We start from the raw sequence: 110519 nt of genomic DNA on the forward strand, positions 1-110519 counted from the left end.
AAGTACAACTTCGGTTTTGTCGATCCCTACTTCACCGAAGACGGCGTTAGCCTGGGTTACAACCTGTTTTACAGCACGACTAATTACAGCGACTACTACGATGACGGGGTTTCATACTACGCAATCAACAGCTATGGGGCAGGCGTCAACTTCGGTTACCCCATAAACGAAACGTCGCGCCTGACCTATGGCCTGACCCTGCAGCACGATGACATCAACCCAGGCACCTACAGCGCCGACGAGATCTACGACTTCATCGAGCGCGAGGGCAAGAGCTTCAACAACCTCAAGGCCTCGATCGGTTGGTCCGAGTCGACACTGAACAAAGGCGTGCTCGCCACTCGAGGCCACTCGCAGTCCCTGACACTGATGGCCACCACGCCTGGCAGCGACCTGTCGTTCTACAAACTCGACTATACCGGGCAGACTTTCCTGCCCTTGAGCAGCGACACCACGCTGCGCCTGCACAGCACGCTAGGCTACGGTAACGGCTACGGCTCCACCGATGGCCTGCCATTCTATGAAAGCTACACCGCCGGCGGCCAAGGCACGGTGCGCGGGTTCAAGGACGGCACCCTCGGCCCGCGCAGCACCCCTGCCACCGGCAACTATGCTAACGCCGGCCAAGCCTACTACTCTGACCGAGACACCGATGTGCTTGGCGGCAATATCCTGGTGACTGGCGGCGCCGAGTACCTCTTCCCGATGCCTTTCATCAAAAATCAGAGTCAGCTGCGCAGCTCGGTTTTCGTCGACGCGGGCAACGTCTACTCCGACAAGTGCTACCTCTCCACGACCCAAGGGTGCGGCAACGTCGACTTGAACCAATTGGCTGTATCCCTGGGCGTGGGGGTCACTTGGTACAGCCCCCTGGGGCCGCTGAGCTTCAGCCTGGCAGCACCGCTGAAAAAGCCGGACAACGCCGAGACGCAAATCTTCCAGTTCTCGCTGGGGCAGACCTTCTGATGCAAGGCCTGCAAATTACCGGCTTTTACCCTCGCTTAACCCAAGTTCACAGTAGCTTTGGCTAAGCTCAAACCCATATGACAAGCCTTTCAGGTAACCACATGCCCCCCTTCGCCCCCACTGCGCTGGCCACGGCACTGCACGACGACAGCCACACATCGCTGCTCGATCTGGTGCAACGCCACCTTGCCGCCCTGCTCGGCTCGCGCTATACGATCACCCTGGCCGTCAGTGGTGATGTACCTGAACAGTACCACTTGGCCATTCAACACAGCCAAAGCGGCGTATCGCTGGAAGACAGCGGCAAGATCGACTCAGGTTTGGCCGAACGGCTGGTTGCCATGGGCGCTCAGGTCAAAGCCATGCTCGAGTCAGACACATTCGCGCGCATGAGCAGCCATGACCCGACACGGCCACTGGTCTGGTTGAAGGGTATTGAGCCACCAATACACTGAATAACCAGAACTTTTCGCCCATAACTTGTCTATCTGCGCATATTCAACGACAACCTTGGGGGTTGCCTGAGTCATGAAATTCATCCTCCCGCGCGTGCTCTTCGCTGGCCTGCTGGCCTTGGCGTCGATTGCCCCGGCGTCCGCCAGGCCAGCTAGCACTGCAGCATTGGCCCTGCCCGATCAAACCGTAGTTCAAGCGCCAACCGTACGGGCCGAGAGCCCATGGCCGAGCGTTGCCAGGGTTGCCGAGGGTCGTCCGGGGCCGCTGCTGGCTCATGATGACCGCTATTGGCGGGACGGACGCTGGCACTATCACAGCCAAGACCGCCGCCGCGAAGAATGGCGCCGGGCACAGTGGCGGCGCGAGCAGGCACGGCGCGAGGCCGAGCGCCGCCGTGACTGGGAACGCCGCCACGAACGCGCACATCACTACCAGTACGATCGCCACCACTACCGCCGCTGAGCATCCAACCAACGGGCGCCATTGGGCCCTGGCCGCACTACGCCGTCGGAATGGGCAATAGCCCAATCCGACCTAGCTTTGCTGCCCCCTGCCAGGGGGGCTACCAAGTGACGGTGCGCTTGCTGCTCACTGGCGTGGCGCCGCTATCAAGCTTGGGCTCGCGGACAAGGTTGCGGAGCATCAAGTACCCTCAGCGGCGCGATAGCAGCTTGGCCAAAAGGAACGTGGCCATTACCGCAAGCACCACGGCGGCGGCAATCGATGGCACGCTGCCCCACTGCTCAAGAGTCCCCTTGACCATCAGATAGAAGCCCAGCACACCCACGGCACCTATGGCGTTGCCGCGAACGATTGCACCCAGTTCACGGTGCCCTCCCTGCACATGGGCAAATACCGCCAGTGGCCAGGCGATGACCGGAATCGGCGCCAATAGCCCGCTGGCCACAGGACCGAGCCATTGGGCGCTTGCGGTGATCGCCAGCAAAAGTGCAGTGGCCGTCAGCATGCGCATCGGGATCACCCAGCGTGGCATTTGCACGACCTTGGCAGCACTGCCGGGCGCCGGTTGCGACGTCGCAAGGATGATCGCACTCAACAGTGCCAGGGTCACCCCCACTGAAAGTACGACCGATCCCAGATGGCTCATCAGCAGCGCCGCTGCGGCATAAACCGCCATGGCGGTTATGCAGCCAGGCAATGCCCCAATACGCCGTGTGACCAAGAAGTAGAACAGGTAGGTTGCCTGTACCGCCGCCAGACCGGCCAAGGCGCCAGGTACGGCCTGCAGGGCAAAGCCAGGGCCCTGCTCAAGGCTGAGAAACAGCACCACCAAGGCTGATGTCACCGGCAGCCCGGACAATAGGCCACCAATTTGCGTGCCCCAGCGCCTGGCTGCCAGCGAGATGGCCAGCATGAGAGTGGGGGTGATGAGGAACTTGAGGTAGAGGGCGGTCATTGGCGCTGGTGCGTGTGAGTAAGAGTAGGGCCTGGTGGGCGGCGACCCAATGCTAAACGATGCGCAAAGGCTTTTCGCGGTTTATTCATTGCCCTGCCAACATGAGTTGGGCCATCACCTCGGCGCGCGAGGTCACGTTGCCGAAGTGGTGCTTCCACAGGTCTATGCCCAGCTTGCCAGAGCGGTCTAGCGATGAGCCAACGGTGAGGTCGGTCACCAGGGTCGGGCACAACCCGGCATCGAACAAAGCGAAGCCTGCGGCCAGCACGCAGGTTTCGGTCTGCATGCCGCAGACAAGCACGCGCTCGACGCCCATCTGTTTGAGGTGAGCGATTGCCTCGCTGGTCTGGCCATAGCCATGCTTGACGAACACGTGGTCGACTTCGACCAGGCACTCATCTTCACTGGCCGGGTGCCAACCCAGCTGGCGCTGGAACGGCGTCACCTGTTCATCGTGCAGTTCAACCGAAGCCACCGCGGGTATGCTCGCCGACAGCAGCCTGATCCCATCGACCAGCCACTCCGGGGGGCTGAAGGTCGACTGGACATCAACGATGAGCAGAACCTGCTGCATGAACGACTCCTGAATGCTCGAAACGGTCGCGGAGTATATCTGCATCAATGGCTACTGGTGGAATCGGCCCGGCACTGTGTATGCTGGCTTCGCCCAGCCCGACCCATCGTATGCGCCTATGCCAGTTGACCTTCAAGCGCTTTACCCCAAGCTGATTCAGCTGATGCTGGACACCGTCTTCGTGGTCGATCGGGACAACATCATCGTTTTCGTCAGCAATGCCTGCCATGCGTTACTCGGCTACCGAGCCGACGAGTTGGTCGGTACGCCGATCACCCGTTACATGCATCCTGATGACCTCGACGCCACGCGCGCATCGATCGTGAGGGTGATGAACGGCCAGGCCCACAGCGACTTTCGCAACCGCTACCTGCGCAAGGACGGTGAGGTGGTGCATATCCTCTGGTCAGCATTCTGGTCCGATGAGGTTGGCGCCCGGATCGGCGTGGCACGCAATGTCACAGCACTGACTCAGGCCGAGCAGGCGTTGCGCTTTCTCGCCCACCACGACTCGCTGACCCGGCTTTGCAATCGCTCCCTGTTCAGCGAACGGCTGGCCGAAGCGGTGCGTCAGGCAGTTCCTTTTGCCTTGTTGTTTCTGGACATCAACGACTTCAAAGGCATCAACGACGTGCACGGGCATGCCATCGGCGACCGGGTGCTGTGCGAGGTCGCCCGGCGGCTGGAGGGGTGTGTCGGGCCTCAGGACACGGTGGCGCGTATGGGGGGCGACGAATTCACCGTATTACTGTGCGGTGTGCATGCCGGCACGGTGCCCGAGAAGACGGCGCAGATCCTCGCTGCCATGGCAGCCCCGCTGGCCAGCGAGCCCGATTCACTGCCCATGCCGTCCTGCAGCATTGGGGTGGCCTGCTACCCGGCCGACGGCTCCAGCATCGACGCGTTGCTCAACTGCGCCGATAGCGACATGTACCGCAACAAGCGGCGCAGGTCTTTCCCAAGGTAGGGCTTTGCCGGCAACGGCTGCGCACGGGCGATCTGCTGTGGCATGCTTTGCGCCCGCAACACACCCCCACACAGGTACATCGTCATGACCCAAGCCACCGACCAGGCATTCTACGACCGCGCCGATGCGCATATCGACCTGGCCAATCAGCAGATCGATACCCTTGCCGACGTCGGCAAGGTCAGCGCCTCGATGACGTTTGCCGCCAGCCGTTTCAGCGCCTGGATCAGCGCCCGTAACTTCAAGTCCGGCGCGGAAATGGCTGCTGCACGCGAGGAAATCGTCAAGTACTTCAGCGACCAGTACCGCATGATGCTTGAGGACAACGTCGACGAGTACATCGATCAGTTCGACCACTACGTCCTTGGCAAACAACGCTGAACGTCAAACCCGGAAACGCCCCACCAACGCCGTCATTTCCCCGACCAGCCCGGACAACGCCTGGCTGGCCTGGCGTGTCTGCTGCGCGCCTTGCGCCGAATGCCCGGACAACTCGCGGATATTCAACAGGTTGCGGTCAACTTCACGGGCCACTTGCGCCTGTTCTTCCGCTGCACTGGCAATCACCAGGTTGCGCTCGTTGATTTCACTGATGGCACTGTAGATGCCCTCCAGCGCTTGGCCCGAGGCCAGGCTCACTTCAAGCGTTGACTGGGCGCGGCTGGTACTGGTCTGCATCGAGGCCACTGCCGCTTCGGTGCCCTGCTGCACGCGGCCGATCATTTGTTCGATTTCCTGGGTCGAGGCTTGGGTACGGTAAGCGAGGGTGCGCACTTCGTCGGCCACCACGGCAAAGCCGCGCCCGGCGTCTCCGGCACGGGCCGCCTCGATGGCCGCGTTCAGCGCCAGCAGATTCGTCTGTTCGGAGACAGAACGGATCACTTCCAAGACTTTGCCAATGTCCCGCACCTGCCCGACCAACTGCTCCAGATGGGCACTGCTGGTCTGGATCTCGTCGGTCATGGCCTGGGTACCATCGATGTTCTCGCTGACTTGCTGGCGACTTTTTTGCGCCAACTGATTGGATTGCTGGGTAGCTTGGGAAGTGGTGACAGCGTTACGCGCCACCTCCTCTACGGCTGTGGTCATTTCAGTGACGGCGGTGGCAGCCTGTTCCAGCTCCTGACCCTGTTGCCGAAGGTTTTCTGCGCTTTGCTCGGTAACGCTGTTCAAGGCATGCGCTGCGTCGGACAGTTGCCGGGTGCAGTTGCTGATACTGCCCAGCGTTTCACGCTGACTCTGCTGCATGCGCTTCAGCTCATGGAACAATTGCCCGATCTCGTTGCGTTGATGCACCTGGACCGGCACGCTGAGGTCGCCGCCGGCAATTCGTTGGAAATGCAACCCAGCCTCACGCAGCGGGTGCAATACCCGTTTGGCGATGAACGCCCAGCACAGCGCCGCGAGCAACAAGGTCACCGCCAGCAACCCCAGGCTCAGCAGTTGCGCGCGCGCCAGGCGGCGGTCGGACTCCTGCATGATCTGCTGGCCGCGATCGCCCAGCGCAGCCACCAATTGCTGGCGCAGCGCCTGCAGCCTACCCATGGCGTTTCCGGCATCGATGTTGACCTCAAAGTACGCGTCCAGCGAGCGTTGACGCGTGGCTTCGCGCTGGCCGGCGACGGCCTTGGCGTACTCGCCGAACGTCGCCTGCAGCTCCATTGCCAGCTTGCGCAGGGCCGGATCACGCATGTTTTCTACAAATTCATCCACCAGGCCCTGGCTCTTGCCTAGCAACTCGACCGAAAGTGCCATCCGCTTGTTCGCACTTTCTTCATGGTCACCTAGTTGCTCGATGAATCCTGAAGAGACGTTGGCACTGGAACGAATCGCCATCAACAGGGCATTGTTCAACCGGTCAGATTGATGAGCGGTCTGGTCCAGCTCGGTTATCTGCGCGTCGCTGCCTAACGCCGCACGCCAAGCACTGACGGTTGAAAACAACAAGGTCACGCTGAACAGCAACAGCACCCAGGCCATTCCGGTACGAATTTTCAGGTTGGCAAACATGCAAGCAGTACTCCTTCAGTGCTGGTTGTCACCACGTTGGGTCGAAATTTCGACGGTGGGTGAGCAGCTATCGGAGAGGCTGACGCATGCTTGAGAGCATGGCAGGTGCTTGTGTTCGATAAACGAACGAATCTTGCCTACGCCTTGCATCGGCGTGCCCATACGTGCAAGGGTAAAAAAGGAACGTCAGTCACCAGAGAAGGAAAACCCTTACCTTATGCTTGGAATCACACGTATCCATCGCTATGTGCGCCCATTGTCCGCCACCCCTTCGGCAGCCAGTGGGCGTGAATTCAAAGCCAACGCCATCACCCGCCTTGCTTCAAAGCTCACCACCCTCCTCTGCACTCCTCGCGCCGTTCCGCCCTACCTCTGCGTAGCGCCCCAGCGCCCCCCTGTCGACCGCCTACCCCCTACCTGACTGGCCACGCTGCAGTGCGTGCTTTCACACGTCATTCATTCACCGAAGACGTACGGTTTCCTGCCAACCTAAAAGGGGCGACAGCCAATGATCTTGTTTCAGGGTAAAAAAATTCTCAGCGCCATCTTCGACATGGATGGCACGATGTTCGACACCGAGCGCCTGCGGTTCAAGACGCTCAAACAGGCCTCACTGGAAATCTTTGGCCGGGCGCTAAGTGAGCAGACGCTCATAGGTTCGCTGGGTTTGAGTGCGAAGAAAGCCGAAGCCCTTGCCAAGGCCCACAACGGCGAAGATTTCCCGTACGCACAGATTCGTCAGCGCGCCGATGAGCTGGAACTTGAGCATGTGCGCAATCATGGCGTGCCGATCAAGGCAGGTTTGCTGGAAGTGCTCGAGCGGCTGCGCAAATCCGGCCTGACCATGGCCGTGGCCACCTCCAGCCGCCGCGCGATCGCCGAGGAATACTTGATCAATGCCAACGTGCTCAAGTACTTCGACATCACCGTCTGTGGCGATGAAGTCAGCCAAGGTAAACCTCACCCAGAGATATTCCTGCAAGCGGCGCGGGCACTCAATTGCGCGCCAGAGCAATGTTTCATGGTCGAGGACTCGGAAAACGGGCTGCTCTCGGCTATCCGCGCCGAAGGCCAGGCAATTCTGATCGAAGACATCAAACCACCCGCGCCTGAGGTCAAGGCAGGCGCACTCAAGGCCTACCGCAGCATGCACGCGTTTCTTGCCGACCTGAGCGAGTGCGTGCCCGACCTGGGTATGCCAGAACTGGCCGAGCCTTTCCCCACCTCGTTCAATCAGTTCCGGGTGGGGATTCATGGTTTCGGTGCTATTGGCGGCGGCTATCTCACTCAGGTATTGGCCCACTGGGACGGCTACACGCGGCCTTGCGAGATCATCGCAGCGACCCGCTCGCCCATGCTCCGGGAGACCATTACCGCATTCGGCAGTTACAGCGTACGCTATGGGGCCAGCGCGTTCGACCAGACCATCGAAAATGTGCGCATGATCGACATGGATGATGAGCAGGCGGTCATCCAGATGTACAACGATTCGGAAATCATAGGCTTGAGCCTGCCTGAGCAAGCTATCCAGCAACAGGCCGCGGTAATTGCCAAGGGCTTGCTGCAACGCTTCGAGCGGCGGGGCCGCGAACTGACCTTGCTGATCGTGCTGAACAAGATCGGCGGCGCAGCATTCGTGCGGCGGCATGTGCAAACGCAGTTGGCAGCGCTCTGCGCTCCAGACATCGCCAGGCAGGTGCTGCTCAAGACGCATTTTGCCGAAACAGTGGTCAGCCGCATCGTGTCCAAGATCAGCAATGATGCGCTGGTTCGGCAATTGCGAATCAAGTCGCAGATGTTGCAGAACAGCCTGGAGGACGAGCAAGAGCCGGCGCGCCCAACTGCTGAATATCAGCGCCTGATCAGCCGCTTCAGGCCCTTTGCCCAATCCAGCAATGCCATGAGCCAGCTGCATTTGGTGCTGTTCAACAGCGAGCCGGACATGCCACTGTATGTCGAACGTGGCGGCGACCTGCTGGAGCGGCTGCGGCAGGTGAAGACCGTCAAGGACATCACCCCGATTCAGATCATCAAGAACCGTTTGTGGAACGGCCCCCATGCAATCATCGCTTGGTACGCCAGCCTGTTGGGGTACACCTGGGTCGGCCAGGGTATGGGTGATGACCGTGTCAGTGCCCTGGCGCAACGCCTGATCCACGATGAAGTGGCGCCCACGCTGGTGGCCGAGTACCCAGACTTGGCCGAAGTCGTTGCGCAGTTTGCCGATGTCTTTCTGGAGCGCTGCAAGCGCTCATTCAAAGACCCGTGCGCCCGTGTGGGGCGTGACCCGATGCGCAAACTGCAGCGTAACGAGCGAATCTTCAGCAGCATCGACTTGGCCAACAAGCACGGCATTGCCACACCCGCCCTGGCTCAGGGGGCGGCACTGGCCATTCATTATGCGTTGCGCTGCAACTCGGCCAAGGACCGCGAGGCCCAGCGCATGAAGCAGTTGTACAACGCCAGCGGCGAACGGGTCGAAGCGGTGCTGACCCATGATGGCGATTACCACGGCAAGCCCTACCCTGGCCTGCATCCGGTTGAGGACGCGTCGATCATCGACAGTATCGCCGACAGTTTCCATCGTTTGCAGCAGCGCGACAGCGCTCAGTGGGCTGCAGCACCCGCAGCGCCGGTGGCAAAACGCAGTGCGCCCAATCACCAGCAACCTTGATGCCTTGCAAAGGCGGGCTCAATTTTCCGCTACTTGGGCGCTAAGCCACGCCCTGACCGCGCTCAGCGCTTGGGGCTCGTGCATGCGGCGGGGCCACACGAGGTAAAAGGCTTGGTCCAGCCTCAGACACTGAGCAAACACCTGCACCAGACGGCCGGCCGCGATGTCGGCCTTGACGAAAGCCAAGCTGGCCAGGGTGATGCCCTGCCCGCCGAGCGCGGCATCGATCGCCAAAGATGTCTGGTTGAAACGCACGGTTTTCGCAGTCGCTGGCGGGTGGCCTGGGAACAAGGCCGCGCTGAACGCTGGCCAGAAGTCGTGCCCGTCATGCAGGGCCACATAGCCCTGCAATGCGGCGAAGGTCTCGGGCTTACCCCGCTCAGCCAGCAACCCTGGGCTGGCCACTGCAACGATGCTCTGCTCCATCAAGCGTTCGACGTTCAACCCGCCACCAAATGGCGGTTGGCCGTATCGCACGGCGATATCAACGCCATCGGTGTGAAAATGTGAAAGTCGGTCGGTGGCCAGTAAGCGCAAGTCAATGTCGGGATGGGCCTCGGCGAAGTGACCGAGCCGTGGAATCAGCCACTTGGAGGCAAACGATGGCGTCACGCTGACCGTAACCTGAGATGGCGTCGGACGCAGCAAACGGGTGGCCTCGTCGATCATCCCCAGCGCGCTACGAATGCTCGCAGCATAGCTACGCCCGGCATCGGTCAAGCCTACGCCCCGTGGCAGGCGCTCGAACAGGCGAACTTGCAAGCTCGCCTCCAAGCCGCGCACCTGCTGGGCCACAGCTGCCTGGGTAACGCCCAGTTCCTCTGCGGCGAGGCGAAAGTTCAGTTGACGCGCCACCACTTCGAACACGCGCAGCGCATTGAGTGAAGGCAACCCAGGGAAGCCTGCAGGCATGGTAAGGATTTCAATCGGCCAAGGTCTGCCGAGGCTACCGCTATCACTGGCTGTTTGGAAGCAGCCTTGTTGCCTCAGCGGGGGCCCTATGGATGCGGGTCAAAGGCCAAGGGGGCTAGGCACGATGTACAATGCAGCGACATTTGCTGCACATCAGAGATGGACGATGAACCGCCAGAAGAAACTCAAACAATTGCTCAAGGCTCACCAGAAAAAGGCCAATGCCAAGCTGGCCCCCAAAAGCAACAAACCCAAGTACATCAGCAAGGCCGACCGGCTGAAACTGCAGGCCGAAACCATAGACGGGGCTGGCACCGATCGCCTGGCCGAGCAAGGCTAGCTACCAAGGGTGCCTGGATTGCCCTTGCTAGGTGAACCTGCGCCTGTAGCGATTGCTTACGGCCTGAGCGAACGCGGCAGATTCACTCGCTGCCCTGACGCTTGGCGGTCTTTTTGGCAATGGCCTTCATTCGCGCGGCAGCTCGCTGCACAGTAGCCATTTTCTCCGGGCGTTTCATGCCGCGCCACTTACGGATTTCCTCGCGGGTGCGACCACAGCTCACACACAGCTCGCTGTTGAGCTGGCAAAGCGACACGCAGGGGTTTTCGATGTCTTTAGCCATGGCAGGCTCCGATTGCGGGCGCGGATCATACCTTGAATGAGCCCGCACCCATACCCTTTGCCATTCATGCTAGAGCAGCGCGCCTACTGTCGCTGCTGACCTCGAACTGCCCCACTAGCTTCTGCAACTTACCGGCATTGACCCTCACCGTCTCTGCACTGCTCTGTAGCACCACGGTTGTCTGGCGCATCTGGTCGGAGGACTGGTTCACCTGCTCGATGGTCTTGCCGTATTGCACACTGCGCCGATTCAACTGCTGAATGATTGCGAACATCGCCTCGACCGCCTGGTGCAATTGCACGTTTTCCGATGACGCATCTTCAGCCAGGCGCAGGCTGTGATCGACATCGCTTACCCCGTGCTCCATGTAGCTCACAGCCTGCTGCGTTTCTTCCTGCAGCCCACCGACCATGTGCCTTATGTCGTCGGCCGCACGCGATGTCCGCGCCGCCAGGCTGCGCACCTCGTCGGCCACCACCGCGAAGCCCCGGCCGTGCTCGCCAGCGCGTGCGGCCTCTATGGCCGCGTTGAGCGCCAGCAGGTTGGTCTGATGGGTGATATCACTGATCAACCCGGTGATAGCCCCAATCTGGCCCATACGGTTGTCCAGCGACTGCACGCTCGCTGAGGAACGTGCGACCACATCGCGAATCGACTGCGTACCGGCCTGCACCGCCTGGAAATCCTCACGGGCCCGGGTGACCACCTCATCCATGGCTTGTTTCATCTGTTCGGCGCTGACCGAAGCCTGCTGTAACTCTCCCAGTTGTTCTTCCATGATGATCATCATCTGGTGCACCGACTCGCAGACATCAGCGCAGGTCATGCTCGCCTCATGGCTTCGGCCCAACATCATCCGGTTAGTGGACCCCACGGTGCGGCTAGCCTTCACCACTTGCCCGACCACCGCATCCAGGCGGTCGATGAAACTGTTGATCCAACGCGCCATATCGCCGGTTTCATCATTGGCCAGGGCTTGTGGGTCCAGACGCTGGCGTAGATTACCTTCACCTTCGGCAATGGTACGTAGTACACCGCTCATGCCATTGAGCCGCGCAGCCAAGCGCTTAGGCCCCAGAGCACTGAATGTCAGCGTGGCGATGAGCATGCCCAGGGCCGCAATGGCATCGTTCCACCCCTGGGGCAGCCCGGCGTAATGCTGAACCAGAAAGTTGCAGCCAAATAGGCCAGCCATAATCGCCACATAGGGCTTCATCAGCCCGTAACTGAGCGAGCGTCTGCGGTACACCTCCTCAAGGTCGGCTTCACACATCATGCCCCAGCGGTCGGGTGAGCCAGGCAGCTGGAAGGTAACGCCTTTGCCTACCACCGGCACATGCCGATAGTCCGAGTAGCCTGGGTAAGTCACGAATAGGTTGGCGCCATGGCGAATGGTTTCCCGCACGCCGGGGTGCAATTGGCCAGTCGATGGGTCGGTAAAGCGCAGCTCAAGCTCGGTATGACGGCGGACCTGCACCGTACTCCATGGAGTACGCACGCCGCCCTTGAGGTTCTCGCCATGGGTGAAGGTGCCATCCTCGAAACGCGAGCGCGACAACGCAGTGCCTGGCTCGATGGTTGGGTCAAAACGTGCTTGGGCCATGAACAAATAGTTGTCGCCAGATTCGGCGTATATATGCCCGGCTTCACGCTGGATGAGATCGCCGAGCACATCGTTGGGCACACGGCCGCAAAGGCAGCCTACGGTGGTACCACCGCGTTGGATCGGTTGATAGAACATTAACGTGACTTCATCGTGAAAGCGTGAGGAAGACGGCCCGATTTGCAACGTCAACGGGTCGCTGTACGGCCCGTGCAGGAAAGGCGCCTTCAAGCCTTCGGCCAAGGCATCAAGCTGTGCGCTTTTCGAGTTGCCGCGCCCATCCCAGGTAGACACCATCACATCACCCGTCAGGTCCACCACACACAGCTCGGAAAAATCTTCAGCCTGGGCCAGCTTGTCCACTAGTAGCGCGCGGTCGGCCTGCGTGGAGCTCTGCGCTAATTGCTGCGCCAGCTCTGCCAGGTGCTCCCACTGCTCACTGGCCCAGTTGTGAAGCAACTTTACGCGGGTCTTTGCAATTGCTTCGAAGGTCTGTTCGACCACTGGGTATTGCGTGCGATTTAGCCGGCAAGCCCAGGCCATCTTGAGCTTGCCCGCACTACCGAACCACGGCAACCAACGTTTTTCTTTAGAAGACAACTGCATGGAACGGCTTGAAAGCGACATTTTATTCACCACATGCGACATCATATGGCCAAGTGATAGCAATTTGTACGCCAACTCGTATGCAAGCTAACGATCTGGCATTAACGGCCCTTGGACCCCACGCTCGAGCACCAACTCGGTGCGCATTGCTCGATATGCACCGTCAGTGGGCCCCCTGCCGGCAAGATAATTTTCACACCCACTTCACTGAGGGGCCACAACACCGAAGATAAGGTGCTGCCAGCCTTATCCTTGGAGTGACAGCATGCTGGAACATGTAATCGCGTTGCCCCTACGCAGGCTGCACCTTAAAAGTCGCAAGCTGCCGATCATCTGGCTGCTTGCCATGCTGGTGGCAGCGTCCGCACTGGGCCTCATGTATGGCTTTTCCTCCCGCGTCACCAACCTGGGTAGCTCGCAAGCCCTGACCGAGGGTATCCGTAACGCCTGGCACAACGGCGATATGATCCTTCTGGTTCGCCATGCCGAACGCTGCGACCGCTCCAATCATGCCTGCCTGGGCGACTCTGCCGGCATTACCGTGGACGGCAGCCGGGCCTCTGCTATGGTCGGTGACGGTATACGCCATTTGGGCCTGGTCGGTGCCGACATCTTCACCAGCCACGAAGCGCGCACCCAGCAGACCGCCTCGTTCGCCTTCGGCAAAGCTGTGGAAACCCAACAGTGGCTGGCGCGCTGCGACAGCAGCTTTGCCGATGCCGTGTTGGCTCATAAAAGAGAGGGGCATAATCTGGTGCTGGTCACCCACAGCGGCTGTATCGACCACCTGGAGCGTAAGTTTGGCGTAGCCGGTGGCGAACGCTCTGCTGGCTATGCCAGTACCCTGTTCGTCAGCAGTTCAAGCCATGGCACAGCTCACCTGCTCGGGCAGCTCAATGCCAATCAGTGGCCAGCATTTACCAGCCACGCAGGGAGCTAGGCATGCCTGCATCATCGATAACCAAGTTTTACCTCCACAACCTGGTCGTACCACTGTTGCTGGCAGCGGTTGTGTTCTTGATGTTCGATCTTACCGAACTGGACCGCTGGATCAGCAATCAGCTCCTCGACCCCGCCACCGGCCAGTTTTCACTGCTGCACGACCCGGCGTTCGAGAAACTGACGCATAAATGGCCACGCATCCTGCCGAACTGGACTGGCGAAGCGGCAATCGTCGGATCACTGCTGTCGTTCATCTGGCCATGCCTGGCAAAGCATCCCGATACATTGATCACCCGCGGCCTGGATGCCAGCAGAGTCACCCCGGCTCTACGCTTCACCAGCGCGCACCGTCGTGATTTTCTGTTCGTGGTGGCGGCGTTCGCTTTGAGCACGACCGTGATTCATTACCTCAAGAGCCATACCGGCGTGTACTGCCCGGTGGAAACTACGCTCTACGGTGGCGCCGAAGCGCGCGTTGAATGGTACGAGAACTTGCGCTGGTTCAGTAAGGCTGGCGAAGGTCGCTGTTGGCCTGGCGGCCACGCGTCCAGCGGTTTCACTTTGCTGGCACTGTACTTCGTGGCCCTGCGCCACCGTTGGCAACACGCACGCAAGCTGCTGGTGGGCATTTTGCTGATCGGTTTCGTCTACGGCACCACCCGCGTGCTACAGGGCTGGCACTATATGTCGCACACGTTCTGGGCCGGGATATTCGTATGGTTGACCACCTGGGCCACTGCCCTGGCTTTCTATGGGCGTGAGGCGCTGCAAGCCCCGCGCAGACAAGGCGACGCTGGACGCCTATGCTTGAGCACTCACCTCGCCCAGGAGCAGCGGCATGACGACATCCGACGATGACGTGTTGAGCAGCTGGCAACTGAACGCCAGTGCCTGGATAGACGCAGTGCGCGGCGGCGTCATCCAGAGCCGGCTGCAAGTCACCGACCAGGCAGTGCTGCTGGCGATTCTTGGGCGCCAGCCTGAGCGAGTACTAGACGTCGGCTGCGGTGAAGGCTGGTTACTCAGGGCCTTGGCTGACCGCGGTATCGAGGCGGTCGGGGTAGAGGGTGATGCAGGGCTGGTGGAAGCTTCGCGGGCCGCTGGGTCTGCGCAGGTGTACCACGCCAGCTATGGGCAGATAGCTGCCGCAGAGGTGGATATCGGAGCCGAATACGATCTGATCTGTGCCAACTTCGCGCTGCTGCAACAAGACGTTATCCCGCTGTTGGCGGCGACCAAAGAACTGCTGGTGCCTGGTGGGGCCTTGGTCATCCAGACTACGCACCCCTGGTGCGTGGCGAGCGATAACTATCAGGACGGCTGGCGCGTGGAAACTTTTGCAGGCTTTGCTGGCAACTGGCAGCCCATGCCGTGGTACTACCGGACGTTGGCCAGCTGGCTCACTGCGTTGCACATGGCGGGCTTCAGGCTGTTGAGCCTGCAGGAGCCACAGCACCCGCAAAGCGCAGTGCCACAGTCATTGCTGATGATAGCGGACTAACAGCCCTGCATGGCTCGGAGCAACTGGGTTGGGCGCCCGGCGCCCGCGAAAGCCGCAGGTGCAGCAACCCATCAACGCTGGGCGGTGCTCTGGGCCGCGGGTGGCGTCAGTTGCAACACGCGGTCGCGGCCGCCTTCGGCCAGCAGGTAACCCCCTTTGCCATCTGCGACGATCGACTGCGGCGCCTTGAGGAAGGTCAATACCACGTGCTGAATACCCTGCGCATCCACACGTAAGAGGCGTGCGCGATGAGTGTTGTCTTCACTGATCCACAAGCCCCGCTCGTCACACATCAGAAACGTAGGGTGACTCAGCCCCCGCACCACTACCGGGTCCCTACCGTCGTCGGCCAAGGCGCGCACGTTGCCACTGCCTTTTTCTGTATACAACAAGCGGCCATCGGCACAGCGAGTCAGCCCTTCGGCTTCGGTCAACCCCGCTCGTAGCACATCAAGCTTGCCGCTTGCCCAGTCGTAGCGCATCAGCCGGCCGTTGCCCTTGCGATCTTCGACTGCGTAAAGATGGTTACCATCGTTCCACAAGCCCTGCACACTTTCACCGTCGAACAGCTCGGTGAGCTGCCCATCGCGCGACAGGCTCACCGGCGCGCGCCCGCCCTCCTGGCTGAACACCCAGCCGCCTTTCACCGCGGCCATGCCGTCGGGCTTGGAAAGGTTATCGATCAGTACGACGCGGTCACCGCTGGCAGTGATTCTCAGAATGCTGCCTTTGCTGTCATCCAGTTCGCGGCTCACCAGCAGGCTGCCATCGGCCTGAGGCAGCAATGAGGCGGCCTTAGCCACATCACGGTGCAGCACCTGGACCTGCCAGCCATCAGCGGCCTGCACGGGGTAGAAAGACTGCCAGGCGAAAAAGCCCAAGGTGGCGACAATTAGGCAGGTGGTAGCAGTGAGCGCGATACGAACGCTGCGCCGGCGCAGGATGGGCATTGAAGGGCTCCTTGTTTTGGGCCCGAATCCTATCAAGAGGATGTGAAAATTTCGTCACGAACCGCCAAAAACACAAAACGATATAAAAATAGCTAAAAGATCTAACAGAATGGAATAAAAAAATTGAAGGCCGCATGCCAGCTCCTTAGGCTGAGGACATCGTGACCCACCTATCAGGAGCCATCTTTATGCCCTTCTCTGCTCTACGTCGCGTTTTGGTCGGCGGTATCATAGCCACGTTAGTCAGCAGTTTGCTGCCCTGCTCCAGTGCCCTGGCCGAAGACGCCAAGACACTGCGCATCGGTTATCAGAAATTCAACAGCATCAACATCCTCAAGGGCACCGGAGCACTGGAGAAAGCGCTAGCGCCGCTGGGTGTGAAGGTTAGCTGGCATGAATTCGCCGCAGGCCCGCAACTGCTCGAAGCACTCAGCACGGGTGCCATCGATCTGGGACATGCGGCAGATGCGCCCTCGGTATTCGCCCAGGCGGCGAACAAGCCGGTAATCTATCTGGCCGCCGAACAGCCCTATCCGCGCGGTATCGGGCTGGTGGTGCGCGAGCAAGACCACCTCACGTCAGTGCAGGACCTCAAAGGCAAACGCGTGGCGACGGGCCGAGGCTGGAACGCCCAGTACCTGCTAGCGGTGGCGTTGCAACAGGCCGGCCTGAGCTACAAGGACATAACCCCGGCCTATGTCAACAACGCCGCCGACGCAGTCGCCGCCCTGCAATCAGGCAGCGTGCAGGCGGCTACCTTATGGGACCCGTTCCTCGCTGCCGCCCAAAGCCAGCCGGGCTTGAAAAACCTGCGCGATGGCAGCGGCCTTTCCAACAACCGTACATTCTACCTTTCCACTACGTCCTTCGCGGACAAGCACCGCGACCTGCTCAAGACCTTCTTCAGTGAATTGAGCAAGGTCAGCCAGTGGGCCAATGCCAAGCCTGATGAGGTCGCAGCGCTACTGGCACCTCAGTTGGGTATCAACGCCGATGTATTGCAGGTTGCCAGCGAACGGCGCAACTACAATGCGGTTGCCATCACCCCGCAGATCATCGCTGAGCAACAAAGACTGGCCGACACCTTTGAAGGCCTTGGCCTGATTGCGCACAAGCTGCAGGTGGCCGATGCGGTCTACCCAGTTTCTCTATTGCCATGACCAGGGAGTGAAGGCAATGGCCCGCCCTATTCGCTTTAATGCGTTCAGCATGAACGCCGCCAGCCATCAGTCCCCAGGGCTTTGGCGACACCCACGCAACACCAGCGGGGCGTTCAACCGCTTGGGCTACTGGACTGACCTCGCGCAGTTGCTGGAGCGCGGGCTGTTCGACGCGCTGTTCATCGCCGATGTGCTGGGAATATACGACGTTTACCAAGGTGGCCCGCACGCGGCCCTGCGTGGGGGCGTGCAAGTACCAGTCAATGATCCATTGCTGCTGGTGCCGGCAATGGCGGGCGTCACTGAGCACCTGGGGTTCGGAGTGACTTTCTCGCTCACCTACGAGCACCCTTACCCATTCGCCCGACGCATGTCGACGCTCGATCACCTGAGCAATGGCAGAGTTGGCTGGAACATCGTCACCGGCTACCTCGACAGCGCCGCGCGTAACCTGGGCTCAGCGCGTCAACTGGGTCACGACCAGCGCTACGACCTGGCCGAGGAATACCTCGATGTGCTGTACAAACTGTGGGAGAAAAGCTGGGAAGACGATGCAGTACAACTGGATCGCGAGAGCGGCCGTTACATCGATCCGTCGAAAGTGCATCCGATCGGTCATGTGGGCGAGCACTTCCAGGTGCCGGGCATGCATCTGTGCCAGCCTTCGCCCCAACGCACGCCGGTGCTGTTCCAGGCCGGTGCCTCAGCACGCGGTCAGCAGTTCGCCGCCCGGCATGCAGAGTGTGTATTCATCAGCGGCCCGACACAGACCGTGCTGCGTCGGTACGCCGACGGCATCCGCAAGGCAAGCGCAGTGGCTGGGCGTGCTCAAGCGCAGGTTCTGATCTACGCCCAGGCGTTGCTGATCGTCGCGCCAACCACTGCGCAAGCCCAAGCGCGCTTTGCCGAGTACCGCCGCTACGTCGACTTGGACGCAGCTCTGGCCCTGCTGTCGGGTTGGACTGGCATCGACTTGGCCGGCCTGGACCCGCAAGCGCCCATCGAATACGTGGAAAACGACGCCGGGCGCGCCGCCTTGGCGGCTTTCACGGCCGCCGACCCCAAACGCCGTTGGACGGTGCGTGAAGCGGCCGAATTCATCGGTTTGGGCGGCCGCGGGCCCGTGCTGGTCGGCGATCCCAGCGAGGTGGCCGACCAACTCGAGGACTGGCTCGATCAGACGGGCATTGACGGGTTCAACCTGACCTACGCCGTTCAGCCGGATGACTTGGCCAACGTCGTCGAACTTTTGGTGCCAGAGCTGCAGCGCCGTGGCCGTTACCCGCTGAGCTATGCTCACGGCACCTTGCGGCACAAGCTTTTTGGTCACGGCGACCGGCTACCGGAGGGCCATGCTGGACGCAACGTCTGCATTCAGTAATCGAATGTCGTGTATTTCAACATTTAATTTGTGGATGATGCGGGCTGCCCTCTATGCTGTCCGCACATCCCCTGCACGCACCGGCCGGTGTGGTTCAAGGCACGGGGAGAGAACAACAAGTCGAGACCGCACATGTCGAACCATTCTTACTTCGCCCCCCACGGTGGGCACCCAGCTCAGACCGAGCTGTTGACTGACCGTGCCATGTTCACCGAAGCCTACGCCGTCATCCCCAAGGGCGTGATGCGCGACATCGTCACCAGCCACCTGCCGTTTTGGGACAAGATGCGCATGTGGGTCATCGCCCGACCACTGACGGGTTTCGCCGAAACGTTCTCGCAATACATCGTCGAAGTAGCCCCGGAAGGTGGCAGTGAGCGTCCCGAGTTGGACCCTAACGCCGAAGCTGTGGTGTTCATCGTCGAAGGCCAACTGGACATTACCGTCGAAGGCAAGCACCACACCCTCACACCGGGTGGCTATGCCTTCCTGGCGCCAGGTGCCGAGTGGAGCCTGCGCAACAACAGCCAGGCCAACGTCACTTTCCACTGGCTGCGCAAGCACTACCAGAAAGTCGAAGGCCTGGCCGTGCCTGAGTCGTTCGTCACCCACCGTGACAACGCAACCGTCATCGAAATGCCAGGTACCGAAGGCCGCTGGGTGACCACCCGCTTCGTCGACATGGCCGACATGCGTCACGACATGCACGTCAACATCGTCACCTTCCAGCCTGGCGGTGTTATTCCATTCGCTGAAACCCACGTCATGGAACACGGCCTCTACGTGCTGGAAGGCAAGGCAGTGTACCGCTTGAACCAGGACTGGGTCGAAGTGGAAGCCGGCGACTTCATGTGGCTGCGTGCCTTCTGCCCGCAAGCCTGCTATGCCGGTGGCCCAGGCAAGTTCAGCTACCTGCTGTACAAAGACGTCAACCGCCACGTGCACCTGACCCTCAACCCGCAGCGCTGAGTCAGGCCTGCTGCCTAAAGCTCACCAACCAGCTCAACGCTGTTTTGTTGAGAAAGCCGGGGCCGCTTTGCGGCCCTTGGCGATGCAAAGGCGCTCCCAATCGGATCGTACAGGCTTGTGCGAAAGGTGAGAGAGCGACCGTCTTGGCTAGCCGCTTACCGATTGCAGTTGCGCTCAAAGCCCATTAGGTCAGGGCTTAGGCGGCCATGTGCGCATTCAGAAAAGTCGGCTTCGGGTCACTAGCATCACTGCACCACACCACAGGCCACGCGCGCCCCACCACCGCCCAGTTTCTCCGGGTGGTCGCTATGGTTGTCCCCGCCGGCGTGCACCATCAGCGCATGGCCTTTGAAGTCCTCTGCCTTGAGCCGTGGTGCTAGTACCGGGTAAGTAGCCTTGCCATCGGCACCCACATACAACGCTGGCAGGTCGCCCCGGTGGCCGCTGTCATCGTATGGGCCTTTGTGCGCGTTGGTCGTGTCTGGGTCCCAGTGGCCGCCTGCCTCGCCCGCTGGCACTGCTTTGCCGTTTTCGGCAGCTGCTGCGCAAGAGCCTTTCTGGTGCAGGTGGAAGCCATGCACACCTGGCGGCAGGTCCTTGAGATCGGGCGTGAGCAGGGTGCCATATTTATTCTGTTCGATGCTGATGGTACCGATCGACTTGCCTGGGCCATCCTCCCCGGCCAGCTTCAGCTCGACCGTCTGAGCGGCTTGAGCGAGGCCGGCGCAGGCCAGCAAGGCGGTGGCGACGAATGCTTTCATGTCATTTCTCCATGGCTTGGGTTGGGCGGGCTTCATACCCACGTAACGAATGGGACTGCGCAGCTTGCCAGGCATTCCATCCAGCCACAGACTGAAACACTTCCCTGCATGGAACCGCACAGATGCCTCACCTGCTGTTGACTACGTTGGTGCCAATTATTCTGCTGATCGGGCTGGGCACGGTGCTGCGCACGCGCGGCTTGCTCGCCGAGTCGTTCTGGCCGGGTGCCGAACGCCTGAGCTATTACGTGCTGCTACCGTCACTGTTTCTGCATGGCCTGGCCACCGCGGACCTCAATGGCGTACCGGTGCTGGGCATGGTCGGGGTATTGATGCTTTCGACATTGCTCGGGGCAGTGCTGTTGGTGCTTTACCAAGGTGCAGTGAACCACGAGGGCGCCGACTTCACGTCGGTATTTCAGGGAGGGGTACGCTTTAACAACTACATCGGCGCCACCCTCGCCGCCGGGCTTTACGGCAGCGCCGGTATCGCGCTGGCAGCAGTGGCCAACGCTTCCATCGTGCCGTTGGTGAATCTGCTTTGCGTGCTGGTGTTCGCGCGTTTCAGCGCACGCCATAGCTCACTGACAACCGTGTTGCGCGCCATCTTCGCCAACCCTTTGATCGTTGGCTGCGCCGCAGGTCTGCTGCTGCGGGTAACCGGCTTAGGGCTGCCCGCCGGCATTGAGCCAACCATCAAAGCACTGGGCCAGGCGGCCTTGCCCTTAGGGCTATTGTGCGTAGGAGCCGCCTTGGGCGGCGCCAGCCTGGGTCAGCAGGTGCGGCCATTGGTGGCAGCCTCGGCATTCAAATTCTTGATCATGCCTTTGGCCACTTGGGGCCTGTGTCGGCTGCTTGGGCTCCACGGTCAGGCAGCGGTAGTGGCTGTGCTATTCCAAGCCTTGCCTACCGCTTCATCATCCTATGTGATGGCGCGCCAAATGGGCGGCAACGCACCGTTGATGGCAACGATTATTGCGGTGCAAACCATGCTGGCTGCCGTGACCCTACCGTTGGTATTAATGCTAACGCTTAAATGACGCCGCTTGGCTAAACTGTCAAACAGCCAATCTCTGGAATAATGACCATGCGCCTAACGTGGATGGTGATCGGTTTGACTGCAGCCGCGCTCACATGCGTCTCGCATGCGGCGGACAACTCAAAAGCTGCGGTTGCAGAAGACAAAGCAGAGCAACTTGAAAAAAAAGTCGTGGAGGACGCCGCGCCACCCAAGAAACCGGAAACCATCACCCCAGCAGAGGTGCAGGCAGTCGACCCGGCCGGCCAGGCACCGCTGGACGACAGCATTACCTGCCTTGCCCGCAGCATCTACTGGGAAGCCAAAGGCGCCGACGCGCGAGACATGAGCGCCGTGGCCAGCGTGGTGATCAACCGGTTAGGCCACGACGGCTTCCCAGACACCATCTGCGGCGTGGTCAAGCAGGGCGTTGAAACCAAGGCCTGCCAGTTTTCATGGTGGTGCGATGGGCGCTCCGATCAGGTCGAGGAAGCTTCGCGCTACGAGGTTGCCAAGGAAATCGCGCGCAAGGCGTTGAATCAGCAGCTAAAAGACCCAACCGGCGGCGCACTGTACTTCCATGACCGCAAGGTCCACCCCGCCTGGGCGAAGGCCTATCGCAAAACTGCCGAAACCCGGCACTTTCTGTTCTACAAACCCAACCAAGCCTTAGCGCGTTGACGCGCTAAGGCACTTTTCCGGCGTTCGTCGGTCTACCCCCTCTTTCGCCGCCAGCAAGTCAGTGCTGGCGTTTTTTTCGCTTCGCATGAGGCTGGGCCAAAAGCCCTGCGCTTGTGTAGGATGAGCAGCGCATACCCAGACGCTGCCAGCCACAGGGAGATCCACATGCGCGTCCTGTCATCCGTTGCCGCCTTATCCCTGGGCCTGGTCATGTCGACCAGCGCCCTGGCCGTTACCGGCGAAGAGGCGCAACTGATCGATTCGATCAACACCTACCGCAGCCAGGCTCAACGCTGTGGGGAAGACGTGTCGGTGGAACTGCCTGCGCTCAATAGCGATACCCGCCTTGCCCTGTCGCCGGAGGGCACGCGCGATCTGCAACAGGCCATGAGCCGCGCGGCCTATCCGATGGTCAATGTGCAGGCCATCAGCCTGTCGGGCCCGCGCGATGCGACCGCAGCCATGAATGCCATTAAGGAAAGCTTTTGCCAGGTGGTGCTTGACCCCCAATTCGTCGATATCGGCGTCAGTCAGGAGGGCCGTGATTGGCGCATCGTGCTCGCCCGCCCCTTGCTCAGCGGGCGGCTGGGCGACTGGCAGGCCGAAGGGCAAAAGCTCTTGCAGGCAATCAACAACGCCCGCAGAGCGCCGCGCCAGTGTGGTGGGCAACCTTTTCCTGCGGCATCGGCGTTGAGCTGGAGCCCCGTACTGGCAGACGTGGCCGCCAACCACACGCGGGCGATGGCCAATCAGAACTTTTTCGACCACATCGATAAGGACGGGCGCACACCGGGCGACCGGGCTGAGCTTGCCGGTTATCTGTATCGGTTGATTGGCGAAAATATCGCGGCTGGCCGCGACACCGCCCAGAAAGTGGTCGATGGCTGGCTCGACAGCCCTGGCCACTGCGCCACCCTGATGAACCCGGACTTCCAGGAAATGGGCGGGGCCTATGCCGTAGACCCCAAAAGCGATGCGGGTATCTACTGGACAGGCCTGTTCGGCACGCCGCAGTGAATGTGAGACGCACTGTTGCGCAGTGCCAGCGCGGTGCAGCCAAAGCGCCGACGGATACATTTGCCCAAGTAACTGGCATCGCCCAAACCGACTTCATCAGCGATCTGCGCCAGGCTGTGATGGGTGTTGAGCAGTCGCCAACGTGCCTGCTGCAGGCGCGTCTCCAACCACCAGGCCTTGGCGCTCATGCCATGACTGGCCTTGAACTGGCGGTCCAACTGCCGGCGGCTGATGCCCAACTGCCCAGCCATGTGCTCGACCGACCATCCTGTACCCAAATGGTGACGCATCAGTGCCGTCGCGCGCTGCACGTGGCGCCCCTGCCCCGCATCGGTTTCCAGCGAACGCAAAGCGTGGCGGCCGTCGCGGGACTCGTCGACGAGCATGTCGGCCAGGCCCTTGAGCGCCCGGGTACGCCCGCAGCTCGCCGTTAGCAACTGCACCGCAAGATCGATCGCTGCGGTGCCGCCAGCGCAGGTGATCCGCGCCCCATCGATACAGTACAACTGCTCGCGCAGCACCCGTAGATGCGGGAAGGCTGTACGAAACTCCGCCTCGTGGCGCCAGTGCACCACGACGTCATGCCCGTCCAGCAGTCCGCAGGCAGCCAACAGAAAAGCGGCGTTATCGATGGCGACCAATTTGACCCCAGCCCTGGCAGCACGCTTGAGCAGATGCTGGTAATCAGGCGCCCACGCCGCAGCGGCCTGGGCATTTCGGCAGCCAAATATCACGAGATAGTCGTAGTCGCGCCAAGGCAGCCGTTCAGCCACTGCCTGGACCTGCAACACTGCGCCACTGCTCGATGGCACCGGCTCACCGATAAGGCTCGCAAGGGTCCAGCTGCAGTAGCGCTGCTGGCTGTAGTCCTCGTCATCGGCACTGAAGCGTAACTTGTCGAGGAACGCACCGAACGGCAACAGCGCGAACTCAGGTAGCGGCAGGATCACCAAGCGAAGGTCTGGAGTCATGTGTGTCCACCAAACACCGTTAGATGTCCAGATAATACCCTTCGCTTGGCGAGTCGTCCCATAGACTTACTTTTCCCAAACCGGCAAAGGCCCCCGAAGATGGCTCTGGATACGTGGTTGATTTATCTGTTGGCGAGCATCGGCCTGTCGCTGACTCCAGGCCCAAACAGCCTGCTGGCGCTGACCCATGGCGCCCTGTACGGTGCACGTCGGACGCTGTTCACCATTGCTGGCGGGGTGTTGGGTTTCAGCGCGCTGATCGCGCTGGCGATGTTCGGGCTGACGGCACTGCTGCAAGCCTCTGCCTCGGTCCTGACTGTACTCAAGTGGGTAGGCGGGGCTTACCTGGTATGGCTGGGCATAGGGCTCTGGCGCAGCCCCGCATTGCATCTGGAACTGCCAGCGGATGATACAGGCCGAAGCAACTGGACGCTGTGGCGCCAGGGCCTGATGTCTGCGATGGCAAACCCCAAGGTGCTGTTGTTCTACGGTGCCTTTGTGCCGCAGTTCATCGACCCGCAGCGCGGGCTGCTCCTACAATTCGCGATCATGGCAGCGACGTTCGCTAGCGTGGAATGTTGCGTCGAATACCTACTGGCGCGCCTGGCGTTTCGTATTCGACCGTGGCTGGCCAGGGGCGGCAAGGGTTTCAATCGCTGCTGTGCAAGCCTGTTCGCGTTGATTGGCATAGCCTTGCCGCTGAGCCGCTGAGGCCGCTCAAGTTCGCCTGGAAACCAGCAGGAAGACGACCAGCGCAGCCCCCGGCAACGCTGCCCCCACCAGAGCCACCCCCTGCCAACCGTGCAGGGCATACAGGCCACTGGCCAACGCCGAGCCCACGGCCCCGCCCAGGAAGATGCTGGTCATGTACAGCGCGTTGAGCCGGCCACGACTTGCTGGGTCCAGTGCGTACACTTCACGCTGGCCAATGACCATGTTCATCTGCACTGCAAAATCCAGCAGCACCCCTGTCAGCCCCAGTCCGATGACGGTGTACCCAGGCGAGGTCAACCCTAGCAGCAACGACAACGGCGCCAGCAGCAGCGCCACCAGGGAACCGGCACGGGCATGGCCCGCATCTGCCAGGCGGCCGGCGATGGGGGCGGCAATGGCGCCCACCGCACCGACCAGGGCAAACAAGGCAATCTGGCTCTGCGATAGCCCATGCTCACTGGCCAAGGCCAGGGGCGCGGCGGTCCAGAAGAGGCTGAATGCCGCGAACATCAACGCCTGGTACAACGAGCGCTGACGCAGCACAGGGTACTGGCGCAGCAAGGCAATCAGCGACAGCATCAGCCCGGCGTAACTGGCCCTGTGCTCGGGCACCCGACGCGGCAAGCTCAGGGCCAGCAGCACGATGATCGCCAGCATCAGGGCAGCGGCCCCGATGAACACCGTCCGCCAGCCAAAATGGTCGGCGATCAGGCTCGACAAAGGCCGCGCCAGCAATATGCCTAACAACAGGCCACCCATGATATTACCCACCACCCGCCCGCGCTGTTGCTCGGGCGCAAGGTGTGCAGCCAACGGGATGAGCATCTGAACGGCCACCGAGCTGAACCCGATCAACAAGGCGTAGGCCAGAAATATCTGCCCCTGCCCGTTGCTGCTGGTGCCTGCCAGCAACAGGCTAACGCACGCCAGAACAGCGGTGATGATCATCAACCGGCGATTTTCCACCAGGTCGGCCAGCGGCACTAGCAGCAACAAACCCAGCGCATAGCCCAGCTGGGTGAGCGATACGATCAGGCTGGCGCGCTCGGTCGACAAGCCAAGGTCTGGTGCAATCAGCCCGACAATGGGCTGGGCGTAGTAAATGTTGGCAACGATCGCGCCACAGCAAAATGCCAGCAGCGCGACCAGGGCACGGCTTAGACCGGCATGGGCTGGCTGGGCAGCGGCAAGAGAGCCATTCATGCAAGATACCTCGGTAACAGATTCGATGTACCGGCACCTTACCGGGCACCTGATGATCAGAGAATCCAGCCGCTACGCAACGGGGCTTTGCGGTTGGCGCAACGGTGTCCATCAGGGCCTGAGCAGCCCCTGGCAGAAACCAATGAACGCGCTTACCCGGCGCGACCCCCGGTGGTTGGGCAAGTACAGGGCGTTGATGCTGTCGTTTGCGCTGCCTGGGCTGGCCTGCCAATCCCCGAGCAAGCGTCGCAGACGCCCGGCTGCAACGTCCTCGTGCACGAGCCAGTCGGCCAATAAGGCGATTCCGCTACCAGCCAGTGCCGCTTCGCGCAACAGGTCAGCATTGGCGCTACGCAGCGGCCCGCTTACATCCAGTTCCAGCAACTGATCCGCACGTTGCAGGCGCCAGGGGCGAGCCTTTTGCCCATAGCGAAAACGCAGGCAGGCATGCTGCAGCAGTTGCTCGGGGTGCAGCAGGGTGTCATGCGCGGCAAGGTATTCGGGGCTTGCCACCAGCCAACGCTGAAACCGCCCCAGCTGTCGGCACACCAGCTCATCGTTCGCGGCGGGATCGCCTAGGCGAATGGAGAGATCGTAGCGGCCATCGAGCAGGTCATCCAGCCGGTCGCTCATATCGATGTCCAGCTCGAGCGCCGGGTGTTTTGCCAAGAAAGGCCCCAGGTGCGGTGCAATCACACGGCGGCCGAACTCCACGGGCAAGCACAGGCGTAGCACGCCGACCGGCTCGTCGCCTCGGTCGGCGACACTGGCGTCCGCCTCTTGCACGGCGTCGAAGATTTCCCTGGCCCTTGCCAAGTAACGCGCGCCCGCCTCGGTCAAGCTGACCTGTCGCGTGGAGCGGTTGAGCAAGGTGGCACCGAGCTGCGCCTCCAGTGCATCGACCAGACGAGTGACCGACGAAGTCGCCACGCCAAGCCTGCGCGCCGCGGCCGAAAAGCCACGGGCGTCGACGGTCGCGATGAACATCCTCATCGCCATGAGCTTGTCCATGGGCACTCCAATTTTCAGGTCTGGGAACACTCCTACAAACCACAGGGGCGGTCAAGAAGCGCGCACCAGAGCATCCAGGTCCATAGTGGTAGCAATTCCTCCGCCACGAGAACGCCACATGACCCTCAGCAACCTGCTCAATAACCTCCCCCACTGCGATGCCACCGCTGCCGAGCGCGTCGACGAGCTGCTCAAACGCCCCGGCATGCGCATCGAGCGCATCGTTTCCTGCGGCCAGGCCAGCCCTGCAGGCTTCTGGTATGACCAGGCCGAGGGCGAATGGATTCTACTGCTGACCGGCAGTGCCGGATTGCGTCTAGAGCATGAGGACTATACCCGCTTGCTGGTACCCGGCGACTGCCTGGACCTCCCAGCCCACTGCCGGCATCGCGTGGAATGGACAGCGCCAGGGCAACACACTGTGTGGCTTGCGGTGTTTCACGGGCTCGACCGCCCGTGGCCTAGCCTCTGAACAAGCCAGTAAGAGTACTTCATGCCACTCGGTTATTTTTAATTGGGATCAAGCGCGCCATTCGGCGGGTTTTCGCGACTGATCTAGACTTTTAGATACATCTGAGCCCGTTAGGCCCTGCGACAATCAGCCTCATAAAATTATGTACCAACTTGTTAATTAGCAAGCTAAGGGCTTAAACTGCGCGCATTCCACCTGCTGAGATCCCTGGCATGAACGAAACATCGCGCGCCTCTGGCGCCTCGAAAATCATCCTGGTCGGCTTGGGCGTGATCGTCGCCCTGCTTGGCCTGCTCCTGGCTGCGGGCGGCGTCAAGCTCGCAGGCTTGGGCGGTTCCTGGTACTTCCTGATCGGCGGCTTGGCCATGGCCATTGCCGGTATTCTGATCGCCCGCCGTAAAGTTGCCGGCGCCTGGCTGTATGCGGCATTTGTGCTAGGTACTGCAATCTGGGCACTGATCGACGCGGGCCTGGTTTTCTGGCCCCTGTTCTCGCGCCTGTTCATGTTCGCCGCGATTGGCCTGGTTGTGGCGTTGGTGTACCCGATGCTGGCCCGCGCCAACGGCGTCGGCGCTGGCCGTGGAGCCTATGGCATCGCTGGGGTGCTGGCAGTCGTACTGGCAATTGCGGTGGGCAACATGTTCGTCGCACACCCAAGCGTTGCTCCGACCGGTAAAGGCCCTGGCGTGACGCCAGTTGAAGCCGGCAAAGAGCAGAAGGACTGGGCTCACTACGGCAATACCGAAGGTGGCAGCCGCTTCGCCGCGCTTGACCAGATCAACCGCGACAACGTCAATAAGCTCAAGGTGGCCTGGACCTACCATACCGGTGATGTCGCCATCAGTGACGGCAACGGCGCCGAAGACCAGCTGACCCCGCTGCAGATCGGCAATAAAGTGTTCATCTGCACGCCGCACAACAACCTGATCGCCCTCGATGCCGACACTGGCAAAGAGCTCTGGAAGAACGCGATCAACGCCCAGTCCAAGGTGTGGCAGCGTTGCCGTGGCATGGCTTATTTCGATGCCACCGCCGCGATCGCCCAGCCGACGCAGCCCAATAGTTCGCCGATCGAAGGTGGCAGTGTCCCGGCCGGTGCCAACTGCCAACGTCGCCTGCTGACCAATACTATCGATGGCCGCCTGATTGCCGTGGACGCCGACAACGGCCAGTTCTGCCAGGGCTTCGGCAACAATGGCCAGGTTGACCTCAAGGCCGGCCTGGGTGATGTACCGGACTCGTACTACCAGCTGTCTTCCGCACCGCTGATGGCCGGCACCACGGTGGTGGTTGGCGGCCGGGTTGCCGATAACGTCCAGACCGATATGCCAGGCGGCGTAATTCGTGGCTTCGACGTGATCACCGGGCAAATGCGTTGGGCCTTCGACCCGGGCAACCCACAAGATCGCAAGGCGCCAGAAGGCGACAGCACTTATGTGCGCAGCACGCCGAACAGCTGGGCCCCGATGTCCTACGACCCGGCCATGAACACGGTGTTCCTGCCCATGGGCTCCTCGTCCACCGACATTTATGGCGTTGAGCGCAGCAAGCTGGACCACACCTATGGCGCATCCGTACTGGCCCTGGACGCGACCACGGGCAACCAGAAGTGGGTATTCCAGACCGTTCACAACGACCTGTGGGACTTCGACCTGCCGATGCAACCGAGCCTGATCGACTTCACCAAGGACGACGGCCAGTCCGTGCCTGCAGTGGTTATCGGCACCAAGGCTGGGCAGATCTACGTATTGGATCGTGCCACCGGCAAACCGCTGACCCAAGTCGACGAAGTACCGGTCAAGCCAAGCAACATTCCTAACGAACCCTACTCCCCAACCCAGCCCAAGTCGGTAGGCATGCCGCAAATCGGCGCGCAGACGCTCACCGAATCGGATATGTGGGGCGCCACGCCGTACGACCAACTGCTGTGCCGCATCGACTTCAAGAAGATGCGCTACGACGGCCTGTACACCGCGCCGGGGACTGACCTGTCGCTGAGCTTCCCAGGTTCGCTGGGTGGCATGAACTGGGGCAGCATCTCCACTGACCCGGTGCATGGCTTCATCTTCGTCAATGACATGCGCCTTGGCCTGTGGATCCAGATGATCCCATCGCAAAACAAGGGCGGCGCAGCATCCGGTGGTGAAGCGCTGAACACCGGCATGGGCGCAGTACCGCTCAAGGGCACCCCTTACGCGGTCAACAAAAACCGCTTCCTGTCGATTGCTGGCATTCCTTGCCAGGCACCGCCATTCGGCACCCTCACCGCTATCGACATGAAGTCGCGTCAGATCGCCTGGCAGGTACCGGTTGGTACCGTGGAAGACACAGGTCCGCTGGGCATCCGCATGCACCTGCCGATCAAGATCGGCCTGCCGACCCTTGGCGGCACCCTGTCGACCCAAGGTGGCCTGGTGTTCATCGCCGGCACTCAGGACTTCTACCTGCGTGCCTACGACAGCAGCAACGGCAAGGAAATCTGGAAAGCCCGCCTGCCTGTTGGCAGCCAGGGCGGCCCGATGACCTACGTTTCGCCGAAAACCGGCAAGCAGTACGTGGTAGTCACCGCTGGCGGTGCGCGCCAATCGACTGATCGTGGCGACTATGTGATTTCTTACGCGCTGCCGTAAGACCCAGTCGCAATGTTCGCGGGTGAGCCCGCTCCCACAGGAACGTCACTGCCCCAAGTTGATGAGGCAGTCCTGAGGGGGCGGGTTCATCTGCGAATGGCTTTCAAGAACAGCAAGAGACACAGCAATGCCATCCGCAATTCGTATCACCACTCCTGCCCTGCTGCTGGCCTTGGCCAGCACGCCTGCCCTGGCTGACGGCGACCTGCTCCAGCGTAGCACCCTGACCGGAGACTGGGGCGGCCTGCGCCATCAGCTCGAAGAAGATGGCGTCAAGATCACTGGCGATTACAGTGGCGAAACCGCCTACAACGCCCACGGTGGCCTGCACCGTTCGGCGCGGTATTCGCAAAACATCAAACTGGGTGCTCAGTTCGACCTGTCGAAACTGTACGGCCTGGACAACGGCGGCAAAATCCAGCTGACCATCAACGACCGTCGCGGCAACAGCGCCTCCGAGGATCTGGTCGGTAACCGCCTGCCCATTCAGGAAAACTACGGTGGGCTTTACACCCGCCTGACCGAGCTGAGCTACGAACGCACCCTGTTCACGCCGGCCCTCAATATCAAACTCGGCTACATGGCCATGGGCAATGACCTCGGCGGCCTGGACAGCGGCATCCTGTGCAATTTCATGAACGCTGGCTTCTGCGGCCACCCGCTGAACATGTCCGGCGGCAGCGGTTGGGCCAACTACCCCAACGCCCACTTGGGGGCCCGAGTGAAATACGACCTTTCGCCGTCCTGGCAACTTCGCGTGGCGGCGTTCAACGTCGACCCGCAAAGCAATGGCAACTCCAGCCGCGCCTGGCACCTGGGGCCCAAGCACACCACTGGCACAGTAGTGCCGGTGGAGCTGGTGTACAAGCTGCAAGGTCAACTGCCGGGCGAGTACAAGCTCGGTTACTACTACGACAGCTCCAACGTCAAACGCATCGACAGTGACAAGGAAGTGGCGGGTCGTGGCGGGCATTACCTGCTGATCGACCAGGCGGTCTGGAATGACGCAGGCTCCCCTGGCCGTAGCCTGCACGCCTTTGGTCAATACTCAGCAGCAAGCGAAGCTGCTTCGCCCTTCACCAAGTGGTATGGCGCAGGCGTTGTGTTGTACAAACCGCTCGAAGGCCGCCCCCGCGATACCGCGGCATTGGGCTATGGCCGCGCCGTGCCGAACCCGCGCAGCCGCCAAGTGCTCGAAGACGCCGCATTCAATGCCGGGCAACCGTTCCCCAACATCGACAATGCCGAGCAACTGATCGAGCTGAGCTACGGCTACCAGGCGACGCCCTGGCTGAATCTGCGCCCTGATGTGCAATACATCATTGAGCCCGGCGCGTTTTCCGGGAAGGACATCGACAACGCGCTGGTGTTCGGGCTTCAGGTAAAGGCGTCATTCTGAACCGCAGGGGCTGCCGGGCAGCCCCGTCGCGCCTTAGCGCTGCCTCAGGTAATCCGCCAGTCTCAGCAGCATGGCGTCACAGCCCTGCAACTGCTCGACACTGATGAATTCGTCGGGTTTGTGCCCTTGGTCCATGCTGCCCGGCCCACATACCACGGTCGCAACACCGGCCTGGTCGAACAAGCCGCCCTCGGTGCCGAAGGCAACGGTGCCAAAGTCCTGCGAGCCACTGAGCAACGCCAGCAAACGCGCGGCTTCACTGTCAGGGGGCGTGGCCAAGCCAGGGTAGGCGCTTAGCGGTTGCAAGCGGATGGCGCTGGCAGCGCTGATGCTGCGCATGCGTGGCAGCAGCTCGGCCTCGGCATAGGTCTGCAACTGGTCGGCCACCGCCTGTGCTTCGTACCCAGGCAAGGCCCGTACCTCGAAGTCGAATGCACAGGCTTGCGGCACGATGTTCAACGCCGTGCCCCCTTTGATCACCCCAGTCTGCACAGTGGAAAACGGCGGGTCGAAACGTGTGTCGTGGTGCGCAGGCAACGCCAAGGCATCGCCGATTTCGCCCAATTTGCCGATCAGTTTGGCGGCATACTCGATGGCATTGACCCCTAAAGGTGCGTAAGCCGAGTGGCACGCTGCGCCCTGGACCTCACAACGCATTGCCAGCTTGCCCTTATGGCCCAGCACAGGCTTGAGTTCGGTAGGCTCACCGATCAGGCACAGGCGTGGCTTGTGCGGGCGCTTTTGCAGCGCGGCGAGCATCGAACGCACGCCCAGGCAGCCGACCTCTTCGTCATAGGAGAACGCCAGGTGAACAGGCATGCGCAGTGGTTGCGCAACAAAAGCCGGCACCGCAGCCAGTACCGAAGCGATGAACCCCTTCATATCAGCCGTACCACGGCCATACAGGCGCCCGTCGCGCTCGGTCAGCGCAAATGGCGGCAGCGTCCAAGCCTGCCCGTCCACCGGCACTACATCGGTGTGACCGGACAGCACAACGCCACCCTGGTCCTGAGGGCCGATGGTGGCAAAGAGGTTCGCCTTGGTGCGCTCTGGGTTATGGAACAACTCGCACACCACTCCATACCCAGCCAGGTAGTCGCGGATGAACTCAATCAGCTCAAGGTTGGAGTCGCGGCTGACAGTGGCAAAGCCCACCAACCGCTCCAGCAAGGCACGGCTGCTGAGCTCATTCATCGCCTGGCACCCCGTAGCTTGGGGCTGTCGTCGGGTTCAGAGCGCGGGTAACGTAATCCTGCATTTGCGGCCGATACGCCTGCCACAGGCCATCGAGCGCGCCTATCGGGTCCTGCTCGGCCCAGTCCACACGCAGGTCTACCAGCGGCCAGGTCAACTCGCCTGCGATCTTCAACGCCGCCGAGTGTACGGGGCCCGCCTCGCCACCGGCGGCCATCGCTGCATGCATGGCCGCCAGCAATCGGTCTGCCAAGTGCCCGCCGGCCTGCTCGAAAGCCTGCACCATGGCCTCTATCACTTCGGGCGAAGACAGCAGATTACCCGCCGCTGCGCATTGCTCGCCCGCAACGGCGTTGTGCACCCCCAACGCTTGCTTACCGGTGAACAAGGCCACTTGCCCATGGCTGTCGATGACCGTGACCTGACGATACTCGCCCCAGCCATTGGCACTCAGTACCCGGTCAAGCGCGGCCGCAGGCGGCAACTGCCCTTGCTCCATAGCGTCGAGGATCTGCGGGCCCAACGCAGGCAATGTGATGTTCTGGGTGGACACCGCACCAACACCTGCGCGCACCCACGGGCAACGGGCACCCACAGCGATACTCGACGAGCTGATGGCGATACCGACCTGGCCGGTCTCCTGGCAACGACCGATGATGGAAAAGGTCATGGTTAAGCTCCTGTTGTTCTGTGCAATGCCAGCATTCTGGGCAGAACCATAAGGCACACGAAACCAACATTTTCCTGTGCCTTGAACAGGAAAAAACTAAGGGCCACAAAGCGGCTGCGAACCACTTGAAACCAACGCCAACGCCATGCAAGTCAGGGCCTTCGCCGTTTTATCGGCAAGTCCCAGCTAAATACTATTTTCGCGATTTTTCCGGCATCCCTAGTCTGGCCCCAGGCAAAGGCGGTCCTCCAAACCGACCTGACAACAACCGCCTGACAAAGGGCTCGGACATGACACTGAACAACATCGAAATCGACACGCTCGTGGTAGGCGCCGGCCAGGCCGGCGTAGCAATGAGCGAACACCTGAGCAAGCTCGGTGTGCCGCACTTGGTGCTGGAACGCAACCGTATCGCTCAAGCGTGGCGCACAGGCCGTTGGGATTCACTGGTGGCCAACGGCCCAGTCTGGCACGACCGCTTCCCAGGGCTGGAATTCAACCTTGATGCTGACGCCTTCGCCGGCAAGGACCAGGTTGCCGACTACTTCGAACAGTACGTACGTAAGTACAACCTTCCGGTTCGTACCGGCATCGAAGTGAAGAAGGTGGTTCGCAACGCTGACCGCCCCGGTTTCACCATTGAAACCAGCGAAGGCGTGATCCGCGCCAACCGGGTGGTTGCCGCGACCGGCCCATTCCAGAAACCTGTAATTCCGGCCATCGCGCCGAAGGACGCCAACCTGCACCAGATCCACTCGGCTGCCTATTACAACCCTGAGCAGTTGCCCGAGGGCGGCGTGCTGGTCGTCGGCGCCGGGTCTTCCGGTGTGCAGATCGCAGAAGAGCTGATGCGTGCAGGGCGCAAGGTGTACTTATCAGTAGGCGCCCACGACCGTCCACCCCGTGCCTACCGCAACCGCGACTTCTGCTGGTGGCTGGGGGTGTTGGGCGAGTGGGACGCTGAAATCGCCAAGCCAGGCCGCGAGCACGTGACCATCGCCGTCAGCGGCGCACGCGGCGGACACACCGTGGACTTTCGCGCTCTCGCTCACCAGGGCATGACCTTGGTTGGCCTGACCCAGTCATTCGAGAACGGCGTGGCACGCTTTCAGGACAACCTTGTCGAGAACATCAACCGCGGTGATGAAAATTACCTGGCCCTGCTGGATGCGGCCGACGCCTATGTAGAGCGTAACGGCCTGGACCTGCCAGAGGAGCCTGAGGCACGCAAGCGCCTCGCCGACCCGGCATGCATGGTCAACCCGCTGCAGCAACTGGACCTGGCCCAGGCTGGCGTCACCAGCATCATCTGGGCGACCGGCTATGGCGTGGACTTCAGCTGGTTGCAGGTCGACACCTTCGACGCCAATGGCAAACCCCAGCACCAGCGCGGCGTAGCCCGCGAGCCTGGCGTGTACTTCCTGGGCCTGCCTTGGCTCTCGCGGCGTGGCTCTTCGTTCATTTGGGGGGTGTGGCACGACGCCAAGCATGTCGCCGGCCACATCGCCACCCAACGCACCTACCTGGCTTACCGTGACCGCGACCAGCGCCAAGCGGATGAGCAAGACAACTCCATCAGCAACGTCAGCACCATCGGAGCCCACTGATGCCTACCCATACTCGCATCCGCATGTTCAACACCAAACAAACCTATCCCAACCAGACCCTGGACAACGACCTGTGCCAGGCCGTGCGGGCTGGTAATACCATTTATGTGCGCGGCCAGGTCGGGACCGACTTCGAAGGTAAACTGGTGGGCCTGGGCGACCCTCGGGCACAGGCCGAACAGGCGATGAAGAACGTCAAACAGTTGCTGGAAGAAGCTGGCTCGGACCTTTCCCACATCGTCAAAACCACTACCTACATCACCGACCCGCGCTTTCGCGAGCCGGTGTACAAGGAAGTCGGCAAATGGCTGAAGGGTGTGTTCCCCATCTCCACCGGGCTGGTGGTAGCCGGCCTGGCCCAGGCCGAATGGCTGATGGAAATCGATGTGATCGCAGTGCTCCCGGATCAACAGTGATCCGGCACCAGCCGTAGGGGCGCATAGCGCCCCACTCGCGGCTTTAGCCGCGAAGCTTGGTCAGAACCTGGCCAGTTCTTCGCGGCAGAATTCGACGAACAGCTGCGCCGGCTTGGTCAATTGCACCCGCTTCAAGTGCGCAGCAGCCAACCCTGACAAGGCCACAGGCTCGGCGATGTCGATCATCGCCAGTTTCTGCCCGTCATAGGTGCACTCGGAGTGTGGTCGTGTGACCAGCAACGAGAATCCAAAGCCCTGCCCCACCATCCCGCGCACCATTTCGATCGACGGCGAACTGAAAACGATGTTCGGCGTCAGCCCCATCTCGTTGAACAAGCTGACGAAGTAGGTCCGGCTTGGCGCCACATCCAGCAAGATCATCGGCTCCGGGCACAGATCGCGCAGCGACACTTGCGTCTGGCCAGCGAAACGGTGCTTCTCAGGCAGCAACACGTACGGCTTTTGCGGCGGCATCAAAGGTTCGGCTTCGATGGTGCCGTCCAGATCATGATCATAAAGAAACGCCAGATCGAACGTCCCTGCGGTCAGGCCCTGGATCAGGTCTTGCTGTTCACCGTCGCGCAGGCGTATATCCACGCCCGGATAGCGCTCGCGGAATCCTGCGATCAGCCGCGGCAGATACAGTGGCGCCACGGTTTCGAAGCAGCCGATGTCGATCTGCCCGGCAACGGTGTCGTTGTCGGCAAGGGCGTTCTGCTCGAACTCGTGAGCCATTTGCAACAACGACTTGGTCTTGGCGTAAAAACGCTTGCCGCTGGGGGTCAGCGAAACGCCCTGGGCATGGTGGCGAATGAACAACTGCACACCGAAGCTTTCTTCCAGGCTCTTGATTGCCGTGGAGATCGACGGCTGGGCGATGTAAAGCTGGCGCGAGGCCTCGGCGACGCTGCCGGCCTCCACGGTGGTGACGAAGTATTTGAGTTGTCGCAGGGTGTAGGAAGCCACAGGCACCTCGTTGACGCCATCGACAGGCGCCTAGGAATTTATTGTCACTTTACCTTGCGGTTTGAATCAGTGGGCCGAGAAGCACCAAGGATTTGCCTATGGCTTGAACATAATTTGCTGCTGCATGGGCCCACTCGCCTACCACCAACAACACGCCCTACTGGTGAATTGAGCAAGACCGTCTTTACTGACGATTAACGACCCGCAGTAAGGTATGTGCCTATGAAGATCGTTGTCACCAGCATTCTCGTTGACGACCAGGCCAAAGCTCTGGCTTTCTACCATTACGTTCTCGGTTTCGAACCCAAGCAAGACGTACCCATGGGCCAGCATCGCTGGCTGACGCTGACCTCACCCAACGACCCCAACGGCGTCGAGCTGCTACTGGAACCCGATGCTCACCCCGCTGCGAAGACCTACAAGCAGGCACTGAAGCAGGACGGCATCGCTGCCACCTCCTTCGGTGTGCGCGATATCCAGGCCGAATACACACGGCTGTGCAAGGCCGGCGTGGCCTTCACTCAGCCGCCCACCGACCTTGGCCCGGTGATCGTCGCAGTGTTCGACGACACCTGTGGCAACCTGATTCAGATCGCCCAGAAACATTGAGTGCCAGCCAATGGCAGCCGACGCTGTCATTGGCTACATTGCAGCTGTGTCCCGTGCGCCACAATAAGGAAAACAGATGCGCCACGAATTCAGCGAAGTGCTCAACGACCTGGTGGATTACTTCTTGCTCGGCGATATCCAACTGCTCGAACGTTTCAAGCGCGAACATCAGCTTCCCGATGACCTGGCCCACGAATTCACCCACAACGACAGCGGCGACAAGGCAGTTGCCGAGGGCGTAGTGATACCGCTGGCGGGCGTCGACAACCTGCCTTACCACATTCTGTTCACCCTCGATCATGCGACACCTGCCCTGCTCGACTCCGGCAGCCGCCTCAAGCACCGGCGCAACGGTTATGTGCTCCAGGTGCAGCACCGCGCCGTCATGCTCTACACGTGGCGCATTCTGCAGCACTTCACGCCCAAGACCCTGGGTGACCTGATGGCCCGCTACCAGGTGCCGGGGCGGCCGATCATCGAGCTGGACAATGGCTGGTATGACGTGGAGGTGCTGGCGGGCGCGATCGTGCGCGACGGCTTGTACGAACCGGCTTTCGAGTTCGTCATGAACAAACGCCTAGGGCGGGCTCAAGCCAAGGACGTGGATACTGGATACGCATTCGGTTTGCGAGGCTACTTCGATTGAACAGGCTTGCCCAGCAGGCCTCATCGCCGGTCAATGACGATGAGGCCTGCCGCGCTCAGCTGATATCCCGGTCCTTGGTTTCTGGCAAGAAGAAAATCCCCAGCACGGCGGTCATCACCGCAATCACGATGGGGTACCACAACCCGTAGTAGATATCACCCGTCGCTGCCACCATAGCGAATGCCACTGTCGGCAGAAAACCGCCGAACCAGCCATTGCCAATATGGTAAGGCAGGGACATAGAGGTGTAGCGAATGCGTGCAGGGAACAACTCCACCAGCCACGCGGCGATGGGGCCATAGACCATGGTCACGTAGATCACCAACAGGGTGAGCAACAACAGCACCATCGGATAGTGGATTTTCGCTGGGTCAGCTTTCTCCGGGTAACCTGCCTCTTTCAGCGCAGCACTCATTGTTGCGGTAAAGGCATCACTCTGGGTCTTCAAGTCGGCTGCAGCCAGGCTGCTGCCATCGAAACTTGGGATCACCCGCTCACCGATACGCACCTGCGCCACGCTACCAGGCTCGGCAGCCTGGTTGGTGTAAGGAATCGCTCGTTTGGCCAGCAGGCTCTTGGCGATGTCGCAGGAACTTGCGAATTTGGCCTTGCCTACCGGGTCGAACTGGAATGCGCACTGGCCAGGGTCGGCGACCACCACCACTGGGTTCTGCTCCTGCGCCACGAACACGTCAGGGTTACCGTACTCGGTCAGCGCCTTGAAAATCGGGAAGTAGGTCAGGGCTGCGATGATGCAACCGGCCATGATGATTTTCTTGCGACCGATGCGATCCGACAGGCTGCCGAAGAAAATGAAGAACGGTGTACCGATCAGCAAGGAGCCAGCGATCAACAGGTTGGCGGTCTGTGGGTCGATCTTGAGCATCTGCAACAGGAAGAACAGCGCATAGAACTGCCCGGTGTACCACACCACAGCCTGCCCGGCCGTACCGCCGAGCAGCGACATGATCACCACTTTGAGGTTGTCCCAACGGGCGAACGACTCGGTCAGCGGCGCTTTGGACGCCTTGCCTTCGGCTTTCATCTTCATGAATACCGGCGACTCGTTGAGCTGCATGCGGATGTACACCGAAATTGCCAGCAGCAAGATCGAAAGCAGGAACGGCACACGCCACCCCCAGGCTTCGAACACCTCGGTACCCATCAGGGTGCGGCAAGCAAGGATCACCAGCAGCGACAGGAACAAGCCCAGCGTGGCGGTAGTCTGGATCCACGCGGTGAAGAAACCCCGCCGGCCCTTGGGCGCGTGCTCAGCCACGTAGGTGGCGGCGCCGCCGTACTCGCCGCCCAACGCCAGGCCCTGCAAGAGGCGCAGGGTAATCAGAATGACCGGCGCTGCTACGCCAATCGTCGCGTAGCTGGGCAGCAGCCCCACCACTGCGGTCGAAAGGCCCATGATGACGATGGTGATCAGAAACGTGTATTTGCGCCCGATCATGTCGCCCAGCCGGCCAAACACGATTGCGCCGAACGGTCGCACGGCGAAACCTGCGGCAAATGCAAGCAAGGCGAAGATGAACGATGTGGTTTCATTGACGCCAGCGAAGAAGTGCTTGGCGATGATCGCGGCCAGCGAGCCGTATAGGTAGAAGTCGTACCATTCAAATACAGTACCCAGCGAGGACGCGAAGATAACTTTACGCTCCTCCCTGGTGATACCCCGTTGGGGCGCGCTACTGCCCGAAGATGCGCTGTCGAGAACCGCCATGGGTTGCCTCCGTCGTTTGGTTATCGAAGGCCGGAGTACCTCACACCCATTACACCGTCGCACCCAGGCCCTAGGGCTAGCATTGGTTGCGCGAAGCACGACGAGGACAGCCGCCTCGGATCGCAGCAGGTATCTGAAGCATAATCGGCTTTGCCGCTATGTCCACTTGCCAGCATCGACAGCAGCATTACCCCGCACTACTTGATACAGGCCCCTTGAGCTCGACCTGGTTGCCGTCAGGATCGAAGCAGTACAACGATGGCCCTTCCCCTTCAGCGCCATAGCGGTTTTCGGCCGGTTCAACCCTCACGCCTGCCGCTTGCAGGTAAGCCGTCAGCGCCGGTTCGTCGAAAGGTTCGATACGCAGGCAGAAGTGATGCAGGTTGCGCCCTTGCTCGCCCGGTGCCGGGCCGCCCGGCCGGCCCAGCGGACCATCGAGGGTGACCAGGTCGATCATCGCCGTGCCGGTGGCCAAATGAACCATGCCCAGGTCCGGGCGCTCACGGCTGACCGAGCAACCCAGCAAATCTCGATAGAAGCCTAAGCTGCGCTGCAGGTCGGCAACCCGCAGCACCAGGTGATCGATGTGCTTGATGGTGAACGGTCGCATGCGATGCCTCCTTTTAGCGTTCCCACGGGCGTTGGCCACCTTAGCCCAGGACTGTCTGGGTTGGCCACCGTGGCGCTATTCATTGACCAGCCGCTGCAGTAGGCCCCCTTCATGGCGGGCGAGGATACGCAGGATCTGGTCGACCAATGCCCGATCAGGCGCCTCCAAATGAAAGTGATGCCCGCCTGGGTGCCAGGACACCTTGGCATGTGCCGGCAGCGCCGCCTGGCGATGCTCGATGCCGGTACCTTTGAATGCGCCTTGCCTGGCAAGCATCAAGTACAACGGGCAGCGGATCTCCCGCAGCAGGTCGCACGCTTCACGCTCGGTCAGCGGCATGGGTTCAGGCAACACCAAACGCGGGTCGTGACGCCAACAGTAACCCTCGGGCAGTTGCAGCAAGTCGCGCAACACCAGTACCCGGGCGGCCTCTGCGCTCAGCTCCCCATCGAGGCGCTTGCGGCTTTGCAGCAACGCCGATTCGAGGTTGTCGAAGCGGCTGGCTTCAGGCTCGGCAAACCCCTGCAACTGGCTGCGCTGAACCATCCGTTTGAGCCGATAGGCCCGCGCCAGATGCTGCACGCGGTCATGTTCGGCTACGGTGAACGGTGCACCGATACCATCGAGGAAGATCATGCTGGCAATGCCACTGGTCATGGCCGCCAGCAACGAGGCGATACCGGTGCCCATACCATGGGCAAGCACGTGAAACTGGGACAGGCCCAGGCTGTCAGTGACTGCCAGCATGTCCTGGGCATGTTCCCAGAGGTAATAGCCGCTGTCGTGGCGGCGGTGGTCGGAACGGCCATGGCCGATAAGGTCGGGGGCCACGATGAAGCAGCCATCGAGTAGCGGGCCAAGCCGCTCGAACGATGCAGCGTTGTCGAGCCAGCCATGTAACGCCAGCACCGGAATGCCGTCTTCCGGACCCCAGGTGCGTACCGCTATTTCAATACCGTCGAGGTCAAGCAGGTGATCCTTGGGACTGCACAGCGAGCGCATCGAAGTTCTCCTTGGCGGATGCCTTTGCCACGGCGTACTTCACCCTCTCGCAGATACCTCGTCCACGCTGGCCCCTCTCCGACCCTGACATGTACGAGACCGACGCAGCCGCAGGCCACCCAACGCCTCAATGCCCGCGCAGATCTTCAAAGAACGGCTGCCGGCCGTCGACCTGGCACGAGGCCCGTGACGTCGGCGCGGCCTCGCCGTTCGCTGGCTCCACGTACCAGTAGCAATGCCGTATGGCACGGGTCACCGCGACGTAGGCCAGGCGCTGTATTTCGTCCTTCTGCGCTGTGTCAAAGGGCTGGGTATCGCCCGCCTTGCCCAGGCCTGCCTGGCGATAGACCTGGTTTTTGAAGGGAGAGCTGGTCAGGTACTGGCAATCGCCCAGCATGAACACCGCATCGGCCTGCAGCCCTTTGGCACTGTGGTAGGTCAGCTGGCGCAAGCGCCGCTGAGCGGCGGGGAGCTGCGTTTCGGCCTGCAGCACAGGTTGCAGGTGTGCGTCCATCAGGCGTTTGTCACTGCCTTTACGGTAAAGCATCATCACCGATTCGCCGCGCTGGTAGTGTTCGATCAGCGTCTGGGCCAGTGCCGGCTCATCGCGTTCGAAAACCCGCACAGGGGCGCCAGGCAGCTCGGCCGCGGGGCCGCTGGCGCGCGCCTTCTTGCCGGCGATAGCCGGCGTACCCTTGACCAAGTGTTCGGCGGCATCGATCACCTGTTGCTGGCAGCGATAATTGTCCACCAGCATCACTCGAGTATTGGCCGGCGACGGGAACGTCTTGGTGAATTCCATGAAGTATTTGGGTGAACTGCCGCGCCAACCATAGATCGACTGCCAGTCATCACCTACGCACATCAACGAAGCATGCTGAGCCTGCCGCCCGGTATGCATCATTGGGCCACGGCGGCGTATTTCGCGCAGGCTTGCGCGCAGCCAACTGACTATCTGCGGTGACACGTCCTGGAACTCGTCGATCATCAAGTGCGCCAATGGACGCAGCAGCGCATCGGGCAGCAGTTGCAGGTTTTCCGGGTTGTTCTCGCCGAACAAAGCGAACATTCGGTTGTAGGTCATGACCGGTGGCGACTGGTCAAGCAGATGCGCTTCCAAGGCCCTCCAGTACAGTGCCAATGCCTCGAAGAACAGTGCATCGGGGTCACCAGTGGGGAAACTCATGGCGGCCACGGCCGGGTTGACTTCCAAACCTAGGTTTTCGATGAAGTTGGCCGCACCCACGAATGCATCAAGTAACGGCGCCGCAGCCAGCTCGCCTTTTACTTTGTACTCAAAACCAGGGCCTGCCACGGCTTCGCCAGCCAGCGATGCGGCCAGGCGTTGGGCCATGGCGTAGTTGTCGAGCCAGATCAGCGGTTTGTCGCAAAATGCCTGCAACAAGGTGCGCTTGACCGCCCATTCGGCACGCACCGCCAGTTTCGCGCCGGGGCGTTGATACTGGGCGCTCTCTGCCGGGTCGAAGCCCAGCACCACCCAGGTGTCGGTACCTTCCAGGCGGCCGTGGACATGGAACCGACTACCCCGGATCTGAATCGTTTCCCGGCACGGCTCGATGCCTTTGATCGGCCATGCGCCGGCGGCGAACCACAGGTCTTCGATGACGTCGCATAATTCTTCGTCGCGCTGGGCAGCCAGTTGGGTGACCTGCACCCGCTTCTGCACATCCGGGTGGTCTGGGTCCAGCGGTTTGAGCTGCAAAGCCTCATGACGCAAGTTGGCGACGATCTCGGAGAACCGCGGGCTTTGCGCCAGTAGTTGGCTGTAGCACTGGTTGAGCTGTAGCCGCTGAGCATCGTTCAGGCGCAGATCGAACGGATTGCTATCGGCCTCTGCCTCCCGTCCTGCTGGCATTTGGTTGCCCAGGGCTTCGAAGGCACATACTTGGCTGAAGCCTGGCAGGCTGCGTACCAGCGGAAGAATTCGGGAATGAAAGGTACGCACGAGGTCGCGCGCCACTGCCGGTTGCAGGTCGAGCTGCCAGAGCGCAAAAACCTGCACCAGGCGCTTGATGAAGTCCTTGCGGGACTCGCGGGTGAAGGTGACCACGGTCATCGCATCCAACTCGTAGCCCAGATACTGGCGCAGTAGCAGGATACGCAACACCAGTGAGGTCGACTTGCCCGCCCCGGCGCCGGCCACCACGCAAGTGGAGGGCGTGTCGCTGAAGATCAGCTTCCACTGCGCCGGGCTAGGTTGCGCCTCGGCAGGCAGGCGTTGGGCCACATCAGCTTTGAAACGTTTCTTGAGCTCTGCGCTCAGGGGCAGGCGCCAGTCGTCGAACAGGTTGTCGTCCTGGCCCGGCACGCTTGCTTCGTCAGGCCTCCAATCGCGTATCACCAGCACCTGGCGGCCGGCTTCATAGCCTTGGGCATGGCCAAGGTGCCAGGACTCACCATGCTGCGCCTTCAAGCGGGTCAGGCCGCGGCCCAGCACGCGTGCCGCCAGGCGGCGAAACCAGGGCAACTGGGCGGTTGGGGTCAGTTCGGCAAGCGGCTGGGGTTGCTCGTGGGCCACGGTCACTCCGTTGTATATCCAATCAGCGCTCCATGTTGGCCGCATCCGCTAGAAATCGCCAGCGAATGCTTGCGCATCAGTGGATTAGGCGATGAATCGCACAAACTACATGTAAATTCATATCGATATAAACGATCATATTTAATCGATTATTACGCTTATTTTCGATCTATTTTTACCGCATCATGGCTTCATTCCACCCATTCAAGGAGCTCGACCATGCTGCAACTGCGACCCTTCGAAGGCCTTGGCCACGCCAACCACGGCTGGCTCGACGCCCATCATCATTTCTCGTTCGCCGAATACTACGACCCGGCACGCATGCACTGGGGCAACCTGCGCGTGTGGAATGACGACCTGATCGCTGCCGGCAGTGGCTTCCCGCCCCACCCGCACCGCGACATGGAAATCATCACCTATGTGCGTGAAGGTGCCATTACCCACCAGGACAGCCTGGGCAACAAGGGGCGCACCGAAGCCGGTGACGTTCAGGTGATGAGTGCTGGTAGCGGCATTGTGCACAGCGAATACAACCTGGAGGCCATCGACACGCGCATCTTCCAGATCTGGATCGTGCCAGAAAAAGTAGGTGATGCGCCGTCCTGGGGCACCCGCCCGTTCCCCAAAGGCGAACGTGGGGAAGGCTTCGTGACGCTGGCCAGTGGCCGTGCCGGTGATGAGGACAGCTTGCAGATCCGCACGGATGCACGGCTGGTGGCCGCCACTTTGCAGGCAGGGGAAACCGCCGAGTACCGCTTCGATGCAGGGCGCCGGGGTTACCTGGTGCCGGCCAAGGGGCTGGTCGATGTCAATGGGCTGCGGGCCAAGGGCCGCGACGGCGTGGCAGTTGAAAATGAGGATGTGCTGCGCGTGACGGCCATCGAAGACAGCGAAATCGTCCTGGTCGATGTTGCCTGAGGGATAGGGGCCGCCCTGCGGCCCCGTTTCGCTCAATCAGGCGATGGCCGCGTCCACCAGCACCTGCGCTTCTTGCACCAGGCGCTTGAGGTGGGCCTCGTCGATGAAGCTTTCGGCGTAGATCTTGTAGATTTCTTCCGTACCAGACGGCCGCGCGGCAAACCAGCCATTGGCAGTCATCACCTTCAAGCCACCGATGGCTTGGCCATTGCCTGGCGCGTGGCTGAGGATCTGCACGATAGGTTCACCCGCCAGCTCAGTCGATTTCACCTGCTCTGGTGCCAACTTGCTCAAGGCAGCCTTTTGCCGTGCATCGGCCTTGGCTTCTACGCGGGTAGCGAACGGCTTACCCAGTGTAGCGGTCAGGTCATCGTAGGCCTGGCTTGGGGTGCGCCCTGTGCGGGCAGTCATCTCGGCCGCCAGCAATGCGGGAATCAGGCCATCCTTGTCAGTGGCCCAGACGGTGCCGTCCTTGCGCAGGAACGATGCGCCTGCGCTCTCCTCACCGCCGAAGCCCAACGTGCCCTCGAACAAGCCTTGGGCAAAGAACTTGAAGCCAACCGGTACTTCGTAGAGCTCACGGCCCAAACGTTCAGCAACGCGGTCGATCATGCCGCTGGAAACCACGGTTTTACCCACCCCAGCATCACTGCGCCACTGGGGACGGTGGCGGTACAGGTAATCGATGGCCACCGCCAGATAGTTATTCGGCTGCAGCAGCCCATCAGCCGTGACGATACCGTGACGATCGTGGTCCGGGTCGCAGGCGAAGGCTACGTCGAAACGCTCGCGCAGGCCGATCAGGCCCTGCATGGCGTACGGGGAAGATGGGTCCATGCGGATCTGGCCGTCCCAGTCCACACACATGAAGCGGAAAGTCGGGTCGACCTCGGTGTTTACCACCTCAAGGTTCAACTGATAGCGCTCGGCGATCGCCGACCAGTAGCGCACCCCTGCCCCGCCCAGCGGATCAACGCCCAGGCGCAGGTTGGCGCCACGAATCACGTCGAAATCGATGACATTTTCCAGATCAGCCACATAATTGGCCACGTAGTCATGGCGCTGAGTGGTAGCGGCTTGCAGCGCCTGGGCATGGGCCATGCGCTTGACCCCAACCAGCCCTGCGGCCAGCAGTTCGTTGGCCTTGGCCTCGATCCACTTGGTGACATCGCTGTCGGCCGGGCCACCATTGGGCGGGTTGTATTTAAAGCCGCCGCTTTGCGGTGGATTATGCGACGGGGTAATGACGATACCGTCGGCCAGGCCTTGGCTGCGGCCACGGTTGTAGCACAGGATGGCGTGAGACACCGCAGGCGTCGGGGTGTATTCGTCATCCTTGGACAACATTACTTGCACGCCATTGGCCGCCAGCACTTCCAGCGCGCTGGCAGCGGCAGGGGCCGACAGCGCATGGGTGTCGGCACCGATGAACAGCGGCCCGTCGATGGATTTTTCCTGGCGATACAGGCAAATGGCCTGGGTGATGGCCAGCACATGGTGCTCGTTGAAACTCAGGTCGAACGAGCTACCCCGGTGCCCCGAGGTGCCGAAGGCCACGCGCTGGGCCGCCACGCCGGCGTCCGGGCGCCCGGTGTAGTAAGCGGTGAGCAGGCGGGGGATATCGACCAGCACGCTGGCCGGAGCCGGCTTGCCTGCCAAAGGACTGAGCGTCATGCAAAAACCTCGAGATCAACGAATGTTGGTGTTGGAACACGCAGTGTACTGGGAGTTGCAATGCCATGCGACGGTGCGCTGAGCATTAGTTACCGGCCACTTGCCACCAGCCAGGGAACATCTGTTGTACCAAAGGCTCGGCAAAGCGCTGGTCGATCAACACCAGCACGCCACGGTCGTCATCCCCGCGAATGACCCGCCCGGCGGCCTGGATCACCTTGCGCACTCCGGGATACAAATAGGCGTAGTCGAAACCAGCACCGAACTGCCGGCCCAGACGCTGCTTGAACTGCTCATTGATCGGGTTCACCTGGGGCAGGCCTAGGGTCGCGACGAATGCCCCAATCAGTCGCGTACCGGGCAAGTCGATGCCCTCGCCGAATGCCCCACCCAGCACCGCAAAGCCAACCCCCTGCCCGTCTGCCACGAAGCGATCGAGGAACGCCTGGCGCGCAGCTTCGTCCATGCCGGGGGCCTGGGCCCAGGAAGGGATGCCGGGGTGTTGCTGGGCAAGTAGGCTAGCCACCTGCTGCAGGTACTCGAAACTGCTGAAGAACGCCAGGTAATTGCCTGGCTGACGTTGATACTGCTCGGCAATCAGTTGAGTGATTGGCGCCAGTGAGGCTTTGCGCTCGCGGTACCGGGTCGACACGTGGCTGGCAATGTGCACTTGAAGTTGTTCGGCGCGAAACGGTGCCGCAACCTCTAGCCAGGCGGTATCCACCGGCATGCCGAGCAAGTCGGTGTAGAAACGCCGCGGGCTCAAAGTCGCCGAAAACAGCGTGACACTGCGCGCTGCTTGCATGCGCGGGGCAAGCAGCCGCGCTGGCGTTACATTGCGCAAGCACACGCTGGCCAAGCGACGTCTGCGTGGGCCTTCACGCAGGCTGACGTCGAACAGGAAATGTTCATCGAATAACTCGGCCACCCGGCTGAACTGCAGCGCCTGGTAAAAGAACTGCAACACCTGCACATCCACTTCGGCGGGCTTTTCGTTGAGGCGCTCCTGAATCAGCCCGATGCATTGCTGCAGTGCACGCAGAAACTGCTCGGGCAACTGCTCACTGGCCTGATAGGGGGCCTGCTGGGTTTTGAACAGCGCGTTCCACTGACGGTTCAGCCGGTCCAGGGCGCTCCCCAGGCCGGCAGGTTTGGCTTGGCGCAACGCAAGCAACTGGCCTTGATCAAGGGTGGCGCTGTACATGCCGCGCCCGCGCTCGACTAGGTTGTGCGCTTCGTCTACCAACACGGCCACACGCCACTGGTTGAGCTGAGTCAGGCCGAACAACAAGGCATGGGCATCGAAGTAATAGTTGTAGTCGGCGACCACCACGTCCACCCAGCGGGCCATTTCCTGGCCCAGGTAATATGGACAAACCTGATGCGCCAATGCCACGTCGCGCAGCCCGGCACGGTCAAGCATGGGCCGCGATGCCGCCGCCTGGCGCGCAGCGGGCAAACGATCATAAAAGCCTTGTGCCAGCGGACAGGAGTCGCCATGACAGGCCTTGTCCGGGTGTTCGCAGGCTTTGTCGCGTGCTACCAGCTCCAGGGTACGCAAAGCAGGTTGCGGCGTAGCCGCACTGATCTGGCCCAAAGCATCAAGCGCCAGCGCCCGGCCTGGGGTCTTGGCGGTGAGAAAAAACACTTTGTCCAATTGCTGGGGAACCACGGCCTTGAGCAGTGGAAACAAGGTGCCCAGTGTCTTGCCGATGCCGGTACTGGCCTGGGCCATCAGGCAACGCCCGGTGCTGACTGCTTTGTATAACGTTTCAGCCAGTTGACGCTGCCCTTGCCGAAACTGCGGGTAAGGAAAGCTCAAAGCCTGTAAGCCCAGGTTGCGCTGGGCCAGGCGTTGCTGCTGGGCCTGCGCCCATGCCAGAAAGCGTTGGCACTGGGTTTCGAAGAAGCGCTGCAATGCATCTGCAGGGTAGTGCTCGCTGATCAACGTCTGGCTGGCGTTGTCGACATCCAGGTACACCAACGCCACCTCGACGCTTGCCAATTGTCGCGCCTGACACAGCAGCCAGGCATAGACCTTGGCCTGGGCCCAATGCAGTTGGCGGTGGTTGGCCGGCTGGCGTGCCAGATCACCGCGGTAGGTCTTGATTTCCTCAAGGCGATTGGCGGCAGGGTCGTACCCATCGGCACGCCCGCGAACCTGCAACCCCCGATACTCACCCGCCAATGTGATCTCAGACTCATACCCCGCCGTTCGCGTGGCCACTACCCGGCGATGCCCTTCCATACCTTCTTGAGCCGTGGGTGACGGGGTGAAGCGCAGGTCAAGATCGCCCACCTTGGCGCTGAACTCACATAACGCCCGCACCGCCACGCGATAACTCACGCGGACTCGCTCCAGCGCACATGGCAGACCGCTACCGGCAGAGCATGTTCAGCGCAAAACTCCAGCCAGCGCAGTTGGTTGTCCTGCAGGCGGTCACCGGGGCCTTTGACCTCCACCATCAGGTAGCGCTGCTGCTCAGGCCAGAACTGAATCAGGTCCGGCATACCGGTGCGATTGTTACGAATATCCTGCAGCAGGCGCAGGAAACAGTGTTTCAAGTGCGAGGGCGGCACACAGGCCAAAGCCTGATCGAGCAACTGGCTGCTGAGCATGGACCAGAATACGAACGGTGACTGCAGGCCGTGCTTGGACGCAAAGCAATCGAGGATGGCCAGCCGGTGGGATTTATCGTCCAGGCGCCCCAGACAGGCTGCCAATTGTGCTGCGCGCCGCTGCTGGAAATCACTGTCATGTAGATCCTGCGGGGCCGCCTGAAACGGATTGAAGAAGGCCCCAGGCACTGGGGCGAATATGGCCTCCCAGCACAACAGCCCGAATAAGCTATTGAAAAGGGTGTTTTCAACATAGTGCACGTGCCCCCCGGCTTGTTCCAGGTGCTGACGCACGGCCTCCTCAACCCCGAGCGCTGCCTGCTCGCGAGGCAGTTCAAGCTCGATCAGCTCGAGCCGGCGCCGCTGGCGGCGTGGCTGCGGCGGGCCGCCAAGTTTGCGAGCCAGCCGCGGCAGCATGCGCTGCAGTGCCTGCACCTCCAGTGGGTTGGCCGGCGCGGCGGCCATTTGCTGAGCCAGGCTGTAAGCCTGCTCCCAGCGTTCGCTGCGCTCGCATACACGAACCTGGCGGATTCGCGCTTGCGTATGGCTGCTGCGGGCATACACCGCCAATGCCTGATCCCAGTCACCCAGGCGCTCGCACTGCTGGCCAACGGCGTACAGCAGCCGGCTGTAGCGCCGCGCCAGCCACGGGTTGTCAAAGGCCTGATCAGCCAGGGCCGCCAGCACCGATGCGGGCGCCTCACCCAGTTCCAGGCGCTCGCCACACTGATGCAACACCATGGCCTGGTCAACTTCACTGCGCCGATGCAAAGCCCGGGAATCGGGAGTGAAAGCCACTTGCTCGAAACGCACAAGCCCAAGATCGGCCAGCACGAATTCCGACCAGTCTTGATAGAGATTGCCGAAAAACAACAAGCGTATTCGGTCGCACAGTGGCTGCAGGCACCATTGCACGATTCCAACCGGCGCCTGGCTGAACCACTCCTGCAACGGTCGCGGTGTCAGCCCCATGGGCAGCAACTGTGCGAACAGGTCGTTTTTGGCTGCCCGCGGCCGAGCTAGCAGACCGGCGAAACCAACGGCCAGCTCGTCCTTGCGCAGCAACGCGAACAACTGCTCGAGGCTCAAGGCTTCTGGTTCACGCACCCAGCCCAGCGCCAAAAGCGGCTGCAAGGCGCAGGCGGTGTCACCGATTTCGGCATAGTCCAACCGGTCGCAGCGAAACAGCTCGCCCTTGCGCATGACCATGCGCACCATTAGGGCCTGGGCTGGCTGCGCCAACCTGGCAAAGGACTGGATGAACGCGAGCTCCTGCTCATCCAGCAGGTCGGCATAACGTGACTCGACCCACAGCAACACCTGGCGAAAGTTATGCAGGTAATAAAGCGGGTCATCTACAGAATGGGCAATCACAAGACGGGGGTCGGGCAGCTAGAGTGAGCACTGTTTATACATACAGATCACTGCGCTAAGCAAGCACCCGGGGGCTTTGTGCCGGCCTACCGACGAACGGTGTCGTCTGTCGTGGCGCGGATCAGGCTCTGCAAGGCCGCCACCAGCCTATCAGGTTGCCCGCCCAGCCACCTGAGCATTCGAAACTGCCGATAGCCACCCCGCAGGCTGAATTGCTCACCAGCCACCACCTGCAGGGCCGAGTCAGCGCTCGCCGCCGCGCTGGATGGGCACATCTTGGCCGATGGGATACGTACCCAGAGGGCGTATCCGCCCTGGGGCATGTCGAAATCCACCGAGGTGCCCATCACTACCCGAAGGTGCTGGCACAGTTGCTCCATCTGCCCTTGCAGCGCTACCCGCGTTCTGGCCAGATGTTCGTCGATTTCGCCGGAGTAAATCATCTGCGCCACCGCTTGCTGGCGCATCGGGGCCAACTGGAACGCTCGCTGGCTGAATGCCTCTGCCACAGCGTCGTGGCGCCCAAGCAGGTAGGCGTAAGGTGCTTCAGCGCCAACGGCGGCCTCAAGCGATCCCAGCACCAACAGCCACTGCGGGTCCACCAAGTCTCGTAACCGTGAGCACGGTGGCTGGCTGAAGCACAGCTCGCTGTCCACATCGTTCTCCAACAACCAGACGGGGTAAGCTGCCAGCAGATCTGCGATCTGCTGCTGAGCGTGCAGGGGCATCAAGCGCCCCGTCGGCAAACTCAGGCACGAAGGCATGAGCACCATGCGCACCGGTTCGCATCGGAGCAGCCTGGCCAGGCTTTGGAGATCGATACTGCCACTCCGGTCCAGGGGTACCTCGAGCACCCGCACCTGGCAGTTGTGTAACGCGCGCAGGATGCGCCAGCAGCACGGTGAGGCCACCACTACGGTGCTGCCACGCAAGGCCAAGGCCTGAAGAAGAATTTCGATGACACCTTGTACATCCGGGCCCAAGTGCACATCTTCGCCACGCCAGTACTGAAGAGAGGACTGGGTGTAACGCTGGGCCAGAGCCTCACGCAAGCGTGGAGCGCCCAGTAAGCGCACCGGCCGCCCCCGCTGGCGCCCCAGACGCCGCTCATGGGCGAACAGCGCACGCTCCAGCAAAGGTTGCGCAGGCAGCGCTTGGCTTACATCGGCTCGGCCGTTCAGCCAACCCACTTGGGCGAAGTAGCCGGACCTGGCCCTCGATTGCACACGCCCTTCATGCTCGAGCAGGCTATAGGCCGCCTGCACTGTGGCCAACGACACCCGCATGCGCTGGGACAACGCCCTGAGCGAGGGCAAGCGTTGTTGCCCGCCGCGCTCGGCCTCTTCGATCAAACCGACCAGGTAGCGATACACTGCCTGATAGGCGAACTCACGCTCCATCTGGCTGCGCCTTGCGCTGAGCGGTGCCGACAAAGCGTAGTTGCACATCACGGCGGGCGAGGTTGGTCAGCAACTGGCGGAACCCCTGCCCCAGCCTGCCTTTGTAGACCATGCGCAACTTCGCCAAGGGTAGGCCGCTGGTATTGACGATCCAGTCTTTCACGGCATCAGGGCAAGGTTTACCTTGCAAGGCTCGGTGCAGGTAGGGCAAGGCCACCAGCATGTCGGCATGGCAACATTGCAGAAACCGCTCCAGCCCCAAGCCTTGGTTGGTAAACGGCCGGTACAACATGCAGGCGAGCTGGGTCTGTTCAAGCCCATAGGCGCTGGCCAAGCGCGCCGGCTGGGACACCTGAGGCTCGCTGGTCGTATCTGCCTCGACCAGGCGCACGTGGTGCCCAGTTGCGCCAGGCGCGTTGCAGCGCCCCTGCATCTCCAAAAGCTGCGCCATTGCCAATGGGTCGACATAGGCCGCCAGCGGCTGGCCTTCGCGTTCTGCCTGGAAATGCCAGCCCAGCACTCGGTCGAGGTCGCCGTCACCGAGCAACTGCGCCAGCAGATCGTCAATCATGAGCACATGCAGCGGCAGGCTTCGATCAGGGGGACTGGCCGGGGGGTCAATTACCCCGCCCGGTGTTCCAGCCACTGCATGCAGCTGACCCAACCACCTGGCCAGGCTGTCCAGGCACTGGTGCAGTGAACTGGGGCTGTCCAGCCCTGCCCGGCGCAGGCTGCGCCGAGCCCAGGCGGCAAACCGTCGGCGCTGGCTGGCGGGCATGGCCGTCACCAGCGCATCGGCGCCCGGATATGCAGTCAGTGCCAAGCGCACTGCGTCGGCCAACTCCAGATGCGTGCGGCTGCCCAGCAGTGCTTCGGGCCGAGCATCGACGAGGTGGCCGAACAGCAACAAGGCTTCACGGGACAAGGGCAAATACCGCGCCGTGAGCTCAGTTTGGCAACAAAATGGCCCTACAGTCGCACCCTCGACCATCTGCAATTGCACCCGCGGGTCATCATGCATGAACAACGCGTTGAAGGTCCGCTCATGCTGCTGCAACAGCGCGCTGCTGTTCTGAGGCAAACAGGTGACCAGTACGCGTAACTTGAAGGTCACCGGTGCGCGCAGGGCGATGCTCAACTGCGCGGCGCGCAGTACCGCCAACAACCTTGCGCTCTGGCGGTCTGCCCCATGCACCACCAATAGCCGGAACGTACCGATGTACTCAGGGCCGCCAGCAATGACCAGCAAGCGCTGGATCAACAACTGCAGCGATGCTCGCTGCCCCTGGGACATATGAGCCAACAAGCGCTCAAGCACTTGTTGGTAGATGTAATGCATAGCTTGGTCGTGAACGATGCTCACAGCGTTACCCCACAACTTCGATCAACGATACAACGCACCTTCCGAGCAGCGGCGCGACGAACTAATCTGACGAAACTTCCTACAAATTAATAAGAAACTTGGAAGTTGCAATTCGCTGTCGCCACACCATCGAAAAAAACGAGTCCACCCTGAGGCTGATCATCGCTTCGAACCGCGCATTTCGGCGCCTGCCCTTGATCACAACACGCTCCTTGCGCCAACTATCAATACGCCATTATCGAACGTTGCTTAAGGATTAAAAGATACAGATCTTAGTGAAAAAACCATTCAGAAATCCGTTAACCCTTATTAAGCACAATAGGCCAGTGCTGCACAGCTAAACTAAAATGTGCGGCAACATTGCCTTACAAATATAAGACTGACGCGCAGCTAGTTTTAACTAGGCCAGATGCAAAAAAACCGGGCATTCACCCGGTTCGTATCAATAGCGAAAAGCCTTCAGTGAGGCGCTAAATCAAGCACCACTCTTCCGCCGCAAGGGCACTGGTCCATGTAGCGGTGAGCCTCCACCACCTCGGCAAAAGGATAGACCTTGATGATCTGCGGCGTCAGCAATTGGTCAGCGGTGAACTGGTTGATGTCGCGCAGCGCCCGTTGCAACGCCACTTGATCCTGGCTGATGCCCAACTCCGGCTTGCCGGTGAAGTTACCGATACAGTGCACATAGAACTGGATGTTTTTCTGGAAGGCTGCGCACGCCGGGAACGGCGTCTGGTTGCCGCCCTGCAGGCCGTAAAGTACCAGACTGCCACGCGGCGCCAACACATCACCGAGCAGCGACATCTGCGGCCCGCCCATACCATCGAGCACCATGTCCACGCCACGACCATCGGTATATTTGCCGATTTGCATCAACAAGTCCTGCTCTTCCGTGACGATCACCTTCTCAGCACCCAGACCCAGCAAGTACTCACGCTGCTCGGGGTCCTTGGTGGCGGCGAACACCTTCAGGCCCAGCGCCTTACCCAGTTGCACGAAAGCCGGCCCAGCACAGTGGCTGGCGTCAGTGACCAGGGCGGTTTGGCCCGCCTTGGCTCGGGCCAGGTCAACGTAGGCGAAATAAGCGATCAGCAGCGGCGTGTAATGCACGCTGGCCTCGATCGGCGTAAGGATATCCGGGTAGCGGGTGATGGCCGTACGGGGCAAAACGATAACGTCCCCATACACCGGGTGCTCGTTGGCGCTGGTCGCCGGGAAGCTGGCTACCCGGTCGCCCAAGGCGATATCGTCGACGCCCTCACCCACCGCTGTGACAACACCAGCCATCTCGTGGCCGATGCCAGCCGGCAGGCGCGCTTGGGATGGCGCCAGGTTCTGCCGCCAGAGCACGTCATACCAGCTTACCCCGATCGCCTCGACACGGATCTGCACCTCGCCAAAAGCAGGTGACGGTTCGGCCTGCTCTTCGCAGCGCAGCACATCGGCAGCGCCGAACTTGTGGAAACGGACCATGCGGGACATCGCATACCTCGCCTGTGTGAATCTCGTATTACCACGGACTTTATCCGGGCTTTTGCCGTTAGACCATCAGTGGCTATTAATAGTCGACATGCCTGTCATCGATTGGGCACCTGACTTTCCTACACATTGGCCCCCGGAAATCGGTGCAGGGTAACAGCCTTTGGCCTTAATATTCACCCCTGCCCCACTTCAAGCGAAGCGCACCGATGAATCGAAACGACCTGCGTCGCGTAGACCTCAACCTGCTGATCGTGTTCGAAACCCTGATGCACGAGCGTAGCGTGACCCGTGCCGCCGAAAAGTTGTTCCTCGGCCAACCGGCGATCAGCGCGGCCTTGTCGCGTCTGCGCAACCTGTTCGATGACCCGTTGTTCGTGCGTACCGGTCGCAGCATGGAACCGTCGGCACGGGCCAATGAAATATTCGCCCTGCTGTCACCAGCACTGGACTCGATCTCCACCGCCGTCAGCCGCGCCGCCGAGTTCGACCCGGCCACCAGCAACGCGGTGTTTCGCATCGGCCTATCGGACGACGCCGAGTTCGCATTGCTGCCCCAGTTACTAAAGCGCGTACGTGCCGAGGCCCCAGGTATCGTGCTGGTGGTGCGCCGGGTCAACTACCTGCTGATGCCGACCTTGCTGGCCTCGGGCGAAATCTCTGTGGGTGTGAGTTACACCAGTGAACTGCCCGCCAATGCCAAGCGCAAGGTCTTGCGCCGCAGCAAGCCCAAGCTGCTGCGTGCCGACAGCGTGCCTGGCAGCATTACGCTGGACGACTTCTGCGCCCGCCCCCACGCATTGGTGTCGTTTGCCGGTGACCTGTCAGGCTTCATTGACGAAGCATTGGATGAAATCGATCGCAAACGCCATGTGGTCCTGGCAGTGCCTCAGTTCAACGGCTTGGGCAGTTTGCTAGCAGGCACCGATATCCTTGCTACAGTGCCAGATTACACCGCCGATGCCCTGACCGCGGCAGGTGGGCTGCGCGCGGAGGATCTTCCGATCGACGTACGCTCGTTCGAGTTGCACATGGCCTGGCGAGGCGCGCAGGACAATGACCCGGCCGAGCGCTGGCTGCGCTCGCGGATACAGATGTTCTTTGGCGACCCTGACAGTCTTTAGGTTTCGTCGGCCAGGCTGTTTAGCCGATCATTTCTGCCTTTCCACAATCCATGTACCTCACTCACTTCCAGTGAATTGTTACATTGGGGGCACATCTGAGGGCATGATTTCGAAGGTTTGAATCGCCGCTCGTTCCTTACACCCCGCCCAGACGCCGCAAGGATACAGATTTGCCCTCACGGTCACCTCAGCGATATCAACTTTGGTCGCCTTGCACATCACTGGCCAAGGCAAAGGCCACTGCTGCCTGGGCATGCAATTGAGTGGTATCTAACAAGGGCAGTGCGCTGTGCTCAGATTTGATCAACAGCCCTATCTCGGTACATCCCAGAATGATGGCTTGCGCACCGCGGGCTGCCAGCGAATCGATGACCTGCTGATACAACAAACGCGACGTGTCGTTTATAACGCCAATGCACAATTCGTCGTAGATGATGCGGTGAACGACTGCGCGGGCGTCGGCATCTGGCACGATGACCTTCAAGCCCATCGCTTTCAATCGATCTTTGAGAAAGTCTTGTTCCATTGTGAACGACGTACCTAACAAACCTACCGTCGTCACGCCGGCCGCCAACGCAGCCTTCGCGGTGGGATCGGCGATGTGCAGAAATGGAATATTGATGGCTTGTTGAATCTGCTCGGCGACCTTGTGCATCGTGTTGGTACACAGAACCACGCAATCCGCGCCGCCAGATTCGAGCCTTCGCGCCGCATCCGCTAAAATCGCGCCGGCATCGGACCAACGCCCCAGATGCTGCGCTTGCTCAATGGGGCCGAAATCGACACTGTACATCAGCAATTGCGCGGAGCGCAGCGGGCCTAACTGGGTTCTGACTTGCTGGTTGATAAGCCGATAGTATTCGATACTGGATTCCCAGCTCATGCCACCGATAAGGCCAATAGTGCGCATGCGATGCTCCAAAAATGATGAATGAGTGGGAAAAAGCTTCCCATCGAACGAGCGACGTATCTATCAGGAAATTTCATATGCTGAGCCGGGACATATTAGGCGGTGCGGTCTGCGTCCAGCTCTTGCCACGTGCAGCTTACAGCGCCCATGACCCTGCACAGTGGCATACCTTGGGCGTCACGCTGGAGCGGCAGAAAGGCATACATGCCATCAATTCCGATCACCGGGTCGATTTCGACACCCTCCCCGGCGTGCTGGCGCAAACCCCCATCGGGGTCGACGTGTTTTCCGAGTCCATGGGCGGGGGCGAATACCTGGTCCTGCGCATGGACCGTTGCTTTGCCGATCAACACCTGCCGGCGCTGGACCAGCGCATTGAGTCGGCAGGCCATGCGGGGGCTCTTCGCGTAGCGCAACAGATACGTCGTGCGCTACTTGCCCCGCAGGTCGATCATCTGTCCCTGGAACAAACCGTGCTGTCTTTGGTAGAGCTGGCAAAGCCTGCTCAGGATCGTGCGCATCGCCTCAAATCCAATGCCCTCAAACCGGTGCTGGATCAAATTACCGAGCTATATCAGCAGCCTCTGACACTTGAGCAAATGGCCGGGACCTATGGCTGCAACGCGCTACGGTTGCTGCGTGATTTCACCCGCGCGGTGGGCACCACACCCCATGCCTACCTGGTCGAAATCAGGCTCCAGGCCGCCAGGCATTTGATTGAAACGACCGATCTTGCATTGGCGATCATTGCCCTGGAGGCCGGGTTCGCTCACCAATCCCACATGGGCAGCGCTTTCCGTCAGCATCTGGGTATCACGCCGAGCACCTATCGCCGTAGAACAGCTTCGTCGCGTAGATAAGCTGACTACAGGCCTCATCCAAACGACTCAGGGTGCGCGAAGCGCTCATTGCAGGCGACTGGCATCCAGTCTTTCGAAGATGTCAGATAATGGAGCTCGAAATACCTCGACACGTCGCTGGACAGCGACCCTGAGCCATGAACTGACGTTTCCGAGTACACCAATCAGTGCGTAATGGCCGCTGTCAGCGGCACTCAGGCAGCGTTGGACGCAACTGAGCGAGACGCTCAAGCAGGCGCTGTACGAAACCCTGGGCGATCATCGCCCCCCAGTGCCCATCACAAAATCGCTCGCCCCTCACGCAGTAGGTGATCAAGCTCTGCAACTGCTCAAGACTTGCCTGTTCGATGGCCTCAGGCTCCCTGACCAAGCAATCGGCGATAGGACGGTAGTCGAGCGCGACCCAGCATTCCTTGCTTGCCTCTTGGTAGAACTCGTCGACCACTCTGGCATATATCGGCCAAGGGTGTCCGTCGTTAAAGCTGTAGGCCTCTATGGCCGTCCCCCCAGGGTAGAGCAACGGCAGAAAGTGCAATAAGGCGTCGATATCGGCCTGGGTGGGAAGCATCACAACATCCTTTTCATCGGTCAGGGCCCCATCCTTGCACGATGAGCGTGGCTGATAACAGCTCGAAACTCGCCCGTGGCTGTGAACAGCTAGTTGAACGGAGTTATCAGCACATGCAACGCCCTTTGCTGACTCGAGTGAGCGCCAATCCTAGGGTAGTGACGCTTTTTCATGACGCATCCAGCACGTGGCTCATCGAGAATCGAATCGCTCAGCAGTTGACATTAGAGACGATCAGTCTAAATTAGACCGCATGACTACCTCCAAGCTAACCCCACGCCGAGGCCGCCCACCCAAAGTCGCACGGGAACATGGCGAAACCCTCGAGTTGCTGCTGCACTGCGGCATGGAAATCCTCACCGAACAAGGTTTCGCCGCCACTGGTATCGAGGCCGTACTCAAGCGCGTGCAGGTGCCCAAAGGCTCTTTCTACCACTACTTTGAAAGTAAAGAAGCCTTTGGCCAGGCGGTATTGCAGCGCTATGCCGAGTACTTCGCGCGAAAGCTCGAGCGCAACTTCGCTGATAAAAGCGCATCCCCTCTGCAACGGCTGGGCAACTTCGTTGAGGAGGCAAAAGCGGGGATGGCACGCTACCAGTTCCGAAGAGGCTGCCTGGTCGGCAACCTCGGCCAAGAGGTCCTGGTACTGCCGGACAGCTTCCGCGAACAGTTGGAGTTGACCCTGCAGGATTGGGAGCAGCGCCTGGCAACCTGCCTGGAGGAAGCGGTCGAGCTGGGAGAGGTAGCTGGCGGGCAAGACTGCAAGGCCCTCGCCGCCTATTTCTGGGTAGGTTGGGAGGGCGCAGTGCTGCGTGCACGGCTGACCCAGACTGTCCGCCCGCTGGACATTTTCTATCAAGGATTTCTGAACGGAATCACTCGCTGATTCCTTTCGCTCCATTTAAAGACAACCAGTCTAAATAAGGACGAATCATGTTCAACGCCATTTTGATCGAGAAGCAGGATGATCAGCACACTGCGCGAGTCTGCGAACTGCCAGAGGATCAACTGCCGACCGGTAATGTCACCGTCAAGGTTGCCTACAGCACCTTGAACTACAAAGACGCGCTCGCAATCACTGGCAAAGGCCCAGTCGTGCGTCAGTTTCCGATGGTGCCAGGCATCGATCTTGCCGGTACCGTCGAGGCCAGTGACGACCCTCGCTATCAGCCTGGCGATCGTGTGCTGCTCAATGGCTGGGGTGTTGGTGAGGGTCATTGGGGAGGGCTTGCTCAGAAGGCTCGGGTCAACGCCGACTGGCTCATTCCCCATCCCGAAGGGCTGAACGAGCGTCAATCGATGGCCATCGGCACAGCGGGGTACACCGCCATGCTCTGCCTGATGGCCTTGGAGCGCCATGGGCTCGAACCCAGTGCTGGGCCGGTGCTGGTCACCGGTGCCAGCGGCGGCGTGGGCAGTTTCGCCATCAGCCTTCTGGCACGTGCTGGCTATACCGTGACAGCCGCTACGGGCAAGGCCAGTGAGCACGAGTACCTGAAAAGCCTGGGTGCGACGACCATCATCGACCGCGCGGAACTGTCAGCGCCAGGGCGGCCGCTGGCAAAAGAAAAATGGGCAGCCGTCGTGGACTCGGTCGGCAGCCACACGCTGGTCAATGCCTGCGCAAGCACGATGTCCGAAGGCTTGGTAGCGGCTTGCGGCTTGGCTCAAGGTATGGACTTCCCGGCTACCGTCGCACCCTTCATCCTCAGAGGGGTGAGCCTGCTCGGCATCAACAGCGTAACGCAGCCTTATGAACGGCGTATCGAAGCCTGGCAGAGACTGTCTACCCAACTCAACCTGGACAATTTAGCCTTCATGACCAAAGAGATCACCTTGCAAGAGTCGCTGGCAGCTGCTTCGCAGCTCATGCAAGGGCAGATTCGTGGCCGGTTGATCGTTGATGTGAACAGCTAGGAATCGCCAGGGTCATCTGGTCGGCGGGCGCTAGAGCTTGGCGGGCGTTATGGGATCACCTGCGAGCTGCAACGGCCAATATCGCCTGCCCATGGTCGATTACCGGCACCGGCATATGTTCGCGTCGGCTGGTCAACCAGGCTCGCATGCGCTCGGTATCGAAAATCTGGCCTTCGTCCATCATCAACAGAATGAGGGCCTGGGAGACGCGGTAGCAGCCACACAACGAACAGCGCCGCTCCTCCCAACCGATGATGGATTCGATAGTCTCAGCTTGGCCCGCACAAATCAGGCAACTCATGGAAGCCCCCTTATTCTTGTCTCGTAGGCTGGGTGCGATGTTCGTCAGGATGCAATGTTCAGCTATGGCTATATGAACGTTGTGTGAAGCCGATAATTCCCTCACCAGTACAGCGATCGCGGGATGAGGCAAAGCTGCCTCGCCCCTTGCGATAACGGCCCCTGGGTCGAGGCGATGCTGGCGTTATGGAGAGATGGGGTCACTGGCCGGAAAGGTTTCATCCAAGGCACTGTCGACGGTATTTTCGTCGGGCTGAGTCAGCTCGCCACAGTTGCAGCCGGCCATGCGGCACGGTTCACCCTGATGGTGGCCGGTTGCGCAGGCCTCGCAGCAGTAGGCTTTATCACCCTGAACCATGGCATTGGCGTCCACAGTGCAAGAACAATGGTTGCACGAACAACGTTGCTCATTCATCACGGTCTTCTCCACAAGTTGTCGGCCTGAACTGCAGGCCACCTAGGCTTCGAGGGCAATCAGCAAAACGTTGCTTTATTTGATCGTCAAACTTACCGACAAATGGTGGCATTGGCTTGGCACCAAGCGCTCGGGACTACGATCAGTTCAGGCGAGTGACGGTCAGCGCTGTGACAGCGATGCGGTCCACGCGATCGTAGCCTGGTTCGAGCAACTGCTCGCCAAACACGTCGGGGTCCAGCTCTTGATAAGTCCAACCCAATTCAGGCCCAGCAAGAATGGAACGTATTGCTTCCTGGAACGCATCACGCCCATCAACGATAGCGACACCGGTATACAGCAACAACGTGCCACCTACTTTCAGACGCTCACAAGCCTGCTCGACAATTCGCAATGACAGCTCGGCGCCCAGCGCGGCGCCGCCATGGCGGTAAGCGCGGTGCTCGGCGTCAAGCATATAGGGTGGGTTAGCGACGATCAGGTCGAACAGCCCGGTCACTTCATCGAAAAGATCGCTGCGCGACACGGTGATGTTGCTTACCCCCGCCAGGGCCGCATTCACGGCCGTATAGCGCAACGCTTTGGGGTTGATATCAACCGCACTGACCTGCGCATGGGGTGCGGCGCGGGCGATCAGCAATGCCCCAACCCCGCTGCCGCAACCCATGTCCAGTGCATGCTGCACCGGCTCGGGCCGGCTGCGAAGATGATCTTGTATGCACTGGGCAAAGCGGTAGCTGTCTGGCCCAAAGAAAACCGCGTCGTGACTGTCGGTGGGCCAGGCTGAATGCACCAACAGCATTTCATCCAGGCTGGACCAACGTACCGTGCTGCGCCACAGGGCCCCCTGAGCGTCCAATACGCCTGCCACACGCAGTTGCTCCAGCTCGTCGGCGCTGATCAGCTGCGAGGCGAACGGACGGCTCCATCCGAATACATCACGCATTGTCTGAGCGCGTTGCGAACCTTCACGCGCATTGACCCTAGCCTGCGTAGCGGGCGTCACGCAGATGAATCGATAACCATCGGCCTTAAGCCGTTTTCCGAGCTGCAGCAACGCCTCGTCGGCATGGGCCTGAGTCGAATCGAGCATCACAGGAGCCCCCCGTGCATCAAGCCGGTTGCCTGAATGAACGCGCGCGTGGCATTGAGCCCTTGCTGGCTTGCGTGCCGGTTGCCGGCCATTGCCTGTATCAACGTATCCACATCCGTAGTGCGTGGAAAGATTGGCGGCTGGGTCTGCAACTGTAAAGCGCGCTCCCATTGCCCTGGCGGTACTCTGCGCACTGCCGGGCGCTGCCAGCTGCCGGCTATCCAGTCATACCACAGCTGTTTTTCGTAGGCGTCGAACACGCCGAACATGGGTGCTGTAGGCCCTTCGATGACAGACCAGAACCGGCTCTCTTTGGGATCGGCGTTGCGCTTGATCCAGCCCTGATCTTCAAGCGCCTGCACGAACGCAGGCATCGAGCCAGGCTCGGCAAGCCATTCATTAATCGTGCGCCCGCTCAGCCGGCAGCGATCCGAATGCATGCACTGCCCATAGAGCCCTTTGCGCTCCAGGGCTTCGAACAACTCGGTCTGCAAGTCGAAAGAGGCGACCATCGAGGGCGTATCGTCACCCAGGTCGTTCAGGCGATATCCGTGGCGCACACGCTCGTAGAACGCCGGCCCCTCATCCTGGGCCAGGTCGGCGAAGCTGGACAGGGCCAGATTCGCATGGCCACTGGCAGCGTTGTCGATGGTCACGTGTAGCTGGAAGTAGTGCGCATCGATGCCCAACTCGGCCAGCTCATGGGTGGTGATCAGCAAGTGCAACGGCGGTTGCTCATAGCCTAAGTTGTAGCCGATCACCTCTGGCAAGAACCGCTCACAGTGCTGCCCCAGTGCCAGTTGCAGGGCGCCCTGCAGGTAACGTGCAGGTTCGAGCGGCGGCGACTGACGGCAGCCAAGACGGCTCAGCAGACGCTGAAAGATCAACACGTGATTGCAATGCGGGTCGCCATCACCGAGTTCCTCGAGGAACGTGCGGATCAAGCCGTGAAAGCGCGGGTCTTGCCATTGCCACAACATGCCGTGCAGCCAGGCGCCGTCCACTGCCTTGGTCGGTGCGACCTGATGCAAAAACCAAAGCGCGTGGGCACGGTTGGTGAAGTAGCGCCGAGGCGCACCCTCGCGGCGCTGCTGAAGATACAAGGCATGTTCATTGGCAACGCGTCGAGTGTGCTCATCAGCCCACTGCGGCAATTTCCGAGGATCGTCTGGCAGGTCATCGGGCAATACGCGTGCATGGCGCAATTGCTCTTCCAGCCATGCCTCGGTGTTTGCTTGGGGGCCTTCGAGCAGGGCTCTGTAGCGGCTTTCCAGCCCCTCGCCGGCCTCGAATGTTCTGGGTGTGAAGTGAGCTTGTGTCGTGGCCACGTGCGTTCTCGTTTTTTTTGTAAGACATGAATAAACGAGTGGGCCACCCACCAGGAATTCGTTTCAATTTCAGGTTGACGGATGAATGGCAACTTGGCTGCAGCAGGTAGTGCGTAGAAGCCCCACTGTGTGAAAAAAACTAAACCTTCTAACGCGCAGAGGCTCAACCAATTGCGACATAGAGGTCGCCCCCATAAAACAAAGGAGTCAGAGATGAACAAGCCATTCTGGAAAATCGCCGGCGTCACCCTGCTGATGGGTCTCGCTTCACTTCAGGTCCAAGCGGCATCGTCCAATGACTTCGTCGACGCCGCGACCGAAGCGGGTATCGCAGAGGTGGTCACTGGCAAGCTGGCACTGGAAAAAAGCCAGAACGCAGACATCAAAAAGTTCGCACAGCAAATGGTCACCGACCATACCAAGGCCAATCAGCAGCTGGGCGAAATTGCGCGCAAGCTCGACATTAGCGTCCCCGACGAGGCGGCACTGACCGACAAGGTCAAGAAAATGATCCTGGAATGGCGCGAGGAGTCCTTCGACCGCTCGTACGTCAACAACCAGGTCGACGCACACGAGAAGGCCGTGGAGCTGTTCAAGAAAGAGGCGTCGTCCTCCGACAAACCAGAGCTCAAGGCATTTGCCAGCGAAACGCTGCCAACTCTTGAGCATCACTTGGAGCAGGCCAAAGCGCTGCAGGCTACTCACGCCAAGTAACCCGCAAGCCTCGAGCCCTGGGAGGCGAAATACCCCTCAGGGCTTTCGGGTCTGCTCTTCTTCGCGCTTGTCTTCAGCCTGCCCCTGGGCCTTGTCTACCAGCAACGGCATAGTCCCAAGCACCAATAAGGCCAGCACCGTACTGACCAGCGCCGTGGCCTCGCGCCCCATACCGGCTGCGGTGCCGATCGCCGCCGTCATCCATAACCCGGCGGCTGTGGTCAGCCCCTTGACATGGCTGGTGTCCTGACCATTTCCTTTGAGAATGGTACCCGCCCCCAGAAACCCGATACCGGCCACGATACCTTGGATCACGCGGCTCAATGCCTGCTCATCGGCTCCAGCCATGCTCGGCGCCAGCACGAAAAGCGCCGCCCCCAGGCTCACCAGCATATGTGTCCTTACCCCTGCGGATTTACCCTTGTGCTCCCGCTCAAAACCCAACACAGCGCCCAATACGGCAGCCATCAGCAGACGTACCACTATCCGCAAGATCTCGCGCCCATCACCAATATCGGCGAACTCGGCCAGAATCGTTTCCCAAATCATATCCATTGCCAGCATCCAGCTTGATCGAGCGCTGAACCTCGCGGGGCTGCAGGCAGGCTCGAGACTTATAGGAGTGAAGAGCGGTCTATCAGAACTGTTTCTGCTGTTATGACGATTCAAAACTGCCAGGGGTGCAACATTACTGCACCAAGGCTCCCATCAAATGTCCAGTGCACCTGCGATAAGGGCGCTGAGCTTATCTGCGACATCGCCACTGGCCGCGTCCAGCAGGCATAACGGTACGCCTTCCAAAGCCGATTGTGTGCCTGACGCCCCCTCGGTAAGCAGCGCCAGCGGGCAGTCCACCTCCATCTGCACGCAACGCAGCGCTTTGGCCAAGGCCGTGTTGATCGGCCCCTGCAGCGCGATCACAAGAGCCGCGGGCTGCATGGCAGCACAGACCAATGGCAGCTCCTCCAGTGGCTGCCCGCAACCAAGCACTTCAATGCGTTGACGCTCGCCACTGAGCAGCAGGCCGTGACACAAGAGCTGTAATTCGGCTTGCCCTGCCGTACCTGCCAGCAGCACGCGCGGAGCCTGGGCCTGGTTCATCTGCAAACGCATCAGCAAGCGAGCACGCAAGAACGAATCGAGAAACAGCCATTGGCTACGCTGCCCTGACGCAGCACCCGACGCCAGTTCGTACCAGACCGGCATCAGTACCTCGCGCAGCACGCAGGCCTTGGGTAACAACGTAAACAGTTGCCCATGGATCGCTTCGAGCGCTTGCCCATCGAAGGCCGCACAGGCCCGCAGCACGGCGCAACGCCATTGGTCGAACGGCGAGTGCTGCTGAAAGTGGACTTCGGGTTGGTTCGCGAGCCTGTCACCGACCTTGCTGATCGGCAAGCCGTTGGCTGTCCAGCGCAGGATGTCGCGGATACGCTGCACATCGCCTGGCGTGTACAAACGATGGCCGCCTTCTGTGCGTTGCGGGCTTATCAACCCGTGGCGGCGCTCCCAGGCGCGCAAGGTAACCGGGTTGATGCCGGTCAGGCTGACCACATCGCGCATGGGAAGCAAATCGGGTTGAGGGGAGTCAGTCATAACGAAAAGTTGTCCGAGTAATGGCGCATTCTAAACTGATATGCACCTTCTGCGGCGAGCCCGCTTGCTTCATCATGCACTCAACAGCGCCAAAGCTTGCTGCACTCCAGCCTGAGCGCACCGAACACATACGAATTGCCTGTAGGTGGGCCTAATGATCAACGCAAAACTCCTGCAACTGATGGTCGAACACTCCAACGACGGCATCGTCGTCGCCGAGCAGGAAGGCAACGACAGCATACTCATTTACGTGAACCCTGCGTTCGAGCGACTGACCGGCTACAGCTCGGAAGATATTCTTTACCAGGACTGTCGCTTTTTGCAGGGTGAGTATCACGCCCAGGCGGGTGTTGGGATAATCCGCGACGCGATTCGCGAAGGCCGCCCTAGCCGCCAGGTCCTGCGCAACTACCGTAAAGACGGCAGCCTGTTCTGGAACGAACTTTCCGTGACACCCGTGCGCAATGAAGCGGACCAGCTAACCTACTACATCGGCATCCAACGCGATGTCACCGCACAGGTTTGCGCCGAAGAGAAGGTGCGCGAACTAGAAGCTGAAGTGGCCCAGCTGCGTGAGCAATTGGCTTTGACACAGCGGTGAAGTAAATCTGTACAAGGTGGCGCTTATGTATAGATTATTCCCCCGGCTTCGGCTATACCTGTACAACAAATCCTTTTTGTACAGGATTGCCAGGAGCCAAGCATGTCAGTGTATCTACAGGACTTTGCCAAGCGTTTCGCCCGCCTTCAGGGCGACAACCTCGATGCGCTGAACGAGCTGTATAGCGAGGACATCACCTTTCGCGACCCGCTGCACCACATAGAAGGGCTCCCTGCCCTACGCGCCTACTTTCAGCAGCTGTACGCCAATGCCAGCGATATTGGCTATGAATTCACCGGCGCCGATGAAGTCGGCCCGGGTCAAGGCTATCTGCGCTGGACCCTGCATTTTCGTCATCCGCGCCTGGCGCATGGCCGGCCGATCACCCTGCAGGGCTGCAGCTTCTTGCAGTGGCGCGACCGTGTGCATGCCCATCAGGACTATTTCGACGCCGGCGCCCTGCTATACGAACATATTCCGCTCATGGGCAGCGCCATCCGCTGGCTCAAAGGCAGGTTGGCATGAGCCGCTGCTGGTTGACCGGTGCGAGCAGCGGTATAGGCGCCGAACTGGCACGCATTCTTCTTGAACAAGGCCATCAGGTTGCATTGGGCGGGCGCCATGCACAACGCCTCGCGCCGCTGGCTGAGCGCTTCCCAGGGCAAGTTCTGCTAGCCATCGGCGAAGTGGACGATCCCCAACATGCTCCCGAGGCCGCAGCGCTGATCGAGCGCAGCTGGGGCGGGCTGGACTGCGTCATTCTTAACGCCGGCACGTGCGAATACCTTGAGCCTGGCCATTTCGATCCAGCGTTGGTCGAACGCGTCATGCGCACCAATTTGATGGGCGTCAGCTATTGCCTGGCAGCAGCCCTGCCCTTGCTTCGTGCCGGCAAGCGGCCCCATTTAGTCGTGATGGGCAGCTCTGTGACCTGGTTGGCCCTGCCCCGCGCAGGCGCGTACGGTGCATCCAAGGCTGCTGTGCGCTACCTGGTGGAGTCGCAGCGGATCGACCTGGCGCGTGAGGGCATCGCGGTCACCTTGGTCAGCCCAGGCTTCGTCGACACCCCCCTGACCCGCCGCAACGATTTCCCCATGCCGCAACTGTGGACGGCCCAGCGCGCCGCGCAATATATCGCCAAGCGCATGCCCGGCCAGCCGCTGGAAATCAACTTCCCAGTAGTTTTCACCTGGGTATTGCGCCTACTTGGAGCGTTACCCGTACGTCTGCGTCTGGCACTGGGCCAACGTCTGGCCCGTCATGAACAGGAATGATGATCCATGCGCATAGCAATCATCGGCAGCGGCATTTCCGGCCTGACCTGCGCCCACCTACTGTCGCGCAAACATGAGGTCACCGTGTTCGAGGCCGAGCAGTGGGTCGGTGGCCACACGCACACGCTGGATGTGACCTACCACGGCCAGCGTTATGCGATAGATACAGGGTTCATCGTATTCAACGACTGGACCTACCCCAATTTCATCCGTTTGCTGGACCAACTGGGGGTGGCTTCGCAGCCCACCGAAATGAGTTTTTCCGTGCACGACCCGGCCACGGGCCTTGAGTACAACGGCCACGACCTGAACACGCTGTTCGCGCAACGGCGCAACTTGGTGTCTCCTGGTTTCTGGGGCATGATCAGGCACATTCTGCGCTTCAACCGCCAGGCATTGGCCGACCTGGACAGCGGTCGCATCGACAGCAACACCACGCTGGGCAGCTACCTGCAGGCCGAGCACTACGGGCAACGTTTCATCGACCACTACATCGTGCCAATGGGCTCGGCGATCTGGTCGATGTCGCGCGCCGACATGTTGCAGTTTCCCTTGGCATTCTTCGTGCGCTTCTGTCGCAATCATGGCTTGCTGTCCGTCAATCAACGCCCCCAATGGCGCGTCATCAGCGGTGGCTCAAGCAGCTATATCGAGCCGCTGTGCCAACCCTTCGCCGACACCCTCAGGCTCAACTGCAAGGTTCACAGCGTAGAGCGCGATGAAGGGGGAGTTACCCTGGTGAGCGCCGCAGGCACCGAGCGTTTCGATAATGTCGTTTTTGCCTGCCACAGTGATCAGGCCCTGAGCTTGTTGAACAAGCCAAGCCCAGAGGAGCGCGCCGTGCTTGGGGCCATTGGCTATGCCAGCAATGATGTGGTGCTGCACACCGATACCAGGCTGTTACCCCGTCGCAGGCGTGCCTGGGCCAGTTGGAACTACCGCCTTGGCGGCCCAGCCCAGGCGCCAGCGGCGCTGACGTACAACATGAACATTCTGCAGGGCCTGGAGGCACCCTCCACGTTTTGCGTAAGCCTCAACCAGACCGCGCTGATCGACCCGATGCAGGTGATCGCCAGGTTCCAATACGCTCACCCTCAATACAGCCTCGCAGCGTCGGCTGCTCAGGCGCAGCACGCGCTTTTGCAGGGCCAGCAGCACAGCTACTTCTGTGGCGCTTACTGGGGTAACGGCTTTCATGAGGACGGAGTGGTCAGTGCCTTGAAGGTGGCCGCCCACTTCGACGTGCGACTGTGAACAGCAGCCTGTGCCATGGCTGGGTCAGCCACCGTCGCCTGACACCTCGGGCTCATGCTTTTGCCTATCGCATCGGCATGTTCTACCTGGACCTGGACGAGCAAGCCTGGCTCAAAAGCCTTTCACGCTGGCTGGGGCACTGGCGCTTCGCACCGCTGTGCTGGCGCGAAACCGACTATCTGCCGGGCAGCACCCGGCGCGGTGAATCACTGGCCGATGCCGCTCGCTCACTGGTCGAGCAGGCCACCGGCCAGAGACCCCTTGGGCCGGTGCGGCTGCTGACGCAGCTGCGGTGCTGGGGGTTGTCGTTCAACCCTGTGAGTTTCTACTTCTGCCATGACCACGAAGGCGTACTGGCGGCCATCCTGATGGAAGTACGCAACACGCCCTGGCGCGAACGCTTTCACTACGTGCTACCGGTGCAGGGCAACCTCACCAGGCCGTTCAGCGTGGCCAAGGCATTCCACGTATCGCCGTTCATGGGCTTGAACATGGACTATCACCTGCGCTTCTCACTGAGCGCGGACCACATTCGTATCCACATGCAAAATTGGCAAGACGGCCTGCAAGTCTTTGCAGCCGATCTTGCTCTGCATCGTCATCCCCTGAACAGGCGTTCGCTGCGCCGCTACGTGATGACGTTCCCATGGATGAGCTTGCGCACTGTTTCGGCCATCTACTGGCAAGCGCTGCGCCTGTTGCTCAAACGTACCCCTGTACATGACCACACCCTCAGCCAGGGCGACCTGGCCCTAGGCCAACCGTTCGAGGACCCCGAAAATGCCAAATCCCACCCTGAGCGTTAGCAAGTTCATAGGCCTTGGCCCCTTGCTTGGCGGGCTGGCACGCAGTGCCGTACTTGCCCAACTGGGCAAGTTGCGCCATGGCCACCTACGCCTGCTCAGCCATGGCCAGCAATGGAGTTTCGGTGATCCTGCCAGCCCGTTGCAGGCAGAGGTGGAGATCCTCGATGACGCCACCTGGAGCCTGGTCGCCGGCAATGGTTCGATCGGTGCTGGGGAAGCCTACATTCACGGCTATTGGCGCAGCCCTGACCTTGCACGGGTGACGCGCCTGTTCGTCGCCAACCTAGAGGTGTTGGATGCGCTCGAGGGCGGCCTGGCCCGCCTGGCGCGCCCGGCCCTGCGGATGCTGCACAGGCTCAACCGTAACAGCCGCCGCGGGGCGCGGCGCAACATTCTGGCCCACTACGACCTGGGCAATGCCCTTTTCGAACGGCTGCTGGACCCTACCATGATGTACTCGGCAGCCCAATTCGAGTACCCGGAGCAGGAACTGGAGCAGGCTCAGTTGCATAAACTCGAGAGGATTTGCCAGAAACTCGAGCTCTGCCCAGATGATCACCTGCTTGAGATCGGCACTGGCTGGGGCAGCCTGGCCATCCATGCGGCCACGCATTACGGCTGCCGGGTCACCACCACGACGCTTTCCGAGGCCCAGTACAGTCATACCGTGGCGCGGGTTCAGGCCTTGGGCCTGGAGCAGCGCATCAGTGTGTTGCGCGAAGACTACCGCGACCTGCAAGGTCGCTTCGACAAACTGGTTTCGATCGAAATGATCGAGGCCGTCGGTCATCGCTACTTGCCGGTGTATTTTCGCCAGTGCGCCTCGCTGCTCAAGCCTGATGGCCTGATGCTGCTGCAGGCGATCACCATTCGCGATCAACGCTACGCCCAAGCCCGCCGCTCGGTCGACTTCATCCAGCGTTACATCTTCCCAGGCGGCGCACTGCCTTCGCTGAGCGTGATGCTCGATACCGCCAGCCGGCACACGGCGCTGAACCTGCTGCACATGGAGGACTTCGGCCCAGACTATGCGCTGACCCTCCAGCACTGGCGGGACAACTTGCGCCAGGCGCGCCCAGCGCTGGCAGAGCTTGGCTACGACGACACTTTCCAGCGCCTGTGGGAGTTCTACCTGTGCTACTGCCAGGGCGGCTTCGAGGAGCGCGCCATCGGCGTTGCTCACCTGCTCTTCGCCCCGCCCCTGGCACGTCGGGCTCCCCTGCCGACAAGCGCATGACGCACAGTGGCAGAGTGCTTGCCAACGCCCTGTGGCTACAGGCTGGCTGGTGGCTGTGCGTACTGGGCGCACAACGCCCCTGGCTGTTGCTTACGTTGATTCCGGGCCTGGCATTGCATCTGTGCCTGACCCTGGACACCCAGCGCGAGATCAAGGCCATGCTGCGTGTGACCTTGGCGGGGTGTTTACTCGATAGCGTATTGGGGGCAGCTGGCGTATTCGCGTTCGATACTGTGCCACTACCGCTATGGCTTGCGCTGATTTGGCTGGTGCTGGCCAGCGGCATGCGTCATAGCCTGGCATGGCTGAGCCGTAAATGGGGGATAGCAGCCCTGCTTGGCGCCGCAGGTGCGCCCCCGGCATACGTGGCTGGCGCCAGGCTGGCCGGGGTTGAACTGCCCTTGGGCGAGATCACCACTTGGCTCTTGCTGGCGCCGATCTGGGCCGCAGCCCTACCCCTGCTCCTGCGCCTTGCAACGTGGCGCTGAGCGGCGGCATCGCTCCGAGCAGTAGCGCACTTGCTCCCAACAGCGTGCCCAGCGCTTGCGCCAGTTGAACGGCCGGCCACAGACCACACAGACCTTGCTCGGCAACAAGCTCTTTTTCATATCGCCTGCCCCGCATCCAGTTGGGCCAACAGTGACTGCCCACGCTGCCACACGGCATCTCGCCGGCTGGCGGACATACTATCGAGGCTGCGATAGACCAGCGCCAACCGGGGGTTGGCTGACAGCACTGGGCGATGGCGTATGAGAAAATGCCAGTACAGGGCATTGAAGGGGCAGGCATCCTCCTCGGCAACATGATCGACCCGGTAGCTGCATTGCTGGCAATGGTCAGACATGCGTTGAATATACCGCCCGCTTGCGCAGTAGGGCTTTGAGCCCAGGTAACCACCATCGGCATGCATCACCATGCCCAGCGTGTTGGGTAGCTCGACCCAGTCGAAGGCGTCCATGTAGACGGCCAGGTACCATTCACAGATCGCACTCGGCACGATCCCGGCCAGCAAGGCGAAGTTACCGGTAACCATCAAGCGCTGAATATGGTGGGCGTAGGCCAACCGCAGGGTCTGCCCAATCGCTTGTGCCATGCAGCGCATGCGGGTCTGCCCGGTCCAGTAGAACTCCGGCAAAGCGCGGTCGTTACCCAGGTAGTTGAGTTCGGCGTACTCAGGCATACGCAGCCAGTACACGCCATGCACGTACTCGCGCCAACCAATCAGCTGACGAATGAACCCTTCAGCTGCGTTGAGCGGTATGCGCCCCTCGCGCCATACCCGGTCGACGTCCTCGCACAGGCTGCGCACATCAAGCAGGCCCAGGTTGAGCGCTGCGCTGATGCGTGCATGGAACAGATAGGGATCACCTTCAGCCATGGCATCCTGGTAGTCACCAAACGCCGCCAGACCAAATTGCAGAAAGTGTTCCCAGAGTTGCTGAGCTTGGGCGTGGGTAACGGGGTAGTCGAAGCCTTCGACGGATCCGTAGTGGCCGCTGAAATGCAACCGCACCAAGCTGACGACTGCTACGGTGATCTCATCCTGCGGGAAATGCGCAGGAAAAGGCCCATGCAACTGGCCGGGCAGGCGCTTGCGGTTCTGGCTGTCGAAGTTCCAGGCGCCGCCTGCCGGGCTGCCGTCCAATTCCATCAACAGGCCGGTACGCTTGCGCATACCGCGGTAGAAGTGCTCCATACGCAGCTGGCGACGCTGGCTGGCCCAGCGCGCAAAAGCTTCCCTGGAGCACATGAAGCGCGTATCGCGGTGCCACACCAACGGCAAACCGGCATCTCGCAGCGCCTGCTCCAAGCGCCACTCGCCGCACTCGGTGAGATGAATATCAGTCACCCCCAGCGCTTTGCGCCAACGCTGTAGCTCGCCAACGATGCTACCGCTGTTGTCGGCGGCATCGAGCTCGACATAGTGCACCTGCCACCCGCGTTCGCGCAGTGCCTGGGCAAAATGGCGCATGGCGCTGAATATGAGCACGATCTTCAGCGGATGATGGGGCACATAGCGGGCCTCCCCCTGCACCTCCGCCATCAGTATGGCGTCGGTGGCCGGGTCGAGCGCCTGCAGACTTGCCAGGTCGAAAGACAGCTGATCACCCAACACAAGGCCCAGGCGCACCGCTTTGGCTACCACTGGCTGTCGAGCGAAAAAGGTATGCGAAGCGGCGCAATGGGGCCGTCGCGCTGCCCGCACATTTCATCGTGGACCGCATGTTGTACCAGCATGCAGGGCACCGGTGGAACGTCGGCGAGCAACTGACGCAACTCGGTCGTGGAGCGCAAACGAATGGGCTGGTCATCGTCATCGGCCAAAGTCACTGGGCCTTCTGTGGTCAAAGCTCTGAGAATATAGAACCCACCTTCGAGCGACAGCAGTTCCAGCTCTTTCGCTTCACCGCTGGTTACCATTTGGATCAGTGTGGTCAAGTTCATGGCGTAGCCTCGGGCATGCGGCGGAAGAAGAGAGTGATCTGGCCGATCTCGACACCGAGCTTGGTCATGCTCGACCGGTTGATCAGGGTGTCGTCATCCATCAAATACATCCAATCGTCCAGATCGACCTGCCAGTGCCGCCCGTCAACCGGCAGGTCCAGCGTGTATCGCCAACGCAGTGCATTACCCGCCACTTCGCCCTGCGCCTGGCCAATCACATCGCCAGCCGTGCCCCGCCAGCGGTTTGGGCCTTCGGGCACCAATGTCCAGACGCGCTGTTGGCGGGTGCCGTCGCTGTACACGAAACGTTCGTCCAGGATCAGTCGCTCGCCCTCGCGACGGCTATCGATGCGCACGTGAAAGCGCTTGACCACTTCGCCTGATCGCTTCTGGAACATGCCCCAGGCCTGTACGGGCCGCGAGAAGAACGCAGCCAAGTCAAATTTTGGTTGCTCCTGGGCATAACGCTCTACCCCCACATTGCCGCAACTGCCTAGCAGCAGGCAGCAGACAAGTAGCATCGCTCTAGACATATTCACGTTCCTCGCTCGTTGCCTGCCAGCCCAAGTAGGCGCTGACGCAGTTGTGTGTCCCTGGCGCCGGGTGCCAGCCATATTGCAAAGAAAGCTCTGGCGAAATACGGGTCCGCAATCTCGCGGCTTAGTTGGCCATTGATGTAAAACCGACAACCGACCTCTGGGATATAGACCCCGGTAATGCGCATACCAGGTTCTACGTCAGCGAATGCTTGCCCTAGGGCCTTGCCCCAATTATCGCTTTGCTGCGCAGTCAGGGTGCCAGCGCTCAAACGGCGCATCTCTTGAAGGCTGGCTTTGACCAAGGTGTCTTTCGAGAGCGCTCGGTGGTAGAGCAGGTCGAGCGCAAATGGCTGATTCCAGTCATGGACAGGGCCTGCTGCCCACAGTTGAGCCGTATAAAGGCTCAGGCCAAACCAGGTGAACTCCCCAGAGCCGATCCGCTGCGCGCCCGGCACGTCCGAACGCCAGTCGCCTACCGCAGAAAATGCAGCAAGCAGCAACAACAGGCAGGTCCAACGAATAGGGCGGGCCATGCTGACCTCGGTCACGTTCAAATCTTGTACAAATATAGCACCATGTATAGGTTTTGCTCGAATAACGTATAGTTTTTTTCAGTTATCGACCCAAGCCAAGGTCGCATCCCGAGCTAGGGATGTCGCCTCTAGCACCGCCTGTAGCAATGCAAACGCCTACCCTTGCCCTAGCCAACGCCCAGCGGCTGGTCATCAACTTTCTAACCCCGTGGAGTCGTGAACAATGCCGATAGGCTTCAGGCCTGCCCAGGCCTCGGACGCGCAAGACATTGCGCGTTTTTTCCAACTCACATCCGAGGGCATGGCCGATTACATCTGGAGCACGCTCGCAGCCCCTGGAGAATCATTGCTCAGTGTCGGTACCGCTCGCTATGCCAGAGACCATGGTGACTTCTCCTTCAAAAATTGCCTGATGGCCACCGACGAGGAGCGCGTGGTCGGCATGATGCACAGCTACCCGTTGTACGCCACGGCTGGCAGGCCGAGTGAAACCGACCCTGTGCTTGCCCCCTATGCCGACATGGAGGTCCCCAACACGTTGTACATCTCAAGCCTGGCACTGGATGAGGGGTGGCGAAACCGGGGGCTGGGGCTTGAGTTTCTGCGCCACGCCCAGCAGCGCGCTGACAATGCAGGCCTCGATGGCCTGTGCCTGATCGATTACCAAGCCAATCACGGCGCCCGCCGCTTCTATGAACGCCACGGCTTTAGAATCGTAAAAACCTGCCAGATCGTGGCCCATCCGATGCTGCGAGTCACCGGTGACGCCTACTTGATGTATCGCCCCACTCAAAATGTGCTCGGGAAATGACCATGAACAAGCCACTAACCGTATTCCGCGAACTGAGTGTTGAACCGCTGCGCGACCTGCCATTCTTCGAAGCCGTTGTGGAAGGTGACCCGCACACGCTGACTACCAAGCACTATCACGACGAGCAGCAAGGCCGGATCAGCGGCGAATGGGAAGCCAGCGTCGGGGCATGGCGCATCGACTACAAGGTTTGGGAGTTCTGCCATGTGCTAAGTGGCTGCTGCATCATCGAACTTGAGGGTTGCTCGCCAGTCAGGTTGAGCGCTGGCGACACGTTCATCATCGAGCCAGGCGCCAAAGGTAAATGGACAGTGGTGGAAGACATGAAAAAGAACTTTGTCATTCTGCTGCCTGCCGGCTAACCCGCGCGCTTGACGCCAGCTCCGGTGGCAGGGGTGGGCCGCCCCATGGGCACCATCTTGGGTCATAACCTACAGCCCCCTGCCCCATGCACCCTTTTGATGCAGGTCAGTCACTACACTCCAGGGCCGAGCGAAGGATAAAAGGCATATATTTCAGCAAGTTATCCTCGGCACCCGCGCCTGGAGGGCTGCGCCGGGTTTTGGGCACTTTCATTGCAATGAAGCCTTGCATGCACAACGCACTGCCAGCAATGGTTGCAAGGAGTGGCTATGTCCCGGGCCTTTTTCAATGAGATGTATGAACCCAACGGCAATTGCCGCCCGCATTATCAAGAGTTCGCTCGCTGGTTGGCCAACACCCCGCTGGAGCTGCTGGAGCAACGTCGACGCGAAGCCGACCTGCTGTTTCACCGCGCCGGCATCACCTTCACCCTCTATGGCGACAAAGAAGACACCGAACGCCTGATCCCCTTCGATATCATCCCCCGCAGCATCCGCGCCAGCGAGTGGCGCACGGTCGAACGCGGCTGCATCCAGCGGGTGCAAGCGCTGAACCTGTTCCTGCAAGACATCTACCACGACCAGCGCATCCTCAAGGAAGGCATCATTGCGCCTGAGCAAGTGCTGGCCAATGAAGGCTATCAGATCGCCATGCAGGGCCTGGACCTGCACCGCGGGCTGTATGCCCATATCGCCGGCGTCGATCTGGTGCGCGATGGCGATGGCAGCTACTTCGTGCTGGAAGACAACCTGCGCACGCCCAGCGGCGTCAGCTACATGCTCGAAGACCGCAAGATGATGATGCGTTTGTTCCCCGAGCTATTCGCCGCTCAACGTATCGCCCCCATCGACCACTACCCCAACCTGCTGCTCGATACACTCAAGAGCGCCAGCCCTCTGGATAACCCTACCGCCGTGCTGCTGACCCCAGGCCGCTTCAACAGCGCCTACTTCGAGCACGCCTTCCTGGCACGGGAAATGGGCATTGAACTGGTGGAGGGTGCTGACCTGTTCATCCGTGATGAGCATGTCTACATGCGCACTACCGCAGGCCCTCAGCAGGTGGATGTGATCTATCGACGGCTGGACGACGGTTACCTGGACCCACTGTCGTTCAACCCCGACTCGATGCTCGGGGTGCCAGGGCTGATCTCGGTGTACCGCGCCGGCAACGTGGTGCTGGCCAATGCGGTGGGCACCGGGGTGGCTGATGACAAGTCGATCTACCCCTATGTCGATGAGATGATCCGCTTCTATCTGAGCGAGGAACCGATCCTCAACAACGTGCCGACCTGGCAGTGCCGGCGCCCTGCCGACCTGTCCCATGTACTTGCGCACCTGCCGGAGTTGGTGGTCAAGGAAACCCAAGGCTCCGGCGGCTACGGCATGTTGGTCGGGCCAGCTTCGACCAAGGCGCAGATCGAGGACTTCCGTGCCCGCATCAAAGCTCGCCCGCATGCCTACATCGCCCAGCCCACGCTGTGCCTGTCCACCTGCCCGACCTTCGTCGACAGCGGCATCGCACCGCGCCATATCGACCTGCGCCCGTTCGTGCTGTCGGGCAGCGAAACCCGCTTGGTGCCCGGTGGCCTTACCCGCGTGGCCCTGCAGGAAGGCTCGCTGGTGGTCAACTCGTCGCAGGGCGGCGGCACCAAGGACACCTGGGTGGTGGAGGACTGAACCATGCTTTCAAGAACCGCTTCCGACCTCTACTGGATGTCACGCTACCTGGAGCGCGCGGAAAACCTCGCGCGTATGCTGGAGGTCAGCTATTCGCTGTCGCTGATGCCCCAGGCCGGGCGCAGTGACGGCCATGCGGAGCTGGCCATGTCGCTGCTGGCCTCCGGCACGCTGGATGACTACCGCCGCAGGCACGCCGAGCTCGATACCGAACGGATGCTGCACTTCTTCGCCCTGGATGCGACCAACCCCAGCAGCATCTATTGCTGCCTGCAGGCGGCCCGAACCAACGCCCACGCTGTGCGCGGGCGTATCACCGCCGACATGTGGGAGAACATCAACGCCACCTGGATCGAAATGCGCAAGATCGCCAGCAATGGCCTGGGCCGCTACGGCATCAGCCAGTTCTGCGACTGGGTCAAGGAGCGCTCGCACCTGTTCCGTGGAGCGACCTCGGGCACCATCATGCGCAACGATGCCTACAGCTTCATCCGCCTGGGCACCTTCCTTGAGCGAGCCGACAACACGCTGCGCCTGCTCGATGCTCGCTATGAAATGTTCGGCGAAGCCTCTGAAGAGGTCAGTGATGATTCGGCCCGTGGCTACTACCAGTGGAGTGCCCTGCTCCGCGCGCTGACCTCCTATGAAGCCTTCAACGAGCTCTACCGCGCCGCGCCCAGCGCCCGGCCAGTGTCCGAGCTGCTGCTGCTGCGGGTGGACGTACCCCGTTCCCTGCACGCCTGCATCGATGAGCTGGATCAGATCCTTGGCAGCCTGCCCGGCAGTACCGGGCGCGCGGCACAGCGCATGGCTGCCGAGCTCAATGCGCGCCTGCGTTACACCGCTATCGACGAAGTCCTCGAGGCCGGGCTGCACCCGTGGCTGACCGACTTCCTCGGGCGCATAAACCAACTGGGCCAGGCGGTCCATCGCTCCTATCTGGAGGTTGTATGAAACTGTCCATTCGCCATGACACCACCTACAGCTACGCAAGCGATGTGTGTAACAGCATCCAGTTCCTGCGCCTGACGCCTCGCAGCAGTGGCCGCCAGCGTATTGATCAATGGCAACTGGACCTGCCCTGCAAAGTGCGGGCTCAGGTCGATCCTTATGGCAACATCCTCCATGTGTTGACCTTGGACAAGCCCCACGGCCACCTGGCCCTGACCGCCAGCGGCCAGGTAGAAATCGACCCGGCGTGCGAGCACGAGGCCGGTGAACACTCACCCCTGCCGTTCCTGCGCGGCAGCCACCTAACCGAAGCCGACGACACCCTCAAGGCCTTCGCCAGCCGCCACTGCGGTGAACACCGCGACCGAGCCGCGCTGACCGCGCTAATGCAGGGCCTGGCCGAGCACATGCCGTATTCCCCTGGCGCTACCTCGGTAGGGACCACAGCCATCGAAGCATTCAAGGGCGCCGCCGGGGTTTGCCAGGACCACACCCACGCCTTCCTCGCTTGCGCACGCAGCCTGGGCATCCCGGCGCGTTATGTCTCCGGCTACCTGTGCACCGAGGATGAACAACACCTGGCCAGCCATGCCTGGGCCGAAGCCTGGGTCGACGGCGCCTGGTACAGCTTCGACATCACCAACCGCCTCACCCGGCCTGAACGCCACTTGAAGCTGGCGGTGGGCCTGGATTACCTCGATGCCTGCCCGGTCAGGGGCGTACGCCGGGGTGGCGGCGTCGAATCTATGCAAGCCAGCGTCCATGTGCACCGCCAGTAACTGGCGCAGCCTGCGCTCACAACGATTTCCAAGGAACCGCCCATGACTTACTGCGTTGCCATGCACCTGGCGGACGGGCTCGTTTTCATCAGCGACTCGCGCACCAATGCGGGGATCGACCAGATCTCGACCTTCGCCAAATTGTTCGTTTTCAGCCTGCCCGGCGAGCGTCTGATCGTCCTGCAAACGGCAGGCAATCTGGCGACCTCGCAGTCGGTGGTGAACCTGCTGCGTCAACGAACCCAGGGGCCTGGCCCCCACCTGCTGAACGTCGACACCCTGTATGACGCCACGGTGCTGGTGGCCGACACCCTGCGCGAGGTCGTCAGCCGCGACCGCTGCAAGCTGACGGCCGGCATCGACCTGACCAGTTCATTCATCGTCGGCGGGCAAATTGCCGGCAGCCCAATGGCGATCTACAACGTCTACGCCCAGGGCAATTTCTTCCAGGCAACGACCGACACCCCGTTCCTGCAACTGGGCGAAAGCAAGTACGGGCGGCCCATTCTGGACCGTAACCTCACCTACCAGACGCCGCTTGACGAAGCGCTGCGCTGCGGGCTGATCTCGTTCGACTCGACCATCCGCAGCAATTTGTCGGTGGGTATGCCATTGGACATGTTGGTGTACCACAAGGACAGCCTCGAAGCCCCCGCCCGTCAGCGTATCACCAGCGACGACGCCTATTACGTGCAGATTCGCCGGCAATGGAGCGATGGCCTGAAACGGTTGCTGGCAGAGTTGCCTGCCCCTCCCTACAGCTGAGGCCAACTGCGATAGCGCTGCCAGCAACCCATCGAGGGTGATGCCCCGCCTCCACGCCGGGGTGGCGCACCGTGTTGACGGCAGCGCTTGTTCGATTTTACGTGAGTTCGCTTCGCACTATCGCAGCGCCTGCGCTCAGCGCATGCAGCTTGCCGCTGGCCACTTGGCGCGGCAGCGGGGCCATGCCGCAGTTGGTACACGGGTAAAGTTTATCGGCGTCCACGAACTGCAGCGCCTTGCGCAAGGTATTGGCGACCTCTTCTGGTGTTTCGATTGCGTGGTTGGCCACGTCGATGGCACCGACCATCACTTTTTTGCCGCGGATAAGTTCAAGCAGCTCCATCGGCACATGGGAGTTGTGGCACTCCAGTGAAATGATGTCCAGGCTAGACTCGCGCAGTTTGGGGAAGGCTTGCTCATATTGGCGCCATTGGTCACCCAAGGTCTTCTTCCAGTCGGTGTTGGCCTTGATGCCATAGCCGTAGCAGATATGCACGGCCGTTTCGCATTTCAGGCCTTCAACCGCCCTTTCAAGGGCGGCCACACCCCAGTCGTTGACCTCATCGAAAAACACATTGAATGCCGGCTCGTCGAACTGAATGATGTCCACCCCTGCGGCCTCCAACTCTCGGGCTTCCTGATTGAGGATACCGGCGAATTCCCAGGCCAGTTGCTCGCGGCTCTGGTAATGGCTGTCGTAGAGGGTATCGATCATGGTCATCGGGCCCGGCAGTGCCCATTTGACCGGCTGGGCGGTCAACCGCCTCAAGAACTTGGCATCTTCGACGAACACCGGCTGCTTCCGAGCGACAGCACCTACCACGGTGGGCACGCTGGCGTCATAGCGATCGCGGATCCTGACCGTCTGACGCTTGGCAAAGTCCACGCCGCTCAGGTGTTCGATGAAGGTGGTCACAAAGTGTTGGCGGGTCTGCTCGCCGTCACTGACGATATCGATACCGGCATGCTGTTGCGCCTGCAGGGCAAGGCACAGCGCATCCCGTTTGCCTTCGGCCAAATGTTCATCCTGCAAGTTCCAGGGTGACCACAGTGTTTCTGGCTGCGCCAACCAGGCAGGCTTGGGCAAACTGCCGGCAGTCGAGGTGGGTAAAAGTCTGTGCATATCGAACTCCTTCAAGGCTGGCGACTCAGCTGATGCTTTGAGCGCACCACTGCTCCAGCAGCACGCGGTAAGGCTTGATGAAATGCTCTTCGGCGAACTGGCCTTGCTCGATGGCCAACCGGGCTCGCTCCTCGCGGTCGTAGACGATGCGAGTCAGTGAGTAATCCTGGTGCTGCAAGCTGGGGCGGTAAGTTGTACCGGCTGCGGCATTCGCATTGTAAATCTCCGGCCGGTAGATCTTCTGGAAGCACTCCATGGTGCTGATGGTGCCGATCAACTCCAAGTTGCTGAAGTCGCTCAGCAGGTCACCGGCAAAATAGAACGCCAAGGGCGCCACGCTATGGGGCGGCATGAAGTAACGCACCTTCAAACCCATTTTTCCGAAGTATTCATCTGTCAATGAATATTCATCCTGGCGGTATTCAACGCCCAGTACAGGGTGCTGATTTTCCGTTCGATGATAAGTTCTACTGCTGGAAACGCTCAGGCAAATCACCGGCCGCTTGGCAAAATGTTCTCGATAAGCCAACGAACTGACGAATGACTTGAAGAGGGCACCGTGTAATGCCCCGAAGTGCTCGGGCGTGGTGAAGACTGCTTGATCTTTATTGTGCGCCCGCAATACGACACTAAAATCGTAATCACGCAGATACGAGGAAAAATTATTGCCGACGATGCCCTCCAAGCGCTGGCCAGTAGCCCGATCATGGAGGGTGGTTTGCAGCAGTTCAAGCAAGGGCAGCCTTTGGCTTGAATGCTCGGCATCAACATTGATCTCGGCTGAAACGATATCCAGCTCAACGCTGTAGCGATCCCCACGGGGATTATCCCAGTGCGCCAGCTCATTGAATCGATTATTGATCATCGTCAACGTATTGCGCAGATTTTCCTGACGACGCTCGCCCCTGGCCAAGTTGGCGAAGTTGGTGGTGATCCGTGTGGTTTCAGCCGGGCGATAATGCTCGTTGAAACCAACGCGTTTTATGGAGAATGTAAAGTTTGGGCGCGTCATGGGCTGACCGTCTCATTTGCATGTTCAATGATTTCCAATTGCTGGGCATTCTAAGTTGCAGCGCTTAGCCAGTTGAACTGAATTGATTTCACCGGCTCTTTAGTCAGGCTCATGAAGGCGTGGGCACCGCTGCCGCCGCCCACGGCAGTCGTCTATGCTGAATCTTCTCTGCCAAAGGAATCATTCCATGTCCAAGCTTTATCCCAGCGTCGACCCGCAAGGGCTGGTCGAGTACTCGGTCGTTTACACCGACCGATCGCTCAACCATATGTCGCAGGCTTTTCAGGGGGTGATGCAAAACATTTCCAGCACCCTGAAGCAGGTCTACAACGCCCAGGCCGTTGCTCTGGTGCCAGGCAGCGGTACATTCGGCATGGAGGCGGTGGCGCGGCAATTTGCCAGTGGCGCCCGATGCCTGGTAATACGCAACGGCTGGTTCAGTTATCGCTGGAGCCAGATTCTGGAGATGGGCAACATCGCGGCGGCAACTTCGGTGCTCAAAGCCAGGCCAGTCGAGGCTGGACGCCAAGCGGCTTACACCCCTGCTCCCCTGGATGAAGTGCTGGCGGCCATCGAGGCGCACAAACCTCAGATCGTTTTCGCCCCGCACGTCGAAACCTCCGCCGGGATCATTCTGCCCGATGACTATCTACGGGCGGTGGGCGACGCCGTGCACAAGGTTGGCGGCCTGTTCGTGCTGGACTGCATCGCCTCGGGCGCACTGTGGGTCGATATGCAGGCCTGCGCAGTGGACCTGTTGATCAGCGCACCGCAAAAAGGCTGGAGCGCTTCCCCTTGCTGCGCCATGGTGATGCTCAGTGCACTGGCTGTGGAACGCATCGAACACACCCAAAGCAGCAGCTTTGCCTGCGACCTGAAGAAGTGGCTGCAGATCATGCAAGCCTACGAACAGGGTGGGCATGCCTACCACGCCACCATGCCCAGCGACGCGCTCGCCCGGTTCAACGATGTGATGAAGGAGATGCAAGCCTACGGCTTCGAGAAACTGCGCGCCCAGCAGCAGGCACTCGGCGACCGGGTTCGCGCCATGTTGGCCAGCAAAGGCATCAGGAGCGTGGCAGCGCCCGGCTTCCAGGCCCCAGGCGTGGTGGTGAGTTATACCGATGATGCCGACATCAAAAACGGCAAGAAATTTGCCGATCAAGGCCTGCAGATTGCTGCCGGAGTCCCCTTGCAATGTGACGAGCCGGCGGACTTCCAGACGTTCCGCATCGGTTTGTTCGGGCTCGAAAAACTGTACAACATCGAGCGCACGGTCAGCATTCTGGAGCAGGCGCTGAATGAAGTGATGCCCCGTTGAACGCTCGCTGGGTCACACGCAATCAACGTATATTCAGCCAGTGATCCAGCCACAGCTGGCCCGCACCTTGGGCGGTCAGCAGCACAAGCAAGCCGGCCCATGTGGGGTGCGTGCCTTTAAGTACGCAGAACCTCGGCGCCGGCATTGCCTGGCAGGCGCGCGGTATCGACCAGCGCGATACCAGCGATCAGCGCCACACCCAGCAATGCCCAATGAAAATCGGTGACGCTCATGCTGCCCTCCGCGCCACGCAGCAGCATCGATAGCCTCAACAACAACGCCACCACGGCGACACCCAAGGCCATTGCCAGCTGGAAGAACATGCTGAACAAGGTCGATGCCTCGGCCATCAGCGGCTTGGGCACCTCGGCAAAACCTACGGCGTTGTAGGCGGTGAACTGCATCGAGCGCGACAGCCCGCCCACGAACAGCACCAGTGCCATCCAATACCACGCCATCCCCTGCTGCAAACTCAGGCAGGCCAGGATGCTGGCAACGCCGATCACCCCATTGCAAAGCAGCACTCGACGAAATCCATAACGCCGCATCAAGCCGGTAGTGAACGGCTTCATGGCCAAATTGCCCGCAAAGATCGCCAGCACCAGCAAGCCTGCATCCACTGGGGAAAGGCCAAGGCCAACCTGGAGCAACAGAGGTATCAGGAACGGCAAGGCACTGATCGACAGGCGGAACAGCGTACCGCCAATGATACTGGCCCTGAACGTGCCGATCGCCAAAACCGCCATTGGTAACAGTGGCGCTGGATGCCCCAGGCAGTGGCGCCACGCCAGCCACGTTAGTAGCCCGCCCAACGTGACCAGCGCCGCACCGCTAAGCAGGGTGCCGGCCCCCATCGAACCGAGGGTTTCCAGGCCGATCAGCCATGCCGCACAGGCCGATGCAAGCAGCACGAAGCCACGTAGATCAAACGGCCGTACATCACTGCAACGGCTAGCGGGGATCAGCCACCATGCCGCTGCCATGGCCAGTACACCGAGCGGAATATTCAGGTAGAAGATCCACGGCCATGACCAATGGGTGACGATCAGCCCGCCGATGGGAGGGCCCAGTACCGGTGCCACCAGCCCGGGCCAGGTGATCACCGCGAGCATTTTCACCAGGTCTTGTTTTTCGGTGGTACGCAGCACCACCATACGGCCGACAGGCACCATCAACGCACCCGCGATACCCTGCAGCACGCGCGCAGCGACGAATGTTTCAAGGTTCGGCGCCAAACCGCACAGCCAGGACGCCAGGGTGAACAGACCAATGGCGCCAGCAAACACCAGACGCGCACCAAAGCGTTCGGCCACCCAACCACTGAGCGGGATGAACACCGCCACTGCCAGGAGGTAGGCGCTGATGCCAATGTTCAGGTTGACCGGGTTCTGGGCAAAGTCGCGGGCCATCTGCGGCAACGCCGTGGCGATGATGGTGGCATCGAGGTTCTCCATGAAGAAGGTGACTGCCACCAGCAATGCAACACCGATGCCTCGGCGCGAAGCATTCGACGCGGCTGAGTGGCTCATGGCACCGCTCCCCTGGGGCTTTTAGTGGATATTAAGCGCTGCACGCAGGGCCAGTAGGTAGGTTTGCACGCCGAACCCGCATATCTGCCCGCTCACCACCTCGGCAAACACCGAGTGGTGGCGGAAGGGTTCCCGGGCATGGATGTTCGACATATGAACCTCCACCACTGGCACTTCGAGGATCGCCAATGCGTCGCGGATACCGTAGCTGTAATGAGTCCAGGCTCCGGCATTGATCAACACTGCATCCACTCGATCTTCATAGGCCTGATGGATGCGCTCGCACATGGCTCCTTCATGGTTGGTCTGGAAGCTCTCGACCTGGGCGCCTAGCTCCTGGGCCAATGCCTGCAGGGCCTGATCGATATCGGCCAGGGTCGCCGTGCCATATTGGCGCGGGTCTCGCTTGCCGAACATGTTGTGGTTGATGCCATGCAGCATCAGAACGTTGGCGGCCATGGTTCACTCCAAGGCAATGGTCAGGCGCTCGATCACAGCGCGGGTGTCGGGGCGCACGCCGCGCCACCAGGCAAACGCTTCAGCGGCCTGCTCCACGAGCATGCCCACGCCATCGGCCAAGTGCGCCACCCCTTGTTCCCGCGCCAGGCGCAAGAACGGCGTCAGGCCTTTGCCGTAGGCCAATTCGTAGGCCAGCCGGGCCCCGCTCAGCACCTGCGCGGGCAGCGGCGGCAATTGCCCCGTCAGGCTCGCAGAGGTGGCATTGACCACCACGTCGAACGCCTGCCCTTGCAACTCTTCATAACGGCTGATGCGCAGCAGAGGGTGATCCAGCTCATTGCGCAAGGCCACCGCCTTGGCCATATCCCGGTTGGCGAGCACCACTTCACTGGGCTCGGCCTGCAGGAACGGCAGCAAAGCGCCACGTACCGCCCCGCCGGCACCGAGCAGCAATACCCGACGGTTGCGTAGCGGCTGGCCGAGGTTGACTTCGATATCCCGCAGCAGGCCGATACCATCGAAGTTTTCTGCAAAGATGTGATTACCCTCGAACCTCAATGCATTGGCCGCCCGTGCCAACTGCGCGCGCTCGCTGCGCCGGTCGGCCAGCTCGAAAGCGCGCAGTTTGAACGGTGCGGTGATGTTCATGCCCTGCCCGCCTTGATGGCAAAACTGCATGACCTGCGCCTCGAAATCCTCAAGCCCGCCCTCGATGGCGCCGTATTCCAAGGTTTGGCCAGTGGCTTCGGCGAATAGCCCATGAATCAACGGGGACTTGGTGTGGTTGATCGGCCGGCCGATCACTGCATAGCGGTCGCTCATCGTGCATCTCCGTGGGTGAACAATACGCCGTCGGCCTGCATGGCGGCGATCTCTTCTGGGGCAAAGCCTAGCGCTGCGGCCACTTCGGCATTGTGCTGGCCCAGGTCAGGGGCCACTTGGGAGATGGTGGTGTCGCACGCTGAGAAACGGAACGGCAGGTTCGGCATTCGCAAGGTGCCGTAGCGAGGGTGATGTTGCTCGATGACCATATTGCGCGCCTGGATCTGTGGGTCAGCCAGCACCTCGTCGATGCGTTGAACCTTGGCGCTGGGAATGTCGATGGTGTCCAGCAAAGCGAGAATATCGGCCACCCGCCGCGCGCCGACCCAGTCGCGGACCACTGCAAGAATTGCCTGGCGGTGGGCATTGCGTCCGTTCAGGTTGTGGTAACGACTGTCGCTGCCGAACCCGGGTGGGCCGCCATTGGCTTCGAGCATGGCGGCGAAGCGTTGCCAGGCATCGTCGACCTGGGCCGCGATCACCAGGTCGCCATCGGCAGCGCGGAACACGCCGTACAGGGTCGAGGTGGGCATGTCATGGCCGGTCTGCTCGGGCAGCACGGTGCCCCCGGACAACGTGTAGCACTGCACGGCGTATTCGTGCATCGACACCAGCGTGTCGTACAGGGCCATGTCGATATGCTGCCCGCGGCCACTGCTGACTCGGCCGAGCAGCGCCGCATTGATCGCAGCTACGGCGTGGATACCGGTGTACATATCGCCAAGGGAAATACGCAGCAGAGGTGGGGCCTCGCCAGGTACGCCGACCATCTGCATGATCCCACTCTTGGCCTCGGCGATCAGCCCAAAGCCTGCGCGGTGCGCATCCGGCCCGGTGTGGCCATAGGCGGAAATCGAGCAGTACACCAAGCGCGGATTGCGCGCACTGAGTTCGGCATGACCCAGGCCCAGTTTGTCCAAAGCACCAGGGCGATAGTTTTCGATGAACACATCGGCCGAATCGGTCAGGCGCTGCATGAAGGCTTTGCCACGTGGGTCCTTCATGTTCACGCTGACGCCTTGCTTGCCCATGTTCAATTGCAGGAAGTAACCGCTTTGCTGCTCATCGAGGGTAAATGCGTGCTGGCGACCCGCATCCCCGGTGCCAGGGCGTTCGACTTTGATCACTTCGGCGCCCAGCGCCGCCAGGCATCGGCCAACATACGGCCCTGCCAGAAAATGGCTGTAATCGATGACGCGGATACCTGCCAATGGCAATGCCTGGCTCATGCTTCTACCCTCCTTGGCACCATCAGACGGTGCTCGCCGCGCTGCACGACTTGGCCATGTTGGTTGATCAATTCAGAGGGTAGGACCACGATGCCCCAACCCGGCCGGCTATTGCTCGGGCGCATCGCCCCAACGCGCATGCGCACGTGCAGCACATCGCCGACCTTGATCGGTAACACGAAGTCCCAGGTCCAGCCCAGCGACATCCCTGGCAGGAAGCGGTAGTCGCATTGGGTCTTGAGGCCATCTGCAATGGATAACCCGAACAGGCCATGGGCGACCAGGCAGCCAAAATGACTGGCGTTGGCGTATGCCTCATCGACATGCACCGGGGTGTGATCGCCCGTGAGGTCGGCGTAAGCCAGGATGCGTTCACGGGTAACGGTATAGGTGGGGCTGATGCATTCGTCGCCCTCGCGGGCATCATCCCAGTATTTTTCCACGATGCTCATGCTTGCACCTCTGCGCGTGGGTCAATGGCCAGCGCCTGAGCCACACAACTGGCGGGCAGGGCCTGGATGAACTCCACGGCCAGGCCGTCGGGCAAGCGCAACCAGTTGCGGCCCTGGGGCATGGCACTGACGCCAAAGCGCTGCGCCGCAGCCAGGGTGGCTTCGAGGTCTTCGCACATGATGCCTAAATGCGCCATACGCCCTTCGGGGCCTGTGAAATCAGGCTGATGAATGAACTGCAAACCACCCAGCGTCCAGTACTGTGCCGGCTGCTCAGGGTCACCCTGCAATTCACGCATGGCCATGCCGCACACCTCATTGAAGAAGCGGATATGCCACTGGATATCTCGCACCCAGAACGCGACGTGTTCCAGGTAGGCTTTAGGCTGGTTCATGGGTTCTCCTTTTTCTGGTGGTCGGCCATCGCCCGCTCGATGCCTTTGATACAGGCCACCAGGGTTGCGTTGACCGGTGTGGCGATGCCGTGGCGCTGGCCCCAGCGCACGACCGAGCCGTTGATGAAGTCGATTTCGGTGATCGAGCCTTTTTCCAGGCTCTGCAACATCGATGTGCGAAAACTGGCCGGCAACCCTTCGGCGGCCAGGCGCCAGGCGGCCTCGGGGCTGGTCAGGCTCAGGCGGATACCCGCCCTTTCGGCCACGGCGATGGCCTCGGCGACCGCGGCTTTGGCGGTATTTTCCAGTAGCGGCTCGCTGTAGAGCTGGCCGTAGCTAAGCATGGTGATGCCGCTCAGCGCCCCTGTGGCGACGTTGACCAGCAACTTGTCCCACATGGTGCCAAGGATGTTGTCGCTGACGGTGGTGGCCAGGCCTGCGCCATTGAAAGCCTCGGCGATCGCTTGCACGCGGGGGGTCAACTGGCCGTCCAGTTCGCCGATGTAAGTCTGCTTGCTCGCCACACCAGCGCGAATCGAGCCTGGCGCCAGCAGCACCCCGCCGACGTAGGTCTTGCCCGCCAGTACGCGCTCGCGGCCAACTGCTTGGGCGAGGATGTCCTCGTGGCCCAAGCCATTCTGCAGCGACAGCACCAGGGTGTGCGGCCCAATCAGTGCGCTGGCGCCAGCGATGGCCTCAGCGGTGTGAAACGATTTGACCAACACGATTACCAGATCAGCGACCCCAACCTCTGCCGCGTCGGTCGCAGCATTGACCTTGACATGCCGTTCGCCGCGTTCATCCAGCACGTGCAGCCCGCGGGTATTGATCGCCTCCACGTGAGCCGCGCCACGATTCAACAGCCAGGTTTCATGCCCAGCCTCGCTCAGGGCTGCGCCGATGGCACAACCTAAGGCGCCGGCCCCCAGAATGCAGATTTTCACGTCGCAAACCTCCTGTGGTTTGCCTCAACCTTATGCAAGCGGTGTTATTTGATCTATACAATGCCCTCAATAGCGCTATTGAGAATTGCAATAATGAGCCTGCTCGAGCCCTTGCCCGAACCTAAACTGCTGCAATTGTTCGAGGTGTTGTACCAATGCCGGAGCGTGACCCGCGCTGCCGATCAGTTAGGCCAGAGCCAGCCGACCATCAGCATCTGGCTAGCGCGGTTGCGCGAGCAGCTGAACGACCCGCTGTTCGTACGCACGCCAGGTGGAATGGCCCCAACACCTCGTGCCGATCAATTGATCGGGCCTTGCCGGGAGGTGCTGGAATCGTTGCGCAGGCTTACGACCTGGGCACCGCAGTTCATCCCTGCCACGGCGCAGCGCCGCTTTCGCTTATGCGTCAGTGATGCCAGCCATATCACGCTGTTGCCGACCATTCTCAACCATTTGCGCACGCACGCACCGGGCATCCGACTTGAAGCTGCGCGTATCGACGGCAACACCGAGAGCTCGTTGGAATCGGGCGAGGCGGACCTGGCCATCGGTTTCGTGCCTTGGTTGGGCGGCGGTATGTACCAGCAGGTGCTGTTCGAACAGGACTGGGTATGCCTGAGCAACCGTCAGCACCCGCGCCTGCAAAGCGTCATGGGCGTGGCAGAGTATCGCGCTGAAGGCCATGTTCAGATCAGTGCCGGGACCGGGCAGAAACTATTGGAGGCAGGCTTGGCGCGGGCGGGCATCGAGCGCCGGATCATGCTCGAACTGCCGGCGTTTCTTGGGCTGGGCATGATCGTCGGTTCTACCGACTTGGTGGCAACACTGCCTCGCCACATTGGCCAGACCCTCGCTGATATGCATGGGTTACAGGTACACGACTGCCCGATTGCAGTGGAAGGCTTCACCGTGAAGCAGCACTGGCACGCGCGTTACCACCAGGACGATGGCAATCGCTGGCTAAGGGAGGTCATCCGGGGGCTGTTCCAGGCGGAACATGCGTGAAGGCTGGTAACAGAATGCAGGTAAGTTGTGCACAAAATACACACTTTATAGGCCGATTGCCATAAGGGTGTACGCAACAGAAGCCGGCAGAATCGTGGTTATCCGAGGGTTGGTACGAATATTGTTTGTATACAAATATTAATAACAAGAGTACACAACCATCAGGAGTTCCGATGGCGTCGATTTCCCGCTTCGATGCTGGCCAGCTTGCTGACCAGCCCGCCGCAACGGCTGATTCAAGTCCTCTGCAATTAAGCTCACGCCTATACAGCAAAGACTTGGCACCGACTCGTGCAGCCCATCGCACCTGGGGGCGTTACAGCCTGTTCGCGCTGTGGACCAACGATGTGCACAACATCGCGAACTACTCCTTCGCCATCGGCCTGTTCGCCCTGGGCATGAGCGGCGCGCAGATTCTCGCCGCTTTCGCGCTGGGGGCTCTGGTGATCTACGGCCTGATGAACCTGTCCGGTTACATGGGACAGAAGACGGGCTTGCCTTATCCGGTCATGTGCCGCATCAGCTTCGGTATCCACGGCGCACAGATCCCCGCACTGATTCGCGCGGTAATCGCCATCGCCTGGTTTGGTATTCAGACTTACCTCGCTTCCGTGGTTCTGCGCGTTTTGCTTACGGCGATTGCGCCAGAGCTCAAAGCCTACGATCAGAATTCGATCCTTGGCCTGTCCACCCTGGGTTGGCTCACCTTTTTGGGCATCTGGTGCGTGCAGGTGGCGATTTTCGCCTATGGCATGGAGATGGTGCGCCGCTTCGAATCCCTCGCCGGGCCGATCATCCTGGTGGCCTTCACTGGCTTGGCGGGCTGGATGTATTGGCGCAGTGGGCTGTCCATCGCCTGGTCCAGCGGCAGCGCGCCCACTGGCTCGACGATGTGGTTGAAGGTGCTGGGCGCCGCTGCGCTGTGGGTTTCGTTGTACGGCACCATGATCCTCAACTTCTGCGATTTCACCCGTAACTGCCCAGACCGCAAAACCATCAGCGTGGGCAACTTCTGGGGGTTGCCGGTCAATATGCTCGGTTTCGCGCTGATCGCTGTGGTGATCGCGGGCGCCCAGTTCAGCATCGACGGCAAGCTGGTGCAGAGCCCAAGCGAAATCGTCGCCGCCATCCCGAGCACCACCGGTTTGGTATTGGCTTGCCTGGCATTTCTGATCGTCACCGTCGCGGTGAACATCATGGCCAACTTCGTGGCCCCGGCTTTCGTCCTCACCAACCTGGCACCCAAGGCCCTGAACTTCCGCCGCGCAGGGTTGCTCAGTGCTGCCATCGCGGTGCTGATCCTGCCCTGGCACCTGTACAACAGCCCGGCTGTGATCGTGTACTTCCTCGGCGGCCTGGGTGCCCTGCTCGGCCCGCTGTACGGCATCATCGTCACTGACTACTACCTGGTACGGCGTAGCCGAGTGAACCTGCCGCAGCTTTACAGCGAAAGCCCAGGCGGCGCCTACCACTACCACGGCGGGGTCAACCTGCGCGCCGTAGCGGCGTTCGTTCCTGCCGCGCTCATCGCCATCGTGCTGGCATTGGTCCCGGCATTCGACACCCTGTCGCAGTTTTCCTGGTTCTTCGGTGCTGGCTTGGGTGGGCTGATTCACTATGCCATCGCCAGGCGTGGCACACCGTACCTGGACGTATCCGGAGAAGACATCGCCGTGGACAGCGCCCATCACTGATCGGCTGCGCTAACGACAAAAGGCGCCTTGTGCCAGGTCAGGCACAAGGCGCCTTGCCGTTTTGCGGGGTCAGGAGGCCAGCACTTCGCTATCCTGGGGCACGGGTACTCGGTAACGCTGGGGTTGCTGCCAGGCCAACTGGGCATGCACACGGGCCGCAGCGTCCATGACCTTCTCTGCCCAGCTTTGATCTTGGGGGTCGACCACTACCACACGAAACCCATGGTCGGAGCCTTCGATGCCTACTCCTTCGGAGTCATCGACGTGCAAGTCGATATCGAACGCCGGTGGATACTTCGAGGGTGCATTGGCAAGGCCGTGCAGCGACAGGATGTGCTGGTGGCGATCGCTGTTGACCACACCGTCGACATGGATGCCATAAAGCATCAGCCAGCGCCGGATATAGGCCGGTGTGCGGCCCGAGGAGGTATAGATCCAGATGCTGCAGCCCTGGCGGCGCAGATCGCGAATCAGCGAACGCGTGCCGCTGCGCAAGGGCTCGCCCAGCCAGCGGTGTATGAACGTCGGCAGCCTGCTGTGCTCCTCGGCGGCGTGATGGGGCAAGCAAGCGAGCGTATCGTCGATATCGAAGGAAATGCGCATTTGCGGGCGCGCGAATTTTCGCCCAATGGCCTGCCACGCTCGTCGCCCGCTGGCCTTACCTTGCTCTAGCATCGAAACCCTCTTCATCACCGGCTACCCTGGCGGGCCGGCACACAGGTGCCGGGTAGGAAAAACTCATCGTGCTCAGGTGCCTTCGCTTCGAGGAAGGCGGCGTATTTTTTCTTGATCTTGGGCAGTTCGTACAATGCTTTCACGCCATGCTTGGCCGAATTGCGAATGACCGAGGAAGGGTTGTAATAACCCTCGGCGTTGTCCAACGTCAGCACGAATGGCGGCAACCCGGCGCGCATCAGCAGGTAGCTGACGATCAGCGAACCGGTGCGATGATTACCCTCGATGAACAGTTGCGGCTTGCTGAGGATGCGCACATAGACACCCGCCGCGCGCTTGAAGATCGAATCACTGCGATAAGAGCAGTACCAGTTGTACAGATCCTTGATGCCGCCTTCGACGTTGTTGAAAAACCGCGCCTCAGTAGCTTGCAAGTGGGCAGAGAATTCACGGCGCCGTGCCGGGTCGCTACCGCACAAAACCGTGGCGTTGATCTCAAGCATCAGGTTCAGCTGCTGCAGGTCGAACAGGTCCACACCGCGGGCAACATAGTCGTCTATCAAGGCATAGCCTTCAAGCACATTGGACAGCACCTCGTCGGTGAACGGGTCACGCGGCTCGGTGAACTGCCGGCTGAGTTCGGCAAACCTGCCCTGTACCTTGCGCAGGGCGCGCTCTACCGCGGGCAGGTCAAGACGACATGTCGCATCCATGGGTGATCCTTCGAAACAGAAAAGACATGAAAACGACCTACCCCGCGGCGCCTTCCTGGGCAACGGGGCGGGTCGCCTGACGGATGTTGCAGGCTTAGCTGAACTTGCCGCTGATGTAGTCACTGGTCAGCTGCTCACGCGGGTTCTGGAAGATCTGCGTGGTCGGCCCCATCTCAACCAGATAGCCGGTGCGGGTGCCCTGGGAGATGTCGACGGAAAAGAACGCAGTGGTGTCTGCCACGCGAATCGCCTGTTGCATGTTGTGGGTCACCAAAGCAATCGTGTAGTCCTTTTTCAGCTCGACCATCAGTTCCTCCACCCGGCGGGTGGCGATCGGGTCCAGTGCCGAGCATGGCTCATCGAGCAGCAGTACTTCTGGTTCGGTGGCGATGGCACGGGCAATGCACAGGCGCTGCTGCTGGCCACCTGACAGCGACAGGCCGCTGACCTTGAGCTTGTCTTTGACTTCATCCCACAGTGCCGCGCCTTGCAGCGCATGTTTGACGCGGTCACCGATGTCGCCCTTGTAGCGGTTCAGGCGCAAGCCGAAAGCGACGTTGTCGAAGATGCTCATGGAGAATGGGTTGGGTTGCTGGAACACCATGCCGATGTAACGGCGCACAACCACTGGGTCAACGCCTTTACCGTAGACATCTTGGCCAAGGAAATGCACATGGCCTTCGAAGCGGAAACCTTTGACCAAGTCGTTCATGCGGTTGAGGCTGCGCAGCACGGTACTTTTGCCGCAGCCGGAGGGGCCGATGAAGCCGGTGATTTCGTTCTTGCGGATCGGCACATGGCTGTCGCGCACCGCCATGAAGTTGCCGTAGAAAATCTTGTCCAGCTTGCAGTCCATGACGATAGGCGCGTCGCTGACCAAGGGAGCGGCTCTTTGCGCAGTAGATACGTTCACGGTCGAATGCTCCCTTTTCAATACTTGGGCTTGCCGAAAATGCGGCTGAGAATGTTGACTACCAGCACGATCATCACCAACACCAGCGAGGCCGCCCAGGCGAGCTCAAGCTGGTTGTCGAACGGCATGCCGGAGAAGTTGTAAATCAGTACGGCAAGCGAAGCCGTGGGGTTCATGACCGCCAGGCTGCCGTCGTGGTAGATCCAGTAATTGCTGAACAGCGCAGTGAACAGCAGCGGCGCCGTTTCACCGGCGGCGCGGGCCACCGCCAGCATGACGCCGGTGAGGATGGCGGGCATACCGGTCGGCAGAATGATTTTCCAGATCACCTGCGCGCGGGTGCAACCCATGCCGTAAGCGGCATCCTTCATGATCTTGGGCACCATCTTCATGGCTTCCTCGGCGGTCAGCACCACGATCGGCAGCATCAGCACTGCCAGCGCCACGCCGCCAGCCGGGGCCGAATAGGTGCCGGTGGTCATCACCACCAAGGCATAGGCAAACACGCCGGCAAGGATCGAAGGCAGGCCGGTAAGCATTTTTGCGGCAAAGCGCGAAGCGTTGGCCAGTTTGCTGTCTGGGCCAAGTTCGGCAAGGAACACCGCTGCCAGAATGCCCACCGGTACGGCGATGGCTGCTGCGATGCCGACCATGACGAAGGTACCGGCCAAGGCGTTGCCGAAGCCGCCGCCCATTTCGAAGCCAGTGGGTGGTAGCTCGGTGAACACCTCAAGGCTCAGGCGAGCACCGCCGCGGGTGATCAGCATGTACAACACAGAAACCAGAGGCACGCTGGCCAGCAATGCTACGCACCACACCAGCGTGGTCAGTAACAGGCTACGCAGGGCACGGCCTTCGAAGCGGCGCTGCAGGCTAGGTAGAGCGGTGCTGGTGACGGAGAGGTCAGTCATTGTTTGTTACCCCGCTGGGCGTAGAGCATGATCAGCGATCCGAAAACGTTCACCAGCAAGGTGATGAACATCAGCACCAAGGCGGCATACATCAGCACCTCGATCTCGTTCGGCCCGGCCTCCGGGAAGTTCAGCGCCAGCAAGGCTGCCAAGGTATTGGCCGGGGCGAACAGCGAAAGCGTGATGGTATTGGCGTTGCCGACCAGCATGGCCAGGGCCATGGTCTCGCCCAGTGCGCGGCCAAGCCCTAGCACCAGGGAGCCGAAGATACCCGTTGCAGCCGAGGGCACCATGACTTTGAGGATGGCCTCCCAATGGGTGGTGCCCATGCCGTAAGCAGCCTGCTTGGTTTTCATCGGCACGCTGGTCAGTGCGTCCTGGGAGACAGCGGCAATGGTCGGGAGGATCATGATCGCCAGCACCAACGCCGCTGGCAGCAAGCCAGGGCCACTGAGGGAGCTGCCGAAGAAAGGGATCCAGCCCAATTCACTGTTTAGCCAGGTGGTCAGCGGCCGGATGGCCGGGATCACCACGTAGATACCCCACAGGCCGTAGACGACGCTGGGGATGGCGGCAAGCAGCTCGACGATGGTACGAAACACCGCAGCAAGCCTTGCCGGCAAGAAATCCTGAGTCAGAAAAATGGCCATGCTGACGCCGAAGAACCCGGCGATCATCAAGGCGATCAGCGCGCTGTAAAGCGTGCCCCAGATGGCGGGCAGAATGCCGTATTTACCCTGATTGACGTCCCACACACTACCAAACAGCACGTCGAAGCCGTGCTTTTCCATACCTGGAAGTGCTTTGCGTCCTACTTCATATACCAACGCGAATACCAGCGCGAGAATCAGCACTACACCGATACGCGCAAGGGCACGGAAGGTGCGGTCGACCAAAAAGTCCTTGGTGGACGGCGGCTGACAGGCGGAATCTGGATTGTCCGGTATGGCAAAAGGTGTGTTCATTTAGCTGATTCCGGGACTAGGGGCAAACACGCCCGGCACGACGCAAGCACCGCACCGGGAGCGCCTGAAGCATTACTGGATGTTTTGCGAAGCTTTGCGCACTTGTTCGACTACCGAAGCTGGCAGCGGGATGTAGCCCATCGAATCGGCGATTTTCTGCCCCTGGGTCAGGCCGTACTCGACCATCTCACGCATGGCCTTGGCCTTTTGCGGGTTGCCGTTGTCCTTGCGGAAGATCATCCAGGTGTAGGAAGTGATCGGATAGGACTTGGCGCCATCCGGGTCTGGCAGGTGGGCGATCAGGTTTTCCGGCAACTTCACCGCTGCCAGGGCCTGGGCACCGCTTTCGACGTTCGGCACCACGTACTGGCCTGCCTTGTTTTCCAGCTCGGCGAAGTCGACCTTGGCCAGCTTGGCAAAGCCGTATTCGATGTAACCGATGGCGCCCGGCGTCTGGCGAACGGTCGCGGTCACGCCGTCGTTCTTGGGCGACTTGATGAACTTGTCGGTGGCCGGCCAGTTGACGGTGTTGCCTTCACCCAAGTCCTTCTTGAAGTCGGCGTTGATGGCCGACAGGTGCTGGGTGAACACGGCGTTGGTACCGCTGGAATCGGCACGTACCACTACGGTGATAGGCAGATCAGGCAGCTTCAGGTCTGGGTTGGCGGCAGCGATCTTGGCATCGTTCCATCGGGTGATCTTGCCCAGGAAGATGTTGGAGTACACATCCCGTGGCAGCTTCAGGCCCTTAGGGTTGCCCGGCAGGTTGTAGGCCAGCACGATTTCACCGGCGGTCATTGGTAGCAACTGCACACCCTCGCCGACTTTGGCGATGTCTGCTTCGCTCATGGCCGAGTCGCTGGCGGCGAAGTCGACAGTCTTGTTCAGAAAGTCTTGAACCCCTGCCCCGCTACCTTTGGACTGGTAGTCAACGGTAACGCCAGCGGTATTCTTGCTGAAATCCTTGAACCAGGTCAGGTAGATAGGCGCAGGGAAACTTGCACCAGAACCGGTCAAGCGAATGTTGTCTGCGGCAAAGGCCGAGGTGGCAGACAGAGAAACCGCAACGGCGAGTGCAGCAGACTTCATCAGGCGTATCATGGGAAAGCGCTCCGTGTGATGGCCGGCACACTTTGCAGCAGCTGTGTTACAGCTTTGTGACTATTGAATGGCAGTCACCCCATCTGCCCCTCTAAATCGCAGCCTTCAGTACGTTTTCAGCGCTTCGCTCGTAACCAGATATGACTGGCCCCTCCCCTACGCCCAGCTCAGAGCACCATAAGCATCTCATGCCAAGCCATGCCGCCGTGCTCCGAAGGCGACGGCTGTACGTACTGGTAGCCCATCTTGCGGTACAGCGCCACATGCTGCTCTTTGCACATCAGGTGAATGGTCTGTTTACCCTGGGCCTGCATGCGCATGATGAATTCGCTCATCAGCTGTTTGGCGTAGCCTTTGCCCTGATGGGCAGGGTCCACCACGACTGACATGATCACCACATTAGGTGCCAGCGGGTCGTGGCCGACCAGTTCCTTGAACGCCTCATCGGACATCACAACCTGGTGGGCGCAGCCGCTGTTGATGAAGCCAATGATGCTCTGCTCGTGTTCAAGCAGCAGGAACCCCTGGGGGTACTGGCTGATGCGCGTGCGGATCTTCTCCAGGGTGGCTGCCTCATCGCCCTCGTAGGCACCGATTTCGATCGCGTGGCAACGCTCGGCATCACTCAAGACGGGTTGGCGGAATGAGGTGGTGCTCATAGGTAAAGGTTCCTGAATCAGATTTTGTTGCGCTAGGGTACTTCAACAGCGGCGAAAAACCCCGTGCTTTCACGCCCCGGGATGGCTTTACAACGACCGGCAGGGAACCCTAGCTGCGCTGTGGCCTCCCACCTTCATGCAGAGCCAACGACGCACTGCCCACCCCATAGATCTGGAGAACTGCCTCGCATGAAAAAGATCCTGATGGTGCTCACATCCCATGACCAGCTGGGTGATACCGGCAAGAAAACCGGCTTCTGGCTGGAAGAATTCGCCGCCCCCTACTACGTGTTCGTGGACGCTGGCGCCGACGTAACCCTGGCCTCTCCCAAAGGCGGCCAACCTCCGCTCGATCCAAAGAGCGATGAGCCGGACGCTCAAACCGACGCTACCCGGCGCTTCGCCACCGACACCGATGGGCAGATGGCGCTGGCTGACACGGTGCCGTTGAGCGAGGTGGACCCTTACCACTTCGATGCGGTGTTTTACCCAGGCGGCCACGGGCCGCTTTGGGACTTGGCGCAAGACACCGATTCCAAGACGCTGCTCGAAGCCTTCTATGCGGCCAACAAGCCGATCGCCGCTGTATGCCATGCGCCGGGCGTGCTCAAGCATATCAAGGCACCCGATGGGCAACCGGTCGTCAAAGACAAACAGGTAACCGGCTTTGCCAACAGCGAAGAGGCTGCCGTGGGGCTGACCGATGTGGTTCCGTTCCTAGTCGAAGACATGCTCAAAGCCAATGGTGGGCACTACTCCAAAGGCGCGGACTGGGCCAGTCACGTGGTCGAGGACGGGCATTTGATCACTGGTCAAAATCCGGCCTCATCGCAAGCGGCGGCAGAGGCGTTGCTCAAAAGGCTGGATGAGTCGGTGTGAACTGAACAGATGCGCCGCCTTGCGCGGCGCATCGCGATGCAACACTGCAGGATCATTTGCCGGTCTTGCTTTCCACCTCCGCCAGGCGTTCCTTGATCTTGTGCGTCAGCTCTTCCTGTTCTTTGATCGAGGTGGGGGTGATGACCTTGTCCACTACCTCGGTATCGGCATCAGGGGTTTCCAGCACTGGGTCAGGGGCAGCTTCGCCACGCTGGGCCTGCTCTGAAGAAATGGGCCGTGGGACTTTGTCACTCGTGTTGCCGTCGCTGTGTTTCATAGAGTTGCCTCATTTCTGTGATGTCTTTCCAGAAGAGTGCAGCAGCGGCGGAAAGTTTGATCCACTTGCGTAGGGACTCACCCTCAAACACCGCTGCCACGGCTGAAGGGCAAGATTCAAAGGCCCGTCCGTCGGACCCTTCGCACGGTGATCTCTGGCGCCGGCCAAACATGAAGTGAACCTTCGAGGATCCGATCATGAATCTTTTCAACTCGCCCTCCCTGCTGCTAACGCTGTGCATGGCTGTCAACGCGCCACTGGCGCTTGCCGCGACCGATGCTGGCGACCAGCGTGTACCCACTCGGGAAACCGCCCCCACCACTGATCACAGCAATCACCAAGGCGCAACCGGCGCGGGAACGCCGGCTGACAGCATGGGCACGGGTGATGGCGGTACCGATGACAACGGCACCGATAACACCGGAGGTGACGGCACCGACGACGGCGCAGGCTCTGCTGCTGGCGGCACTGGCAGCTCCGGCGCTGGCACGGGCGCACGCAGTGGCTCAGGCAGCTAGCCCGACGAACCATCGCCCACTCACCACTTACAGGAGTCGATGTCATGCCACGTGGCGACAAATCCAAATATACCGAGAAGCAAAAGCGCAAAGCCGAACAGATCGAACAGAGCTATGAGCAACGGGGCGTACCCGAGGACGAGGCGCAGGCGCGTGCCTGGGCCACCGTGAACAAGCAATCTGGCGGCGGCGAGAAAGCTGGAGGTTCGGGCCGCACTACCTCGCCTGGCGAGAAGAAGTCTGCCCGTTCAGACTCGGCCAAGCGCGCGGCAAAAACGCGTGAGGGGCACCCCCGAACGTCCACCACCTCGCTGCAGAGTCAGACCAAGGAAAGCCTGCTCAAGGAGGCCCGCAGCAAAGACATCAAAGGCCGCTCCAGCATGAACAAGGCGCAATTGGTCGAGGCGCTGCGCAAGTTCGGCTGACGAGCAACACCCTCAACCCAGTTCAGTGACCGTGTGATTTTCCGTGCTGCCACTGGGTCATGGCTTTGCCGGTTACCGGATCCAGCGCTGGGTCCGGGACCGCAGCGATGCGCCCCAGGGCCTGATGATGCAGGGATGGGTCGGGACGTTGCGTGTCGTAAGCCTCCTGCCCCTGCGGGTAGGCCCCCACCACCAGAAAGTCATCGCTTGAAGCGATGCAGCAGTGGCCCGTACCCGCAGGTAGCACCACCACATCCCCTGCTTCCAGGTTCAACGTCTGCCCTGTCGGACCACCCAATATGACACGTGCATGGCCGCTGACTACGCCCAATGCTTCATGGGCGTTGGGATGGAAATGGTGGTAATCGAAAATCCCGTCTCGCCAGAGTGGCGTCCACTGGTGAGCTGCGAATAACGCTTCGAGTGCGCAGGCCAGCTCAAGTGCAGCCACTGCACCCAGCCGATAAAACAACACCGGATAACGGCTGTTGGGCGTGGCGCCGTCATCTTTGAAAAACAGGGTCTGCGCAGCGATGGTGTGATGGTCGAACCTGAACATTGGAATTTACTCGCAAGCATGGGCTTTTGCCCTGTGAGCATCGTTCAACCAGTCCGGTTCCAGTTAGCCGACCGATGCGATACCCAGTGAAACTTTCCTCTAGCCGGCCAAGTCCAGACCCCTATTGACGACAGACCGGGAGAGGACAATGACGGGCACTGTAGGCGACTTTCTGGTGGACCGCCTGTATGAGTGGGGTGTGCGGCGTATCTTTGGTTACCCGGGTGATGGCATCAATGGCGTATTCGGTGCGCTGAACCGCGCCCATGGCAAGATCGAATTCATTCAGGCCCGGCACGAGGAAATGGCCGCTTTCATGGCCAGCGCACACGCCAAGTTCACCGGTGAACTTGGCGTGTGCATCGCCACCTCCGGCCCAGGCGCCTCGCATTTGCTCACAGGCTTGTACGATGCACGTATGGACCACCAGCCAGTGCTGGCCATCGTGGGCCAGCAAGCCCGGGCTGCATTGGGTGGGCACTATCAGCAAGAGCTGGACCTGGTTTCGATGTTCAAGGATGTGGCCGGGGCTTACGTGCAGCAGGCATCCACCCCTGAGCAAGTGCGTCACCTGCTCGACCGCGCCGTGCGAACCGCAGTTGGCGAACGCCGCGTCACCACGATCATCCTGCCCAACGACCTTCAGGACTTGCCCTACCACGAGCCTGCCAGGGCCCATGGCACCGTCCATTCGGGCGTTGGCTACAGCCGGCCGAAGGTGGTGCCGTTCGACCACGACCTGCAACGTGCAGCCGAGGTACTCAACGCCGGGCGCAAGGTCGCTATTTTGGTAGGCGCAGGCGCCCTGAACGCTAGCGAACAGGTGGCGGCGGTGGCCGAAGCACTGGGGGCAGGCGTTGCCAAGGCATTACTCGGCAAGGCGGTACTGCCTGACGAACTGCCATGGGTTACCGGATCCATTGGCCTGCTTGGCACCGAGGCCAGCTATAAGCTGATGAACGAATGCGACACCCTGCTGATGATTGGCTCGGGTTTCCCCTACGCCGAGTTTCTGCCCAAGGAAGGCCAGGCACGTGGCGTGCAGATCGACCTGCAACCAGACATGCTCAGCCTGCGCTACCCCATGGAGGTGAACCTGGTGGGCGACGCTTCGCAAACGCTGCAAGCGTTGTTGCCATTGCTGGAACACAAAACCGACCGACGCTGGCGCGACAAAGTCGAACACTGGCGCGCGCAGTGGGACAAGACCTTGGCCAAGCGCGCCCTGGTCAAAGCTGAGCCGATCAACCCGCAAAGGGTGGTGTATGAGCTTTCGCCGCGCTTGCCCGACCACGCGATCATCAGCAGTGACTCTGGTTCTTGCGCCAACTGGTTCGCCCGCGACCTGCAGATCCGTCAGGGCATGCAATGCTCGCTGTCCGGTGGCCTGGCGAGCATGGGTGCAGCGGTACCCTATGCCATCGCAGCCAAGTTCGCCCACCCGCAGCGCGCCGTGGTGGCATTGGTTGGCGATGGCGCCATGCAGATGAACAACCTGGCCGAGTTGATCACCGTCGCCAAGTACTGGCAACAGTGGGAGAACCCCCAGTGGATCTGCGCGGTCTTCAACAACGAGGACCTCAACCAAGTGACTTGGGAGCAGCGCGTGATGGAGGGCGATCCGAAGTTCGAGGCTTCGCAATCGATCCCGGACGTGCCTTATCACCTCTTCGCGATCTCCATCGGCCTGGAAGGTATATACGTCGAGCGTGAAGAAGATGTTGCCCAGGCTTGGGAGCGGGCTCTGGCAGCTGACCGCCCGGTGCTGATCGAATTCAAGACCGACCCCAACGTGCCGCCGCTACCGCCGCACATCACGCTGGAACAAGCCAAGAAGCTCACCGGCACGTTGCTCAAAGGTGACCCGAACCAGGCCGGAATGATCGTGCAGACCGCCAAACAAGTGCTCAGCGCTGTGCTACCCACCAAGCAATGACCAACCGTGAGGAATTCCCATGCCTGCAATAACGACAGAGGGTGCCACGAAGCACCCCATCAAGCTGACGCTCAACGGCGAGCCCCTTTCGCTGCAGGTATCGCCCTGGACCACATTGCTTGACCTGCTGCGCGACCAGCTTGACCTGGTCGGCACCAAGAAAGGTTGTGACCACGGCCAATGCGGTGCCTGTACGGTGCTGCGCGATGGCCGTCGGATCAACGCCTGCCTAACCCTGGCGGTGATGTGTGAAGGTGCCGAGCTGGTAACCATCGAAGGGCTTGCCACTGGCGATCAGTTGCACCCTATGCAAAGCGCGTTCATCCGTCAGGATGCTTTCCAGTGCGGCTATTGCACCCCCGGGCAGATCTGCTCGGCGGTAGGCCTAGCCAACGAAGGGCGCATCGATGGCCGCGATGCCATTCGCGAACGCATGAGCGGAAACCTGTGCCGCTGCGGCGCCTACAGCAACATTGTCGCTGCCGTGGAAGAAGCCCTGCCGCTGATGCAGGAGGATCGCCAATGACTCCATTCAGCTATCACAAGCCCGCCTCCATCGGCGAGGCCATTCAACTGGCCGACTTGTCGTCGCGCTTCATCGCAGGCGGTACCAACCTGCTCGACCTGATGAAAGAGAACGTGACGCGCCCCGAGCGCCTGATCGACATCACCGGGCTACCGCTTGGGGACGTGGAAGCGACCGCCAGCGGCGGCGTGCGCATCGGGGCACTGGTGAGCAATGCCGACCTCGCCTGGCATCCGCTGGTCGAACAAGCTTACCCCCTGTTGTCCCAAGCCATCCTTGCCGGCGCCTCACCGCAGTTGCGCAATATGGCGAGCACCGGCGGCAACCTGCTGCAACGCACCCGCTGCTACTACTTCTACGACACTGGCACGCCATGCAACAAACGCGAGCCTGGCACGGGTTGCCCGGCACGCTCGGGCCTCAACCGCAGCCACGCCATCCTAGGTGCCAGCGACGCCTGCGTGGCTACCCATCCCTCGGACATGTGCGTAGCACTGGCAGCCTTGGAAGCCGTGGTGCATGTGCAGGGCCCTGGCGGTGAGCGGCAGATCCCAATGAGCGAGTTTCACCGCCTACCCGGGAACATGCCTGAGCGCGACAACCAGCTTGGCGATGATGAGCTGATTACCGCCATCGAGTTGCCGGCCCCCTCGTTCACCACACATAGCCGCTATCTGAAAATACGCGACCGCGCATCGTACGCCTTCGCTCTGGTTTCAGTAGCCGCTGCCTTGCAGATCGAAGATGGAATCATCAAACAAGCCCGCGTGGCGCTGGGGGGTGTGGCACACAAACCATGGCGCGTGATGGCCGCAGAGCAGGTATTGCATGGCCAGGCCCCGGGCGAAACAGTGTTCGGCCAGGCTGCCGACTTGCTCCTTCAAGATGCCAAGCCCCTGCCGCACAACGGCTTCAAGGTGCAACTGGCGCACCGCGCTGTAGTTCGCGCCCTCAGTGAGGCCGCGTATGGCCAGACCAACACAGGAGCTTCGGCATGAACACTAAGACAACCGTTGTAGGCCAGCCCCTGGACCGCGTCGATGGTGTGGCAAAAGTGACCGGCAAGGCGCGCTACGCCGCCGAGTACCCTGAAGCCGACCTGCTGCATGCCAGTGTGGTTTCCAGCACCATCGCCCGCGGTCGGGTAGTGCGTATCGATAGCAGCGCGGCGCTGAAGGTACCCGGCGTGATCGCCGTGCTGGACCATAGCAACCGCCCTGCGGTTTCCAGCTATGACGACGACTACAGCGACGACGACTCCGCCGAGGGCGCGCCGTTTCGCCCGTTGTTCAACGATCAAGTGCTCTACAGTGGCCAACCCCTGGCGTTGGTGGTTGCCCAAACCCTTGAAGTGGCACGCTATGCCGGTTCACTGGTACAGATCCATTACAGCCAAGCCAAGCATCAGACGGACCTGCTGGCAGCCCTTGAGAAAAGCCACGAAGCGCCGGCCGAGACACCCTCGCCACGGGGCGACTTCAGCGCAGCTTACGGCAACGCTGCGGTTACGGTAGATGCCACTTACCTTACGGCCAACGAGCACCATAACCCCATGGAGCCCCATGCCTCGACAGTGATCTACCAAGCGGACGGTTCCTTGGAAATCCACGACAAGACCCAAGGCACACAGAACTGCCAAACGTACCTGCACAACGTGTTCGGTCTGCCCAAGGACAAGCTGCGTGTGCGGGCCGCCTACGTTGGCGGAGCCTTTGGTTCAGGCCTGCGCCCGCAATACCAGCTGCCACTGGCGGTGATGGCCGCGCTGCACCTCAAACGCTCGGTACGCTTGACCCTTACCCGCCAGCAGATGTTTACCTTTGGCTACCGCCCCCGTACTCAACAGCGCTTGCGCCTGGGCGCTAGTGCTGATGGTAAGTTGCTGGCGGTGGCCCATGACGCCACCGGCCAAACCTCACGCTTTGAGGATTTCACCGAGCACCTGGTGGAATGGAGCGGCATGCTCTACCGCTGTGACAACGTGGCGTTGAACTATCGTCTGACGCCGCTGGATGTGTTCACCCCGCTCGACATGCGCGCCCCCGGTGCAGGCTCAGGCGTGCTCGCCCTGGAATGCGCGATGGATGAGCTGGCATGCGCGGCTGAGGTGGACCCAGTGGACCTACGCCGCGTCAACTTTGCCGACCATAACGGCAACGAAGGTAAGCCCTATTCCAGCAAAGCCTTGCTGGCCTGCTATGACCAAGGCGCTGAGCGGTTCGGCTGGGCCAAGCGTGACCCCAAACCGCGCAGCATGCGCAAAGGCGAGCAGTTGATCGGCTGGGGAATGGCCAGCGGGGTTTGGGAGGCCATGCAGATGAAGGCCAGCGCCAAAGCCAGGCTCGACGGCCAAGGCCACCTAACGGTCAGCAGCGCAACCACCGACATCGGCACCGGCACTTACACGGTCATGAGCCAGATCGCCGCCGACGCTGCGGGTGTCAGCATTGAAGACGTGACCTTCGTGCTGGGGGACTCGTCGCTGCCCACCGCGCCGCTACAGGGGGGATCGTTCACCGTCTCTTCAGTGGGCTCTGCGGTGCAGCAAGCTTGCCAGATCCTGCGCGGCAAGCTCCTAGAAAGTGCCCGTGCGCATTATCCGGCCTTGGCTGGTTTGCCCGTGGAAGCGATCACCATCGCTGACGGCTACCTCCAGCATGGCGAGCAGCGCATTGCCCTGGCGGAGATCGCGGCGCAATCGGACGGCGGCATTGTTGAGGTGCAGATCGAAGCCGAGCCCAGTGCCAAGCGCCAACCCTACTCCACCGCCACCCATTCTGCGGTATTCGTCGAGGTGCAGGTAGACCCGCAGTTGGGCTCGATCACCGTCAGCCGAGTGGTCAGTGCCGTAGCCGCAGGGCGTGTGGTCAACCCGAAAACTGCACGCAGCCAGATACTGGGCGGTGTGGTTTGGGGGTTGGGCATGGCGCTGCATGAGCATGCGCAAACGGACCATGCGCTGGGCCGCATTCTCAACCACAACCTGGCGGAGTACCACATCCCGGTCAACGCCGATGTCCAGGACATCGAGGTGATCTTCGTTGAAGAACAGGACGACATTGTCAACGAGCTGGGGTCCAAAGGCGTCGGCGAAATTGGCGTGGTCGGGGTTGCCGCAGCAGTTGCCAACGCGATTTACCATGCCACCGGCAAGCGGGTAAGGGAGTTCCCCATCACCCTCGACACCTTGCTCTAACTAGCGCGTGCCCTGGCGGAGTTCGATCCATACCGGGGCATGATCGCTGGCCTTGGGCTCATTACGAACCCATGCATCGACCCCCGCGCTTTTCAGGCGGGGGGCGAGTGCTTTGTTGAGCAACAGGTGATCGATCCGAAGGCCCGCATTGCGCTCCCAGTGCTTGCGAAAGTAATCCCAGAAGGTATACACGCATGCGTCAGGATGCAGGTGGCGGACGGCATCGATCCAGCCCTGGTCAAGCAGCCGTTGATACGCTGCACGCGACTCCGGTTGCAGCAGTGCATCTTTGCGCCACGAACGCGGGTTGTAGATGTCCAGGTCCGTGGGCACCACATTGAAATCCCCGGCCAGTACAGTGGGGTGTTCACTGGCGTACAGGCTCTTGGCATGTTCGATCAGGCACTGGAACCAACGCAGTTTATATTCGAACTTCGGCCCAGGTTGCGGATTGCCATTGGGCAGATAAAGGCAAGCCACTAACACACCGTGCACCGCTGCTTCCAGGTAGCGGCTCTGGCGGTCGTCTTCCATGCCAGGCAGGCCGCGACGAACCTCTAATGGCTCATTGTCGCGAGCGAGTATCGCTACGCCGTTCCATGATGGCTGCCCGTGAAATAGACACCCGTATCCTGCGGCCTCCAGCGCCTGGCGCGGGAACTGTGGGTCGGGCGCTTTGAGCTCTTGCAGGCAGACGATGTCAGGCTGCTCACGTGCAAGCCAATCGAGCAACGCGGGTAGGCGGCTGCGAATGCCATTTAGGTTGAACGTGGCTATTTTAAGGGTTTTCATGTGTCTGGGTCATTCACATGGGCTTGCACGGCATTTTGCAGCGCGTGCAACTGCGCTTGGTCGGCCAGCCCCTTGAGTGCCAGCCAGTCGTCCCAGTCGATGGCACCGTCATCGCGCAGCGCCTCAGCGGTGCGGATCAGCGCCTGATGGTAGGCATCTGGCGATGCGTCACGATAGCTGTGATCGTCGTATTGGGCGTACCAGGCTTCGAGCTCGGGGATGCTGCGTTCGATGCTCATGGCTGAGGCTCCTGACTATGACCTTTGTCTCTATGAGCTTCGTCCGCGTGCAATTGTTCAACATCAACGAATTACCCTAAGTCACTGCAATTGAGTCACTAACTGTTGGGCCAAGGGTGATTAAAGCACCTCGTCCGATTAGCAGAAAGTTTTTGCAGAGCCCCGCAACCCTGGTGAGTCACACGTATACACAGAACATCCTGTGTCTGACTTGAGGTAAGCGATCATGGCTAACAATCAAGACAACGATAAAGCCCAAGACGGCAGCCACCAGGACAATCCTGGTGACGCTGGCGGCAGAGGCAGCCAAGGCGGCATGGCGGATACCCAGCACGGCGGACAGCAGTCCGGTCACAAACCTGACGACAAAATGGATAAGGATTGGGAAAAATCCAGGGATACCGGCCATCAAGGCGGCCAGATGGGTGGCAAGGATGACGCTGCAGAGACGGGCCGCATGGGCGGGCAAACCACCCAAGATACCTCCCATCAGAAAGACCAGGACCGTTAACGCTTGACTAGGGTCACCGGGGCGACAACGCTCGCCCTGGTGGGTCAGGTGTTAGCGCTACGCCATTCCCCCTGACCCCCGCCTAAAGTCTCATCACTCCCCACGATCAATCCATTGCGGCATGCACAGGCATAATCGGCCTCTGCACGGGTGGCGCAGTTTAACGTCACCCTCAGTTTGTCGCGCGTGTCATAAAGGTCATAGCCTGCGCCGAGTACTTGGGCAAAGCCCGCACGCTTGGGCAGATAGTCTTTTTCCGGCGGTAAAGCGGGAACTACAACAAAACGCGTCTGCATGAGCCTTCCCCCTCGCGGCAGCTATTTAGTATTAGTTCCAATATGCGAAAGCATCAAGCCCACTCATGCTTGAATTTCGCCCCAATTTGGCGCCCTCTGCGCCCCAAAACCATTCATCCAGCCCGGCTGCATACGTTTCTAGCTAACAGGGTCTAATCGCTGCGAGCCGCTCATTACATGGGGCGGAATGTAAATCTGACCAATTGGCCATGTTTTTGCTTTGCAAGCTGCTCATGAATAAAAACTTCGAGCAGCCCCAATGTCCGCACTACTAACGCCCCTTCGTCTCGAATTGCGTGCCATCAGCAAGCGCTATCCGGGCACGCTGGCCAACGACCGTGTCGACCTGCGCATCGCAGCCGGTGAGATTCATGCACTGCTCGGTGAGAATGGCGCTGGTAAGAGCACGCTGATGAAGATCATCTACGGCGTGACCCGCCCCGATGCCGGCCAGATGCTGTGGGAAGGCAACCCCGTGCAGGTTCAAGACCCCGCTGCTGCGCGAGACCTGGGGATCGGCATGGTGTTCCAGCACTTCTCGCTTTTCGAAACCCTTACGGTGGCTGAGAACATCGCCCTGGCGCTGGGCCGCGACGCCGGCTCGCCCAAGCAACTGGCGCCGCGCATCCGCGAAGTCTCGCAGCGCTATGGCATGGCTCTTGAGCCAGAGCGCCTGGTGCATAGCCTTTCGATCGGTGAGCGCCAGCGGGTAGAGATCGTGCGCTGCCTGATGCAGGACATCAAACTGCTGATCCTCGACGAGCCGACTTCAGTGCTCACGCCACAGGAAGTCGAGCAACTGTTCGTCACCCTGCGTACCTTGGCCAGTGAAGGCTGCAGCATTTTGTTCATCAGCCACAAGCTTCAGGAAGTACGCCAACTGTGCCACCACGCCACTGTGTTGCGCGCCGGCAGGGTTGCCGGGGGCTGCATCCCGGCCGAGCGCAGCGATTTGCAACTGGCAGAGCTGATGGTCGGGGATACAGAAGGCCTGGACGCCTGCTACCCCAAGCGCGCCGGCGGGCTGCCACGGCTGCGCTTGGACGACCTCTGCTGGCGCAATCAGGACCCATTCGGCACGTCGTTCGAGCACCTGCGCCTGGAAGTTCGCAGCGGCGAAATCGTCGGTATCGCCGGGGTCGCCGGCAATGGCCAGGACGAGCTGCTGGCGCTGCTCAGTGGCGAAACGCGCCTGCCTGCCAGCGAGCGCGAGCGCATCAGCCTCGACAACCAGCCCATCGCCAACCTGTATCCTGATGCACGGCGCGAACTGGGAATGGCTTTCGTGCCGGCCGAGCGCCTGGGCCACGGCGCCGTACCGGACATGAGCCTGGCCGACAACGCTTTGCTGACTGCCTTCCAGCAGGGCCTGGTTGAACATGGCCTGGTTCGCTCGAGCAAAGTCCTGGCGCTGGCCGAGCAGATCATCCAGCGTTTTGCGGTCAAGACGCCAGGCACCCAAGCCACGGCGCGCAGCCTCTCAGGTGGCAACCTGCAGAAATTCATCCTCGGCCGCGAAATGCTGCAAAACCCAACGCTGCTGGTGGCCGCTCACCCGACCTGGGGGGTGGATGTCGGCGCTGCGGCGACTATTCACCGCGCATTGATCGCTCTGCGCGATGCGGGTGCAGCGATTTTGGTGGTGTCCGAAGACCTCGACGAGCTGTTGCAGATCAGCGACCGCATCGGTGCCCTGTGCAGCGGGCGCCTCTCACCGCTGAAAAATACCGCCGACACCCACAGTGCAGAGGTCGGCAGCTGGATGGCCGGCCAGTTCGACACCGCCCACGCCGCCTCCTGACGAGAACCTACCATGTTGCTATCGCTCGAACCCCGGACCCAGCAATCTCGCGCCATGCTGGTGCTGTCACCGATACTCGCCGGCCTGCTGACCTTGGCCAGCGGAGCAGTGCTGTTCAGCGCCTTGGGGCACGACCCGCTGCTGACGCTGCACACCCTGCTGATCGAACCGATCAGCGACTTCTACGGCTTTTCCGAACTGCTGCTCAAAGCCCTGCCCATTCTGCTTTGTGCCCTGGGCCTGGCAGTAGCCTACCAGGCGCGGATCTGGAACATCGGCGCCGAGGGCCAACTGCTGATCGGCGCGTTGGCCGGCAGCGCCCTGGCACTTCATGTCATTGACTGGGAAAGCCGCTGGGCACTGCTGTGGGTGCTGCTGGCCGGCACACTGGCCGGCGCCCTTTGGGGTGCGCTCGCCGCGTGGCTGCGCACGCACTTCAACGCCAATGAAATTCTGACCACCATCATGCTCAACTACATTGCCCTGAACCTGCTGCTGTACTGCGTGCACGGCCCGCTCAAGGACCCTGAGGGTTTCAGCTTTCCGCAGTCGGCGATGTTCGGCGATGCCAGCCGCCTGCCAGCACTGTTCGAGGATGTCCGGGTGCATGTGGGGTTGTATTTCGTGCTGCTGGCATTGGTGGCGGTGTGGGTGCTGCTGCACAAAAGCTTTCTGGGGTTTCAGATCAAGGTGCTGGGGCTGGACCAACGCGCTGCGGGCTTCGTCGGTTTTCGCGAAAAACGCCTGGTCTGGCTGGCACTGCTGATCAGTGGGGGTCTGGCCGGCTTGGCGGGCGTGAGCGAGGTGAGTGGACCCATCGGCCAGCTGGTGCCGCAGGTGTCGCCGGGCTATGGCTATGCGGCGATCACCGTGGCCTTCCTCGGCCGGCTGAACCCGCTCGGCATTCTGGTTGCCGGCCTGCTGATGGCGCTGCTCTACCTGGGCGGCGAAAACGCCCAGATGAGCCTGAACCTGCCACAGGCAGTGACCGGGCTGTTCCAGGGCATGATGCTGTTCTACCTGCTGGCGTGCGATGTGCTGATCCTCTACCGCCCACGGCTCACCCTCGGTTGGCGGCGGCGTTTGCCGGTGGCCGAAGCGGCCCGCGCCTGACCTCCCCCTTGATGCTTACGTATGCCTGCCACCTGGGGTGCGCGGGCTGAGGCTTGAACGATGGATCTCGATCTACTTGGCAACATCCTCTACGCCATGGTGCGTTGCGGTACTCCCCTGTTACTGGTGGCGTTGGGCGAACTGGTGTGCGAGAAGAGCGGCGTGCTCAACCTCGGCCAGGAAGGCATGATGCTGTTCGGCGCAGTGGTGGGTTTCATCACTGCCTTCGCCACTGGCAGCCTGTGGCTTGGCGTGCTCATGGCG

115 protein-coding genes (1 of these 115 running past the window's edge) are annotated in these 110519 nt (G+C 60.8%); 57 read left to right on the forward strand and 58 right to left on the reverse strand.

Annotation, left to right across the window (positions count from 1 at the left end):
* The 3 genes from ACK59H_RS05630 to ACK59H_RS05640 form a co-directional block, all read left to right on the forward strand.
* Positions 1–966: BamA/TamA family outer membrane protein (locus ACK59H_RS05630; protein WP_409264300.1), on the forward strand; the 966-nt coding region annotated here is incomplete at its 5' end.
* Positions 967–1067: 101 nt separating this feature from the next.
* Positions 1068–1421, forward strand: coding sequence for a hypothetical protein (locus tag ACK59H_RS05635; protein WP_409264301.1), 354 nt, complete (start codon positions 1068–1070; stop codon positions 1419–1421).
* A gap of 73 nt (positions 1422–1494) precedes the next feature.
* Positions 1495–1884, forward strand: a complete 390-nt coding sequence (locus ACK59H_RS05640; RefSeq protein WP_060477136.1) for a hypothetical protein — start codon at positions 1495–1497, stop codon at positions 1882–1884.
* Between the two features lie 190 nt (positions 1885–2074).
* Here ACK59H_RS05640 and ACK59H_RS05645 read toward each other — a convergent pair whose 3' ends face one another.
* On the reverse strand, positions 2075–2839 hold the full coding sequence (locus ACK59H_RS05645) for a hypothetical protein (protein WP_060477135.1): 765 nt from the start codon (positions 2837–2839) through the stop codon (positions 2075–2077).
* Positions 2840–2924: 85 nt separating this feature from the next.
* Positions 2925–3413 (reverse strand): isochorismatase family protein, encoded by a 489-nt coding sequence (locus ACK59H_RS05650; protein WP_186477802.1) that lies wholly within the window; start codon positions 3411–3413, stop codon positions 2925–2927.
* A 118-nt stretch (positions 3414–3531) separates the two neighbouring features.
* Between ACK59H_RS05650 and ACK59H_RS05655 the strand changes: the two genes are divergently transcribed.
* A complete protein-coding gene (locus tag ACK59H_RS05655; protein ID WP_060477146.1) occupies positions 3532–4380 on the forward strand; it encodes a GGDEF domain-containing protein in 849 nt (282 codons plus the stop codon).
* An 84-nt stretch (positions 4381–4464) separates the two neighbouring features.
* Complete coding sequence (locus ACK59H_RS05660; RefSeq protein WP_060477134.1) at positions 4465–4761, forward strand: DUF3144 domain-containing protein; 297 nt, start codon at positions 4465–4467, stop codon at positions 4759–4761.
* A gap of 3 nt (positions 4762–4764) precedes the next feature.
* Here the strand turns inward: ACK59H_RS05660 and ACK59H_RS05665 are convergent, their stop codons facing one another.
* Positions 4765–6390 (reverse strand): methyl-accepting chemotaxis protein, encoded by a 1626-nt coding sequence (locus ACK59H_RS05665; protein WP_060477133.1) that lies wholly within the window; start codon positions 6388–6390, stop codon positions 4765–4767.
* Positions 6391–6898: 508 nt separating this feature from the next.
* Between ACK59H_RS05665 and mtlD the strand changes: the two genes are divergently transcribed.
* A complete protein-coding gene (gene mtlD / locus ACK59H_RS05670) occupies positions 6899–9064 on the forward strand; it encodes a bifunctional mannitol-1-phosphate dehydrogenase/phosphatase (protein ID WP_261743434.1) in 2166 nt (721 codons plus the stop codon).
* A gap of 18 nt (positions 9065–9082) precedes the next feature.
* Here the strand turns inward: mtlD and ACK59H_RS05675 are convergent, their stop codons facing one another.
* Positions 9083–9976: a LysR substrate-binding domain-containing protein gene (locus ACK59H_RS05675; RefSeq protein WP_060477131.1), complete on the reverse strand. Its 894-nt coding sequence runs from the start codon at positions 9974–9976 to the stop codon at positions 9083–9085.
* A gap of 166 nt (positions 9977–10142) precedes the next feature.
* On the opposite strand from ACK59H_RS05675, the gene ACK59H_RS05680 reads away from it, so the two are divergent.
* Entirely contained in the window at positions 10143–10316 is a 174-nt protein-coding gene (locus tag ACK59H_RS05680; protein WP_081016600.1) for a DUF2986 domain-containing protein, read from the forward strand.
* 82 nt (positions 10317–10398) lie between these two features.
* Here ACK59H_RS05680 and ACK59H_RS05685 read toward each other — a convergent pair whose 3' ends face one another.
* Together ACK59H_RS05685 and ACK59H_RS05690 are read right to left on the reverse strand one after the other, a co-directional pair.
* Positions 10399–10599: a DUF1289 domain-containing protein gene (locus ACK59H_RS05685; protein WP_060477130.1), complete on the reverse strand. Its 201-nt coding sequence runs from the start codon at positions 10597–10599 to the stop codon at positions 10399–10401.
* 64 nt (positions 10600–10663) lie between these two features.
* Entirely contained in the window at positions 10664–12853 is a 2190-nt protein-coding gene (locus tag ACK59H_RS05690; protein WP_409264304.1) for a methyl-accepting chemotaxis protein, read from the reverse strand.
* Positions 12854–13073: 220 nt separating this feature from the next.
* Here ACK59H_RS05690 and ACK59H_RS05695 point away from each other — a divergent pair, with 220 nt between their 5' ends.
* From ACK59H_RS05695 to ACK59H_RS05705, 3 genes are read left to right on the forward strand one after another with little or no spacing between them, the layout of a single operon-like run.
* Positions 13074–13748, forward strand: a complete 675-nt coding sequence (locus ACK59H_RS05695; RefSeq protein WP_060477129.1) for a histidine phosphatase family protein — start codon at positions 13074–13076, stop codon at positions 13746–13748.
* A 2-nt stretch (positions 13749–13750) separates the two neighbouring features.
* Complete coding sequence (locus ACK59H_RS05700; RefSeq protein WP_081016599.1) at positions 13751–14608, forward strand: phosphatase PAP2 family protein; 858 nt, start codon at positions 13751–13753, stop codon at positions 14606–14608.
* Positions 14589–15251: a class I SAM-dependent methyltransferase gene (locus ACK59H_RS05705; RefSeq protein WP_060477128.1), complete on the forward strand. Its 663-nt coding sequence runs from the start codon at positions 14589–14591 to the stop codon at positions 15249–15251. Before ACK59H_RS05700 ends, ACK59H_RS05705 begins: the two co-directional genes overlap by 20 nt.
* Before the next feature lie 71 nt (positions 15252–15322).
* Here the strand turns inward: ACK59H_RS05705 and ACK59H_RS05710 are convergent, their stop codons facing one another.
* Positions 15323–16201, reverse strand: a complete 879-nt coding sequence (locus ACK59H_RS05710) for a hypothetical protein (RefSeq protein WP_060477127.1) — start codon at positions 16199–16201, stop codon at positions 15323–15325.
* Between the two features lie 188 nt (positions 16202–16389).
* Here ACK59H_RS05710 and ACK59H_RS05715 point away from each other — a divergent pair, with 188 nt between their 5' ends.
* The 3 genes from ACK59H_RS05715 (at position 16390) to ACK59H_RS05725 (ending at position 19711) form a co-directional block, all read left to right on the forward strand.
* A complete protein-coding gene (locus tag ACK59H_RS05715; protein ID WP_060477126.1) occupies positions 16390–17361 on the forward strand; it encodes an aliphatic sulfonate ABC transporter substrate-binding protein in 972 nt (323 codons plus the stop codon).
* Positions 17362–17377: 16 nt separating this feature from the next.
* Positions 17378–18742 carry an LLM class flavin-dependent oxidoreductase gene (locus ACK59H_RS05720; RefSeq protein ID WP_060477125.1) on the forward strand — a complete coding sequence of 455 codons (1365 nt, stop codon included), beginning with the start codon at positions 17378–17380 and terminating at the stop codon, positions 18740–18742.
* Positions 18743–18874: 132 nt separating this feature from the next.
* On the forward strand, positions 18875–19711 hold the full coding sequence (locus ACK59H_RS05725; protein WP_060477124.1) for a bifunctional allantoicase/(S)-ureidoglycine aminohydrolase: 837 nt from the start codon (positions 18875–18877) through the stop codon (positions 19709–19711).
* Between the two features lie 245 nt (positions 19712–19956).
* Here ACK59H_RS05725 and sodC read toward each other — a convergent pair whose 3' ends face one another.
* Entirely contained in the window at positions 19957–20472 is a 516-nt protein-coding gene (gene sodC, locus ACK59H_RS05730; RefSeq protein ID WP_060477123.1) for a superoxide dismutase family protein, read from the reverse strand.
* Between the two features lie 122 nt (positions 20473–20594).
* Here sodC and ACK59H_RS05735 point away from each other — a divergent pair, with 122 nt between their 5' ends.
* The 3 genes from ACK59H_RS05735 to ACK59H_RS05745 all read left to right on the forward strand — a co-directional run bounded on the left by ACK59H_RS05735 (position 20595) and on the right by ACK59H_RS05745 (position 23188).
* Entirely contained in the window at positions 20595–21512 is a 918-nt protein-coding gene (locus tag ACK59H_RS05735; RefSeq protein WP_060477122.1) for an AEC family transporter, read from the forward strand.
* Positions 21513–21559: 47 nt separating this feature from the next.
* A complete protein-coding gene (locus ACK59H_RS05740; protein WP_060477121.1) occupies positions 21560–22171 on the forward strand; it encodes a cell wall hydrolase in 612 nt (203 codons plus the stop codon).
* A gap of 165 nt (positions 22172–22336) precedes the next feature.
* The gene (locus ACK59H_RS05745; protein ID WP_060477120.1) at positions 22337–23188 is read left to right on the forward strand and encodes a CAP domain-containing protein; all 852 of its coding nucleotides are present in this window, start codon (positions 22337–22339) and stop codon (positions 23186–23188) included.
* On the opposite strand, the gene ACK59H_RS05750 is transcribed toward ACK59H_RS05745, so the two are convergent.
* Positions 23155–24159 (reverse strand): GlxA family transcriptional regulator, encoded by a 1005-nt coding sequence (locus ACK59H_RS05750; protein WP_060477119.1) that lies wholly within the window; start codon positions 24157–24159, stop codon positions 23155–23157. The two genes, ACK59H_RS05745 and ACK59H_RS05750, sit on opposite strands and share 34 nt — an antisense overlap.
* 99 nt (positions 24160–24258) lie before the next feature.
* Here ACK59H_RS05750 and ACK59H_RS05755 point away from each other — a divergent pair, with 99 nt between their 5' ends.
* Positions 24259–24870, forward strand: a complete 612-nt coding sequence (locus tag ACK59H_RS05755) for a LysE family transporter (RefSeq protein ID WP_060477118.1) — start codon at positions 24259–24261, stop codon at positions 24868–24870.
* A gap of 6 nt (positions 24871–24876) precedes the next feature.
* Here the strand turns inward: ACK59H_RS05755 and ACK59H_RS05760 are convergent, their stop codons facing one another.
* Positions 24877–26076 carry an MFS transporter gene (locus ACK59H_RS05760; RefSeq protein WP_060477117.1) on the reverse strand — a complete coding sequence of 400 codons (1200 nt, stop codon included), beginning with the start codon at positions 26074–26076 and terminating at the stop codon, positions 24877–24879.
* A 111-nt stretch (positions 26077–26187) separates the two neighbouring features.
* Positions 26188–27087 (reverse strand): LysR family transcriptional regulator, encoded by a 900-nt coding sequence (locus tag ACK59H_RS05765; protein WP_060477116.1) that lies wholly within the window; start codon positions 27085–27087, stop codon positions 26188–26190.
* A gap of 118 nt (positions 27088–27205) precedes the next feature.
* Here ACK59H_RS05765 and ACK59H_RS05770 point away from each other — a divergent pair, with 118 nt between their 5' ends.
* The 3 genes from ACK59H_RS05770 (at position 27206) to ACK59H_RS05780 (ending at position 31588) form a co-directional block, all read left to right on the forward strand.
* A complete protein-coding gene (locus ACK59H_RS05770; protein ID WP_060477115.1) occupies positions 27206–27559 on the forward strand; it encodes a hypothetical protein in 354 nt (117 codons plus the stop codon).
* A 212-nt stretch (positions 27560–27771) separates the two neighbouring features.
* Positions 27772–30189, forward strand: a complete 2418-nt coding sequence (locus tag ACK59H_RS05775; protein WP_060477114.1) for a glucose/quinate/shikimate family membrane-bound PQQ-dependent dehydrogenase — start codon at positions 27772–27774, stop codon at positions 30187–30189.
* Between the two features lie 127 nt (positions 30190–30316).
* Entirely contained in the window at positions 30317–31588 is a 1272-nt protein-coding gene (locus ACK59H_RS05780; RefSeq protein ID WP_060477113.1) for a carbohydrate porin, read from the forward strand.
* A 33-nt stretch (positions 31589–31621) separates the two neighbouring features.
* Here the strand turns inward: ACK59H_RS05780 and argE are convergent, their stop codons facing one another.
* Together argE and ACK59H_RS05790 are read right to left on the reverse strand one after the other, a co-directional pair.
* Positions 31622–32782, reverse strand: a complete 1161-nt coding sequence (gene argE, locus ACK59H_RS05785; RefSeq protein ID WP_060477112.1) for an acetylornithine deacetylase — start codon at positions 32780–32782, stop codon at positions 31622–31624.
* Positions 32775–33452, reverse strand: a complete 678-nt coding sequence (locus ACK59H_RS05790) for a DUF1028 domain-containing protein (protein ID WP_060477111.1) — start codon at positions 33450–33452, stop codon at positions 32775–32777. The genes argE and ACK59H_RS05790 overlap by 8 nt, the downstream gene beginning before the upstream one ends.
* Positions 33453–33742: 290 nt before the next feature.
* Here ACK59H_RS05790 and ACK59H_RS05795 point away from each other — a divergent pair, with 290 nt between their 5' ends.
* Positions 33743–35059 (forward strand): NAD(P)/FAD-dependent oxidoreductase, encoded by a 1317-nt coding sequence (locus ACK59H_RS05795; RefSeq protein WP_060477110.1) that lies wholly within the window; start codon positions 33743–33745, stop codon positions 35057–35059.
* Positions 35059–35475, forward strand: a complete 417-nt coding sequence (locus ACK59H_RS05800; protein WP_060477109.1) for a RidA family protein — start codon at positions 35059–35061, stop codon at positions 35473–35475. The genes ACK59H_RS05795 and ACK59H_RS05800 overlap by 1 nt, the downstream gene beginning before the upstream one ends.
* Positions 35476–35535: 60 nt before the next feature.
* Here ACK59H_RS05800 and ACK59H_RS05805 read toward each other — a convergent pair whose 3' ends face one another.
* A complete protein-coding gene (locus ACK59H_RS05805; protein WP_060477108.1) occupies positions 35536–36441 on the reverse strand; it encodes a LysR family transcriptional regulator in 906 nt (301 codons plus the stop codon).
* A gap of 222 nt (positions 36442–36663) precedes the next feature.
* Between ACK59H_RS05805 and ACK59H_RS05810 the strand changes: the two genes are divergently transcribed.
* Both ACK59H_RS05810 and ACK59H_RS05815 read left to right on the forward strand, forming a co-directional pair.
* Positions 36664–37050 carry a VOC family protein gene (locus tag ACK59H_RS05810; protein ID WP_060477107.1) on the forward strand — a complete coding sequence of 129 codons (387 nt, stop codon included), beginning with the start codon at positions 36664–36666 and terminating at the stop codon, positions 37048–37050.
* A gap of 76 nt (positions 37051–37126) precedes the next feature.
* Positions 37127–37696 (forward strand): hypothetical protein, encoded by a 570-nt coding sequence (locus tag ACK59H_RS05815; protein WP_060477106.1) that lies wholly within the window; start codon positions 37127–37129, stop codon positions 37694–37696.
* A gap of 55 nt (positions 37697–37751) precedes the next feature.
* Here the strand turns inward: ACK59H_RS05815 and ACK59H_RS05820 are convergent, their stop codons facing one another.
* The 4 genes from ACK59H_RS05820 to ACK59H_RS05835 form a co-directional block, all read right to left on the reverse strand.
* Positions 37752–39425 carry an MFS transporter gene (locus ACK59H_RS05820; protein WP_060477105.1) on the reverse strand — a complete coding sequence of 558 codons (1674 nt, stop codon included), beginning with the start codon at positions 39423–39425 and terminating at the stop codon, positions 37752–37754.
* A gap of 187 nt (positions 39426–39612) precedes the next feature.
* On the reverse strand, positions 39613–40035 hold the full coding sequence (locus ACK59H_RS05825; protein WP_060477104.1) for a VOC family protein: 423 nt from the start codon (positions 40033–40035) through the stop codon (positions 39613–39615).
* Between the two features lie 75 nt (positions 40036–40110).
* Entirely contained in the window at positions 40111–41037 is a 927-nt protein-coding gene (locus ACK59H_RS05830; protein WP_060477103.1) for an alpha/beta hydrolase, read from the reverse strand.
* 127 nt (positions 41038–41164) lie between these two features.
* On the reverse strand, positions 41165–43621 hold the full coding sequence (locus ACK59H_RS05835) for a UvrD-helicase domain-containing protein (protein ID WP_060477102.1): 2457 nt from the start codon (positions 43619–43621) through the stop codon (positions 41165–41167).
* 174 nt (positions 43622–43795) lie between these two features.
* Here ACK59H_RS05835 and ACK59H_RS05840 point away from each other — a divergent pair, with 174 nt between their 5' ends.
* Positions 43796–44494, forward strand: coding sequence for a pirin family protein (locus ACK59H_RS05840; protein ID WP_060477101.1), 699 nt, complete (start codon positions 43796–43798; stop codon positions 44492–44494).
* A gap of 36 nt (positions 44495–44530) precedes the next feature.
* On the opposite strand, the gene pgm is transcribed toward ACK59H_RS05840, so the two are convergent.
* The 6 genes from pgm to ACK59H_RS05870 all read right to left on the reverse strand — a co-directional run bounded on the left by pgm (position 44531) and on the right by ACK59H_RS05870 (position 54406).
* A complete protein-coding gene (pgm, locus tag ACK59H_RS05845; protein WP_060477100.1) occupies positions 44531–46168 on the reverse strand; it encodes a phosphoglucomutase (alpha-D-glucose-1,6-bisphosphate-dependent) in 1638 nt (545 codons plus the stop codon).
* 85 nt (positions 46169–46253) lie between these two features.
* Entirely contained in the window at positions 46254–48515 is a 2262-nt protein-coding gene (locus tag ACK59H_RS05850; RefSeq protein WP_060477099.1) for an ATP-dependent DNA helicase, read from the reverse strand.
* Positions 48512–50161 (reverse strand): VRR-NUC domain-containing protein, encoded by a 1650-nt coding sequence (locus ACK59H_RS05855; protein WP_060477098.1) that lies wholly within the window; start codon positions 50159–50161, stop codon positions 48512–48514. Before ACK59H_RS05855 ends, ACK59H_RS05850 begins: the two co-directional genes overlap by 4 nt.
* An 86-nt stretch (positions 50162–50247) precedes the next feature.
* Complete coding sequence (locus ACK59H_RS05860; protein ID WP_060477097.1) at positions 50248–51561, reverse strand: PLP-dependent aminotransferase family protein; 1314 nt, start codon at positions 51559–51561, stop codon at positions 50248–50250.
* Positions 51551–52924 carry a hypothetical protein gene (locus tag ACK59H_RS05865; RefSeq protein ID WP_060477096.1) on the reverse strand — a complete coding sequence of 458 codons (1374 nt, stop codon included), beginning with the start codon at positions 52922–52924 and terminating at the stop codon, positions 51551–51553. The genes ACK59H_RS05860 and ACK59H_RS05865 overlap by 11 nt, the downstream gene beginning before the upstream one ends.
* 459 nt (positions 52925–53383) lie before the next feature.
* The gene (locus tag ACK59H_RS05870) at positions 53384–54406 is read right to left on the reverse strand and encodes a zinc-dependent alcohol dehydrogenase family protein (RefSeq protein ID WP_060477095.1); all 1023 of its coding nucleotides are present in this window, start codon (positions 54404–54406) and stop codon (positions 53384–53386) included.
* Positions 54407–54612: 206 nt separating this feature from the next.
* On the opposite strand from ACK59H_RS05870, the gene ACK59H_RS05875 reads away from it, so the two are divergent.
* Positions 54613–55527: a LysR family transcriptional regulator gene (locus tag ACK59H_RS05875; protein ID WP_060477094.1), complete on the forward strand. Its 915-nt coding sequence runs from the start codon at positions 54613–54615 to the stop codon at positions 55525–55527.
* A 196-nt stretch (positions 55528–55723) separates the two neighbouring features.
* Here the strand turns inward: ACK59H_RS05875 and ACK59H_RS05880 are convergent, their stop codons facing one another.
* Positions 55724–56437, reverse strand: a complete 714-nt coding sequence (locus tag ACK59H_RS05880) for an aspartate/glutamate racemase family protein (RefSeq protein ID WP_060477093.1) — start codon at positions 56435–56437, stop codon at positions 55724–55726.
* A 77-nt stretch (positions 56438–56514) separates the two neighbouring features.
* Here ACK59H_RS05880 and ACK59H_RS05885 point away from each other — a divergent pair, with 77 nt between their 5' ends.
* Entirely contained in the window at positions 56515–57297 is a 783-nt protein-coding gene (locus tag ACK59H_RS05885) for an AraC family transcriptional regulator (protein WP_060477092.1), read from the forward strand.
* 184 nt (positions 57298–57481) lie between these two features.
* On the opposite strand, the gene ACK59H_RS05890 is transcribed toward ACK59H_RS05885, so the two are convergent.
* Positions 57482–57865, reverse strand: coding sequence for a DUF6508 domain-containing protein (locus ACK59H_RS05890; protein ID WP_060477091.1), 384 nt, complete (start codon positions 57863–57865; stop codon positions 57482–57484).
* Between the two features lie 253 nt (positions 57866–58118).
* On the opposite strand from ACK59H_RS05890, the gene ACK59H_RS05895 reads away from it, so the two are divergent.
* Both ACK59H_RS05895 and ACK59H_RS05900 read left to right on the forward strand, forming a co-directional pair.
* On the forward strand, positions 58119–58751 hold the full coding sequence (locus tag ACK59H_RS05895) for a TetR/AcrR family transcriptional regulator (protein ID WP_196375121.1): 633 nt from the start codon (positions 58119–58121) through the stop codon (positions 58749–58751).
* A gap of 47 nt (positions 58752–58798) precedes the next feature.
* On the forward strand, positions 58799–59782 hold the full coding sequence (locus ACK59H_RS05900; protein ID WP_060477090.1) for an MDR family oxidoreductase: 984 nt from the start codon (positions 58799–58801) through the stop codon (positions 59780–59782).
* A gap of 55 nt (positions 59783–59837) precedes the next feature.
* Here the strand turns inward: ACK59H_RS05900 and ACK59H_RS05905 are convergent, their stop codons facing one another.
* From ACK59H_RS05905 to ACK59H_RS05920, 4 genes are all read right to left on the reverse strand, one after another.
* Entirely contained in the window at positions 59838–60083 is a 246-nt protein-coding gene (locus ACK59H_RS05905; RefSeq protein ID WP_060477089.1) for a hypothetical protein, read from the reverse strand.
* Between the two features lie 183 nt (positions 60084–60266).
* Positions 60267–60497 (reverse strand): metallothionein, encoded by a 231-nt coding sequence (locus ACK59H_RS05910; RefSeq protein ID WP_060477088.1) that lies wholly within the window; start codon positions 60495–60497, stop codon positions 60267–60269.
* 142 nt (positions 60498–60639) lie between these two features.
* Positions 60640–61593, reverse strand: a complete 954-nt coding sequence (locus ACK59H_RS05915; RefSeq protein WP_060477087.1) for a class I SAM-dependent methyltransferase — start codon at positions 61591–61593, stop codon at positions 60640–60642.
* Positions 61590–62918 (reverse strand): iron-containing redox enzyme family protein, encoded by a 1329-nt coding sequence (locus tag ACK59H_RS05920; protein WP_060477086.1) that lies wholly within the window; start codon positions 62916–62918, stop codon positions 61590–61592. Before ACK59H_RS05920 ends, ACK59H_RS05915 begins: the two co-directional genes overlap by 4 nt.
* Before the next feature lie 213 nt (positions 62919–63131).
* Here ACK59H_RS05920 and ACK59H_RS05925 point away from each other — a divergent pair, with 213 nt between their 5' ends.
* Entirely contained in the window at positions 63132–63632 is a 501-nt protein-coding gene (locus ACK59H_RS05925; protein WP_060477085.1) for a DUF4142 domain-containing protein, read from the forward strand.
* 36 nt (positions 63633–63668) lie between these two features.
* Here ACK59H_RS05925 and ACK59H_RS05930 read toward each other — a convergent pair whose 3' ends face one another.
* Entirely contained in the window at positions 63669–64187 is a 519-nt protein-coding gene (locus ACK59H_RS05930; protein ID WP_060477084.1) for an MgtC/SapB family protein, read from the reverse strand.
* 153 nt (positions 64188–64340) lie between these two features.
* Positions 64341–65228 carry a MerR family transcriptional regulator gene (locus ACK59H_RS05935; RefSeq protein WP_060477083.1) on the reverse strand — a complete coding sequence of 296 codons (888 nt, stop codon included), beginning with the start codon at positions 65226–65228 and terminating at the stop codon, positions 64341–64343.
* A 154-nt stretch (positions 65229–65382) separates the two neighbouring features.
* Here ACK59H_RS05935 and ACK59H_RS05940 point away from each other — a divergent pair, with 154 nt between their 5' ends.
* From ACK59H_RS05940 to ACK59H_RS05970, 7 genes are all read left to right on the forward strand, one after another.
* Positions 65383–65829 (forward strand): PAS domain S-box protein, encoded by a 447-nt coding sequence (locus tag ACK59H_RS05940; RefSeq protein ID WP_060477082.1) that lies wholly within the window; start codon positions 65383–65385, stop codon positions 65827–65829.
* A 102-nt stretch (positions 65830–65931) separates the two neighbouring features.
* Positions 65932–66354 (forward strand): nuclear transport factor 2 family protein, encoded by a 423-nt coding sequence (locus tag ACK59H_RS05945; protein ID WP_060477081.1) that lies wholly within the window; start codon positions 65932–65934, stop codon positions 66352–66354.
* Positions 66351–67103: an SDR family NAD(P)-dependent oxidoreductase gene (locus ACK59H_RS05950; RefSeq protein ID WP_060477080.1), complete on the forward strand. Its 753-nt coding sequence runs from the start codon at positions 66351–66353 to the stop codon at positions 67101–67103. The genes ACK59H_RS05945 and ACK59H_RS05950 overlap by 4 nt, the downstream gene beginning before the upstream one ends.
* A gap of 6 nt (positions 67104–67109) precedes the next feature.
* Entirely contained in the window at positions 67110–68357 is a 1248-nt protein-coding gene (locus tag ACK59H_RS05955) for an FAD-dependent oxidoreductase (protein ID WP_060477079.1), read from the forward strand.
* Positions 68354–69163 carry a DUF1365 domain-containing protein gene (locus tag ACK59H_RS05960; RefSeq protein WP_060477078.1) on the forward strand — a complete coding sequence of 270 codons (810 nt, stop codon included), beginning with the start codon at positions 68354–68356 and terminating at the stop codon, positions 69161–69163. Before ACK59H_RS05955 ends, ACK59H_RS05960 begins: the two co-directional genes overlap by 4 nt.
* Positions 69138–70400 carry a cyclopropane-fatty-acyl-phospholipid synthase family protein gene (locus ACK59H_RS05965; RefSeq protein WP_060477077.1) on the forward strand — a complete coding sequence of 421 codons (1263 nt, stop codon included), beginning with the start codon at positions 69138–69140 and terminating at the stop codon, positions 70398–70400. The genes ACK59H_RS05960 and ACK59H_RS05965 overlap by 26 nt, the downstream gene beginning before the upstream one ends.
* Positions 70397–70888, forward strand: a complete 492-nt coding sequence (locus tag ACK59H_RS05970) for a DUF2878 domain-containing protein (RefSeq protein WP_060477076.1) — start codon at positions 70397–70399, stop codon at positions 70886–70888. The genes ACK59H_RS05965 and ACK59H_RS05970 overlap by 4 nt, the downstream gene beginning before the upstream one ends.
* On the opposite strand, the gene ACK59H_RS05975 is transcribed toward ACK59H_RS05970, so the two are convergent.
* From ACK59H_RS05975 to ACK59H_RS05995, 5 genes are read right to left on the reverse strand one after another with little or no spacing between them, the layout of a single operon-like run.
* Entirely contained in the window at positions 70853–71008 is a 156-nt protein-coding gene (locus tag ACK59H_RS05975; protein WP_081016598.1) for a DUF2256 domain-containing protein, read from the reverse strand. The two genes, ACK59H_RS05970 and ACK59H_RS05975, sit on opposite strands and share 36 nt — an antisense overlap.
* Positions 71005–72531: a cryptochrome/photolyase family protein gene (locus ACK59H_RS05980; protein WP_060477142.1), complete on the reverse strand. Its 1527-nt coding sequence runs from the start codon at positions 72529–72531 to the stop codon at positions 71005–71007. The genes ACK59H_RS05975 and ACK59H_RS05980 overlap by 4 nt, the downstream gene beginning before the upstream one ends.
* 8 nt (positions 72532–72539) lie before the next feature.
* On the reverse strand, positions 72540–72845 hold the full coding sequence (locus tag ACK59H_RS05985; RefSeq protein WP_060477075.1) for a DUF6482 family protein: 306 nt from the start codon (positions 72843–72845) through the stop codon (positions 72540–72542).
* The gene (locus ACK59H_RS05990) at positions 72842–73378 is read right to left on the reverse strand and encodes a DUF3833 domain-containing protein (RefSeq protein ID WP_060477074.1); all 537 of its coding nucleotides are present in this window, start codon (positions 73376–73378) and stop codon (positions 72842–72844) included. Before ACK59H_RS05990 ends, ACK59H_RS05985 begins: the two co-directional genes overlap by 4 nt.
* Positions 73379–73380: 2 nt before the next feature.
* Positions 73381–73917, reverse strand: a complete 537-nt coding sequence (locus tag ACK59H_RS05995; RefSeq protein ID WP_060477143.1) for a chalcone isomerase family protein — start codon at positions 73915–73917, stop codon at positions 73381–73383.
* 223 nt (positions 73918–74140) lie between these two features.
* Here ACK59H_RS05995 and ACK59H_RS06000 point away from each other — a divergent pair, with 223 nt between their 5' ends.
* The 6 genes from ACK59H_RS06000 (at position 74141) to ACK59H_RS06025 (ending at position 79265) form a co-directional block, all read left to right on the forward strand.
* Complete coding sequence (locus ACK59H_RS06000; protein WP_060477073.1) at positions 74141–74728, forward strand: GNAT family N-acetyltransferase; 588 nt, start codon at positions 74141–74143, stop codon at positions 74726–74728.
* Positions 74729–74730: 2 nt separating this feature from the next.
* Complete coding sequence (locus tag ACK59H_RS06005) at positions 74731–75090, forward strand: cupin domain-containing protein (RefSeq protein ID WP_060477072.1); 360 nt, start codon at positions 74731–74733, stop codon at positions 75088–75090.
* Positions 75091–75360: 270 nt separating this feature from the next.
* Positions 75361–76770: a circularly permuted type 2 ATP-grasp protein gene (locus tag ACK59H_RS06010; protein WP_060477071.1), complete on the forward strand. Its 1410-nt coding sequence runs from the start codon at positions 75361–75363 to the stop codon at positions 76768–76770.
* Positions 76771–76773: 3 nt separating this feature from the next.
* On the forward strand, positions 76774–77724 hold the full coding sequence (locus tag ACK59H_RS06015) for an alpha-E domain-containing protein (protein ID WP_060477070.1): 951 nt from the start codon (positions 76774–76776) through the stop codon (positions 77722–77724).
* On the forward strand, positions 77721–78500 hold the full coding sequence (locus tag ACK59H_RS06020) for a transglutaminase family protein (protein ID WP_060477069.1): 780 nt from the start codon (positions 77721–77723) through the stop codon (positions 78498–78500). Before ACK59H_RS06015 ends, ACK59H_RS06020 begins: the two co-directional genes overlap by 4 nt.
* A gap of 42 nt (positions 78501–78542) precedes the next feature.
* Positions 78543–79265 (forward strand): proteasome-type protease, encoded by a 723-nt coding sequence (locus ACK59H_RS06025; RefSeq protein ID WP_060477068.1) that lies wholly within the window; start codon positions 78543–78545, stop codon positions 79263–79265.
* A 97-nt stretch (positions 79266–79362) separates the two neighbouring features.
* Here the strand turns inward: ACK59H_RS06025 and ACK59H_RS06030 are convergent, their stop codons facing one another.
* Both ACK59H_RS06030 and ACK59H_RS06035 read right to left on the reverse strand, forming a co-directional pair.
* Positions 79363–80388 carry a methionine synthase gene (locus ACK59H_RS06030; protein ID WP_060477067.1) on the reverse strand — a complete coding sequence of 342 codons (1026 nt, stop codon included), beginning with the start codon at positions 80386–80388 and terminating at the stop codon, positions 79363–79365.
* Between the two features lie 25 nt (positions 80389–80413).
* Entirely contained in the window at positions 80414–81400 is a 987-nt protein-coding gene (locus ACK59H_RS06035; protein WP_060477066.1) for a DUF1852 domain-containing protein, read from the reverse strand.
* Positions 81401–81587: 187 nt separating this feature from the next.
* On the opposite strand from ACK59H_RS06035, the gene ACK59H_RS06040 reads away from it, so the two are divergent.
* Positions 81588–82721 (forward strand): aminotransferase class V-fold PLP-dependent enzyme, encoded by a 1134-nt coding sequence (locus tag ACK59H_RS06040; RefSeq protein WP_060477065.1) that lies wholly within the window; start codon positions 81588–81590, stop codon positions 82719–82721.
* Between the two features lie 116 nt (positions 82722–82837).
* Here ACK59H_RS06040 and ACK59H_RS06045 read toward each other — a convergent pair whose 3' ends face one another.
* The 7 genes from ACK59H_RS06045 to ACK59H_RS06075 are packed head-to-tail and all read right to left on the reverse strand — an operon-like array spanning position 82838 to position 88551.
* Complete coding sequence (locus tag ACK59H_RS06045; RefSeq protein WP_060477064.1) at positions 82838–84250, reverse strand: MFS transporter; 1413 nt, start codon at positions 84248–84250, stop codon at positions 82838–82840.
* A 21-nt stretch (positions 84251–84271) separates the two neighbouring features.
* Positions 84272–84709, reverse strand: a complete 438-nt coding sequence (gene aroQ, locus ACK59H_RS06050; protein WP_060477063.1) for a type II 3-dehydroquinate dehydratase — start codon at positions 84707–84709, stop codon at positions 84272–84274.
* A gap of 3 nt (positions 84710–84712) precedes the next feature.
* Positions 84713–85531: a shikimate dehydrogenase gene (aroE, locus tag ACK59H_RS06055; protein WP_060477062.1), complete on the reverse strand. Its 819-nt coding sequence runs from the start codon at positions 85529–85531 to the stop codon at positions 84713–84715.
* Positions 85528–86760, reverse strand: coding sequence for a CoA transferase (locus tag ACK59H_RS06060; RefSeq protein ID WP_060477061.1), 1233 nt, complete (start codon positions 86758–86760; stop codon positions 85528–85530). Before ACK59H_RS06060 ends, aroE begins: the two co-directional genes overlap by 4 nt.
* Positions 86757–87212, reverse strand: a complete 456-nt coding sequence (locus ACK59H_RS06065) for a MaoC family dehydratase (RefSeq protein ID WP_060477060.1) — start codon at positions 87210–87212, stop codon at positions 86757–86759. Before ACK59H_RS06065 ends, ACK59H_RS06060 begins: the two co-directional genes overlap by 4 nt.
* Positions 87209–87607, reverse strand: coding sequence for a VOC family protein (locus tag ACK59H_RS06070; protein WP_060477059.1), 399 nt, complete (start codon positions 87605–87607; stop codon positions 87209–87211). The genes ACK59H_RS06065 and ACK59H_RS06070 overlap by 4 nt, the downstream gene beginning before the upstream one ends.
* On the reverse strand, positions 87604–88551 hold the full coding sequence (locus ACK59H_RS06075; protein WP_060477058.1) for a 2-dehydropantoate 2-reductase: 948 nt from the start codon (positions 88549–88551) through the stop codon (positions 87604–87606). The genes ACK59H_RS06070 and ACK59H_RS06075 overlap by 4 nt, the downstream gene beginning before the upstream one ends.
* 93 nt (positions 88552–88644) lie before the next feature.
* Between ACK59H_RS06075 and ACK59H_RS06080 the strand changes: the two genes are divergently transcribed.
* Together ACK59H_RS06080 and ACK59H_RS06085 are read left to right on the forward strand one after the other, a co-directional pair.
* The gene (locus ACK59H_RS06080; RefSeq protein ID WP_060477057.1) at positions 88645–89556 is read left to right on the forward strand and encodes a LysR family transcriptional regulator; all 912 of its coding nucleotides are present in this window, start codon (positions 88645–88647) and stop codon (positions 89554–89556) included.
* A gap of 173 nt (positions 89557–89729) precedes the next feature.
* Positions 89730–91250, forward strand: a complete 1521-nt coding sequence (locus ACK59H_RS06085) for an NCS1 family nucleobase:cation symporter-1 (RefSeq protein ID WP_060477056.1) — start codon at positions 89730–89732, stop codon at positions 91248–91250.
* A gap of 69 nt (positions 91251–91319) precedes the next feature.
* Here ACK59H_RS06085 and ACK59H_RS06090 read toward each other — a convergent pair whose 3' ends face one another.
* The 7 genes from ACK59H_RS06090 to ACK59H_RS06120 all read right to left on the reverse strand — a co-directional run bounded on the left by ACK59H_RS06090 (position 91320) and on the right by ACK59H_RS06120 (position 97187).
* On the reverse strand, positions 91320–91940 hold the full coding sequence (locus tag ACK59H_RS06090) for a hypothetical protein (protein ID WP_060477055.1): 621 nt from the start codon (positions 91938–91940) through the stop codon (positions 91320–91322).
* Positions 91940–92638: a hypothetical protein gene (locus ACK59H_RS06095; protein ID WP_060477054.1), complete on the reverse strand. Its 699-nt coding sequence runs from the start codon at positions 92636–92638 to the stop codon at positions 91940–91942. Before ACK59H_RS06095 ends, ACK59H_RS06090 begins: the two co-directional genes overlap by 1 nt.
* A 94-nt stretch (positions 92639–92732) precedes the next feature.
* Positions 92733–93494 carry a phosphate ABC transporter ATP-binding protein PstB gene (gene pstB / locus ACK59H_RS06100; RefSeq protein ID WP_050437214.1) on the reverse strand — a complete coding sequence of 254 codons (762 nt, stop codon included), beginning with the start codon at positions 93492–93494 and terminating at the stop codon, positions 92733–92735.
* Positions 93495–93568: 74 nt separating this feature from the next.
* Positions 93569–94462 (reverse strand): phosphate ABC transporter permease PstA, encoded by an 894-nt coding sequence (pstA, locus tag ACK59H_RS06105; protein WP_060477053.1) that lies wholly within the window; start codon positions 94460–94462, stop codon positions 93569–93571.
* Positions 94459–95427, reverse strand: coding sequence for a phosphate ABC transporter permease subunit PstC (gene pstC / locus ACK59H_RS06110; RefSeq protein ID WP_060477052.1), 969 nt, complete (start codon positions 95425–95427; stop codon positions 94459–94461). The genes pstA and pstC overlap by 4 nt, the downstream gene beginning before the upstream one ends.
* Before the next feature lie 72 nt (positions 95428–95499).
* On the reverse strand, positions 95500–96528 hold the full coding sequence (pstS, locus tag ACK59H_RS06115; RefSeq protein WP_409264309.1) for a phosphate ABC transporter substrate-binding protein PstS: 1029 nt from the start codon (positions 96526–96528) through the stop codon (positions 95500–95502).
* Positions 96529–96695: 167 nt separating this feature from the next.
* Positions 96696–97187: a GNAT family N-acetyltransferase gene (locus ACK59H_RS06120; RefSeq protein ID WP_060477050.1), complete on the reverse strand. Its 492-nt coding sequence runs from the start codon at positions 97185–97187 to the stop codon at positions 96696–96698.
* Positions 97188–97376: 189 nt separating this feature from the next.
* Between ACK59H_RS06120 and ACK59H_RS06125 the strand changes: the two genes are divergently transcribed.
* Positions 97377–98066: a type 1 glutamine amidotransferase domain-containing protein gene (locus tag ACK59H_RS06125; protein WP_060477049.1), complete on the forward strand. Its 690-nt coding sequence runs from the start codon at positions 97377–97379 to the stop codon at positions 98064–98066.
* 52 nt (positions 98067–98118) lie between these two features.
* Here the strand turns inward: ACK59H_RS06125 and ACK59H_RS06130 are convergent, their stop codons facing one another.
* Positions 98119–98343, reverse strand: coding sequence for a hypothetical protein (locus ACK59H_RS06130; protein WP_060477048.1), 225 nt, complete (start codon positions 98341–98343; stop codon positions 98119–98121).
* 197 nt (positions 98344–98540) lie between these two features.
* On the opposite strand from ACK59H_RS06130, the gene ACK59H_RS06135 reads away from it, so the two are divergent.
* Together ACK59H_RS06135 and ACK59H_RS06140 are read left to right on the forward strand one after the other, a co-directional pair.
* Positions 98541–98861, forward strand: a complete 321-nt coding sequence (locus ACK59H_RS06135; protein WP_060477047.1) for a hypothetical protein — start codon at positions 98541–98543, stop codon at positions 98859–98861.
* Positions 98862–98905: 44 nt separating this feature from the next.
* Complete coding sequence (locus ACK59H_RS06140; protein ID WP_060477046.1) at positions 98906–99286, forward strand: hypothetical protein; 381 nt, start codon at positions 98906–98908, stop codon at positions 99284–99286.
* A 22-nt stretch (positions 99287–99308) separates the two neighbouring features.
* Here the strand turns inward: ACK59H_RS06140 and ACK59H_RS06145 are convergent, their stop codons facing one another.
* Positions 99309–99845 carry a cupin domain-containing protein gene (locus ACK59H_RS06145; protein WP_060477045.1) on the reverse strand — a complete coding sequence of 179 codons (537 nt, stop codon included), beginning with the start codon at positions 99843–99845 and terminating at the stop codon, positions 99309–99311.
* Positions 99846–99993: 148 nt separating this feature from the next.
* Here ACK59H_RS06145 and ACK59H_RS06150 point away from each other — a divergent pair, with 148 nt between their 5' ends.
* From ACK59H_RS06150 to ACK59H_RS06165, 4 genes are read left to right on the forward strand one after another with little or no spacing between them, the layout of a single operon-like run.
* On the forward strand, positions 99994–101781 hold the full coding sequence (locus ACK59H_RS06150) for a thiamine pyrophosphate-requiring protein (RefSeq protein ID WP_060477044.1): 1788 nt from the start codon (positions 99994–99996) through the stop codon (positions 101779–101781).
* Between the two features lie 19 nt (positions 101782–101800).
* The gene (locus ACK59H_RS06155; protein WP_060477043.1) at positions 101801–102307 is read left to right on the forward strand and encodes a (2Fe-2S)-binding protein; all 507 of its coding nucleotides are present in this window, start codon (positions 101801–101803) and stop codon (positions 102305–102307) included.
* Positions 102304–103305, forward strand: coding sequence for a xanthine dehydrogenase family protein subunit M (locus ACK59H_RS06160; protein ID WP_060477042.1), 1002 nt, complete (start codon positions 102304–102306; stop codon positions 103303–103305). The genes ACK59H_RS06155 and ACK59H_RS06160 overlap by 4 nt, the downstream gene beginning before the upstream one ends.
* On the forward strand, positions 103302–105503 hold the full coding sequence (locus tag ACK59H_RS06165) for a xanthine dehydrogenase family protein molybdopterin-binding subunit (RefSeq protein ID WP_060477041.1): 2202 nt from the start codon (positions 103302–103304) through the stop codon (positions 105501–105503). The genes ACK59H_RS06160 and ACK59H_RS06165 overlap by 4 nt, the downstream gene beginning before the upstream one ends.
* Here the strand turns inward: ACK59H_RS06165 and xth are convergent, their stop codons facing one another.
* Together xth and ACK59H_RS06175 are read right to left on the reverse strand one after the other, a co-directional pair.
* Positions 105504–106295: an exodeoxyribonuclease III gene (gene xth, locus ACK59H_RS06170; protein ID WP_060477040.1), complete on the reverse strand. Its 792-nt coding sequence runs from the start codon at positions 106293–106295 to the stop codon at positions 105504–105506.
* Positions 106292–106534 carry a hypothetical protein gene (locus ACK59H_RS06175; RefSeq protein WP_060477039.1) on the reverse strand — a complete coding sequence of 81 codons (243 nt, stop codon included), beginning with the start codon at positions 106532–106534 and terminating at the stop codon, positions 106292–106294. Before ACK59H_RS06175 ends, xth begins: the two co-directional genes overlap by 4 nt.
* Before the next feature lie 226 nt (positions 106535–106760).
* Between ACK59H_RS06175 and ACK59H_RS06180 the strand changes: the two genes are divergently transcribed.
* Entirely contained in the window at positions 106761–107045 is a 285-nt protein-coding gene (locus ACK59H_RS06180) for a hypothetical protein (RefSeq protein WP_081016596.1), read from the forward strand.
* A gap of 44 nt (positions 107046–107089) precedes the next feature.
* Here ACK59H_RS06180 and ACK59H_RS06185 read toward each other — a convergent pair whose 3' ends face one another.
* Positions 107090–107341, reverse strand: coding sequence for a hypothetical protein (locus tag ACK59H_RS06185; RefSeq protein ID WP_081016595.1), 252 nt, complete (start codon positions 107339–107341; stop codon positions 107090–107092).
* Between the two features lie 259 nt (positions 107342–107600).
* On the opposite strand from ACK59H_RS06185, the gene ACK59H_RS06190 reads away from it, so the two are divergent.
* The 3 genes in view from ACK59H_RS06190 to ACK59H_RS06200 are tightly spaced (at most 60 nt apart) and all read left to right on the forward strand, a layout consistent with a single transcriptional unit that may run on beyond the window.
* Complete coding sequence (locus tag ACK59H_RS06190; RefSeq protein ID WP_060477038.1) at positions 107601–109142, forward strand: ABC transporter ATP-binding protein; 1542 nt, start codon at positions 107601–107603, stop codon at positions 109140–109142.
* A gap of 12 nt (positions 109143–109154) precedes the next feature.
* On the forward strand, positions 109155–110255 hold the full coding sequence (locus ACK59H_RS06195) for an ABC transporter permease (RefSeq protein WP_060477037.1): 1101 nt from the start codon (positions 109155–109157) through the stop codon (positions 110253–110255).
* 60 nt (positions 110256–110315) lie between these two features.
* Positions 110316–110519: the 5' portion of an ABC transporter permease gene (locus ACK59H_RS06200; protein ID WP_060477036.1), read on the forward strand. 723 nt of this gene lie beyond the right edge of the window; the window shows 204 of its 927 coding nt (coding positions 1–204); its start codon is at positions 110316–110318; its stop codon lies off the right edge, out of view.

Source organism: Pseudomonas sp. KCJK9000 (assembly GCF_046230725.1).
Taxonomy (GTDB): Bacteria; Pseudomonadota; Gammaproteobacteria; order Pseudomonadales; family Pseudomonadaceae; genus Aquipseudomonas; species Aquipseudomonas promysalinigenes.

Bases quoted from the DNA above. Each gene is read 5' to 3' on its own strand.
- ACK59H_RS05635 (WP_409264301.1), top strand. From the start codon at position 1,068: ATGCCCCCCTTCGCCCCCACTGCGCTGGCCACGGCACTGCACGACGAC.
- ACK59H_RS05640 (WP_060477136.1), top strand. From the start codon at position 1,495: ATGAAATTCATCCTCCCGCGCGTGCTCTTCGCTGGCCTGCTGGCCTTG.
- ACK59H_RS05645 (WP_060477135.1), bottom strand. From the start codon at position 2,839: ATGACCGCCCTCTACCTCAAGTTCCTCATCACCCCCACTCTCATGCTG.
- ACK59H_RS05650 (WP_186477802.1), bottom strand. From the start codon at position 3,413: ATGCAGCAGGTTCTGCTCATCGTTGATGTCCAGTCGACCTTCAGCCCC.
- ACK59H_RS05655 (WP_060477146.1), top strand. From the start codon at position 3,532: ATGCCAGTTGACCTTCAAGCGCTTTACCCCAAGCTGATTCAGCTGATG.
- ACK59H_RS05660 (WP_060477134.1), top strand. From the start codon at position 4,465: ATGACCCAAGCCACCGACCAGGCATTCTACGACCGCGCCGATGCGCAT.
- ACK59H_RS05665 (WP_060477133.1), bottom strand. From the start codon at position 6,390: ATGTTTGCCAACCTGAAAATTCGTACCGGAATGGCCTGGGTGCTGTTG.
- mtlD (WP_261743434.1), top strand. From the start codon at position 6,899: ATGATCTTGTTTCAGGGTAAAAAAATTCTCAGCGCCATCTTCGACATG.
- ACK59H_RS05675 (WP_060477131.1), bottom strand. From the start codon at position 9,976: ATGCCTGCAGGCTTCCCTGGGTTGCCTTCACTCAATGCGCTGCGCGTG.
- ACK59H_RS05680 (WP_081016600.1), top strand. From the start codon at position 10,143: ATGAACCGCCAGAAGAAACTCAAACAATTGCTCAAGGCTCACCAGAAA.
- ACK59H_RS05685 (WP_060477130.1), bottom strand. From the start codon at position 10,599: ATGGCTAAAGACATCGAAAACCCCTGCGTGTCGCTTTGCCAGCTCAAC.
- ACK59H_RS05690 (WP_409264304.1), bottom strand. From the start codon at position 12,853: ATGATGTCGCATGTGGTGAATAAAATGTCGCTTTCAAGCCGTTCCATG.
- ACK59H_RS05695 (WP_060477129.1), top strand. From the start codon at position 13,074: ATGCTGGAACATGTAATCGCGTTGCCCCTACGCAGGCTGCACCTTAAA.
- ACK59H_RS05700 (WP_081016599.1), top strand. From the start codon at position 13,751: ATGCCTGCATCATCGATAACCAAGTTTTACCTCCACAACCTGGTCGTA.
- ACK59H_RS05705 (WP_060477128.1), top strand. From the start codon at position 14,589: ATGACGACATCCGACGATGACGTGTTGAGCAGCTGGCAACTGAACGCC.
- ACK59H_RS05710 (WP_060477127.1), bottom strand. From the start codon at position 16,201: ATGCCCATCCTGCGCCGGCGCAGCGTTCGTATCGCGCTCACTGCTACC.
- ACK59H_RS05715 (WP_060477126.1), top strand. From the start codon at position 16,390: ATGCCCTTCTCTGCTCTACGTCGCGTTTTGGTCGGCGGTATCATAGCC.
- ACK59H_RS05720 (WP_060477125.1), top strand. From the start codon at position 17,378: ATGGCCCGCCCTATTCGCTTTAATGCGTTCAGCATGAACGCCGCCAGC.
- ACK59H_RS05725 (WP_060477124.1), top strand. From the start codon at position 18,875: ATGTCGAACCATTCTTACTTCGCCCCCCACGGTGGGCACCCAGCTCAG.
- sodC (WP_060477123.1), bottom strand. From the start codon at position 20,472: ATGAAAGCATTCGTCGCCACCGCCTTGCTGGCCTGCGCCGGCCTCGCT.
- ACK59H_RS05735 (WP_060477122.1), top strand. From the start codon at position 20,595: ATGCCTCACCTGCTGTTGACTACGTTGGTGCCAATTATTCTGCTGATC.
- ACK59H_RS05740 (WP_060477121.1), top strand. From the start codon at position 21,560: ATGCGCCTAACGTGGATGGTGATCGGTTTGACTGCAGCCGCGCTCACA.
- ACK59H_RS05745 (WP_060477120.1), top strand. From the start codon at position 22,337: ATGCGCGTCCTGTCATCCGTTGCCGCCTTATCCCTGGGCCTGGTCATG.
- ACK59H_RS05750 (WP_060477119.1), bottom strand. From the start codon at position 24,159: ATGACTCCAGACCTTCGCTTGGTGATCCTGCCGCTACCTGAGTTCGCG.
- ACK59H_RS05755 (WP_060477118.1), top strand. From the start codon at position 24,259: ATGGCTCTGGATACGTGGTTGATTTATCTGTTGGCGAGCATCGGCCTG.
- ACK59H_RS05760 (WP_060477117.1), bottom strand. From the start codon at position 26,076: ATGAATGGCTCTCTTGCCGCTGCCCAGCCAGCCCATGCCGGTCTAAGC.
- ACK59H_RS05765 (WP_060477116.1), bottom strand. From the start codon at position 27,087: ATGGACAAGCTCATGGCGATGAGGATGTTCATCGCGACCGTCGACGCC.
- ACK59H_RS05770 (WP_060477115.1), top strand. From the start codon at position 27,206: ATGACCCTCAGCAACCTGCTCAATAACCTCCCCCACTGCGATGCCACC.
- ACK59H_RS05775 (WP_060477114.1), top strand. From the start codon at position 27,772: ATGAACGAAACATCGCGCGCCTCTGGCGCCTCGAAAATCATCCTGGTC.
- ACK59H_RS05780 (WP_060477113.1), top strand. From the start codon at position 30,317: ATGCCATCCGCAATTCGTATCACCACTCCTGCCCTGCTGCTGGCCTTG.
- argE (WP_060477112.1), bottom strand. From the start codon at position 32,782: ATGAATGAGCTCAGCAGCCGTGCCTTGCTGGAGCGGTTGGTGGGCTTT.
- ACK59H_RS05790 (WP_060477111.1), bottom strand. From the start codon at position 33,452: ATGACCTTTTCCATCATCGGTCGTTGCCAGGAGACCGGCCAGGTCGGT.
- ACK59H_RS05795 (WP_060477110.1), top strand. From the start codon at position 33,743: ATGACACTGAACAACATCGAAATCGACACGCTCGTGGTAGGCGCCGGC.
- ACK59H_RS05800 (WP_060477109.1), top strand. From the start codon at position 35,059: ATGCCTACCCATACTCGCATCCGCATGTTCAACACCAAACAAACCTAT.
- ACK59H_RS05810 (WP_060477107.1), top strand. From the start codon at position 36,664: ATGAAGATCGTTGTCACCAGCATTCTCGTTGACGACCAGGCCAAAGCT.
- ACK59H_RS05815 (WP_060477106.1), top strand. From the start codon at position 37,127: ATGCGCCACGAATTCAGCGAAGTGCTCAACGACCTGGTGGATTACTTC.
- ACK59H_RS05820 (WP_060477105.1), bottom strand. From the start codon at position 39,425: ATGGCGGTTCTCGACAGCGCATCTTCGGGCAGTAGCGCGCCCCAACGG.
- ACK59H_RS05825 (WP_060477104.1), bottom strand. From the start codon at position 40,035: ATGCGACCGTTCACCATCAAGCACATCGATCACCTGGTGCTGCGGGTT.
- ACK59H_RS05830 (WP_060477103.1), bottom strand. From the start codon at position 41,037: ATGCGCTCGCTGTGCAGTCCCAAGGATCACCTGCTTGACCTCGACGGT.
- ACK59H_RS05835 (WP_060477102.1), bottom strand. From the start codon at position 43,621: ATGCGGCCAACATGGAGCGCTGATTGGATATACAACGGAGTGACCGTG.
- ACK59H_RS05840 (WP_060477101.1), top strand. From the start codon at position 43,796: ATGCTGCAACTGCGACCCTTCGAAGGCCTTGGCCACGCCAACCACGGC.
- pgm (WP_060477100.1), bottom strand. From the start codon at position 46,168: ATGACGCTCAGTCCTTTGGCAGGCAAGCCGGCTCCGGCCAGCGTGCTG.
- ACK59H_RS05860 (WP_060477097.1), bottom strand. From the start codon at position 51,561: ATGGAGCGTGAGTTCGCCTATCAGGCAGTGTATCGCTACCTGGTCGGT.
- ACK59H_RS05870 (WP_060477095.1), bottom strand. From the start codon at position 54,406: ATGTCCCGCATGGTCCGTTTCCACAAGTTCGGCGCTGCCGATGTGCTG.
- ACK59H_RS05875 (WP_060477094.1), top strand. From the start codon at position 54,613: ATGAATCGAAACGACCTGCGTCGCGTAGACCTCAACCTGCTGATCGTG.
- ACK59H_RS05880 (WP_060477093.1), bottom strand. From the start codon at position 56,437: ATGCGCACTATTGGCCTTATCGGTGGCATGAGCTGGGAATCCAGTATC.
- ACK59H_RS05885 (WP_060477092.1), top strand. From the start codon at position 56,515: ATGCTGAGCCGGGACATATTAGGCGGTGCGGTCTGCGTCCAGCTCTTG.
- ACK59H_RS05890 (WP_060477091.1), bottom strand. From the start codon at position 57,865: ATGCTTCCCACCCAGGCCGATATCGACGCCTTATTGCACTTTCTGCCG.
- ACK59H_RS05895 (WP_196375121.1), top strand. From the start codon at position 58,119: ATGACTACCTCCAAGCTAACCCCACGCCGAGGCCGCCCACCCAAAGTC.
- ACK59H_RS05900 (WP_060477090.1), top strand. From the start codon at position 58,799: ATGTTCAACGCCATTTTGATCGAGAAGCAGGATGATCAGCACACTGCG.
- ACK59H_RS05905 (WP_060477089.1), bottom strand. From the start codon at position 60,083: ATGAGTTGCCTGATTTGTGCGGGCCAAGCTGAGACTATCGAATCCATC.
- ACK59H_RS05910 (WP_060477088.1), bottom strand. From the start codon at position 60,497: ATGAATGAGCAACGTTGTTCGTGCAACCATTGTTCTTGCACTGTGGAC.
- ACK59H_RS05925 (WP_060477085.1), top strand. From the start codon at position 63,132: ATGAACAAGCCATTCTGGAAAATCGCCGGCGTCACCCTGCTGATGGGT.
- ACK59H_RS05930 (WP_060477084.1), bottom strand. From the start codon at position 64,187: ATGGATATGATTTGGGAAACGATTCTGGCCGAGTTCGCCGATATTGGT.
- ACK59H_RS05935 (WP_060477083.1), bottom strand. From the start codon at position 65,228: ATGACTGACTCCCCTCAACCCGATTTGCTTCCCATGCGCGATGTGGTC.
- ACK59H_RS05940 (WP_060477082.1), top strand. From the start codon at position 65,383: ATGATCAACGCAAAACTCCTGCAACTGATGGTCGAACACTCCAACGAC.
- ACK59H_RS05945 (WP_060477081.1), top strand. From the start codon at position 65,932: ATGTCAGTGTATCTACAGGACTTTGCCAAGCGTTTCGCCCGCCTTCAG.
- ACK59H_RS05950 (WP_060477080.1), top strand. From the start codon at position 66,351: ATGAGCCGCTGCTGGTTGACCGGTGCGAGCAGCGGTATAGGCGCCGAA.
- ACK59H_RS05955 (WP_060477079.1), top strand. From the start codon at position 67,110: ATGCGCATAGCAATCATCGGCAGCGGCATTTCCGGCCTGACCTGCGCC.
- ACK59H_RS05965 (WP_060477077.1), top strand. From the start codon at position 69,138: ATGCCAAATCCCACCCTGAGCGTTAGCAAGTTCATAGGCCTTGGCCCC.
- ACK59H_RS05970 (WP_060477076.1), top strand. From the start codon at position 70,397: ATGACGCACAGTGGCAGAGTGCTTGCCAACGCCCTGTGGCTACAGGCT.
- ACK59H_RS05975 (WP_081016598.1), bottom strand. From the start codon at position 71,008: ATGAAAAAGAGCTTGTTGCCGAGCAAGGTCTGTGTGGTCTGTGGCCGG.
- ACK59H_RS05985 (WP_060477075.1), bottom strand. From the start codon at position 72,845: ATGAACTTGACCACACTGATCCAAATGGTAACCAGCGGTGAAGCGAAA.
- ACK59H_RS05990 (WP_060477074.1), bottom strand. From the start codon at position 73,378: ATGTCTAGAGCGATGCTACTTGTCTGCTGCCTGCTGCTAGGCAGTTGC.
- ACK59H_RS05995 (WP_060477143.1), bottom strand. From the start codon at position 73,917: ATGGCCCGCCCTATTCGTTGGACCTGCCTGTTGTTGCTGCTTGCTGCA.
- ACK59H_RS06000 (WP_060477073.1), top strand. From the start codon at position 74,141: ATGCCGATAGGCTTCAGGCCTGCCCAGGCCTCGGACGCGCAAGACATT.
- ACK59H_RS06005 (WP_060477072.1), top strand. From the start codon at position 74,731: ATGAACAAGCCACTAACCGTATTCCGCGAACTGAGTGTTGAACCGCTG.
- ACK59H_RS06010 (WP_060477071.1), top strand. From the start codon at position 75,361: ATGTCCCGGGCCTTTTTCAATGAGATGTATGAACCCAACGGCAATTGC.
- ACK59H_RS06015 (WP_060477070.1), top strand. From the start codon at position 76,774: ATGCTTTCAAGAACCGCTTCCGACCTCTACTGGATGTCACGCTACCTG.
- ACK59H_RS06020 (WP_060477069.1), top strand. From the start codon at position 77,721: ATGAAACTGTCCATTCGCCATGACACCACCTACAGCTACGCAAGCGAT.
- ACK59H_RS06025 (WP_060477068.1), top strand. From the start codon at position 78,543: ATGACTTACTGCGTTGCCATGCACCTGGCGGACGGGCTCGTTTTCATC.
- ACK59H_RS06030 (WP_060477067.1), bottom strand. From the start codon at position 80,388: ATGCACAGACTTTTACCCACCTCGACTGCCGGCAGTTTGCCCAAGCCT.
- ACK59H_RS06035 (WP_060477066.1), bottom strand. From the start codon at position 81,400: ATGACGCGCCCAAACTTTACATTCTCCATAAAACGCGTTGGTTTCAAC.
- ACK59H_RS06040 (WP_060477065.1), top strand. From the start codon at position 81,588: ATGTCCAAGCTTTATCCCAGCGTCGACCCGCAAGGGCTGGTCGAGTAC.
- ACK59H_RS06045 (WP_060477064.1), bottom strand. From the start codon at position 84,250: ATGAGCCACTCAGCCGCGTCGAATGCTTCGCGCCGAGGCATCGGTGTT.
- aroQ (WP_060477063.1), bottom strand. From the start codon at position 84,709: ATGGCCGCCAACGTTCTGATGCTGCATGGCATCAACCACAACATGTTC.
- aroE (WP_060477062.1), bottom strand. From the start codon at position 85,531: ATGAGCGACCGCTATGCAGTGATCGGCCGGCCGATCAACCACACCAAG.
- ACK59H_RS06060 (WP_060477061.1), bottom strand. From the start codon at position 86,760: ATGAGCCAGGCATTGCCATTGGCAGGTATCCGCGTCATCGATTACAGC.
- ACK59H_RS06065 (WP_060477060.1), bottom strand. From the start codon at position 87,212: ATGAGCATCGTGGAAAAATACTGGGATGATGCCCGCGAGGGCGACGAA.
- ACK59H_RS06070 (WP_060477059.1), bottom strand. From the start codon at position 87,607: ATGAACCAGCCTAAAGCCTACCTGGAACACGTCGCGTTCTGGGTGCGA.
- ACK59H_RS06080 (WP_060477057.1), top strand. From the start codon at position 88,645: ATGAGCCTGCTCGAGCCCTTGCCCGAACCTAAACTGCTGCAATTGTTC.
- ACK59H_RS06085 (WP_060477056.1), top strand. From the start codon at position 89,730: ATGGCGTCGATTTCCCGCTTCGATGCTGGCCAGCTTGCTGACCAGCCC.
- ACK59H_RS06090 (WP_060477055.1), bottom strand. From the start codon at position 91,940: ATGAAGAGGGTTTCGATGCTAGAGCAAGGTAAGGCCAGCGGGCGACGA.
- ACK59H_RS06095 (WP_060477054.1), bottom strand. From the start codon at position 92,638: ATGGATGCGACATGTCGTCTTGACCTGCCCGCGGTAGAGCGCGCCCTG.
- pstB (WP_050437214.1), bottom strand. From the start codon at position 93,494: ATGGACTGCAAGCTGGACAAGATTTTCTACGGCAACTTCATGGCGGTG.
- pstA (WP_060477053.1), bottom strand. From the start codon at position 94,462: ATGACTGACCTCTCCGTCACCAGCACCGCTCTACCTAGCCTGCAGCGC.
- pstC (WP_060477052.1), bottom strand. From the start codon at position 95,427: ATGAACACACCTTTTGCCATACCGGACAATCCAGATTCCGCCTGTCAG.
- pstS (WP_409264309.1), bottom strand. From the start codon at position 96,528: ATGATACGCCTGATGAAGTCTGCTGCACTCGCCGTTGCGGTTTCTCTG.
- ACK59H_RS06120 (WP_060477050.1), bottom strand. From the start codon at position 97,187: ATGAGCACCACCTCATTCCGCCAACCCGTCTTGAGTGATGCCGAGCGT.
- ACK59H_RS06125 (WP_060477049.1), top strand. From the start codon at position 97,377: ATGAAAAAGATCCTGATGGTGCTCACATCCCATGACCAGCTGGGTGAT.
- ACK59H_RS06130 (WP_060477048.1), bottom strand. From the start codon at position 98,343: ATGAAACACAGCGACGGCAACACGAGTGACAAAGTCCCACGGCCCATT.
- ACK59H_RS06135 (WP_060477047.1), top strand. From the start codon at position 98,541: ATGAATCTTTTCAACTCGCCCTCCCTGCTGCTAACGCTGTGCATGGCT.
- ACK59H_RS06140 (WP_060477046.1), top strand. From the start codon at position 98,906: ATGCCACGTGGCGACAAATCCAAATATACCGAGAAGCAAAAGCGCAAA.
- ACK59H_RS06145 (WP_060477045.1), bottom strand. From the start codon at position 99,845: ATGTTCAGGTTCGACCATCACACCATCGCTGCGCAGACCCTGTTTTTC.
- ACK59H_RS06150 (WP_060477044.1), top strand. From the start codon at position 99,994: ATGACGGGCACTGTAGGCGACTTTCTGGTGGACCGCCTGTATGAGTGG.
- ACK59H_RS06155 (WP_060477043.1), top strand. From the start codon at position 101,801: ATGCCTGCAATAACGACAGAGGGTGCCACGAAGCACCCCATCAAGCTG.
- ACK59H_RS06160 (WP_060477042.1), top strand. From the start codon at position 102,304: ATGACTCCATTCAGCTATCACAAGCCCGCCTCCATCGGCGAGGCCATT.
- ACK59H_RS06165 (WP_060477041.1), top strand. From the start codon at position 103,302: ATGAACACTAAGACAACCGTTGTAGGCCAGCCCCTGGACCGCGTCGAT.
- xth (WP_060477040.1), bottom strand. From the start codon at position 106,295: ATGAAAACCCTTAAAATAGCCACGTTCAACCTAAATGGCATTCGCAGC.
- ACK59H_RS06175 (WP_060477039.1), bottom strand. From the start codon at position 106,534: ATGAGCATCGAACGCAGCATCCCCGAGCTCGAAGCCTGGTACGCCCAA.
- ACK59H_RS06180 (WP_081016596.1), top strand. From the start codon at position 106,761: ATGGCTAACAATCAAGACAACGATAAAGCCCAAGACGGCAGCCACCAG.
- ACK59H_RS06185 (WP_081016595.1), bottom strand. From the start codon at position 107,341: ATGCAGACGCGTTTTGTTGTAGTTCCCGCTTTACCGCCGGAAAAAGAC.
- ACK59H_RS06190 (WP_060477038.1), top strand. From the start codon at position 107,601: ATGTCCGCACTACTAACGCCCCTTCGTCTCGAATTGCGTGCCATCAGC.
- ACK59H_RS06195 (WP_060477037.1), top strand. From the start codon at position 109,155: ATGTTGCTATCGCTCGAACCCCGGACCCAGCAATCTCGCGCCATGCTG.